The following is an 82,087-nucleotide window of genomic DNA, read 5'->3' as shown; positions in this document are numbered from 1 at the left end:
TCTCATGGTGTTCCGCTTTGTTTCTTTGGCGAGAAGAAGCGTACCAGAACCGGCAGTTGGCCTCTTCTCTCCTATGCACCATGGGTGTTGCAGTTATTATCTGAATTCGCGCTGCAGTTCGACATATTTGCACGCAGGAATCACATTGCTGCTGCTGGCGTCAACCTTGCGCTTGCAGACGGTTTCGGTGCGATTGGTAAGATCGACAGCCGCCGAAGCATTGCTGCTATTGACGCTGATCGCCGCACTGGCCCCCAGAGTGGAGCCCATGCCAGCAATCACAGTCGATATGTTGTTGCTCTGCATCGCGGCTTCGATGATGCCTTCGAGTCGGTGCTCTGCCTGGCGGAAGCTGGCAGACGAGCCTGCCATCTTGAGGTCTTGCCCCGAAGATTGCATCACCACCACGGCAATCAGGGTCAGGGGCACCAGAATGATCAGGGCTATGATCAGAGCCACACCGCTCTGGGATTTCATTTCCCTCCTCCTGCAATCACCGCTGGATTACGTAATGAGACACTGGATTCCAAGAGCAAGCGACGATAACCATCGCCATTTCCAAAAACTGGTACATCACCAACTTGATAGATATTGTTATTTACATAACTACTAGACGCTTGCAGTGAACGCACCAAGATAAAGACACGAGCCGCTACGACACGCCCTTCGCTCCAGTCTTGTTCGGTCACATTATTGGTATTGGTATAGCGCTCTATCACACCATCAGGGATCGTACTCTCATCAATGCCAAGCAATACAGTTAATCCTTGAATTCCTTCAGCAATAGGACCACTAATAAGTAGTGACCCGCCATTTGGAGTAAGAATACGCTTCCTTAACTCTGGAATATTATTTGATTTATTGAGCACAGTGTAATACATGAAATGCTGATACTCCCATAGTTGAGGATCAGGCATTTCGATTACCTCACTTGGAATTGGGTCAGATTCATCAACCATGGCGAATAAGTTAGCTAGCTGAGTAGTAGTCGCCAAATAATAACGATTGCCATCTAACTCTGAATCTATAGTCTGCGGGCGGCCGACTAATCTCTTAATACTAATTACATCTGTGTTTTTTATAAATGACCATTTCGAACTATCCGTAGGAATACAGCTTGCATCTCCTCCAGTCAAACCTCCTGAGTCATTAACTCTCATGACTAACAATGCACGAACACCAGTATTTGAAGGCAGACTCCCACAAGTACTTGTAATACCGCCTAAAAGCGTCACACCCTGCCCCGTTGCCATGGGGGAACCGGTGTAGTCCCCCCAGAAGCCCGCCCACTTCAGGTCCTGGGTCACCAGACGCATCGCAATACGCCCATTCTCCTGCAACTCGCTCTGATCGAAAGCATCCTCCGTTGTGGCACGGGAAGCCACGAAGATGCTGAGGCCCCCGCCCACCAGAAATACGCCGATCAACATGGCAATCAACCATTCAATCAGGGTGAAGCCGCGAGCATTCATAGTGTGGTCGTCAGTACGAACTGACGCCTCTGTCTGTCTGCCGCATTGCCCAGCCCACAACTGTTGCGCACCGCGGCAACTGCACCGGCACCATCGGACAAAGACTCCCGCCCCTGCCAGAAGATCCCTATGGTCAAACTGTTGTTGGCGCCACGAATCACGCAGCCGACCGGAGATTGCAGAGGTGACGCGGCGCCGGATACCGCGGTTCCCAGCAGAGACTGCTGCCAGTAGAAGAGGTCCAGTGCCTGCCGCTCAGTCCTGCTGCAATCCGACATGGTGCCATTGTTGTTGGCACAGCTCGGCATATCCAGGATCGCGTTGCCGGATACCACTGTCGTTCCCTGACCAGCCCAGCTGTCTTTGTTGATCCTAGCGCGTTCGACCAGATCATTGGCCAGCCAGTTGGCGATGGTGCGCTGACGCGCTTCGTAGCTGGAAAACTTGGCGGTGACCTGCATGGCAACCAATCCCAGCAAGCCGAAGGAGAGCACCACGGCCGCAATCATCACCTCCAGCAGGCTGAATCCCCTCGTGTGTCGATGGTGCAGTGGTTTCATCGCCTAGTCCCAGCAAGCATTGTTGACGGTATCCCCGAGCCGGGTGGCACTCCGGGTGCCATCCTGGTCGATGGAGAAAATGATGCAGTCGCTGTCTGACCCCTGCGCACCAGAGGCTGTGGCAAACAGGATGTATGTATTGACCCCGGCTGAGATGACCAGGTGATAGAAGCCGGATTCGGAGTTCTCCGGGATATTCAAATCGGCTGCGGATGAGGTATACCGATTGAAGTCCATAAAATAGGTTTCTTGTCTGTTGGCGGCATCCAACAGCATTTTTTTGGCATCAATTCGGTGGCTGGACAGCAGGTAACGCTGATAGGAGGGATAGGCAATAGTGCCAAGAATCGCCACGATTGCGACGACAATCATCAATTCAATGAGAGAAAAGCCTCGATAGAACCCAATCATAACCCATCCTTGGTGACTGGCGGTTCATATAGTCTAATGCCGGATAGGTCGCAACGACAAATCCGGCATCAGGAACATAACTCTTTATTCTCAGGCCATCCTGGCCACATTCAAATAATTCTAAGCTCGGGCGGCACTTCAAACACCACATTCTCTTCCCGGCCAGGATGCTCGGTCACTATCTTGCCTCCCAGCTCGCGCAGCCGGGCGATGACATTCTGAACAAGCACATCGGGGGCTGACGCACCCGCCGTGACCCCGATACGGGCAACTCCGTCCAGCCATTGCGGCTCAATCATGGAGGCGTCGTCGATGAGGTAGGCCTTGGCGCCCACCTTCTCGGCCAGCTCCCGCAGTCGGTTGGAGTTGGAAGAGTTGCGCGATCCCACCACCAGCATGGCATCCACCAGACCGGCCATCTCCCGCACCGCATCCTGGCGGTTCTGGGTGGCGTAGCAGATGTCATCCTTGCGCGGTCCCTGGATCTTGGGGAAGTGCGCACGCAATGCATCGATGATATCCGAAGTCTCGTCCACGCTGAGAGTCGTCTGGGTAACGAAGCAGAGGTCATCCGGGTTCTTCACCTTGAGCCTGGCCACGTCTTCCGGTGTCTCCACCAGATACATGCCCCCCTCACTGTTCTCGTACTGTCCCATGGTGCCGATCACCTCAGGGTGGCCGGCATGGCCGATGAGCACGGCTTCGGAACCCTTGCGGCTGGCACGATGGACTTCCATGTGCACCTTGGTCACCAGCGGACAGGTGGCATCGAACACCTTGAGGGCGCGGGATTTGGCCATCTCGCGCACGACCTTGGCGACACCGTGAGCGGAGAAGATGACGATGCTGTCATCCGGCACCTCGTCCAGCTCTTCGACGAAAACGGCACCCGCCTCCTTGAGCTTGTTCACCACGTAGCGGTTGTGCACCACCTCGTGACGGACATAGATCGGGGCACCGAACTTCTCCAGCGCGCTCTCGACGATGCTGATGGCCCGGTCGACACCGGCACAGAAGCCACGGGGGTTAGCCAGCAGAATATCCATCAGTGAACCTTCTCCTCGTCATCAACTCCCAGGATCTCCACCTCGAAGGTGACGGTGTGACCGGCCAGGGGGTGGTTGAAATCGACCGTGACCGACATCCCTTCCACCGCCCGGATGATCCCGGGCAGTTCGCTGCCGTTGGGCTGATCGAACAGAATGATGGTACCCACCTTGGGCTCAACTTCGTTACCGAATTTGGCGCGATCGAGATGGTAGATGTTGTCGGGATTGGAAAGGCCAAACGCCTCTTCCGGCGCCAGGGTAAAGCTCTTGCTCTCCCCTTCGCGCAGCCCCAGCAGGCATTGCTCGAAGCTCGGCGTCAGACTGCCGTCTCCCATCCGCAGACGGGCAGGTTTGCCGTGCAGCGCCGTGCTGTCGGCCACCGAGCCATCTTCCAGTTTGATAGAGAAATGGAACAGCACGCTGCTGTCCGCAACAATCAGCTGGCTCATGAGGTCGCGTCCTGTTTTTTCTCACCACGGAAGCCGTCCAGTACAATCATGGCGGCACCGATGAAGATGAAGCTGTCAGCCAGATTGAACGCCGGCCAGTGGGCGCGCTGCCAGTAAAAGTCGAGGAAGTCGACCACATGGCCCAGCACCAGCCGGTCAAACACGTTGCCGAGCGCCCCGCCGATGATCAGGCTGTAGGCGATACCGCTCCAGCGCTGGGTGACCGACTGCTTGCGCAGCCAGTAGATCAGCAGGCCGCAGATGGCGAACGCCAGCACGGCGAAGAACCAGCGCTGCCAGCCCCCCTGATCTGCCAGGAAGCTGAAAGCCGCTCCCTTGTTGTAGACATGGACCAGGTTGAAGAAGGGGGTGATCTCCACCCCCGGGTAGCCAAATGGCAGCAACTTGACCACGGCGAGCTTGCTCGCCTGGTCCAGTACGAAGGCCAGCACCGCCAGCCACAGCCAACGCAGGCCGCTTTTATGTTGAGTCATGTTCATCAGGCAAATTGACGCGTTTCGCCGTCACCCTCGACGTTGGTGACGCAGCGGCCACAGATCTCTTCGTGACCCGCGATGGTACCCACGTCCTCTACATGGTGCCAGCAGCGGTCGCACTTGGCTGCGGCAGACTGGGCAACGCAGAGCCACAGGTCATCGCGCTCGGTCGCTACGGCATCTGCCGGTGCAGCATCGACGCTGACCACCTTGGCCTTGGAGGTGAGCAGCACGAAGCGCAGCTCATCGGCCAGGGCGTTCAGACGCGCGGCCAGCTCCGGCTTGGCGAACAGGGTCAGCTCGGCCTGCAGAGAACCGCCGATGCGCTTCTCGCCACGGGCCACTTCCAGCGCCTTGTTCACTTCACCGCGCACGGTGAGGATCTCGGCCCAGAACTCGTCGTTCAGCACTTCGCCCGCTTCCAGTCCGAACAGGTCGTCGTACCACTCCTCGGTGAACACGAACTCGCCGCGCTCGCCCGGCAGCAGGGCCCAGATCTCGTCGGCGGTGAAGCTCATGATGGGCGCCATCCAGCGCACCATGGCCTCGGCGATGTGATAGAGGGCGGTCTGGCAGGAGCGACGGGCCAGGCTGTCTGCCTTGGCGGTGTACTGACGATCCTTGATGACGTCCAGATAGAAGGAACCCATCTCGATGGAGCAGAACTGCATTAGCTTCTGGGTCACGCCGTGGAAGTTGTACTCGTCGAACGCGGTCACGATCTCGGCCTGTACCGCTTTGGCACGACCCACGGCCCAGCGATCCACCACCACCATGTCCGCAGGCGCAACCATATCGGTCGCCGGATTGAAGCCGTTCAGGTTGGCCAGCAGGAAGCGAGCAGTGTTGCGGATACGACGATAGGCGTCGGCAGAGCGCTTGAGGATCTCGTCGGAGACGGTCATCTCGCCGGTGTAGTCAGTGCTCGCTACCCACAGACGCAGGATGTCGGCACCCAGCTTGTTCATCACGTCTTGCGGGCTTACCACGTTGCCGATGGACTTGGACATCTTGCGGCCCTGACCATCCACGGTGAAGCCGTGAGTCAGCACCTGGTTGTAGGGCGCCTTGTCTTTCATCGCCACGCCGATCATCAAGGATGACATGAACCAGCCACGGTGCTGGTCAGAGCCTTCCAGATACATGTCGGCCGGCTTGCCGTTGAACTCGGGACGGGCGTCCACCACGGAGGCGTGGGTAGAACCGGAGTCAAACCAGACGTCCAAGGTGTCGGGCACCTTCTCGTAGTTGTCGGCATCGGCGCCCAGCAGCTCGGCCTTGTCCAGATCCCACCAGGCCTGGATGCCGGACTGCTCGACCCGCTTGGCCACCTCTTCCATCAGGCGCACGGATTCCGGGTGCAGCGCCTGGGTATCCTTGTGAACGAACAGGGAGATGGGCACGCCCCAGGTACGCTGACGGGAGATACACCAGTCAGGACGGTTCTCGACCATCGCCTGGATGCGGTTTTTACCCCAGGCCGGGACCCAGCCGCTCTGACCGTGCTGGGCAATGCCCTCTTTCTCGATACGCTCGATCTCTTCAAGAGCACGCTTGCGCAGACCCTTCTGCTCCATGCTGATGAACCACTGGGGGGTGGCACGGAAGATGATCGGAGTCTTGTGACGCCAGCAATGCGGGTAGGAGTGGTTGAATACCTTGTGATGCAGCAGGGCGCCGCGCTCGGTCAGCACCTCGACCACGGCCGCATTGGCCTTGAACACGTGCTGGCCGGCAAACAGTTCGGTATCCGGCAGATAGACGCCGTTGCTGCCAACCGGGTTGGCCACTTCCAGACCGTACTTCTGACCGACCACGAAGTCTTCCTGACCGTGACCAGGGGCGGTGTGTACCGCGCCGGTACCGGCGTCCAGAGTGACGTGGTCACCCAGCACCACAGGTACGTCGAAGCTGTAGAAGGGGTGGTTGAAGCGCAGCAGCTCGAGTGCAGCACCCTTGGCATAGCCCAGGTTGTGGAAGTGCTCGATGCCGGCGCGATCCATCACGTCCTTGACCAGCTCGGCGGCCAGGATCAGACGCTCGGGATTGTCGCCCTCTACCTGCACCAGTGCGTAGTCGAGATCGGCATGCATGGCGATGGCGCGGTTGGCCGGCAGGGTCCACGGAGTGGTGGTCCAGATCACGGCAGAGAGCGCGCCCTTGCCGGTGTGGCCTTCGGCGCAATCAAACTTGGCGGCAACGGCAGCCTCGTCGACGGCCTTGAAGCGCACGTCGATGGAGGGAGAGTTCTTGTCGTAGTACTCCACTTCCGCTTCAGCCAGCGCGGAGCCGCAATCGGTACACCAGTGCACCGGCTTGGAGCCTTTGTGCAGGTGGCCGTTTTCAACGATCTTGGCCATGGAACGGATGATGTTGGCTTCGGTCCCAAAATCCATGGTCAGGTAGGGGTGTTCCCAGTCACCCAGCACGCCCAGACGGATGAAGTCGGTCTTCTGCGCTTCGATCTGGGTTTTGGCGTATTTTCGGCACTCGGCGCGGAACTCTGCGGCGGAAACCTTCTCGCCCGGCTTGCCGACCATGCCTTCCACTTTCAGCTCGATGGGCAAACCGTGGCAATCCCAGCCCGGTACATAGGGGGAATCGAAGCCAGAAAGGCCTTTGGACTTGATGATGATGTCTTTGAGGATCTTGTTGACCGAGTGACCGATGTGAATGCTGCCGTTCGCATAGGGGGGGCCATCGTGCAGAATGAAAGAAGGCTTGCCCGCTTTGGCGCGGCGAATGGCGCCGTAAAGATCCTGATCGTACCAACGTTTCAACATGTTGGGTTCGCGTTTGGCCAGATCGCCACGCATCGGAAACTCGGTTTCCGGCAGATTCAGGGTGTGTTTATAGTCGCTCATCAGTCCTGGGTTCCCTTCTTTTCTAAAAGAGTGCTGGGTAAATGAAATTGTGGCAGCCCGAACCAGGCTCGGGCCGCCAGGGCATCTCGTTCGATCTGCTCTTTCAAGGCGGTGAAAGAGTCAAATTTCTGCTCTTCGCGCAGCTTGTGGCGAAGCAGCACCTTGACCTGCTGACCATATAGATCACCAGAAAAATCAAATAGATGTACTTCCAATCTGGCTTGTGTACCGCTCAAGGTTGGACGTACACCCACATTGGCGACACCGGGGAAAGTCTTGCCGGAACATATCACTTCCACCGCAAACACGCCACCGACCGGGACAACCTGGCGTTTGAGGGCCAGATTCGCGGTGGGAAAACCTATGGTGCGCCCCAGCTTGTCGCCATGGGCCACCCGGCCGCTGATGGCATAGGGGCGACCGAGCATCAACTCCACCTCCGCCATGCGGCCCGCTTTCAGGGCCTCGCGCACCAGCGTACTGCTGACCCGCTGGCGGGAAAGCTGGAAACTCTGGGTGCTGATCACCTCGAACCCGAAGCGCCGACCGGCCTCCTCCAGCAGGTGGAAGTCCCCTTCCCGCCCCTTGCCGAAGCGAAAATCGTCGCCGACCACCAGATAGTGCACACCGAGTTTCTCCACCAGCAGTTGCTCGATGAAGGTGCTGGCTGCCTGCTCGGCAAAACGATGGGTGAAACGCACGCAGAGCATGCGATCGATCTGCATTCCCTTGAGAGCTTCGTACTTCTCCCGCCAACGGCTGAGGCGGGCGGGCGCGGCACTGCCCGCAAACAGCTCCAGCGGCTGGGGTTCAAACAACATGACGCAGGCCGGCAGGCCAAGTTGGGCGGCCTTCTCCTGCAAACGGGCCAACACCGCGTGGTGCCCCTGATGAACCCCATCGAAGTTGCCTATGGTCAATACACAGCCCCGGTGACGGGGCTTGATATTGTGAATGCCGCGAATAAGCTCCATCAGTGCCTTGTGCGTTGCTGCCATGGAAATCGGCGGATTATATATCAGGCAGCAGGCAGGGTCAGCCCTGCCGTTGAGCCGATTTAGCCATCCCGCCCGCTTCTCGGACTCGGCCAGGAGCATCGCACCTCGTTGGCGGGTCAACCCGACAGCCCCTGAGACCGCTCCCCTATCTCCCCTGTACTGTCCCCATCCCTTGCAGCTGGCTCCTTATTGCTGATCGGCTCTCAGGTGACGTGGCCGGATCCCCAATGCCAAGAGGACAATGCCGTACAGTGCTCCGCCCAGGCAGAGCAGCAGGGTCAACTCCAGGCTGGCCTTGCCCATGCTCCAGGCCCCCCATTGGGGGAGATCCGGTGATAGATAGGCCAGAAGCCCCCCCATCAAGACCGTTGCCGCCAAGAGCTTGAGGCAGAACAGCCCGGTGTTGCGGGAAGGGCGATAAACATCCTGCTGATAGAGCCCCTTGAACAGCAGTACGGCATTCAGGGTGCCGGAGCAGGCGGTCGCCAGCGCCAGCCCGACGTAGCCGAGCGGATAGATGAAAATAAGGTTGCACACCATGTTGGCTACCATGGCCATGATGCCGATACGCACCGGCGTCCTGGTGTCCTGGCGGGCGTAATAACCGGGGGCCAGTACCTTGATGAGCATCAAGGAGAGCAGCCCCGTAGTGGAGGCCAGCAGGCTGGCACTCGACATGCTCACCTCGTGCAGACCGAACTCACCGCGCATGAAAAGCACCCGCAGTATGGGCTCGCGCAGCACGGCGATGCCGACCATGGCTGGCAAGCCGAGCAACATCACCATGCGCACCCCCCAATCCATGGTGCGAGAAAAATCAGCCGGATCCGCATCCACGTGTTTCCTGGCCAGGGCAGGCAGGATCACCGTGCTGATGGCCACCGCAAAGAGGCCGAGGGGAAACTCCAGCAACCTGTCCGAGTAATAGAGATAGCTGATGGCACCGGTAGCCAGAAACGAGGCCAGCATGGTGTTGATCAGCAGGTTGATCTGGCTGACCGACACACCGAACAGGGCCGGGATCATCAGGGTACGGATCTTCACCACCCCGGGATGGTGCCAACCCCACTTGGGCCAGACCAGCATGTTGAGCTGGCGCAGAAAAGGATACTGGAACAAAAACTGGACCAGACCGCCGAGGAAGACACCGATCGCCAGGGAGATTTCGGGGCGCTCCATCAAGGGCGCGATCCACCAGGCCGCCGCAATCATGGTGATGTTGAGGAATACCGGCGTGAAGGAGGACACGGCAAAACGGCCAAAGGTATTGAGAATGGCCCCCGCCATGGCGGTGAAGGTGATGAACCAGAGGTAGGGGAAGGTGATCTTGAGCATCAGACTGGCCAGCTCGAACTTCTCCGCCGCCGGTCCGCCATGCAGCCAGTCCCAGAACCAGCCCCATCCAAAGAGAGCCGTCAGGACACCGGAACCCAGCACCCCGAGCAGAGTGACCACGGTGACGATGCCACCCAGGGTGCCCGCCACCGCCGCCAGCAGCTCCCGAACCGCCTGCTCGTCACCGTTTTTCTTGTACTCCGTCATCACGGGCACGAAGGCCTGGTTGAATGCCCCTTCGGCAAAGAGCCGGCGCAAGAAGTTGGGAATGCGATTGGCGAAGAAGAAGACGTCTGCGGCCACCCCGGCACCGAGCAAATTGGCGATGACCACATCGCGCACCAAGCCCATCACACGGGATGCCAACGTCATTCCGGACACAATCATGCCGGATTTGATCAATTTCTTACTCAAGACGAGGCCTCTGGAACTGTCGGAAAGAAAAGAATGCTGTTAGAATCGGCCGACAGTTTAACCGTCTCCCATCTGACACACCACCGGGGGGCGGTGTTTATTTGCACAAATCATTTGACAATATGTGGTTGGGAAGGCATATTTCCGGGCCTTTTCAATACACTCGCTAAGACAGTTTTAGGAGTTTTACCTTGGCTAACATCAAATCTGCTAAGAAGCGTGCTCTTCAGTCAGAGAAACGTCGTCAGCACAACGCCAGCCGTCGTTCCATGACCCGTACCTACCTGAAGAAAGTGATCGCTGCCATCGCCTCTGGTGACAAGGCTGCTGCCACTGCCGCTTTCGCTGTTGCTCAGCCGATCATGGATCGTATGGCGACCAAAGGCCTGATCCACAAGAACAAAGCTGCTCGTCACAAGAGCCGCCTGTCTGCCCAGATCAAAGCCATGGCTTAATCAGCATCCGCTGATGAAAGCTGAAAAAACCGGCCTAGTGCCGGTTTTTTATTTGGGGTCGCTACAGTACAGTCTGTGCAACAGTCCGATCATCTCACGCACTTCATGGCTGCGCAGGGAATAATAGACCGTCTGGGCTTCCTTCCTCGTCGCCACCAGCTCATCCCGGCGCAACACCGCCAGATGCTGCGACATGGCTGACTGGCTCAATCCCAATACCTCGTTCAGCTCGCCGACCGACAGCTCCCTATCCAGCAACTGGCACAAGATAAACAGCCGCCGTTCATTGGCCAATGCCTTGAGCAGGGTGACGGCACGCCCGGCATTCGCTTCCATTTCTTCCAATTGCATCTCACCCTCCTCTTCCAAGACAGGCATCATAGCGCCGTCACCGTCGATTTAAAACGAGAGGCTTGCTGGCTGAATGGCCGTGAAATCCTCCTGCCCGGCAAAGAGGAAGGAGAAATCACTCTCGCATACTCGCTTGACCGCAGGATGTTGGATCATCCGCTCGGCAAAGATGACGTAATACTCCTCCATCAGATCCTGGGTTTCACCCAGCAGCATCACCTCCTCCCCCTCCAGGATCTCTTCTCGATAGATGGTCGGAGCCATGAAGATGCCCTGGTTGAAGAAACCGAACGCCTTCATCAGCGCCGCATCGTCGAATTCTCCCAGAATGCTGGGGGAAATTCCCTGCTGCTCGAACCACTGGGTCAGTTGACGACCCATGGCGGTGCGACGGCCCGGGATGAGCAGCTTGCGCTCTTCCAGGCAAGCAGGGAAAGGCTGGGAGGGCAGAGGCGCCTTACAGAAGAAACTGACGCCGCATCCCCCCAGACGCTTGGACAGCAACCCGGCATGCTGGCTGGAGTCTACCGGGCAATCAGAGAGGATCATGTCGAGCTTGTGCTCGCTCAACTGCTCCAGGAGCAGTTCATGGGTCGACTCGAAGCAGCGCAGGTGAATGGAACCGTCATTGGGGATCACGGAGAGCAGTACCCGGCTGGCAAGACGCTTGGAGAGTGCATCGGCGATGCCGACGTCGAACAGGATCTGGCTCTCCTTGCGGTAATTGACGATATCCAGCATCTCGTAGGAGAGGCTGAACATCTTGTCCGCATAGCGAAACACCAGTTGGCCAAGCTCGGTGGCCTCAAGGGAGCGCCCCTTTCTGATCAGCAACTTGCCGCCAAGACGCTGCTCAAGCAGTTTGATCTGACCGGTCACGGTCTGTGGGGTCAAAAAGAGGGCTTCCGCCGCCTGCGTGACGGAGCCCTTCTTCTGAGTCATCCAAAAATAGTAGAGATGGTTGTAGTTAAGGTGTGACATCCGATGGGGTTCCCGCGCCAGGCGGGCTCCGGTAGCAGCTGAGTTCAACCGCCAGAATGTCATACATGTCGCTGATCGAGTCAACCTTGTTCGCGTCGAACTGTGCCTGCAGATGGGCCTTGAGACGACCGGCATCCGGCATTCGCTCGGTGCAGTAGCGCTTGTTGGACAGCTTGACTCGCTCGCCGGCACGACTGCTCAGTGCCCGTTCGGCGAAGGTCTCTCCGAACCGGGCTTTTACCTGTGAGTCCCCCAGCATGAGTGCGCTGTCGACCACCCCGTTGAGATAGGCAGAACAACTTGCCGAGGTGGCATCCTGCTGACAATCGGCCAGACTATCTGCCCAGAGTGCAGGGCTTGCCAGCATGACTAACCATCCTAGTTTTCTCATAACCCCTCCGTACTTTGATTCGCCTCCCGATTGGGCAGCGATATCCGCAGAGCGATGTAACCGATCACGGCCGCGAGTGTGGAACCTGCCAGGATCCCGAGGCGCGAGTAGCTGCCGTAGTCCAGTCCGCCATGCTCGAATGCCAGCGATGCGATAAACATCGACATGGTGAAGCCGATGCCACACAGGATGCTGACGGCAAAGATCTGTCTGAAGTTCACTCCTTGCGGCAATTGGGCAATGCCTGATTTCACTGCCAGCCAGCTGATGGTGAAAATCCCGAGCGGCTTGCCGACGAAGAGCCCCAGGATGATCCCCATGGGGAGCGGATTGAGCAGAGCCGAGAAGTAGACCCCCTCCAGCGATACCCCGGCGTTGGCGAAAGCGAACAGCGGCAGGATCAGGAAGGCGCTCCAGGGGTGCAGCACATGCTCCAGATGCTTGAGTGGCGATGCGTAACGCTTGCCGTTGAGGGGGATCATGAAGCCCACGATGACCCCCGCCAGGGTCGCATGGACACCGGACTTGAGCACGGCAACCCAGAGCACCAGGCCGACTAGCATATAGAGTCCAATCCTGTCCTCACCACGGCGATTCATCCAGAGCAAGGTCAGGGTGGCCACCACACCTATCGCCAGCGCAGTCAGCGACAGTTGCTGGGTGTAGAAGAGGGCAATGATGATGATGACCCCCAGATCGTCCATGATGGCCAGCGCCAGCAAGAAGACCTTGAGGCTGGTCGGTACCCGCTTGCCCAGCAGCGCCATGACCCCGAGAGCGAAGGCGATGTCGGTTGCGGCCGGAATCGCCCAGCCAGCACGGGTAGCCTCGTCCCCGTAGTTGAAGAAGCTATAGATGAGTGCCGGTACCAACATGCCCCCCACGGCAGCAATGGCCGGGAAGGTTGCCTGCACCCGGGAGGAAAGCGCCCCCTCCAGCATCTCTCGCTTCACCTCGAGACCCACCAACAGGAAGAAGATCGCCATGAAGCCATCGTTGATCCAGAGCAGCAGCGGCTTGTTGATGTCGAGGGCCGCGATGCGAACCTGCACCTCGGTATTGAGGAAGCTCTGATAGTGTTGCGCCAGCGCCGAATTGGCCAGGCCGATGGCAAGCAGGGCGGCCAGGATCAGAATGATCCCGGAAGCGGACTCCAGTTTGAGAAAACGCTTGAATACATCGCTCATATCTAACTACCCATAAAATTGCATCTTTTCAGTCTAGGGCCAGAGTAGCTCAATGAAAAATCGTTTCTAATGGCTGATAACAACGAAAAAACCGAAAGCAAAACAGATAATGCCTGCTATAAGCCGGTTACTACCCTCTTTCAAGAGCCTTCTCTCCACCCGGAACATCGCATATAAATTCACAAAAAATGCAAAAAGGCGCCCGCAGGCGCCTCTAACAGCTGAGTGTCAATTCATCGTCACCTGAGAGGCGGGACTCGCCCCAGGCTCATTACTTACTCAAATAGCGACAGGCGCCTTGATCCCAGGATGGGGATCATAGCCCTGGATCTCGAAATCCTCGAATCTGTAATCGAAGATGGAGTCAGGTTTGCGCTTGATCACCAGTTGCGGCAAGGGGCGCGGCTCGCGGGTGAGTTGCAGTGCCGTCTGCTCCATGTGGTTGGAGTAGAGGTGCACGTCACCGCCGGTCCAGACAAAGTCCCCCACTTCCAGATCGCACTGCTGCGCCATCATGTGGGTCAGCAGCGCATAGCTGGCAATGTTGAACGGCAGGCCAAGGAAAACATCACAACTGCGCTGGTAGAGCTGGCAGGAGAGCTTGCCATCCGCCACATAGAACTGGAAGAAGGCGTGGCAGGGTGCCAGCGCCATCTTGTCCAGCTCGCCCACGTTCCAGGCGGAGACGATGATGCGGCGGGAATCCGGGTTGTGCTGGATGTCATCCACCGCTTTCTGGATCTGGTCGATGACAGATCCATCGGCCGCCGGCCAGGAGCGCCACTGAGCGCCATAGACAGGCCCCAGATCACCGTGCTCGTCGGCCCACTCATCCCAGATGCTGACACCGTGCTCTTTCAGATAGGCGGTGTTGGTATCGCCATTGAGGAACCAGAGCAGCTCATGAATGATGGAGCGCAGGTGGCACTTCTTGGTGGTCACCAGCGGGAATCCTTCCGCCAGATTGAAGCGCATCTGATGACCGAACAAGGAGACTGTCCCGGTGCCGGTGCGATCGGATTTGACGGTCCCTTCATCCAGAATTTTCTGCATCAGGTCGAGATAGGCACGCATTACTTCGCCTCCTTGGGTGCATTGCCGAACAGACGGGGCTGCTTGTAGGCGGCCCAGACCATGAGCCCACCCGCCACTATCATCGGGGTAGAAAGGATCTGACCCATGCTGATCTCGTTGAAGTAGAGACCCAGCTGGCTGTCTGGTTGACGAACAAACTCCACCAGGAAGCGGAACAGGCCATAGAAGAGCAGGAACATCCCGGAAATGGCGCCACGGGGTGGGTGCTTGCGCCAGAACAGGTTCAGGATGATGAAGAGCACCACCCCTTCCAGCGCGAACTGGTAAAGCTGGGACGGGTGACGCGGCTCGGGACCAGCCTCGGGGAAGATGATTGCCCAGGGGACATCGGTCACCCGACCCCACAGCTCGCCGTTCATGAAGTTGCCGATGCGGCCAACACCGAGGCCGAACGGAATCAGCGGCGCCACGAAATCCGCCACGGTGAAGAAGTGGCGCTGGGTTTTGTGGGCAAACCAGATCATGGCGGTGATCACCCCGATGAGGCCACCGTGGAACGACATGCCACCGGTCCATATCTTGAACAGATAGGTCGGGTCGGCGAGGAAGAGATCGAAGTTGTAGAACAGCACATAGCCGATACGGCCACCCAGGATCACCCCGAGAAAGCCGTAGAACAGCAGGTCGGATACCTCGTTGCGGGTCCAGCCGCTATTGGGTGCATCGGCGCGGCGACCTGCCAGCCACATGGCGAAGGCAAAACCGAACAGGTACATGAGACCATACCAGCGTACCGATAATGGTCCCAAACTGAATGCTACGGGATCAATCTGCGAGAAAACCCAATATCCGTCGTGCTGCATAGGCGGCCCCAATCATAAGAAAAGCCGCATTCTCCGATCATTCTTACGCAGTAACAAGGTGGAATATCAATCGGGCAGCCTGACCTTGTGCCCAGCCCGCAGCAATCCGCCCAGACCGTGCTCTTCCAGATATCGGGCAAACAGGCCCCGCAGCACGTGAGGATTGTCATGCTTGAGACCATCCGCCATCAGCGCCTTCAACTCGCCAAGGTCGGATTGCCGCAGCACGTATTTGATGCGGGAGATGTTGTGGGTATTCATGCTGAAACGGCGATAGCCCATGGCCAGCAGCAGCAGCACCCCGACCGGATCGCCAGCCAGCTCGCCACAGACAGAAACCGGCTTGTGATAGCGCCGGGAGGCATCGACCAGCAGCTGCAAAGCGCGGATCACCGCGGGATGGAAGGCATCGTAGATGCTGGCGACACGGGCATTGTTGCGATCCACCGCCAGCAGGTACTGGGTCAGGTCGTTGCTGCCCACCGACCAGAAGTCGATGAGCGGCGCCATCTCCGGCAGGATGTACAGCGCGGAGGGGACTTCGATCATCACCCCGAGACTGGGGTAGCGGATCACCGCATCGCGGCTGGCCGCTTCTTCCGACACCTCGCGCCACGCCTGATCCAGCAGACGACGGGAGGCCTTGATTTCACTGACACTGCTGATCATCGGCAGCATGATAGCCAGATTGTCCAGCCCTTCGCTGGCCCGCAACATGGCCTTGAGCTGCACCAGGAAGAGTTCGGGGTGATCCAGGGTGAGCCGGATCCCCCGCCAACCAAGGAAGGGATTTTCCTCCACGATGGGGAAATAGGGCAGTTGCTTGTCCCCCCCCACATCCAGAGTCCGCATGCAAACCGGGCGATCCCGATAGGTTTCCAGGATCCCGCGATAGCGGGCAGTCTGCTCCCACTCCGAAGGGAAGCTGTCCTGCAGCATGAAGGGGATCTCGGTGCGATAGAGCCCGACCCCGTCCGCCAGATGATTGAGGGAGATCTCGGTATCCGCACTCAGCCCTGCGTTGAGCAGCAGAGAGACCTTGGTGCCGTCGGCGGTCTCGGAGGGCTGGTTGTCGACGCTACGCACCAGTGTGTCGAGTGTCCGCTCCTCACTCAGCAGTTGCCGGTACTCGGTCAGGATCACCTGGTTGGGTTCGATGAAGAGATCGCCGCTGTAGCCATCGATGACCAGGGTGCGACCGCCGATGTCACCGAGGGGCAAATCCACCCCCATGATGGCCGCCACCCCCATGGCACGGGCCAGGATGGCGGCATGGGAGTTGGTCCCGCCCTTGAGCGACACCACACCGCTCAGAAATTCCCTCGGGATCTCCGCAAGGATGGTGGCCGTCACTTCATCGGCGACCAGCACCACGGGTTCGCCGATGGTGAGCTGCTCGGGTTCGTCCTGCACCAGCCGGCTGATGAGCCGCTGGGCGATGTCTTTCACATCGGTGGAGCGCTCCCGCAGATAGGGATCCTTCATCCCCTTGAACTGCTCTATCAGCCGATCGCTGATGAGTTTGACCGCGGAGATGGCGGTCCAGTGTTCCTTGCTGACCTTGTTGCGGATGGGCTTGATGTAGCCGGGATCGTTAAGCAGGTGCAGATAGATGTCGAAGATGGCGACCGAGTCCTGGCTGTAGCTCTCGCGAAAGCGCAGTGCCAGGCTCTCCAGATCGTGGCGCACTTCCTCCACCGCCAGCTCGAGACGGGCAAGCTGCTTGGCATGATCCTCGTCCTTGCGCGGCGTGATGGTATTGAGCGCCTTGCGCGGACGCCACACCCAGGCCTTGGCGATGGCGATGCCACTCGCCCCGGCAATACCGCGCAGCGGCTTGCTCCAGTCGGTCTTCTGCAGCCACCCCTTGGCCTGGGCCTGGGCGATGCGGGCAGCCAGCTGAGCCGCCAGGGTGACCATGAAGGACTCCTCCCCCTCATCGAAGAGGCGGCTCTCCTTCTGCTGCACGACCAGAATCCCCACCACCTGACGCTGATGCATGATGGGAGCGCCGAGGAAGGAGCGAAACGCCTCTTCCGCCACATCGGGCAGGAACTTGAAACTGGGGTGAGAGGGGGCATCGGCCAGGTTGATCAGCTCTTCACGCTGACCCACCAGGCCGACGATACCCTGCTCGAACGGCAGGGTGGCCTTGCCCACGGCCGATTCGGCCAGACCATCGGTCGCAGCCAGTCGATAGCGGCGCATGTCCGGCTCGGCTACATAGACGGAGCAGCAGTCCACCGTCATGGCGAGCCGGGTCTGGCTCACCAATGCTTGCAAGGCCTGTTCGAGGGTGTTGGCCTCGGCCATGCTTTCCACGATGCGTCTGAGTTCCGTCAGCAACTAGTTGTGCTCCTTAACGCGAGCGGTTGCGCCGCCCATCTTTTCGGTTAGCCTGCACCACGGGGACTGGCATGGCCAGCGGGGCAAACTCCTTCATCACCCGGCGGTAAACCTCCCGCTTGAAGGAGACGACCTGACGAACCGGGTACCAGAAGCTGACCCAACGCCAATCATCAAATTCCGGGTGACCATGACAGCCAAACTGGATCCTGGACTCTTTGCCAGGATCGAGCTGCAACAAAAACCATTTCTGCTTCTGGCCAATACAGACCGGTGAACTGTCCCAGCGGACGAGTCGTTTGGGTAAGCGATACTTCAGCCAGTTGCGACTGGTCGCCAGTATGGTCACATCGTCCTGCTTGAGGCCTATCTCCTCATACAGCTCACGATACATGGCCTGTTCCGGCGATTCACCATCATCAACCCCCCCCTGCGGAAACTGCCAGGAGTGCTGCCCATAGCGCTTAGCCCACAATACTTGTCCGTCACGGTTACAGATCACGATGCCGACATTGGGACGAAATCCGTCACCATCTATCACGTGATCACCTTATAAAGGCTGAATCTATAACGAGATTGTTCCACATTCACCCCGTGGCGGCAAACAGGGACTGTCATCTTCCATTCATGAATAACTTGGCATTTCAAGCAAAGTTATAAACAAATTAAAGGTTCATACTAGGCAAGTTGCCCACCCAGACTGTGCATAAACCTGTGATCAAGCAGGTATATACAGTAGTTTTATACTGTGGCATTGCACGGAAGCATATCATACCCGATTCACTTAAAAACAAAATATACATTTAAATACATAAGGTTATAGTTTAATTGCTGGATCAAGATCCATGTCTTTTGCCTAAGAGGATCCAGCCTGTCAATTGTGAACAAGTTCGACTGCTCAAAGATCCACCAAGACGGATTTATCCACAGATATGGCGCATTATCTGCACCGAAATGGCGCTGAAAATCGGCGTACTCTCACATTTATTTCTGGTGCCACGCTTCCTTTCACCACTTTACGCCAGTTATCCAAGATTTCTGTGGATAACTGTGTGCAACAGCTCGCACAAACCCTTGGACAACTCGTTTATGCGGGGAACCGGCGGGCCAACATACTGGATAAATAAAGTAAAATCCTTTAAAATCATTTAGATATGTTGAATTCTGTCACCCATGTCTCCCTGTGTATAGTCGGGCGAGGATCGGTTATAAAATCAGCGATACCATGCAAGGATCCGTATTGCGATGTCTATTATCTCCAGAGGAGCCCTCATGCCCGCCAATCCCCAGTCAGAACAAGAGCTGCTCAGTCGAGCCTACGCCATGGCTGGCTTCACTCTGGCCCAGCTTGCCGCAACGGCAGGCATCCCCGTACCGCGGGATCTCAGGCGTGACAAGGGCTGGACAGGGCAGTTGATCGAGTGGCAGCTGGGGGCCAGTGCAGGTAGCCGTCCCGAGCAGGATTTTCCGGATCTCGGTATCGAGCTCAAGACGATCCCCGTCGATCCTCAAGGGCGCCCGCTGGAAACCACCTTTGTCTGCGTGGCCCCCCTCATCGGGGTCAGCGGCCAGCGCTGGGAGGAGTCGAACGTGCGCAACAAGCTGTCGCGGGTGCTCTGGATCCCGGTGGAAGGCAGCCGCGACATCCCTGTCGGCGACCGTCGCGTCGGCATGCCGCTGCTATGGAGCCCGAATAAAGAGGAAGAAGAACTGCTACGCCAGGACTGGGAAGAGCTGATGGACATGATAGTGCTGGGGGAAGTGGAGCAGATCAGCGCCCGCCACGGCCAGGTATTGCAGCTACGCCCCAAGGCGGCCAACAGCAAGGCGCTGACCCGCGCCATCGGCCGCAATGGCCAACCCATCATGACGCTACCACGGGGCTTCTACCTCAAGATCGAGTTCACCCATCAACTCCTGCAGCGCCATTTTGCCCTCCCCCTTTGATCCTGTTTATCAACATCCTTGTCATAAAGTGATATAAAAATAACCAGCGCTACTTTCTTCGCAGCCAGTGACAAGGAGTCCATATGCCGATCAACAAGCAATTCCTCAAATCCCGTCCCGAGGTCAAGGTGACCTTTGCCGTCGAAAAGGAGGCCGCCGGTGATGCCGAGCAGGTCTTGCTGCTGGGTGAATTCAGCCAGTGGCAGCCCATTGAACTGAAGAGGATGAAAAACGGGGAGTTCAAGGCGACACTCAACCTGCCGACCGATGGCCCCAGCCATTTCGAGTATTGCTATCAGCTAGTGCAACCCGATGGTGAAACCCTTTATGACAACGACTGGGAGGCGGACGACTATGTGCCTGGCCCCTTCGGGCGTGACAACTCTGTGGTGCGGGTCAGCCAGCCCGGTTGAGCCAATACCCCGCACACGGATACAAAAAAGGCTCGCCATTGGCGAGCCTTTTCACTACCTGTCGAGCTTTTCGCCGACATACCGACACCAATTCGAATCGAATTAGTTGAGCTTCTCTTTGATACGAGCAGCTTTGCCGGACAGGTTGCGCAGGTAGTACAGTTTGGCGCGGCGAACATCACCACGACGCTTCAGTTCTACACTGTGGATCAGCGGAGAGTGAGTCTGGAATACACGCTCAACACCTTCGCCGTTGGAGATCTTGCGAACGGTGAAAGCAGAGTGCAGACCGCGGTTACGCTTGGCAATCACGATGCCTTCGAAAGCCTGCAGACGCTCTTTACCACCTTCTTTAACACGAACTTGAACACGTACGGTGTCGCCCTGGGCAAAAGCCGGGATGTCGGTACGCAGTTGCTCTTGTTCAAGCTGCTGAATAATCTTGCTCATTGTCTTTCCTTACCTAGGATAAACTGAAAACTCTACTTAACGCTGTCACGCACTTCGCGGACATACTCGGCAAGAAGTGATTCTTGCTCGTCAGTCAGAGCTAGGTTGTTAATAAGTTCCGGCCTTCTCTGCCAGGTTCGTCCGAGCGATTGCTTGAGTCGCCAGCGCCGAATCACTTCGTGATTGCCGCTTGTCAGCGCCTCGGGCACCGTCAGCCCATCCAACACCTCCGGCCGAGTATAGTGGGGATGATCCAGCAGCCCATCCGTGAAGGAGTCCTGCTCGGCACTAGCCTGATCACCCAAGACCCCCGGGACCAGACGCGAAACCGCATCGATCAGGGTCATGGCAGGCAACTCGCCACCACTTAACACGTAATCCCCGATAGACCACTCTTCGTCGACTTCGGTTTGTATCACGCGCTCATCGATACCTTCGTATCGACCGGCGACCAGAATCAGTTTCTGATTCGTCGCCAACTCGGTCACGCCCGCTTGAGTCAGCTTGCGTCCCTGAGGAGAGAGATAGATGACTTTCGCCCCGTCTCCCGCCGCTTGCTTGGCTGCATGAATGGCATCACGCAGCGGCTGAACCATCATCAACATGCCGGGCCCACCACCATAAGGACGATCATCGACCGTACGGTGTTTGTCGTGGGTGAAGTCCCGAGGGTTCCAGCACTCAATCTGCAGCAGGCCACTCTTGACGGCCCGACCCGTTACCCCGTGCTCGGTAATGGCTCGGAACATTTCCGGGAAGAGGCTAATGACCCCAATCCACATAAGAAACCTCCGGCACCCGTGTTAGCGCGGGAAACTAGAAACCAGGATCCCAATCAACTTCGATTGTTCGAGCAGTCAGATCAATATTCTTGATCACCTGCTCTTCCAGGAACGGTATCAACCGCTCCTTTGCACCAAAGGCATCTTTTACATTGGCCTCAACCACCAACACATCGTTGGAGCCGGTTTCCATCAATTCGGTCACCTTGCCCAGGTCGTATCCCTTGGTGGTTACCACGGTGCAACCAATGAGGTCACGCCAGTAGAACTCCCCTTCGGGCAACGCAGGCAACAGATCGGCGGGGACGCCAATCTCGACGTTGGTCAATGCCAGGGCATCCTCACGCACATCGATACCATCGAGTTTGCAGATCAGACCCTTGTTATGACGCTTCCAGGATGACACCCGGATTTCACGCCACGCCCCGTTCTGATTGATCAGCCAGGGGTTGTAATCGAAAATCGCTTCGGCAACATCGGTGAAGGAGTTCACTTTAAGCCAGCCCTTGATCCCGTAAACGGTCCCCAGGGTGCCCAGAACTACAGGTTTTTCCACCTTAACTCCCTACCGTTTGGCTGATTAAGCAGCTTTGGCAGCGTCTTTGATCAGCTTGGCAACGCGGTCAGAAACAGCGGCACCAGTAGCAACCCAATGCTCGATACGAGCCAGGTCCAGGTTCAGCTTTTCAGCGTTACCAGCAGCAACCGGGTTGAAGAAACCGACGCGCTCGATGAAACGACCGTCACGGGCGTTACGGCTGTCAGCAACTACTACCTGGTAGAACGGACGCTTTTTCGCGCCACCACGTTGTAAACGAATGGTTACCATATCGTCCTCATAAACATCTAATGAACAAGGCCTGCAAATACGCAGACCCTAGCTTAAAATAAGCCGCGTAATTCTACTTGGATTCGTAATAATTGCAACCAAGCCAGCTATTTTTTGCGCAGGGATTGGCATGAAAAAGGCTCACCAGGGTGAGCCTTTCTACCTGACCAGCAGGAAAATCAGAACGGACCGCGACCGCCACCACCGAATCCGGGGGGCAGCATGTTCTTCATCTGGCCCATCATCTTGCGCATGCCGCCCTTGCCGGACATTTTCTTCATCATGCGCTGCATCTCGGTGAACTGCTTGAGCAGCTTGTTCACATCCTGGACCTGCATGCCGGAGCCCGCAGCGATGCGGCGCTTGCGGGAGCCCTTGATGAGATCGGGATGGGCACGCTCTTTCGGCGTCATGGAGCTGATAATGGCCTCCATCCGCACGGTGAGCTTGTCATCCATCTGATCCTTGATGTTGTCCGGCAGGCCGGACATGCCAGGCAGCTTGTCGAGCATCCCCATCATGCCACCCATGTTGCGCATCTGGGCCAGCTGCTCACGGAAGTCTTCCAGATCGAAGCCCTTGCCACTCTTGACCTTGCTGGCCAGCTTGGCCGCCTTCTCTTTATCGACGTTGCGCTCCACCTCTTCGATGAGAGAGAGCACATCCCCCATACCGAGGATGCGGGAGGCGAGACGATCCGGATGGAACGGCTCCAGCGCGTCGGTCTTCTCGCCCATACCGATGAACTTGACCGGCTTGCCGGTGATATGGCGAACCGACAGTGCGGCACCACCGCGGGCATCACCGTCTGCCTTGGTAAGGATCACACCGGTGAGCGGCAGCGCTTCGTTGAAGGCCTTGGCGGTATTGGCAGCATCCTGGCCTGTCATGGCATCCACCACGAACAGGGTTTCGACCGGCTTGATGGTGGCGTGCAGATCCTGGATCTCCGCCATCATTTCGCCATCGACGTGCAGACGACCGGCAGTATCGACGATCACCACGTCATAGAACTTCTTGCGCGCCTGATCGATGGCGGCAGTGGCAATGGCGATCGGTTTCTGGCTGGCATCACTCGGGAAGAAGTCGACACCGATGTCGCCCGCAAGTGTCTCAAGCTGCTTGATCGCCGCCGGACGGTAGACGTCCGCACTGACCACCAGCACCTTCTTCTTGCTGCGCTCCTTGAGCAGTTTGGCCAGTTTGCCGACCGTAGTGGTCTTACCGGCCCCCTGAAGACCTGCCATCAGGATGATGGCCGGCGGCTGGGCAGCCAGGTTGAGCTGTTCGTTGGCCTCCCCCATCACGGTGACCAGTTCGCCATGGACGATCTTGATGAACGCCTGGCCCGGGCTCAGGGATTTGGCCACTTCCTGGCCCACAGCTCGTTCCTTGACGCGCGCCACGAAATCGCGCACCACCGGCAGGGCGACGTCCGCCTCGAGCAACGCCATGCGGACTTCGCGCAGGGTATCCTTGATGTTCTCTTCGGTCAGGCGGCCGCGGCCGCTGACATTGCGCAGGGTGCGCGAGAGTCGTTCAGTCAAATTCTCAAACATGACGCTTTCCGGTTCTTGGCGTGACACTGGGGGCATTATACCCCGGTCAGCACTCTAGGGACGATTACTCGCCGCTTGCCGCGGCGGCCTGCCATCGAACGGGCAGGTCAACAAATGGAGGGCAGTATACCCCAGTCAACGCCGGAGGACGATTATTCGCCGCACGGTGGCCATCAACGCCTACTTATATGTGGGCAGTTAGCCTCTGGCACAACTGGCGAGCATATCTTGTGCAAGGTATACTGCCCCTCTTATCCATAAAGCTTGTTTGACAACGACCTGGTTATGATCGTGATCTCTGTTCTGGCCCTGGCGTTTTACCTGCTGGCCATCATCGCCTCACTGCACCTGCTGCTCAGCGCCAAGCCCGTCGGGCAAGTATCGCTGTTCGCCTGTGTCGGCCTGGCCCTGACCGCCCATGGCATGGCGGTGGGCAGCGAAGTGCTGGTCACCCATTCCGGCCAGAATCTCAGCATGTTGAACGTGGCGTCCCTGGTCAGCCTTATCATCAGTTGCTTCATGACCTGCGTCACCCGACGCTTCAACGGCTGGATCCTGCTGCCCGTCGTCTACAGTTTTTCAGCCCTGCTGCTGGCGGCCAGCGCGCTCATTCCCGGGCGCTACATCACCCATCTGGAAGCGCACCCCCAGTTACTGCTGCACATAGGCCTCGCGCTGATGGCCTATTCGGTACTGATGATCGCCTGCTTGTTTGCCCTCCAGCTTGCCTGCCTGGACAGGCAACTGAAATCCAGAAAGATCAGCCACCTGCCAGCCATGCCACCCCTGATGACGGTGGAGAAGCGCCTGTTTCAGCTCATTTCCGCAGGTCTGCTGCTGCTGACCCTCTCCATCGCATCCGGCCTGTTCTTCCTGGAAGACATGTTTGCCCAGGGCAAATCCCACAAGGCCATCCTCTCTATCCTGGCCTGGTGCGTCTACGCTCTGCTGCTCTGGGGTCACCATACCCGTGGCTGGCGCGGCCGCAAGGTCATCATGCTGAGCCTCATCGGCAGCTTCATCCTGACACTGGCCTATTTTGGCAGCCGTTTCGTCAAGGAAGTGCTGCTTAGCTGACACACGAACATTCCCCAACCATCCTTACAGGAGCCCTTCTTGGACAGTATCTCAACGAGTACATTGCTGATTGTTCTCGTTATCTTGATCCTTTTGTCAGCCTTCTTCTCCAGTTCCGAAACCGGTCTAATGTCGCTCAACCGCTACAAGCTTCGGCATCTGGCCCAGACCAAGCACAAGGCTGCCCGCCGGGTCGAGAAGCTGCTGGCCAGGCCGGACCGCCTGCTTGGCCTCATTCTCATCGGCAACAATCTGGTCAACATCCTGGCCTCCGCCATCGCGACCATCGTCTGCATCCGGCTGTTCGGGGATCTCGGCGTCGCCATTGCCACCTTCGGGCTGACCCTGGTGGTGCTGGTATTCGGGGAAGTCACCCCCAAGACACTGGCGGCCATGTTCCCCGAGCGGATAGCCTACCCTGCCTCCTGGATCCTCAAGGGGCTGATGGTGCCGTTCACCCCCCTTGTCTGGCTCATCAACAGCATCACGAACCTGCTGCTGAAACTCTTGCGTCTAGAGCACAACAAGGATGACTCCCTCAATTCCGAAGAGCTGCGCACCATCGTCAACGAGGCGGGCAATCTCATTCCCAAGCACCACCAGGAGATGCTGATAAGCATCCTGGATCTCGACAAGATGACGGTGGAGAACATCATGGTCCCGCGCAGCGAGATCTCCGCCATCGACATCAATGACGACTGGAAGATCATACTGCGCCAGCTGGCCCACTGCGCCCACACCAAGATCCTGCTCTATCGCGACAATATCGATGACGTCGTCGGCTTCCTGCACTCACGGGATGCCCTGAGACTGGTCGCCCGGGATCAGTTCAGCAAGTCCAGCCTGCTGCGGGAAGTCGACCCCATCTATTTCATCCCCCAGGGGACCCCCCTCAACGTGCAGTTGGCCAAGTTCCAGCGCAACAAGGAGCGAATTGGCCTTATCGTCGACGAATATGGCGATATTCAGGGGCTGATCACCCTGGACGACATCCTGGAAGAGATTGTCGGTGACTTCACCACCTCCATGACACCGACCCCGAGTGACGAGATCCATCCCCAGCCGGACGGCTCCTTCCTGGTCGAAGGCTCCGCCAGCATCCGCGAGCTGAACAAGGAGATGGACTGGCACCTGCCCATGGACGGCCCACGGACCCTCAATGGCGCCATCCTGGAGTACCTTGAGGAGATCCCCCAACCCAACATCAGTGTCAGGCTGGCGGGCTACCCTATCGAGATTCTCGAAGTGGAGAACAACATGGTGAAGATGGCGAGGATCATGCCGCACCTGTACCGGGACGATTCAGGGTACGAGGATTGAAAAAAGGCTGCCGATGGCAGCCTTTTTGTTTCACTCGCTCTCGTCATCCGGCTCCAGCACCAGAGTGGGGATGAGCTCACCGAACACCTGCTGCAACTCGTCACGGTTTGCCAGCAAATCCTGCAGCGTATAGCCATCCATCACCGCGAGGAAGGCGTTCATCGCCTCCTTCAAGGCACTCTTGAGCAGACAGACGGAGACGATATGGCAGACCGGGGAGCTGCAGTCGATCCCGTCCAGATTGCCTTCCAATGCCCGGATCACTTGCCCGATATTGATCTCGTCGGGGGAGCGCGCCATGCGGATGCCACCATTCTTGCCACGCTGGGACTGCAGATAGCCCAGTTTTACCAACTGGTTCACCACCTTCACCATGTGGTTGCGGGATACGTCGTACAAGGCGGATACCTTGGCCACGCTCGACAGTTCCCCCTCCGGCAGGGTGGCCAGATAGAGCAGGGCTCTCAATCCAAAATCGGTATAGCTCGTTAGTCTCATAGTGCCTGTAGCGCCTAGCGCGAAGAATTGATGATTGATCCAGATCAATTAAACATTTAGGATGCAACTTAATAAGTGACATTCCAGATGTTCAATTAGAAAGGACCTCCTATGTTAGACCAAGCCACCATCGCCGTCATCAAGAGCACCATTCCTTTGCTCGAATCGGCGGGCCCTGACCTCACACGGCACTTTTATCAGCGCATGTTCAGCCACAATCCCGAGTTGAAGGATCTCTTCAACCTGGCTCACCAGCGTAGCGGGGGACAGCCCTTGGCACTGTTCAGTGCGGTGGCGGCCTATGCCAGAAACATCGACAATCTGGGGGCCCTGGCCGGAGCCGTTGAACGCATCGCCCACAAACACACGGGTTTCCTGATCCAGCCGGAACAATATCACATTGTGGGTAGTCATCTCTTGGCCACGCTCAAAGAAATGGGTGGCAACGCTGTCACGGAGGAGGTACTTACCGCCTGGGGCAAGGCGTACGGTGTGCTGGCCGACATCTTTATCGGCCGGGAGAGCGAGCTCTATCGGGAGAAGGCAAGCCAGGACGGTGGTTGGCAGGGAACCCGTCCTTTCATCATCAAGGAGAAGCGTCAGGAGAGTGAACTCATCACCTCTTTCGTCCTGGCCCCCCTCGATGGCAACCCCGTGTTGCGTTTCAAACCGGGGCAATATCTCAGTATCAAGCTGGTTCATCCCGCCCTCGAGCATCAGGAGATCCGCCAGTATTCCCTCTCGGACGCCCCCAATGGCCGCGACTACCGCATCAGCGTCAAGCGCGAACCCAGGGGTCAGGCCTCCAACCTGTTGCATGATCATCTTCACATCGGTGACACGGTCGACATCATGCCGCCGGCCGGCGACTTCTTCCTGCAAGAGGAGACAGACACGCCCGTGGTGCTGATCTCCGCCGGGGTCGGCCTCACCCCCATGCTGAGCATGCTCAACCACTTGCTGGCCGAGGGCCCGGATGTGGATATTCGCTGGCTTCACGCCTGCGAACACGGCGCCCACCACGCGTTCAGGGACGAGATCCGGGCAAAGAGCAGGCAACACGGGAAACTGGAGAGCCGGATCTGGTATCGGGAGCCGGGGGAGCAGGATGTCAAAGGAGAGGATTACGACTTCAGCGGCACTCTGGCACTGGAGCAGGTCACCGACCTCATTCCGGCCGACGCCCACTACTATTTCTGCGGCCCTGTCCCGTTCATGAAGGCAGTCAAAGCTCAGTTGGAGAATGTGGGCGTGCCTGCCGAGCGGATGCACTACGAGGTCTTCGGCCCCCATCAGGGCCTCTGATCCCTCCCCTGACCGGGAAAATGCACAAGGCCCACAAGCACAGCTTCGTGGGCCTTGTAATATCAAAGCGGGCTACCAGAACTCAGTGCATCGCCTTGGCACGGGCGATGGCATTGGCGGGCATCCGGTTGCCGAGCCGGCTGAGCAGGCTCGCCGCCTTCTGGTGCATGGCCTTGTCGCCGATGACGGCGCCGTGCAGCCAGTGATACGCCTCCTCATAATCCAGGGGACTCCCCATGCCCTGCAGCAACATCTCCACCCACTCCATCTGTGCCCGCAAGAAGCCGAGGCTCGCGGCTTCCCGCATCAGGGTCTCGGCCCGCACCAGATCCTTCTGGACCAGGATCCCCTTCCAGTAATAGCGGCCAAGCTGTTCCAGCGCCGGCGCCAGCCCCTGGTTGGCGGCCTCCCACATGTACTGCACCCCGATCTGGGCGTCCGGCTTGGTGCAAACTCCCCAGGCCAGCATGTCTCCCCAGAGGAACTGATAGGCAGGGATCTTCATCACCGAGGCCCTCGCCTCGATATCCTGGGTGAGCTGGCACCTGTCCTGCTTCACCCGGGCCAGATGGCGCCCCTGCTCTATCCAGTTGAGCAGTTCGTCCTGGCGATAGAGCGGCACGGCCTGCAACTCTCCCGCAGCAGCGGATGCCTGCGTCGTCGCCCTGGGCAGCGGCGCCGGGGCCGGGGCAGATGCCACGGGGGCGGCAGCGGCCGGCACCGCGGTTGACGGCATGGGAGCTGTGGCCACACTGGCCGAGGACTCCGCAACCGGTGCTGGGACCGGGGCGGTCGATGGCAAGGCCGCCGAGGGCGTCGGTGCTGTGGCCGGACTGGCCGAGGGCTCCGCAACCGGTGTTGGGACCGGGGCGGTCGATGGCAAGGCCGCCGAGGGCGTCGGGACGGGAGCGGCCGTGACCGCCGCCGACTGGGGTTGCGCAGCGGCCGAGGTGGGCTCCGCACCCTGCAAAGGGAAGCTGCACACACCGATAATGGCGATGAGGGTTCTTGGTTTTATCATAGGGATCTCCTGCTGCCTTCTGTTATCGGCAGCCAGGGCCATCTCCTTAGCCCACCACATTAGCCCGCCACACCCAACCCCAAAAATGACAAAGGGGAGCCTGGGCTCCCCTTGCGGTCGACGTAGCAACTTACTTGACGAAGTCGACGCCCAGCTGGATGTCAGCCTTCAGGGTGGCCAGCATGCTGTCCATCGCTTCCTGCTCGAAGGCACTCAGCTTGCCGTAGTCCAGCACGGTTTCGACACCGTTCTTGCCGAGCAGCACCGGCTGCGCGAAGAAGGTGGCGTGCTCACCGTTGCCTTCCACATAGGCACACTCGATGACATTGGCTTCCCCTTGCAGACCCTTGATGAGCGACAGACCGAAACGGCAGGCTGCCTGACCCATGGAGAGAGTGGCGGAACCGCCACCGGCCTTGGCTTCCACCACTTCGGTACCGGCATTCTGAATGCGCTTGGTCATGGCAGCCACTTCCTCAGCGGTGAAGCTGGCGCCTTCAACCTGGGAGAGCAGCGGCAGAATGGTCACGCCACTGTGACCGCCGATGACGTTGACACGTACCTTGTCAACGTTCAGGCCCTTGGCTTCGGCCACGAAGGTCTCGCCACGGATCACATCCAGGGTGGTCACGCCGAACAGGCGACGCTTGTCATAGACACCGGCTTTCTTCAGCACTTCGGCGGCGATGGCGACCGTGGTGTTGACCGGGTTGGTGATGATGCCGATCAGTGCTTTCGGGCAGGAAGCAGCACACTTTTCAACCAGGTTCTTGACGATACCGGCGTTGATGTTGAACAGGTCGGAACGGTCCATGCCGGGCTTGCGCGCCACGCCGGCAGAGATCAGCACGACATCGGCGCCGACCAGAGCCGGGCTCGGATCTTCACCGCAGAAACCTTTTACTTTCACGTCAGTCGGGATGTGGCTCAGGTCCGCCGCCACGCCCGGAGTGACCGGGGCAATGTCATACAGGCTCAGTTCGGAACCGGCAGGCAGGCGGTTTTTCAACAGCAGAGCGAGGGCTTGGCCGATGCCACCGGCGGCACCCAGAACGGCAACTTTCATGATCAACTCCATGTCTAAGCGTAGGTTTAAGGTTGTTTCTAGTTGGGTTAACGCTGATTCTTATTGTGCGCCTCACCTTAAAGGATCCTCTCCTAAAAAACAATCTGATAACAGTTGTAATCACGGGTTCTGTGAGCCAGGGAACAAGCGGCGATGAAAGCGGAGAGGAATATGCGATAAATGGGAGGAAAGACACAGATTTCCTGTGCTCCCCTCACCATTAAGAGGTAAATGTGACTGCTTCAGGACTGGAAAGCCAGTGCTCGACGCTCACACCAGCGGAAACCAATTGTTAACAATCCATTCATGGTCAGATAGAGCGCTCCGGCCACGGTGAACACCGCCAGGGTGTCATAGGTCTGGGCATTGAGACGCTGGGCCAGCCCCATGATGTCCATGATGGTAATGGTACTGGCGAGCGAACTCCCCTTGAGCACCAGGATCACCTCGTTGGAATAGGCGGGGACCAGCCGACGGGCGGCATGGCGGGTCTTCATCCACAGGGTCTGTCCGGCCGAGAAGCCGAGCGCACGGCAGGCCTCCACCTCACCGGCGGGGATGGCGTCGAGCGCCCCCTTGAACAGCCGCGTGGAGTAGGCTGCTGTATTGAAACCGAGCGCCAGCACGGCGCAGAACCAGGGTTGCTTGAGCAGCGGCCAGAGCGGCCCCGCCTTGAGCCATTCAAACTGGCCAGGCCCGTAGTAGATGAGGAAGATCTGGATGAGCAGCGGCGTACCGGTAAAGACCAGTACCCAGAGCTGCACCAGCTGGGTCGCCACCGGAATGCGACGCTCCAGCACCCAGGTCATGCCGGCCGCCATCAGCACGCCCAGCAGCAAGCTGAACACGGTGAGCTGCAAGGTGATCGCCAACCCTCCCAGCAGGGTCATCAGGTAATCCTGCATGGTCAACCTCCGTAACGGCGGGTATAGCGGGACGCCTGCTTCAAGCCGAATTCACTCACCAGACTGATGGCCAGATAGATGAGGGCGGCAGCGGCGTACCAGGTGAAGGGTTGATAGGTGCTGGCCGACGCCATCTGTGCCTGACGCATCATCTCGTTCACCCCGATGAGGGAGACCAGAGCGGTGTCTTTCAGCAGCACCAGCCACTGGTTGCCGAGTCCGGGCAGGGCGTGACGCCAGGCCTGGGGCAGCACGATGCGAAAGAAGGTGTGCCCCTTGCCCAGGCCGAGCGCCTGCGCCGCCAGCCGCTGCCCAGGGGGCACCGCATTGAGGGCGGCACGCAGGGTCTGGGTGGCGTAGCTCGCAAACAGCAGGGAGAGCGCCAGCACACCGCAGGCGAACGGGCTGAACTCCACATACTCCCCGGTAATGAGGAACAGCACCTGGGTCGAGCCGAAGTAGATGAAGAGCACCACCAGCAACTCGGGCAGACCACGGATCAAGGTGGTCAGGGTGGCCACGGGCCACACCAGCCAACGCTGCTTGCTCAACTCAGCCGCACTGAATGCCAGTGCCAGCACCATGCCACCGACCAGGGATGCCAGGGCCAGCCCGAGGGTCATCCAGGCTGCATCCAACAACAGGCTCAACATGGCTTACTGCGCGAAGTACTTGTCATAGATCTTCTGATAGGTGCCGTTGGCCTTGATCTCGGCCAGCCCCTTGTTCAGCTGGGTCAGCAGTTCCTGGTTGCCCTTGGCCACCGCGATGCCAAAACCGGTACCGAAGTACTTGGCGTCGGTCACCGGGGTACCGACCACGGCGTATTCCTTGTGCTGCTTGAGCCAGTCCGCGGCCACCGCCGTATCGGCAAACACGCCGTCAGTGCGGCCATTCATCATGTCGAGGAAGGCGCTCTGGTAGCTGGCGTAGGGCACGGTCAGCAGACCCTTGCTCACCCAGTTGTCCACCAGATAGGACTGGTGAGAGGTGCCGTTCTGCACGCCGACTGTCTTGTCCACCAGATCGTCCGGCCCCTTGAAGGTCTCTTTCTTGGCGACGAATACCGCGGAGTTCTCGTAATAGATGTCGGAGAAGTCGACCTGGGCAGCCCGCTCCGGGGTCACGTCCATGGCGGCGATGACGGCGTCATAGCGACGGAACTTGAGGCTGGGGATCAGGCTGTCGAAGGCCTGGTTGTGGAAGCTGCACTCCAGCTTGGCCTGCTCGCAAACTGCGCGGGCCAGATCGATGTCAAAGCCCAGGAACTCGTTCTTGTCATCCAGGTATTCGAACGGCGCATAGGTTGCCTCGGTGGCGAACTTGATCTCTTTGGCCAGCACAGAAGTGCTCAGCAGACCCATGGCGGCGATCAGCAACAGACTCTTTTTCATGACAGCTTCCTTATCGACTCAATATCAATGCATCAAGAATTCGGCAAACCGGCTGGTTTGCGGGGACTGGAAGATGGCGGCGGTGCCGGATTCGATGATCCGCCCCTTCTCCAGATAGATCACCTGACTGGCCACCTTGCGGGCGAACTCCACCTCGTGGGTCACCACCACCTGGGTGATGCCGGTCTGGCTCAGGGTGCGGATGATCTCCGCCACCTCTTTGGTAATTTCGGGATCCAAGGCAGCCGTCGGTTCGTCAAACAGCAGCACCTGGGGATCCATCATCAGGGTACGGGCAATGGCGACCCGCTGCTGCTGGCCACCGGAAAGCCGTGCGGGCCAGGCGTCCCGTTTGTCGGCCAGTTGCAGCTGGGCCAGCAGATAGGCCCCTTTCTCGATGGCCGCGTCGCGGCTCATGCCGAGCACCTTGACGGGCGCTTCAATCAGATTCTCCATCACGGTGAGGTGCGGCCACAGATTGTACTGCTGGAACACCATGCCCACCTTGCGGCGCAGCGCCTGTGCCTGACGGTTGAATTCGGCAGTAGAGAGGCTGGACGGGAAAGAAAATTCACTGTCTGCGATGCGCAACACACCGGCATCCGGCGTGTCCAGCAAGTTCATCATGCGCAGCAGAGAACTCTTGCCTGCCCCGCTCGGGCCCAGCAATACCAAGGTCTCGCCGGGAGCAGTCCGAAAGCTCACCTGCTGCAGTACCGGCACCTTGTGCCAGGATTTTTCGATGCCGATTAATTCGATACCCATACAGCCCAATTGAATAAGTTTTCAAAATTTCGTCCTGATTCTAGCGCCAGCATAAGTTGATGCAAGCTATATTTGAATCAATATGCAGAACAAGCGCCGCTTCCTTGCCAAAACAGGCATATGAATGCAAAATAGCAGCGCTGTTCGTATCTGCCGCCTGAGCGTGACAGGCGGTCACTCCCCTCATTCGTGAGTCCAAGATGAAACATAACGACAAGCAAGAAAAACTGGCCAAGGCCTTTAAAGCCTTGCTGAAAGAGGAGCGTTTCGGCTCCCAGGCAGAGATAGTGACTGCCCTGCAAGAGATGGGCTTCGAGAACATCAACCAATCCAAGGTCTCGCGCATGCTGAGCCGCTTCGGCGCCGTTCGCACCCGCAATGCCAAGATGGAGATGGTCTACTGTCTGCCGGTGGAACTGGGCGTGCCCACCACCTCCAGCCCCCTCAAGAACCTGGTGCTGGATGTCGACCACAACGGCGCTCTGGTGGTGATCCACACCAGCCCCGGCGCAGCCCAGCTGATCGCCCGCCTGCTTGACTCCCTCGGCAAGGCCGAAGGGATCCTCGGCACCATCGCCGGTGATGACACCATCTTCATCACCCCGACCAGCGATACCGACATCGAGGAGCTCTACCTCTCCGCCCTCGAGCTGTTCGAGCAGGCGCCCTGATCCGGTCGCCTTGGGCGATCCGCACAAAAATCCCGGCCTTGGCCGGGATTTTTTGTTTTGAGCGGTCGGCAGGCCGGGCTTATTTGCCCTCGGCCACCAGAAAATCGACGGAAGGGGCGAAGAAGGCCGCGCCGGTCACCGCCCGGGTGAAGCGCAGCAGGTGATCGAAGTGGCTGCCTTCCCCTTTGTACATGCTGGCCAGCATGGCGTTGAAGTGCAGCGGCGTGCGGCAGCAGGAGATGAAGTAGAGCCCCTGCTCGCTCATGGTGCCCCAGGGCATGCTCTGGCGCAGGATCTCCATGGACTCTCCCTTCGGGGTCTTGAGGTTGACCCGCTTGATGTGGGAAGTGAGCGGCTTGTCGGCGGACTCGTATTCGATGTTGTCGACCTTGGTGCGGCCTATGATGTCTTCCTGCTCCTTCAGGGCCAGCTTCTCCCAGTCGCTCATGGCGTGGACCCAGCGCTGCACGTGGATGTAGGAGCCACCGGCGAACTCGCCGCCGTCCAGCAACGCCACCTCGGCGCGGTGCTCATCCTGCGGGTTCTCGGTGCCGTCGACGAAACCGGTCAGATCCCGGCAATCCTGGTTGCGAAAACCGCGGACTTCCTCGGCCAATTCAACAAGCCCGGCCAGCAGGGCCATGACGCGATGACCGGCATGATGCAGCACGTCCACCCGATCAGCACGCAATTGTACGAAGAGATCGAACGGGGTATTGGGGGCCTCCTGACCGTTGGCGGATTGCGCCATGAAACCGCGGAACTGGGGCGGCCGGGCGGCAGGATAGAGATCATCCCAGGCGTCGGCCCCGACGGCGACCAGACCGCTGAAGGCCGCATCGGGGAAGTCGGCGCTCACCGCCTCCCAGAGTGCTGGCAGGCTGGCCAGGCGGGAGGTCAGGGCAGCGGCGTCACCGGTGCGATTGAACATCAGATAGAGGGCGTGCAGATTCGGCTCTGCGCAGATCCCGGCTTGGGCTTTCATGTCTCTCTCCAAGTGCGTTGGCTATGGGCGTGGCGCGATTATAAACCAGCGCGCTTCCAGTTCATTGATTTCACGACAATACCACGCACTCATGGCAAGGGGTCAAACAACACCAGGGCATGAGGAGCCACGGTCACCCGCGCGCGCTCCCCTTCCAGGGGATCACCGATGCTGGCTTCCAGTTGCTGGCCGCCACACTCCACCAGTACCCGGCAGTGATGGCCCAGGAACTGTTGCTCACGCACCCGGAGCTCACCGTCATCCTCCGCCGTCAGCGCCAGTTGCTGAGGTCTGAGCATGAGCTGCAACCGATCCCCCACCGCGCGGCCATGGGGCTCCTGACCGCAGATGGTTCCAAGGAGGGTCTGCACGCAGTGGCTGTCCACCACCTCGGCCGCCAGATAGTTGACCCCGCCGAGAAACTCCGCCACGAAGCGGTTCCCGGGGCGGCGATAGAGCTGCTCCGGCTCCCCCACCTGTTCGATGCGACCGGCGCGAAACAGAGCCAGCCGGTCGGCGAAGGCGAAGGCCTCTTCCTTGCTGTGGCTGACGAAGATGGCCCCAATGCCTTGCTGTTTGAGCAGGGCGCGGATCTCGAGGATCAGTTTCATCCGCACCTGGGTGTCGATGTTGGAGAAGGGCTCGTCCAGCAGCATCAGGCGCGGCTTGCACACCAGGGCGCGGGCGATGGCCACCCGCTGCTGCTGGCCGCCGGAGAGCTGGTGGGGATAGCGCTCCCCCAACCCCTGCAGGTTGACCAGCGCCAGCGCCTCTTCCACCTGCTGCTGGCGGCTGCCGCGATCTTGCCCGGTCAGGCCGAAGCCGACGTTCTCGGCCACCGTCAGGTGAGGAAAGAGAGCGTAATCCTGGAAGATCATGCCGATATGGCGGGCCTCCGGCGGCACACTCACGCCGGGGGCATCGAGCAGGGTCTCTCCCAGCCGGATCTCCCCCTGGGCCAGGGGCAGCAGACCGGCCACCGCCTTGAGCAGCGTGGTCTTGCCACAGCCGCTGGCCCCCAGCAGACAGACTATCTCGTTGTCGGCCACCTGCAGGGAGAGCTGCTCCAGCACGGGGCGGCCATTGTAGTGACAGCTGACCTTCTCGATATTCAGGCAGGACAAGGTTCTTTTCCTCTCGCGTAGTGATGCCGGACGGGGCCGCTCAATGGCCTGGACCATCCAGAGTACGGTTGATCCACAGCAGGGGAATCAGCCCCACCAGCACGATGACGATGGCACCGAGCGCCCCCCGCTCCAGCATCTCGTCCGAGACGAACTGATAGACGTGGGTCGCCAGGGTTTCGAAGTTGAACGGCCGCAGCAGCAGGGCGGCGGGCAGCTCCTTCATGGATTCGATGAACACCAGCATGGCGCCGGCAAAGAGGCCGCGCCGTACCAGCGGCAGGTGAATGCGACGCAGCATGCCGCCCGCCCCCTGCCCCAGAGAGCGGGCAGCCATGTCGAGGCTGGGGGAGATCTTGCTCATGCTGCTCTCCACCGACCCGATGGCGATGGCCACGAAGCGCACCAGATAGCCGAACACGATGGCGGTGAGGGTGCCGGTCAGGAGCAGACCGGGGCCCGGCATCCCGAACCACTCGGCCAGATCGTTGATGCCAAAATCCAGGGCCGTGAGCGGCACCAGCACGCCGATGGCCAGCACGGTCCCCGGCATGGCATAGCCCATGGCGGCGAGGCGCAGGGGCAGCAGGCTGCGAGTCCCCCCATCGAGGCGACGGAAGAAGCCGAGCAGCAGGGCAATGGCCATGGCCAGCAGGGCGGTCAGGGCCGAGATGGCGAGGCTGTTGCCCGCAAAGCGCACGAATTCGGGCGTCCACGACAGCGCGAAGTAACGCACCCCGTAATCGAACAGGATGACGAACGGCAGGGCGAACCCCGCCAGCACCAGGCCCCAGCACCAGAGCCCGGCCAGCACGCCCCTCAGGCCCCCGAGGGGGTAACGCAGGGGCTGCTCGAAGCCCATGGACTTCTGGAACACCTGCTGGCGCTGGCGGGAGCGGCGCTCCAGCGCGATGAGCAGCACCACCGCCAGCAGCATCAGACAGGAGAGCTTGGCGGCGGTCGCCAGGCTGCCGTAGCCGAGCCAGGTGTCGTAGATGGCGGTGGTCAGGGTGTTGATGGCAAAGAAGTGGACGGTGGCAAAGTCCGCCAGAGTTTCCATCGCGACCAGAGATGCCCCCACCATGATGGCCGGGCGGGCCAGGGGGAGGCTCAGGCGGCGAAAGCTCTGCCAGGGGGTGCAGCCGAGCAGACGGCTGGAGTGAATGAGGCTGACCGACTGCTCCAGGAAGGAGGCCCGTGCCAGCAGATAGACATAGGGGAAGAGCACCAGCGCCAGCACCCAGGCGGCGCCCCCGAGGGAGCGAATGGCCGGGAACCAGTAGTCGGCCGGTCCCTGCCAGCCAAACAGGGCACGCAGCCCCGCCTGCAGCGGGCCCGAGTAGTCGAGCAGGTCGGTATAGACGTAGGCCACGATATAGGAGGGCATCGCCATGGGCAGCATCAGCGCCCATTGCAGGGCGCGGCGCCCCGGCACCTCGCACATGGCCACCAGCCAGGCGGTGGGCACTCCGAACAGCAGGCTGAGGCAGACCACCCCCAGCACCAGGCCGGACGTGTTTCGCAGATAGTCGGGCAGTACGGTATCGGCGAGGTGGGCAAACAGTTCCCCATCAGCCGAGAAGGCGGAGAAGACCAGGGCGAGTACCGGCAAACCCAGCAGCAGGGCGGTGACCCAGCTGCCGGCAATCCATCCAAAATGTTTCATGAGTCCACAGAAGTTGATGGGGCCGTTGGCCCCATCTGATTACAAGTCGAATTTCACTTCATCCAGCAGTTGCAAGGCGTCCTTGCGGTGCTTGGCATAATCGCTGACCGGCATGGGGTCAGACTTGAACGTGCCCCAGGACTTGACCATGGCAGAAGGCTCGACCCCCGCCTTGACCGGGTACTCGGCATTCACATCAGCATACATGTGCTGGGCGGTATCCCCGGAGAGGAACTCCATCAGCTTCTGTGCTGCGTCCTTGTTCTTGGCATACTTGGTCATGGCCACGCCGCTCACGTTGACGTGGGCACCGCGATCACCCTGGTTCGGGAAGTTGATTTCCACCGCGTCGGCCCAGGACTTCTGCGCCGGGTCCTTCAACATGGCACCCAGGTAGTAGCTGTTGCCCAGGGATACATCACAGATGCCATCCTTGATCGCCTTGACCTGATCACGGTCGTTGCCCTGGGGCTTGCGCGCCAGGTTGGCCTTGACCCCTTCCAGCCAGGTCTTGGTGTCCGCCATGCCGTGATGGGCAATCATGGACGAAACCAGCGCCACATTGTACTCGTGCTTGCCGCTACGGGTACAAATTTTTCCTTTGAATTCAGGCTTGACCAGATCTTCGTAGCGGATGGTGTCGAGCTTGCCAAGACGCTCCTTGCTGGAGTAGATGGCACGCACCCGGGTGGTCAGGGCGAACCAGCGGTTGTCCGGATCGCGATAGATGGAGGGGATGTTCTCCTGCAGCGTCTTGCTGTCCACCGGCTGCACCAGGTCCTTGTCCACCAGCTCGGTCAGACGGCTGATGTCCACGGTCAGCATCAGATCTGCCGGAGAGAGCTTGCCTTCCCGTTCCAGACGCTCGTTCAGCCCCTCTTTGGCAAACACCACATTGACCTTGATCCCGGTCTCCTTCTCGAACTGCTGGATGATGGGCTTGATCAGCTCATCCTGACGGTTCGAATAGACGTTTACCTCCTGGGCGGCGAACGCCGACTGGGCGACAAGCGTGGAGAAAGCCAGTGCCAACATCTTCATTTTCATCATCCGTTCCTTGTCTGCGTAAAGAGTGATAACCATTTTCGTTTGCATTCTGCATGAATCGGGAGGAGAGGATCAAGGCGGTTTGCTGGGTTGGAACGATCTATTTAATCAGCGGCCAAACAAAAAGACCGGATGGAATCCCATCCGGTCTTTCGACGACCACCCATTCACACTGTCGGCAGAACCTGCCCGGACCTTTGCCCGACCCGGCCGGGCAAAGGAGCATACTCAGAGCGCCTCGTCGTCGCTCTCACCAGTACGAATACGCACCGCTTGCAGCAGGTCATAGACGAAAATCTTGCCGTCACCGATCTTGCCGGTATAGGCCGCCTTGCAGATGGCCTCGATCACCCCTTCGACGTTCTCGTCTGCGGTGGCGATCTCCAGCTTCACCTTCGGCAGAAAGTCGACCTGGTACTCGGCCCCCCGGTATAATTCGGTGTGCCCCTTCTGGCGACCAAAACCCTTCACTTCGGAGACGGTCAGGCCTTCCACCCCCAGGTTGGCGATGGCCTCGCGCACGTCGTCCAACTTGAAAGGTTTGATAATCGCAGTAATCAGCTTCATCTGGTTGCTCCCAATCCATGGTATGTCACGAATGGGTCATCAATTCTTGTGCCAAGTATTTTTATCGTTTATTTTCATATAGATAGATATGACACTCTGAGCCAGAAAGGCTCAGGATCACCAAGGAAGCGCATCTCGCCCCATAATGAGGCACCAAGCTGCACCAGACTCCCTTGATGCACCAAATGAGAGCATCACCCCATGTTAGTCATCTCCAACAGCGTGATCATCCCCTGGCATGAACTGCAATTCCAGACCATGCGGGCCCAGGGCAATGGCGGCCAGCACGTCAACAAGACCGACTCCGCCGTCTGGCTGCGCTTCGATTATCGCGACTCCCCCAGCCTGCCGCCGCTCTACAAGGAGGGACTGGAGCGGCTCAGCGACAGCCGGGTTCACGACGGCTTCATCCAGATCAGGGTCGAGACCCATCGCAGCCAGGACATGAATCGCAAGGAGGCCATGAGCCGCCTGGCCGAGCTGCTGAAAAAAGCCGCCTGGCGCCCCAAGGCCCGCCACGCCACCAAGCCGACCCGCAGCTCCCAACGCAAGCGGGTCGATGCCAAGAAACGCAAGGGAGAGATCAAATCCACCCGCGGCAAGCCCGTGCTGGAGTGACCTGCCACAAGCCCGAGGACAAGAGAATGCAGTACAGCTTTTGTGAGTGCGCCAAGGGGCCCCTGCTCATCGCCATCGATGGGGCCGGGCTGCGCCACGTGGAATTCATGCAAGGGGAGCGCCCCGTCCTGCCGCAAGCGGAGTGGCAGCGGGATGATGCCGCCCTGGCCCCCTTTGTCGAGCAGTTTGCCGCCTACTTTGCCGGCCGCCTGCGGCGCTTCGATCTCCCCCTGGCCGCCACGGGCACACCATTCCAGCAGGCCGTGTGGCAGGCACTGTGCGATATCCCCTACGGCGAGACCGTCAGCTACCTCCAGATTGCAGAGGCCATCGGCAACCCCAGGGCGGTGCGGGCGGTGGGCGCCGCCAACGGCCGCAATCCCCTCAGCATCATAGTGCCCTGCCACAGGGTCATAGGGCGCAGCGGTGAACTGACCGGCTACGGGGGAGGCATCCCCATCAAGCGCTGGTTGCTGGCACTGGAGCAGGAGACCGCAGACCACTTCGCGCTGACCCCATGAGAGCGTGCGCCTCCTGTCAAATGCGGGTTGCGGGTGCAGGCACCACAGACCACAGGCCACTCGCGCGGCTCCTCTGACGAGCGGCATCTCCATCACATACGAGTTGCTGGGCCCAACAGCAGACCGCAGGCGGCGTTGCACTGCCCATGACGGGCAACACCCCAATCACATACTGGTTGTTTGCCATCTGACAGCATGGTTACGTGATGCGTTGAGCCGTCACCGGGATAATCTGCCGCCGCATCCGCCCCATGGCAGGAGCGTGCCCACCACCCCGATTCATCTTTCCTTTGAGCTGCACAACAAAACAAATCACTGATTATTTATTTTATTTCAGCATCAATCATTTAAAAATCACATTGCAGCAGCATTTTGAAAATGAACACAGTATGAAGAATCGCCTCAGAAGCGCTTCAGAGAGCATCAGGCATCATGGCTTCACACTTGGATGGGACGGCTCATCCCTCATTCAGGTGGCACCCATGTGACGCTTCCAATCTGTCTTTTCCCCGCGCCTCCCCAGAGGCGCTTTTTTTGCCTGCAAGCGGGTGCAAAAAAGCCCGCCGAAGCGGGCAATGACCGGAAGGTGCTGACTTCCAGGGTCTATCAGAGGGCGAGGAACAAGCCTGCCAGGGAGGCGCTCATCAGGTTTGCCAGCACCCCCGCCAGGATGGCGCGCATGCCGTAGCGGGCGATGAAGGACTTGCGCTCCGGCACCATGGCCCCCAGGCCGCCGATGAGGATCGCCATGGAAGAGATATTGGCGAAACCGCACAGGGCGAAGGTGACGATGGCCTTGCTCGACTCGTTCAAGGTCTGATCCTGCACCAGGGCAATGAAGGCGACGAACTCGTTGATGACGATCTTGGTGCCGATCAGGGCACCGGCCGCCTGGGCCTGATCCCAGGGGACGCCGATGAGCCAGGAGACGGGGGCGAACAGCCAGCCCAGGATGATCTGGAAGCTCAGATCCAGCCCCACCAGGTCGCCGGCCCAGCCCAGCAGGCCGTTGAGCAGGGCGATCACGCCGACGAAGGCCAGCAGGGTCGCCCCCACGGCGACGGCGATGTTGAGACCCGCCATGGCACCATCGGCGGCCGCTTCAATGACGTTGGTGGCGCGGGGGATCTCCACGTCTTCGTGGTGATCTTCCTCTTGCGCGGCGGGCGGCACCAGGATCTTGGCCATGGCAAGCCCGGCAGGGGCGGACATGAAGGCCGCCGCAATCAGGTATTTCAACTCGACCCCGATGCTGGCGTAGCCCACCAGGGTGCCGCCGGCTACCGAGGCCAGCCCGCAGCTCATCACCGCAAAGAACTGGGAATCGGACATCCTGGAGAGATAGGGTTTGACCACCAGCGGCGCTTCCACCATGCCGACGAAGATGTTGGCGGTGGCAGAGAGGCTCTCGGCGCGGCCGGTGCCCAGCAATTTCTGCAGGCCGCCGCCGAGCAGGGCGATCACTTTGGGCATCAGGCCGATGTGATAGAGGATGGCGATCAGCGCGGAGAAGAAGATGATCACCGGCAGCACGTTGAAGGCGAAGATGAAGCCCAGCTTGAACTTGGCCAGATCCCCGAACAGGAAGGCAATCCCCTCCTGGCCGTAGCCGATGACGCTGCTGACGCTCTCGCTGACACCGTTCAAGACCTGCTGACCGGCGGGCAGCCAGAGTACCAGGGCGGCGAAGAGCACTTGCAGGCAGAGGGCAAAGCCCACTGTTCGCAACGGGATACGACGACGATTATCAGAGCAGAGTGCGGCAAGGGCCAGGATGCTCAGGATACCAAGCAGGGCAATCATGGGGATTCCATCCAGTGAGGCTGAAGATGGGCGCGGATTCTGCTCCCCTCCCCTCACCGCCGCAACCCCGCCGGGTTACAACCCTGTTAGCAAAAACGTTTGCACGATATCGGTTGCGCCAACTGACTGATTTGACACAACTTTGAAACCGCACTCACGCCAGTGTTCTTGTATGGAAACGATTATTCCTCGGTGCCGGACAATTTCCCCCCGAGCCAGGGTGCGAGTCGCTGCGCCCAGTAGGGCCCGGGTCCGAAGCTCTCCTTGAGGAAGTCGATGAAGAGGCGGATCTTGGGATCCAGATGCTCTCGCCTGGCATAGACGGCGTGCACCGCCATCTTCTGGTTCGGTTGCCACTGGGGCAGCAGAGGGATGAGCTGACCAGATTGCAGCTCCTTGTCCAGCAGGTAGTTGGCCACATAGGCGATGCCGAGCCCGGCCAGGGCGGCGTCCCGCACCGCTTCCGCCAGATCCACCCGATAGTTGCCCGCCACCTGCACCGTCTGGCGCTCCTTGCCCTGGCGAAATGACCACTCGTGGTAGCGCCGCTCCCGGCTTTGGTAGGTGATGCAATTGTGATGGGCCAGATCCCTGGGGTGCAGTGGCGTGCCGTGACTCAGCAGATAATCCGGCGAGGCCACCAGCACGAAACCGATGTCTGCCAGTCGCTGCCCTACCAGGGACTCGGGTTTGTCCTCGTAGGTGGTGATCCAGAGATCCAGCCCCTCATCCACCAGATTGGTGCGGTGATCGAACAGGGACACCTCCAGCTCCAGATCCGGATAACGTGCCTGAAACGCCTTGAGGCGCGGGATCACGTGCAACCGCCCGAAGGATTGACCAACCCCCAGATGGAGCACGCCGCTCACCTTGCCACGGCGCTCCGCCACCAGAGCGCGGCAGTGGCGGGCATACTCCTGACCCAGTTCGGTGAGCCCGAAACGGCGGGTAGTGCGCTGTACCAGCTGGGCGCCGAGCGCGGTTTCCAGCAGGGCGAGCTGCTTGCTGATGTGGGATTTGGAGACCCCGAGGCGGCGCGCAGCCGCCGAGATGCCCTGTTCACGAACCAGGGCATCGAAGATCACCATTTGGGGAAGACGTTGCAGCACGGTGTCACCGGAGTGGATGGCGGGGCCGCATTATTCCAGAGTGGCCCGCCATGGGGTAGGGTCAGTGCCCCAGGGCATCGATGATCTGCTGTTTGAGAGGATCATCCGACGGATTCTGGTTGGCGCCATAGCTCGCAATCAGCTTGCCGTCCCGCCCGACCAGGTACTTGTGGAAGTTCCAGTTGGGCGCATCACCGTCGGCAGCCGCGGCCAGCCCCTTGAACAGCGGCACCGCATCCGAACCCCGCACCGCCACCCGGTTGAACATGGGGAAGGTCACCCCGTAGTCCCGGCGGCACACCTCGGCGGTTTTGTTCTCGTTGCCCGCCTCCTGCCAGAAATCGTTGGAGGGGAAGCCCAGCACCATCAGTCCCTTCTCCTTGTAGCCCTGATAGAGGGCTTCCAGATCCCGGAACTGACCGCTGTAACCACAGTAGGAGGCGGTGTTGACCACCAGCACCACCTTGCCCTCGGTCAACTGGCAGAGGTTGTGGCGCTGGGTGCTGTTGAGCTCCCGCATCTCCACGTTGAAGTAATCGGGGCAGGCGGCAGAGACCGCGCCCGAGCCGAGCATCAGCAGCAGGGTGAACCATTTCATCGACGTGACTCCCATTGTTTTGTCCATCATACGCAAGACCCCGGAATCTGGTTCAGGGATCAGTGCAGGGGGATCCCGGTCAGCCAGCCGTGTCCCCAGAAGATAAGCAGAGCCGTGAGGGCCAGCCCCGCCCCCAGACTGATCCCCGTCCCCTGCCAGGTGGCGGCGGCACGGGGGTGACGGCCCCACTCCCGCATCGAAATCCAGACGATGCTGATGAGTGCCCAGAGACCGAGCCCGCCAAACAGCACCAGGGAGCGCGCCTCGCTGTTCACCGCCAGATGGGCCCCCGACCAGAGCAGCACCCCGAGCAGCTGGGGATGCACCAGCCAACGGCGGAAATGGTTCGCCCCCTGCCCCGCACACAGCAGGACAAGGGCGATCGGCATGATCCCCATCACCAGGGTGGGGCCCCAGACAGGCAGAAAATAGAGGGGCATGGGGCTGGCACTGCGCCAGCCTGCGAGGATGCAGCCGATGGCGACGAACACCAGCAGCGAGAAGAGCCCCTTGTAGCGGTTCTCCCCCAGCCGAGCCCGCAGACGGGCGCGGTGCTGTGCCGCAAAACAGGGGTAAAGATGGATCAGGGTGAACAACACCACCCCCAGGGTCAGCAGGATCATGGCTCGCACCTCGCATATTGCCCCCCGGAATGGGAAGCCCTCCCTCAGGCGGGCCTTGTTTCTCGTGGCTCCCTCACTGTCGGGAGATCACTATGCCGCAAAGCCCCTTGTCAGAATACAAAAACCATATGAAAGACAGCAGGATAATAAAAAAAGCCGACCCAAGGATCGGCAAGTGCGTCAGAGGTGCCACGCCGGGCCGCTCACTCTGCTGCACGGGGCAAGGTCAGGCCGATGCACCGCATCGGCCAGGAGAGAGGGTCATTTGCGCAGCAGGTAGAGAGCCGCCACGTTGCGGGCCGTGAGCTGCAGGTTGGTGGTGGCGGTGGCCAGCGCCTCCGGCAGGGACATGGCCCGATTGACCACGGCGAACACCGCATCCAGCCCGTGCTCGTGCACCACGCCGCAGTCATCGGTGAGGCATCCGGCGATGCCGATCACCGGCTTGCCGAACTGCTTGGCACAGCGAGCTACCCCGATGGGCGTCTTGCCATGGATGGTCTGGCTGTCGATGCGGCCCTCGCCGGTGATGACCAGATCCGCATCGGCCACCGCCTCAGCCAGGTTCAGCGCCTCGATGACGATCCGGATGCCGGGTTTGAGCTCGGCGCCGAGCAGCCCCACCAGGGCTGCCCCCATGCCGCCTGCGGCCCCCGTTCCCGGGATCTCCTTCACCTGCTTGCCAAGCGCCTGCTCGATGCAGTCCGCGTAACGGGCCAGATTGGCATCCAGTTCGGCCACCATCTCGGGAGTTGCCCCCTTCTGCGGACCGAACACGGCGGACGCCCCTTTCGGGCCGCACAGCGGATTGTCCACGTCGCAGGCCACCTCGATGGTGAGTCCGGTCAGACGGGGATCCAGCCCGCTCAGGTCGATGGTGGCCAGCTCGGCCAGACCGGCACCGCCCGGCGCGATGGGGGTACCATCTGCTTTCAGGAGCTTGCCGCCGAGTGCCTGGATCATGCCGGCACCGCCGTCATTGGTGGCGCTGCCGCCGATGCCGAGGATGAGGTGGTTCACCCCCATCTCCAGCGCGGCCAGGATCAACTCCCCGGTGCCGACACTGGAGGTGAGCCGCGGATTGCGCAGCTCGGGCGCCACCAGATGGAGGCCGGAGGCCGCCGCCATCTCGATGACGGCGCGCTTGCCATCCCCCAGCAGGCCCACGAAGCCCTGCACCCTGTTACCGAGGGGGGCGGTCACCTCGACCGGCAGGATGCGACCACCGGTGGCATCCACCAGAGACTGCACCGTCCCCTCGCCGCCATCGGCCATGGGCAGCTTGACGTAGGTGGCATCCGGCAGCACCTGCTTGAAACCGGCCTCGATGGCATCGGCCACCGCCATGGCGCTCAGGCTCTCCTTGAATGAATCGGGGGCGATCACAATTTTCATATCAGTTCCTTAGGCGAGGCCAAACACGCCAAACATCAGGGTGGAGACAACGGCGATGGTCAGACCGACCGCGGTTTCGTAGGGGATGAGCTTGAGTCGCTCGCCGACGCCCATGTGGACGCTGCCGCCGGTGGCATGGAAGAAGGAGCCGTGGGGCATGTGGTCAAACACGGTGGCGCCGGCGTGGATCATGGCGGCCCCTGCCAGGCTGCTGATCCCCAGTTCAATCAGAGTGGCGCTGAACACGTTGGAGGCCACCACGGTCCCGGCCGTGGTCGAGGCGGTCGCCAGCGACATCAGGGCACCGGAGATGGGGGCCAGCAGATAGGAGGGCAGACCGGAAGCGGTCAGGCCGCTGATGAGCACATCTTTCAGGCCGGAGTTGGCGATGATGCCCGCCAGGGTCCCCGTCCCCAGCAGCATGATGGCCACCGGCGCCATGCGGGCCAGGCCCGAGACGGCAAACTGGTTCACCTTGGTGAACTTGCCCATCATCAGGGCCCCCACCAGGCCGCCGAGGGGCAGCGCAATGAGCGGGTCCACCACGATGCCGGCGATGGGACGCAGGGCCAGCAGCAGGATGGCGACCAGGGGCGCACTGATGGCGGCGGCAAAGCCGGGCAACTTGGCACCGTCAACGCTCACCACCTCGTCGGCGGCCACCTTGCTGCCCCGGTTGTTGAGGCGCTTGGCGAGCCAGTAGGCCATCACCAGACCGAACAGGCCGGGAATGATGCCCGCCGCCATCACCGAGGTGAGAGGCAGGTGGAAGGCATCGGCTGCCGCGATGGCGTTGGGGTTGGGAGACATGACGTTGCCCGCCTTGCCACCGCCTATCATCGCCAGCAGGATGGCCGCCTTGGAGAGATCGGCACGGCGGGCGATGGCCAGCGCAATGGGGGCGACCGTGATGACGGCCACGTCCACGAAGACGCCGACCGCGGTCAGGATCAGGGTGGCCAGCGCCAGGGCCAGCAGGGCGCGGGTTTCGCCGAGTTTCTTGACGATGGTCTCGGCGATGGTGGTGGCGGCGCCCGATTCGATGAGCACCCCGGCCAGCACACCCGCCGCCAGGATCCGCATCACCGCCGTGGTGATCCCCTGGGCGCCGCCGATCATCAGGGCGACGGTCTGGGTCAGGTCGGCGCCACCGATCAGGCCACCGGCCAGGGCACCGACAATCATGCCGTAAGCGGGCGGCACCTTCTTCAGGATGAGGAAGATGGCGATGGAAAGCGCGGCGAGCGCGCCGAGCGCGGAGACTGGGATCATGACGGGCACCTTGTTGTTGTAATGAGTGGCGCCATTATGGGGATCCCCGCCTGGAATGCTTTGGCCATAAAACCAAAAAAAACATTTACCAGCCTTGCATTTTTGTTGGAAAAGACAAATCAGCTATCGAGACTGAGCCCGAGATAGAGCAGAAACTTGTCATCTAACTTGTTGAAATTCAAACCGGTTATCTGCTCTATCCGGGTCAGTCGATAACGCAGGGTGTTGGGGTGAATGAACAGGGCTTCGGCACAGGGATGCAGATCACAATCCTGCAAGAAATATTGGCGCAGCGTCTTTTGCAGCGTTCCCTTTGTGTCCTCCTGCGCCAGCTTTTGCAGCGGAGCCCGCAGCTGATCCGCCTGCCAAGAGTCCGCCAGGGTGCCGAGCAGCACTGAAAGCCGGTAATCCTCGAAGAAATAGACCTGCTTGCGGGGCGACTGGCGCATGCCACGGCGCAAGGTGTCTCGCGCCGTCTGGTAGGAGAGCGCCAGCCCGGGGATGCCGGCGAAGTAATCACCCACACCGATGCGAACCTTGAAATGGGGAATACGGGAGAGCAGCTGCCGGATCCGGCTGCGCTCCTGCGCCGACTGCCAGACGCCGTCGCTGAGCTGGGCGGGTTTGAGCACCACTATCTCGTCCAGGCCGTTGATGGCCACCAGGTTGTCCCGCTCCGGGTTTTCCAGCAGGTGAACCAGCTCCCTCACCTGGGCGGGCTCGGCCTCCTCCAGCGCCAGCACGGCCACCACCCGGGGCTGGGCGAGATCCAGCTCGAGGAAGCGGGCCACCTGTTGCAGTTGATCGGCCCGCCCTTCGCCGCGAATGAGCTGCAACACCAGCTCCTCCTTGTGGCGCTTGTCCCACTGCAACTGCTCGGTGAGTGCCGCCTGTTCCAGGATGAGCTCGGCGGTCATGCGCACCAGCTCGGCGTAAGCACGCACGATGTCCGGATCCCCCGAGATGCCGATGACGCCGAGCAGCTCCCCCTGATAGGCGATGGGCAGGTTGATGCCAGGCCTCACTCCCTTGAGCTCCCTGGCGGTGGCCTCGCTTATCTCCACCACCCGGTTCTCGGTCAGGGCCAGCACGGCCCCCTCGTGGCGCTGGTGCAGCCGATCCGGATTGCCGGACGCAATAATGAGTCCCCGCTCATCCATGACGTTGACCGAGAACGAGAGGATCTTCATCGCCCGGCTGACTATCTGATGCGCGAGCGCGTCGTTGAGCTGCATTGCCTCTCCATACCATTCGTTGACAGGGTCCCCGGCGTGCGCCATCACCGGGATCACCCGTTAAAGATCCCACATCATCAAGACAAGCGCGGGGGGGATCGCTAGAATAGGCCACTTTACGCTATCAGTGCCCCACCATGGATCAAGGATCCGGCATCATGCCGCTTTGCGCCGTGGTGGTTTCACCCTCCGATATGGACTCCGCTATGGATTATGAATTTCGCCGCGACCCGTTCGGTGGCTATCGCGCCCGGTTCTCCATGGGCCATGAAGCCATCGGCCAGTGGTTGATCGACGAGGTGGGCAAGGATGAGGAGAAGCTCGACGAGCTGTTCGCCATCATCGACCAGCTCTCCAGCCGGGCCCGCACCGAATACCGGCTGCTGGGGGGCGACTACTCCCTGCTGCTGACCCACGAGGAAGCCGAGGTGAAGGCCAATGTCCTCAATATCGAGCAGGACGAGGATCTCGACGATCTCGCCTACTACGATGATGAACAGCTGGCCATGTGCGGGCTGGAAGATTTTGCCCAGGTACTCGGCTCCTGGCGCGCCTTTATCCGCAACGAGGATATGGGCTGATTACCCCCATTCGGGCGAGCATGCCCCTTGCAACCCAACAGGATTGACTATGTCCATTTACGATTTTGATGACGAACTGCCGGAAGACGAGCTGGATCAACCGAAGAAACCCGCCCAGCCCAAGAAGAAGGGCAAGCAGGTGCTGAACACCCAGGTCAACCTGAGCCCGCGCGATGCCAGCCGCCTGAACGGCATGCACGTCGAGGCCATCACCACCCTGGATGACGTCAGTCTGCCGAAGAACGTCATCTTCAAGGCCGGTCTCATCGCCCTGGGCGAGCTGGAAGCCAGCAAACGCGCCGACATCATCGCCCGGGTCATCGCCGAGTCCGGTCGCTGATACGGGAAGGCCATCGCCTCTCTCGGTGGCATCTTGCCGCCGCCCAAGCCGGAGCCCAGCTCCGGCTTTTCATTGCGCGTCTTCTGCCGGCCAGTCCCTTTTCCTTGAACCAGACCATGGGGATCGTTAAGGTGCTCCCTTCATTCATACAAGGAGACTCGATGTTACCACTCCCCGATATCCTCATCTGGCTCGTCCTGGGGCTCGCCGTACTCTGCTGCCTCGCCCGCCGAACCAGGCCCGGCATGCTTCTGTTGGGACTAGCCCTGCTCACCGCCCTCTGGCTTGAGCGACTCACGCCCCTCGCCGCTCTTGTCAGCCTCGCCGGTCTGCTGCTGGCCTGGCGTACCCCCACCCTGCCCCCACCCTGGCGTGGCGTCGCACTGACGCTGATCCTGCTGTGGTCCCTCGCCCTGACGCTGCATCTGGTGCCCGGCTTTGACAATCTCAGGGTGCTCGACAAGGTACAGGCGGGCCCGGCCAGCGTGCCCTTCACCCTCTACCTCAATCTGGACAAGCCGCTCATTTTCTTCGCCCTGCTGCTGGCCATCCCCGGCCTGCTCGGCCCGGGTGGAACGATGCGCTGGCGGCCGCTGGCCCTGCTCATCCTGCCGCTCGCGGCCCTGCTCATCACCGCCTGGCAACTGGGCGCCCTCAAACCCGAAGCGGGACTGCCCCACTGGTGGTGGCTGTTCGCATTCAACAACCTGCTGTTCACCTGTGTGGCGGAAGAAGCGCTGTTCCGGGGATGCATCCAGCAAGGGGTGGCAAGCCGAAGCACGCCCTGGGCAGGTCTCCTGGTCGCCAGCCTGCTGTTCGGCGCAGCCCATCTTGCCGGTGGCCCGTTGCTGGTGTTGTTCGCCGCGCTGGCGGGGGCCTGCTATGGCCTGGCGTTCCAGCTAAGCGGGCGCCTCAGTGTCGCCATCCTGCTCCACTTCCTGTTCAACTTCGCCCACTTGGCCCTGTTTACCTATCCCCTGGCCAGCCACTGACGTCGAGCACAGGTTCACCGGGCAAAAAAATGCCCCGCCCCCGTGGGGGCAGGGCATCTGCATTCACCCTGCAATCTAGTCGACGTAGAAGGTCTGCTGGAAGGTCAGCGTCTGCTGCTGCCCCTCCCCCATGATCTTCAGGGTGAACTGGTAGGTGTCCTCATTGCGATAGGGCAGCACTGCCAGGTAATAGATGGCATTCCCCTCTTTCACCTCCTGAAAATTCAGGGTGCGAAGGGTGCCGGTCAGATTGCGGGCTTCGCCGCTGATCCCCACCGCCTGTGCCACCCCCTGCTTGTTCTGCACCGCGATATTGACGATGCCGTTATAGCGGCTGCGCTCCAGGCCATAGGTCCTGGCTACCTCGGGGGTGAGGAAGCTGGAGTTGAACGCGCTGTAGTGCACTTTCCAGGGGCCCAGCTCCTGCATCTGCTCAGCCCGCAGCGGCAGCGTCATCAGGAGTGCCAGCAGGCAACTCATCCAGGCTGTTTTCATGATGTCATCCCTCTCGTATCAACCCTGATTATCGAGCAGAGCGGCAATCTCGGCGGGGATCTGCTTTGGCGCGTCGATGGCGACCGTCTTGTGCCGACCCAGCTCCCCCCGCAGGATGCGAACCTGCCCCTTGGCCACCTTGCACTGCTTGGCCAGGTACTTGATCAGGTGACTGTTGGCCTGACCATCCACCGGCGGTGCCGTGATGGCCACTTTCAACTCGTCACCGTGCAATCCGATGATCTGATCCCGGCTCGCCTTGGGCTGGATCATCAGATGCAACACCAGCTCGTCCCCTTCCAGCAGGACGGCGGGCATCAGATCATCCACCACAACTGGCCGAACAGATCCCCCATCAGGTAGTTGATGGCCTGCAGCGCGATGAAGGCGACCAGCACGGAGAGATCCAGCCCGCCCAATGCAGGCAGGATGCGGCGAATGGGGGCCAGGAAGGGTTCAGTGAGCTGGTGCATCACGTATTCAATGGGGTTGCGACCCTGGCTGACCCAGCTCAGGATGGCGCGGATAAGCAGGATCCAGAAGATCATGGAACCCGCCTTCTTCAGCACGGTGAGCGTCGCAAACAGACAGAGAGTGAGCCAGTCCGCCTGCAGCACATTCATGCTCTTGAGCAGGACCAATTTGCCAACGGCGATCAGCAGCGCCAGCAGCACAGAGGCCATGTCCAGCCCGCCAAAACCCGGGATGACGCGGCGCAGGGGCACCACCAGCGGGTTGGTCAGCTTGACCACCATCTGGCTCATGGGGTTGTAGAAGTCGGCCCGCGCCCACTGCAGCCAGACCCGCAGCAGCACCACCATGAGGTAGAGATCAAAGACAGTGTTAATCAAAAAGTAAGCCGTGTTCATCCGGGCTCCTTGCTAAAAGGGATTCAGAAAAGGGTTTCCATTTCGCCGGCCCGGGTAACGGCCGCCTGCATGGCTCTTGCGGTCAGCGGCATCAGCCCCTGCTCCTGGAATGTCTTGACGGCCTCGGCCGTGGTCCCGCCCTTGCTGGTCACCTGCTCGCGCAGGGTCTGTAGCGACAGCTCGGGATTCTGCTCCACCATGGCGGCCGCCCCCAGTGCGGTTTGCTGCACCAGCAGGCGGGCCTGCTCCGGCGTAAAGCCCATGGCCTCGGCCTCCTCGGCAATCGCCTGCATGAACAGGAAGAAGTAGGCCGGGGCACTGCCCGCCGCCGCAATGACGCCGTTGATGCCAGCCTCCTGCTCCACCCAGAGGGTCTTGCCCACGGATTGCATCATCTGTTCGGCCACCGCCCGATCGGCCTGCCCGATGGCGGGCGGTGCATAGAGCCCGGTCATCCCCAGCCCCAGCAAGGAGGGGGTGTTGGGCATGGTGCGAATGATGCGATCGTGACCACCCGCCATCTCCTGCAAGCGCGCGACGCGAATGCCGGCGGCGATGGAGATGAGCAACTTGCCATCCAGCGAGCCAAGCTCGGCCACCAGCGCCGTCAGCATGCCCGCCATCAGCTGGGGCTTGACCGCTAGCACGATCACCTCGGCCTCCCGGGCCGCCTCGGCGTTGTCCTGGGTGATACGGATGCCGAACTGGCTGGCCAGTTCGTCCAGCTTGGGACGGCTGGGATTGGCGGCGATGATACGCTCTGCCGGGTAACCCGCCTGGATGAGGCCGGCAATGATACTGCGGCTCATGTTGCCTGCCCCGATGAAGGCGAGGGTTCTCTGCTGCATCAAACACTCCTGTTACTGACATCGCAGCGGATGCCGACCCAACCTGTGCGGGCTGACAGCATCACACGCGCCTGTTTACCTGAAAAAAAGCACGACCGGGATGTTTCTCGCCCCGGCTCTTGCTCATGAATAGTCACGGGCCCCGAAGATGGCGGTCCCGACCCGCACCATGGTGCTGCCATGGGCAATGGCAGGCTCGAGATCCTCGGTCATCCCCATCGAAAGGGTGTCGACGCTCGGGTATTGTTGCGCAAGCTCGGTGAACAGAGCCTGCATGCGCGCCATCTGGGCCGCGAGCACCCCCTCGTCGCTGGTATGCTCGGGGATGGCCATCAGGCCGCGCAACCGCAGCCGCTCGCTCTGGGCCACCAGAGAGGCCAGGCGGAAAATCTCTTGCTCCGACGTACCGGATTTGCTGCTCTCTCCGCTAATATTGATTTGCAGACAGATATTTAGCGGCGCGAGCCCACCCGGTCTCTGATTGTTGAGGCGTTCGATGAGCTTGTCGCGATCGACACTTTGAACCCAATCGAACCGCTCCGCCACCAGCTTGGACTTGTTCGATTGCAGCGGACCGATAAAGTGCCACTCTATGTCTGTACAGGCGTTCTGCTCGCGCAAGGCATCAATCTTGAGCGCGGCCTCCTGGGCGTAGGATTCGCCAAAGCGCCGCTGGCCGGCGGCATAGGCAGCCTGAATGTCCCCCAGCGGCTTGGTTTTACTGACAGCAAGCAACTGGATGTGATCTGGGCTGCGGCCAACACGCCGGGCAGCCTCTACAATACGTTCCTTTACCTGAAGCAGGTGCTGGGCAATCTGGCTCATATTTCGTTCGTAATCTTGTGATGGGAGAATAACAAATCTATGGATATCACAGAGTTATTGGCATTCAGTGTAAAGCATAAGGCCTCGGATCTACACCTCTCAGCCGGGGTCCCCCCGATGATCAGGGTTGATGGGGAGGTTCGCAAGATCAATTTGCCCGCCCTGGATCACCGGGAAGTCCATGCTCTCATTTACGACATCATGAATGACCACCAGCGCAAGGAGCTGGAGGAGAACTTCGAGGTGGACTTCTCCTTCGAAGTACCCGGCATGGCACGCTTTCGGGTCAACGCCTTCCAGCAGGCGCGCGGCTCGGGCGCCGTGTTTCGTACCATCCCGAGTACCGTTCTGACCCTGGACGATCTGGGGGCGCCGGAGATATTTCGCAAGATAGCGGAGTACCCTCGCGGCCTGGTACTGGTGACTGGGCCCACCGGCTCGGGCAAATCCACCACCCTGGCCGCCATGGTCGATTACATCAATGACAACTTCCACCACCACATCCTCACCATCGAGGACCCCATCGAATTCGTGCACGAGAACAAGCGCTGCCTGGTGAACCAGCGGGAAGTACACCGCGACACCAAGAGCTTCAGCAACGCCCTGCGCTCGGCCCTGCGGGAAGACCCGGATATCATCCTGGTAGGTGAAATGCGGGACCTCGAAACCATCCGCCTCGCCATGACCGCCGCCGAAACCGGTCACCTGGTGTTTGGCACCCTGCACACCTCCTCGGCTGCCAAGACCATCGACCGTATCATCGACGTCTTCCCCGGCTCGGAGAAGGACATGGTGCGATCCATGCTCTCCGAATCCCTGCGGGCGGTCATCTCCCAGACCCTGCTCAAGCGTATCGGTGGCGGCCGGGTGGCGGCCCACGAGATCATGCTGGGGATCCCGGCGGTGCGAAACCTCATCCGGGAAGACAAGGTGGCCCAGCTCTATTCCGTCATCCAGACCGGGATGACCCACGGCATGCAGACCATGGACCAGAGCCTCAAGCAGCTGGTCAACCGGGGGGTCGTCGCCTCCCTTGATGCCAAGGCCAAGGCTGTCGATCCCAATACCATTTAAGCTCGCACACCCAAGGAGTCGCCATGAACATGGATGTTCTGCTCGCCGCACTGGTTGAACAAAAGGGCTCGGATCTCTTCATCACGGTCGATGCCCCCCCGACCCTCAAGGTCAACGGGCGTCTGGTGTCGCTCGGGCCGGCTCCCCTCGACAAGACGACGGCGCTGGCGTTGATCAGAGAAAGCCTGGACGAGACCCACTTCGAGCGCTTCCTGCACACCCGCGAGGCCAACTACGCCATCCAGCGAGGCTCGCTGGGGCGCTTTCGGGTCAGCGCCTTCTGGCAACAGGATATGCCGGGCATGGTGCTGCGACGCATCGAGACCCGCATCCCCACCTTTGACGAGCTGGTGCTGCCTCCCATCCTGCAGGAGGTCGCCATGGCCAAACGCGGGCTGGTGCTCTTCGTCGGCGCCACTGGCGCCGGCAAGTCCACCACCCAGGCGGCCATGATCGGCTTTCGCAACCAGCACGGTGACGGCCACATCCTGACGGTGGAGGATCCGGTGGAGTTCGTCCATCAGCACGATCGCTGTCTGGTGACCCAGCGGGAGGTGGGGATCGACACCGCATCCTTCGATGTCGCCCTCAAAAACTCCCTGCGCCAGGCCCCGGATGTCATCCTCATCGGTGAAATCCGCTCTCAGGAGACCATGGAGTTCGCCATCCAGTTCGCCGAGACAGGGCACCTCTGCCTCGCCACCTTGCACGCCAACAATGCCAACCAGGCGCTGGATCGCATCCTGCATCTGGTCCCCCAGGAGAAGCACCGCCAGTTCCTGTTCGATCTCTCCTTCAACCTACGCGCCATCGTCGCCCAGCAGCTGCTCCCCTCCGCTCATGGGCAGCGCCGGGTCGCCGCCTTCGAGATCCTGCTCAACACCCCGCTCGTCACCGACATCATCCGCAAGGGAGAGATGCACAGACTCAAGGAGGTGATGACCAAATCCGGCGAGCTCGGCATGCAGACCTTCGATCAGGCGCTGTTCACCCTGTTCTGCGCCGGCCAAATTGGCTACAGTGAGGCCCTTGCCCATGCCGACTCCGCCAACGACCTGCGACTGCTCATCAAGCTGTCGGGTCGCGAGCAGCTGGGCGCAGGCACTCTCGACAACGTGACCCTGGATGAATGAGGGGCGTGCGTCACCGCTAGTAAAGGACCGTTATGCTGATTGTGGTTTCCCCGGCCAAGACGCTGGATTACGAGTCACCCCTGGTGACCTCCCGTTTCACCCAACCCGAACTGCTGGACCACTCCGCAGCACTGATCACCCGGGCTCGTCAACTGAGCCCGGACCAGATCGCCAGCCTGATGAAGATCAGCGACAAGCTCGCCGGCCTCAACGCCGCCCGCTTTGCCGAGTGGCAGCCTGACTTCACGCCGGCCAACGCCCGCCAGGCGCTGCTGGCCTTCAAGGGGGACGTCTACACCGGTCTGGCCGTAGAAGATTTCAGCGAGGCCGACCTCGACTTCGCCCAGGCCCACCTGCGCATGCTCTCCGGCCTTTATGGCGTACTGCGGCCGCTTGACCTCATGATGCCCTACCGCCTGGAGATGGGGATTAGGCTTGAGAACCCGCGCGGCAAGGACCTCTACCAGTTCTGGGGCGACATCATCACGGAGCACCTGAACAAGGCGCTGGCGGCCCAGGGGGACGACGTGCTGATCAACCTCGCCTCCGACGAGTATTTCAAGTCGGTGCGCCCGAAAGCCCTGCAGGGGCGCATCATCACACCGGTGTTCAAGGACGAGAAGAACGGCCAGTTCAAGATCATCAGCTTCTACGCCAAGAAGGCCCGCGGCATGATGGCACGCCACATCATCAAGCATCGGCTCACCCGGGTGGAACAGCTGACCGGTTTCAATGCCGACGGCTACTACTTCGTACCGGAAGAGTCCGACGCCAATACCCTGATGTTCAAGCGCGCTGAAAATTAATTACACATTCAAGGGAACCAAGTCGGAGATCCTCGGGTCTGACTCTGTGAATCCTCTGTTGTAAGCACTTTTTGTTGGCCGACGTCCTTGCGTCGGCTTTTTTCTGCGCCTCTCTCAGGCCACTCCCCAGGCAGCAGACAGCAAAACGGCCATCCTGGGATGGCCGTTTCAACTGTGCTCGGGGGCATTACTTCTTTTTCTTCTTTGCCGACTTCTTGGCATCCTTCGGCTTTTTCTTCTTCACCGGCACCCGCGCTTCCTTGTGTCTGGGGCGCAGCTCATCGATCACCCGGCGCTTGAGGCGCTCCTCGGTGTAGCGTTCGATCTTGGCGACCATGGCCATGTCGTGAGCTTCCACCAGGCTGATGGCGCAGCCACGGTTGCCGGCACGACCGGTACGACCGATGCGGTGCACATAGACATCCGCGCCGTAGGGCATGTCGTAGTTGATGACATGACTGACGTTCGGCAGGTCGATGCCGCGGGCGGCCACGTCGGTGGCGATGAGGAAGGGCACCTCCCCTTCGTGGAACTTGCGGATAGACTCTATGCGCTTGGCCTGCTCCATCTCGCCACGGATCCAGGCGCAGGGCACGCCTGCCGCCTGCAACTGGCCGGAAAGCTCCGCCAGTCGCTCACGGGTCTTGACGAAGATGATGGCCTTCTGGGTCTCCGGGTTTTTCAGGATGTGCACCAGCAGAGCCAACTTGTGGGCGGCATCATCGGCCAGGTGGATCCACTGGGTGATGGGGCGGCGCTCGCTGCGGGGCGGCTCGGCGTGCAGCTCAACCGGGTCTTTGAGGATCTCGCTCGCAAACTTCTCGAGGCCGGCCCCTTCCAGGGTGGCGGAGAAGAGCATGGTGTGCTTGCGGTAGCGCGCCTCTTCCACGATGCGGTTCACGTCCTTGATGAAGCCCATGTCCAGCATCCGGTCCGCTTCATCCAGCACCAGCACCTCGATGTCGTGGCTCTCGAACTCCTCTTTCTCGATGTACTCGAGCAGACGGCCCGGGGTGGCCACCACGATGTCGGTGGTCTTGGTCAGGGCAGGCAGCTGCTCTTCATGGCTGACGCCACCGATGATGGTCTCGATGCTGAGATGGGTGTGCACCGCCAGGGCCTTGGCGTGAGCACTCACCTGCAGCGCGAGCTCGCGGGTCGGAGTCAGGATCAGCATGCGGCACGGACCCGGCTTGCGACGCGGGAAGTCCAGCAGGTGCTGCATCGCGGGCAGCAGGAAGGCGGCGGTCTTGCCGGTGCCGGTCGGCGCAGAGGCCAGAATATCGCGGCCGTCCAGGGCTGGCTCCAGCACCATCTGCTGGATGGTGGTGGGGCGGGTGAATCCCATCTCGGCCAAGGCCCGACTGAGGGCTGGATTCAGGTCGAAATCATCAAAGGACTGGCTCATGGCAATACTCGGTCATTAAGGAAGCGGCAGATTATAGGCGATTATGCCGCCGGCTCCTATGGTGACTGTGGCTTAGCCGCTATAATCGCCGGCCATTTTCCGCGGGCAGGCACAGGAGGAGGGCCGAATGGGGCGCAACAACGGTTTCACGTTCAAGCAATTTCACATCGATCACGACCGCTGCGCCATGAAGGTCGGTACGGACGGCATTCTGCTGGGAGCCTGGGCGCCGGTCGACAGCGCCCGCCGGGTGCTGGACATCGGCACCGGCAGCGGCCTCATCGCCCTGATGCTGGCCCAGCGCAGCACGAACGACTGCCACATAGACGGGGTGGAGCTGGATAAGGATGCAGCCATGCAGGCCCAGGAGAATGTGGCGGCCTCCCCCTGGCGTGAGCGGGTCACCATCATAGAGAGCGCCATTCAGGATCACCTCGCCCCCCCTTACGATCTCATCGTCTCCAACCCGCCCTATTTCCCGGCAGGCCAGACACTCCGCGATCCGGCCAGGGCTCTGGCCCGTCATACCGGGGGGCTCGACCCCAGGGGATTGCTGGCCGCCAGCGATCGCCTGCTGAACCATACCGGGCAACTGGCCCTGGTGCTGCCCACGGCGATGGCGGATGAAATTTTATGCATTTCGTCGAGTTATGATCTGTATGAGCGTTGTTATCTGGCTGTTACCACCAGAGAGGGGAAAGAGGCAAATCGTGTTTTATTGCTGCTTGGCAGAGGATTAAACAAGTGTGAGAGGGGTGAAATTGTGATCCATTCTGCCACAGGAGGCTATTCCGACAGATATATCCAACTAGCCAACCCCTTCTATTTGAAGATGTAAATTTTGCCTTGAACTATTTTTTCACATCATTATGCTGACTGCTAAATGAGCGCCCGCTCAAGACCAGTTCAAACCACTGGTCGCGATGAAAAAACCAGCGGGGCTCTTTTTTTTACCCCCGGAAAGTGCCGGTCACTGACAAATAAAAAACTATAACAAGCAATAGTTTACAAGACAGACGAGGTTGAACTTGACGAAATCACTCACATTGTCCGATGTACTCGGATTGGGCTTCATGACCTTTGCGTTCTATCTGGGCGCAGGCAACATCATCTTCCCGCCCCTGGCCGGCTTCATGGCGGGTGAGCACCTCTCCCTGGCCATGCTGGGCTTCCTGGTCACCGCCGTGGGCCTGCCCCTCATCACCATCATCGCCGTCGCCAAGGCTGGCAACGGCTGGGCCGGCATGACCAAGCTGCTGCCGGCCGGCGTGGCCACCGCACTGGCCGTCGCCATCTACATCATCATCGGCCCGGCCTTCGCCGCCCCCCGTACCGGCCTGGTGGCCTACGAGATGGGCCTCAAGCCCTTCCTTGGCGACATGGGACCATCCGGTCTGGCTGCCTACACAGTACTGTTCTTCGGCGTGGCCATCCTGGTCTCCCTCAACCAGGGCAAGCTGATGGATGCCATCGGCAAGTACCTGACCCCGCTACTGATGCTGCTGCTGCTGACCCTGGCCATCGGTGTCTTCGTCGCACCGCAAGGAAGCATGCCTGCCGCATCCGGTGACTACCAGAGCACCCCCTTCGTGAAGGGCATTCTGGAAGGCTACAACACCATGGACACCCTGGCGTCCCTGATGTTCGGCGCCCTGATCGTCGACCTGCTGCGCCAGAAAGGCATCCATGGCTACCAGAGCCAGTTCAAGTACCTGGCCATCGCGGGCATCATCTCCGCCATCGGTCTCTCCGTTGTCTATGTCTCCCTGTTCCAGCTGGGCAACACCGCTGCCGGCGTCGCCACAGACGTGAGCAACGGCGGTGCCATCGTCAACGCCTACGTACTGAGTCTGTTCGGCCAACCGGGTCAGTTCATCCTGGCAGCCATCATTACCCTGGCCTGCTTCACCACGGCCGTCGGCCTCATCTCCGCCTGCTCCGACTTCTTCCACAACCTGACCGGCATGAGCTACAAGAAGCTGGTCGTGCTGCTGGGTGTCATCTGCGGCGTCGTGGCCAACGTGGGCCTGAGCCAGCTCATCAGCCTCTCCATTCCGGTGCTGGTCGCCATCTACCCGGTTGCCGTGGCGCTGGTACTGGTCACCTTCCTGAAGGGTTACTTCGGTCGCCCCCGCCTGGTGTTCCGCTCCGTGCTGCTGGTCGCCTTCCTGTTCGGCTGCCTGGACGGCCTGGGCGCCGCCGGCATGAAGATGGATGCTTTCGCCTTCCTGCCGCTGTTTGACAAAGGCCTGGCCTGGTTGCTGCCGACCCTGCTGGCCTGTGGCCTCGGTGTCATGGTGCGTGGCAATGGCAAGCTGGCTGCAGAAGCGGCCTGATAACAGATCTTGACCAAATGAAAGAGGCCAGCATTTGCTGGCCTCTTTTTTGTTGGTGCAATCTGGTTCATCCGTTGTGGAGAGCGCTCGTCAGAGTACGGTTGCTGGCTTGGGTTTGCCTGCAAGACCGTACCAGTGATGCTCAAACCGGCCCGCATGCCAGCGCAGGGTGCCCCAGGGCTGGTCAGCCTGCCAGCGCGGGAAGTTGATCTCCACGCGGTTGTCTTCGTACTTGTAGAGAGAGGTGCTGATCTCGATATCCGACAGGATAAGCAGCACCACCCCACCGATGACACTCCATTTCAGCATCTTCCACATGGCGATTACTCGAAGCAGATCTCGATGGTGGCACGGCCATACTCCGATTCGAACGGCATCATGATCTTGGCGCCGTCGGCCCGGTGAGTGATGGTGTGATTGGGACCGGAGACGATGACCGGGGTCGCCATGTCGAACTCATAGCCCTTCTCCCCCAGCATGCGTTTGGCGCCGCCCGTCACCATGTTGGTGATCTCGCCCACCATGTCGGTCACTTCCTCGTTGATGGTGGCCGGCGCCTCCCCCAGCATGCGACGCATGATCTCCAGTGCCAGCCCCTTCTCGAAGCTGATGGAGAGGGAACCCCGGGTCTGCGGACCCACCATGCCAATCAGGCCGGAGACATCTCCCCGAGCCAGCTCGTCCGTCTTGCGCTTGGGCGCGCCCGGTTTGAGTTCCAGCTGTGCCATGGTGGAGAGCACGTTGAGCAGGGAGAGCAGGAACGGGTTTACAAAATCAGCCTTCATCTTGACTTCCTACGGTAGCGGAACAGCGGGCACATTGACCATGGGCTTCTATGGTCTTGTTGGTAATAGTAAAACCATGCTGATGAGCCTGCTCGGAAAAGGCGCTGTCGATGGCGGGATCGTGCAGCTCCACTACCTCACCGCAACGATCGCAGATCAACAGTTGCATCGGGTGGGCATGGTCGAAGTGGCAGCAGAAGATGAAGGCGTTGAGCGACTCCACCTTGTGGGCAAAGCCCTGTTCGAGCAGGAAGTCGAGCGCCCGATAGACGGTAGGCGGTTTGGCATGAGCTTCGGTCTGCTGCAACTGGGCCAGCAAATCATAGGCACTGATGGCATTGCCGTGGGCGGCAAGCAGCCGGAACACCTGGCGCCGTGTCGGGGTGAAACGGATCCCGCGCTGCTCGCAGAGGCGTTCCGCTCGTTGTAGAAGTTGGTCTTGATTCATGTTCACGCAGATACCCTGTCAATTAGCCGGATACTATCACAGGGCCCCCAGTGCGCGGCGACAAAATTCATTTTCTGGGGCTGTCTCACGTTGTGATAGAATCCCGCCCCTTGTTTGGCCAACCCGGATGATTTTTATGCAGGCGCAGCGCTTTTCCATCGCCCCCATGCTGGACTGGACCGATCGGCATTGCCGTTATTTCCACCGTCTGATGACCCGCCAGACCCTGCTCTATACCGAGATGGTGACCACGGGCGCCATCATCCATGGCAAAGGGGATTATCTGGGTTACAGCGAGCAGGAACACCCTCTCGCCCTGCAACTGGGTGGCAGCAACCCGGCAGACCTGGCCCGCTGCGCCAGGCTCGCCGAGGAGCGCGGGTATGACGAGGTCAACCTCAACGTCGGCTGCCCTTCCGATCGGGTACAAAACGGCCGCTTCGGCGCCTGCCTCATGGGCGAACCCGCGCTGGTGGCCGATTGCGTCAAGGCGATGCGCGACGTGGTCGACATTCCGGTCACCGTGAAGACCCGTATCGGCATCGACGAGCAAGACTCCTACGAGTTCTTGCAGGCCTTCATCGAGCAGGTAAGGGACGCCGGTTGCGATACCTTCATCGTCCATGCCCGCAAGGCCTGGTTGAGCGGCCTGAGTCCGAAAGAGAACCGCGAGATCCCGCCCCTCGATTATCCTCGCGTCTACCGGGTCAAGCAGGATTATCCGGAACTGACCATTGCCATCAACGGCGGGGTGACCAGTCTGGAACAGACTCTTGAACATCTGCAGCACCTCGACGGGGTCATGATGGGCCGCGAAGCCTACCAGAATCCCTACATTCTGGCCCAGGTGGACAATCTGGTGTTCGGCGAGAACCGTGCCGTGCCGAGCCGCCACGAGGTGGTGCGGATGATGCTGCCCTACATCGAACAAGAGCTGGCCAAGGGAAACTACCTCTCCCACATGACCCGCCACATGCTGGGGTTGTTCCAGAACATGCAGGGCGCGCGCGCCTGGCGTCGCCATCTGAGCGAGAATGCCTGCAAGCCGGGGGCCGACATTCAAGTGGTGCTGGACGCCATGGCCAAGGTGCCGGAGTTCGCGCCGGCCGACGCGGTGGAGTGATCATGTACCGCTTCACCGGATCCTGGCTGCACAAGGCCCTGGTGCGTCTGTGCGCCGGCCTGCTCACCATTCTCGGCATCAAGCTCAGCGCCTTCTATTTCATCGGGCTGCTGATCGTGCTGGGGCTGCACCGGGACCAACTCCTGGGCTGAACGCCACCTCTCCCGAACAAGAAAAAGCCGGCGCCCCTGCGCCGGCTTTTTTGTCACCACGGAGGCGACCCGACAGTCTGGCTTACTCCTCCTGAACCATGAACTGGAGTTCAGGGGGAGAAGAGGTCAGCACATCGGCGCAGTAATCCCAGGTCGAGATGCGGTAGTGCTGCAAATCTTCATCCAGGTGCAGTCCATCGGATTCCTGATGGAACCAGCTGGCGAAACGGGACGGGGTAATGAGCTGGATCTGCTCCTCGATGACGTGGCTGTCACGCCCCTCCGCCAGATCGCAATCCTCCATCACCCGCACCGCGAAGATGTGGCGAAAACTCACCCGGCACAGGGGCAACGGAGGCAGATCGATGCTGCGAGCACGCCCCAGCATGACGGTCAGGGTGTCGCTCCAGATATCCTGATGCAGTTCGGCCACGACCAGGCCGGGAGGGAGTTGACGAGAGGGAGCCCAGGGGACGGCTACCTGCCGAATGGCATTTTTCTGTTCCATATCCACCTCGCTACAGCGCATGCCATATCCTGAGTGTATCTGAAACAAATTTTGACGAAGATGGCAAGAAAAAACCCGGCACAAGCCGGGTTTCATTTGATTACAAGACGACCTTATTTGACGGCGTCTTTCAGCGCCTTGCCAGCCACGAAGGACGGCACATTGGCAGCTGCAATCTGGATCTCTTTACCGGTTTGCGGGTTGCGACCGGTACGGCCCGCGCGATGGTTGACCTTGAAGGTACCAAAACCCACCAACTGAACGGCATCGCCCTCTTTCAGGCTCTGGGTAATACCATTGATGATCTCTTCCAGAGCGACTTTGGCCTGAGCTTTGCTCAGGTCTGCTTTGGCGGCAATTGCATCGACAAGTTGAGCTTTGTTCATAACATTTCCTTTATGATCGGGCATTTAGCACCGGGCCACTCTATTCAAAAAAAAACACTCAGGCAAAGGCTTTATCAGCCGGATTGGCTTGAATGCTGGGGTTTTCATCAAGATCTGCGGAAATAGTCACATATATCGCCCCCTTGTCCCCTGGATGGGCGACAGGATGCGAAGCACCGGTGGGGAGCGGCATGCAAATCCCCGCCTGATGTAACAATATCCCTACACTCCTATTGACGGTCAACAGGATTTTCCCTAGTTATAGGAGTGTCGTCAGTCGATGAGAATGACCGGAGGCGTGCGACCCGAGTGCCGCATGCCATGCCCATGGAGGGACTATGTTAACTGAACTGGAAAAAACCAAGCGCGCACTGGCAGGCAAGCACAGAGCAATAGATGACTGGCTGGATGCCAGACAGGCGTTGCTGGTCGAGTACATGCGACTGGCAGGCCTTATGCCCGCCAAGTGCAAGCAACGCACCCTCCCAGGCCATGTAGAACTGCAACGTTTTTGCGAACAACTGGTCGACTACGTCAGCGCAGGCCATTTCGAGATCTACAACCACGTCGTCACCGCCTTTGAGCAAGCCAGCGGCGACAAACTGGAGCTGGCCAAGCGCATCTACCCCCATATCCGTGCCTGTACCGAATTCGCGCTGGAGTTCAACGACAAGTACAGCAACGCCGACGAAGCCCAGTTGCTGCAACTGGACGAGGATCTGAACCAGCTCGGCCCCGTGCTGGAAGACAGGTTCAAACAGGAGGATCGGCTGGTCAAGGCGCTGCAGGTGGTGGAATCCCTCAGCCATCAGCAGGTCTGATATTCAATATCGGAGCCAGTTCAATATCCTGGCGTGCCAGCTGGATTACACTCTGCAACATGAAGAATGAGCATCTTGCTCGCACGCAGACCGGAGACGACCATGGCCGAGCGCCGCCACTTTACTCGGATTTTCTATTTGACCGCCGCCAAGCTCACCCAGGGTGAACACCAGTGGCGCACCCAGCTGGTCGATGTCTCCCTGCAGGGAGCCCTGCTGCTCAGACCCGAGGATTGGGTCGCCAGCGAGGACAAGGAGTACGAAATCTGCTTCGTGCTCGGGGGCAGCGACATCGAGATCAAGATGCAGGTCGAGCTGACCCACGAAGCCAGCAAGAAGCTGGGGTTTTACTGCCACCACATCGACATCGACAGCGCCACTCACCTCAAGCGGATGATCGAGCTGAACATCGGAGAGGAGCAACTGCTCCATCGCGAGCTGGAGCAGTTGCTGCAAGAGCACCGAGACCACGTCCCCCCCGAATCCTGAGCGGGCGGGCAGAAAAACAAAGGAGCGTTCATACGCTCCTTTTTCATGGTTGGTTACAGGGCCTCGAGGGCATCGGAGAGTTTCTTCACCGGCACCACCTCCATCCCCTCGATGGGATGTTTGGGCGCATTGGCATGCGGGACGATGGCTCGGCGGAAACCGTGCTTGGCCGCCTCCTGCAGTCGCTCCTGACCCGAGGGCACGGGCCGTATCTCGCCGGAGAGCCCCACCTCACCAAAGACCACCAGATCCTTGGGCAGGGCCTGATCCCGGAAGCTCGACACCATGGCCAGCAGCAGCGCCAGATCCGCGCTGGTCTCCTCGACTTTGACGCCACCCACCACGTTGATGAACACATCCTGATCCGCCATCTGCAACCCGCCGTGACGATGCAGCACCGCCAGCAGCATGGCGAGACGGTTGTGGTCCATCCCCACCGCCACACGGCGCGGATTGGAGAGCTGGGAGTAATCCACCAGCGCCTGCAACTCCACCAGCAGGGGGCGCGTGCCTTCCCAGATCACCATGACGATGGAGCCCGGCGCCTGCTCCTCCCCGCGGCTGAGGAAAATCGCGGAAGGGTTGCTCACCTCCTTCATTCCCTGCCCGGTCATGGCGAAGACCCCCAGTTCGTTGACCGCACCGAAGCGGTTCTTGTGGGAGCGCAGGGTGCGAAAACGCGAGTCGTGCCCGCCATCCAGCAGCACGGAGCAGTCGATGCAGTGCTCCAGCACCTTGGGGCCAGCCAGGGTGCCGTCCTTGGTGACGTGGCCCACCATGAAGATGGCCACATGATTCTGCTTGGCATAGCGTGTCAACAGCGCCGCCGACTCCCGCACCTGGGAGACGGAACCCGGCGCGGACTGCACATCCGCCACGTGCATCACCTGGATGGAGTCGATGACCATGATCTGAGGTTGCTCCTGCTGGGCGATGAGGCAGATCTGCTCGACACTGGTCTCGGACAACATGCGCAGCTTGTCCGTGGGCAGACCCAGCCGACCGGCCCGCATCGCCACCTGTTGCAGTGATTCCTCACCGGTCACATAAAGGGTCTTCATGCGCTGCGCCAGGCCGCACATGGTCTGCAGCAACAGGGTCGACTTGCCGGCCCCGGGGTTGCCACCGATGAGAATGGCCGAACCGGGGACCACGCCGCCACCGAGTACGCGGTCCAGCTCTTTGAAGCCCGAGCTGAAACGGGGGATCTCCGTGGTGGCGATCTCCGCCAGGGTCTGCACCTGGCTGCCGACGGCGCCCGCATAACCGGTATAGCGAGCACTCTTGCCGGGTGTCGTCACCCCCAGTCGCACCTCGGTGATGGTGTTCCACTCCTTGCACTCGCTGCACTGGCCTTGCCAGCGGGTGAAGTCGGCTCCACATTCGGAACAAACATAGGCGGTTTTGTTTTTGGCCATGGATAACTCGGGGACAGGATGAATTCCTGCTTGATATACTTGTTTGCGACCGGCAGATCAAACCCAGAATCGGAAAAGTGACTTTCCGCGGCAGGAATACATGGATTCAGAACAACCACTACATCTGATAGAACAACTTGTCCCCCTGCTCCGGGAAAAGGACTTCGACGAAATCTTCAACCGTCTGACCCAGAACGAAAATACCAACAGCCGGTTCCTGCTGAAGATGGAACTCAAACGCAAGTGCACCCCCTGCCGGCGCGTCATCGACATGCGCAACGAGCTGGGCGCCCTCTGTCAGGTGCATGAGTTCGACGGGGTGACCCACTTCATGCCCGCCGAGGCCATCGAGCTGTTTCAATCCCAGTGCTACCTCTACCGGGACAGCTACACCCTGGGGGTCTACGAGGCGCTGCAAGCCTGGTACAAACTCAACCAGGGGCGCAGCGACAATCTGGCACTGCCCATCAGCCCGTTTCGTCCGTTCGATGTCAGCGCCATCCCCTTCGCCAGCCATTACGGGCGACAGGAAGAGCGCATGCACTTCAGCTCTCCCATGGTGCTCCAGCTCGCCAACGGCGAGAAGATCCTCGCCAAGAGCTCCGACATCTCCCTCGGCGGCATCCGGGTATCCGTGCCCTATCTGCCCGACTACCAGACAGGCGACCTGATAGCCGTCTTCTTCACCGGACTGGAACGCGATCATCCCCATCCCCTGCTGCGTGACCCGGTCAGCTACCAGATCCTGGGGGAGGAGAGAAAAGAGGACAAATTCTGGCTCAGGCTGCTCAAGAACGGCGAGCATCCGGTGTTCGACGAGTTCCTGCGCGACTTCATCGAGCGCAACCGCAGCCGCTATCGCGTCAGCGTCGACTACCTGCTCTCCGCCGCCGTCATCAAGGGGTATGAGCAGTTCTATCTGCCGCGCATGACCGGCATGCCCCTCTATTTCGGCAAGGGCAGCATCCCCGCCCTCGAGATCGCCCTGCGCACCGAGAACAACCAGCACATTCTCGAATACTGGCGCGACGCCAAGAACCGCGACATGCTCGCCAGCCTCTTCACTGCGGCCCGCATGCCCTCGTTGCTTCCAGGCAAAGAGGGGCTGCGCGAGACGCTGATCTACAGCTTTACCCATGCGGTACGCAGCCACCTCTACTTCTTCTCCGCGACCCGGGAGGAGCTGGAACAGAGCGGACTGACCGCGCTCTTCTTCCAGATCGGCGCCCGCCGCCCCAGCTGGCGGGTATACAAGTTCAGCATGGAAGCCTGCACCCTGCGGGAGGCCGACCTCGACAACCCCCAGGGCGGGGCGAGCCCGTTGCAGGACAGGCTGCTGCGCGAGCGCCTGGCCCAGCTCGGATACGTGGGCATGCTGCAGGAGATAAACCTGGACAACCAGCGCGACGAGTTCCAGCGAGAGACGGGTCAGGATCCGCTCAACGCCAACGCCTTGCAGCGCTTTGGCCATGACATCCATGCCGCCCCCTTCGAGATAGAGACGCTGCACTATGTGCAACTGCGCAAGGAGGCGCGCTACATGCACAAGACGGCCATCGTCTTGCATCACAAGGAGCGAACCTGGGTCGGCTGGACCCGAGACATCTCGGCCCACGGCATGCAAATCGAGCTGGAGGAGCCGTTCGACGGGGAGAAGGGAGACATCATCACGGTGGCCCTGCCCCGTTTGCAGGAGCTCGCCAGGAACATGGACCTGCAACGCCTGCCCTATCGGCTGGTCAGCCTCAACCTGAGCAGAACCGTGCTGCATCTGTGCATCGAGGGGACGGCCGAGCGCCATACCGGCCACCAGTTCTTCAGCCTGCTGATCGAAAGCAACCAGAACAAGCTCAAGACCACCCGGGAGTTCAATCGCTATCGCGGCATGGCCAGGGCGCTGCGCAACCTCTACACCCACCACCTGTTCAACACCCCCGTCTATGTGAACAAGCTCAAGGCCGCCCCGAAACTGGCCGCGGCCGGCCTCTCGCCACAGCCACGCAGCCTTTCCCGTCTTCTGCGCATCTGTGCCGAGCAGGATCAGCAGTTGAACCTGTATCCCCTGTTCCAGGGGGCTCTGCTCAAGGCCCTGCTGCTCAATCCCCTGCGCGCCATCGAGCGGGAAGACAAGCCGGAAGAGGAGGAGGTCTACATCGCCGCCCTCCACTCCCAGGGGGGAACCCCCCTGTTTCGCAGCCACCTGGCCAGCAGCTTCAGCTCACCGGATCAAAAGCGCCGCTTCATCGAGCTGGCCCGGCAACAGGGCGAGTTCTATTCGGTACTGGTGGGTATTTCGCGCACCGGCCGCCCGGACACCAGCTTCATCGCGGGTGAACTGGACTACATCGCCAAGTTCGCCATTCACAAGGCCAAGAAGCTGGAAGAGGATCTCTGGAGTGTCGTGGGCGTGGGTGAACTGACCGATACCACCGAGGCGACCCTGTTCCGCCTTGGCATACCATCCGGGCCCCGCTAGCCAGCAGGGCAGGGAGACAACAAAAAACGGGCACGCAAGTGCCCGTTTTTTGTCTATCAGGCAGCCTGGGGGTTGCGCAGCCAGGCGAGGATGTCGGGGAAGTGATCCTCCTGTGCCTGGGGCGCCGTCAGCATGTTGATGTGGTCGTAATCGAGCCGGTTGCCGTTGTCCCGCCCAAGGCGGGTGTGGCGGGCGGCCGAGCCCATCTCGTCGCTGAAGCGGCGCACGTCGACGGGGTGGCCAAGTACCTTGTCCGCCTTGGCGGAAATCATCCAGAGCGGGGGCCAGTTGACCCGGCTCGCCGCCTCGTCATAGGTGAAACCGTCAAAGGGATCCTGCCAGGGCCCGCACTTGACCCAGGGAATGGTCTCCTGCAGGTAGCGCAGGGGCTCATCATCGGCCCCTATCTTCAACCGGCGGGCGGCCAGAAATCCCCGGCGGCGCGCCAACCAGGGGGCGAGCCGGTTCCAGATCAGATCCACCTTCAACCAGCGCTCCGGGTTCTGCACCGAGACCCCCCGCTTGGTGCCGAAGAACACCAGGCTGGCAACCTGCTCCGCCAGCTCGGGGAAGCGCACCAGGGTCGAGGCCATGATGACGCCGCCCCAGGAGTGGGCCATCCAGTGCACCCGGGCACCGGCATGGCGGGCCGATACCCAGCGCTGCAGAGCGGGCAGATCCTCGGTGATCAGCTCATGCTGACCGTGGCCGGCCCGCTCGGCGATGGTCGGTGTGCTCAGACCCCGACCACGCAGATCCGCCACATAGACCTGATACCCGTGGCGAGCCAGAAAGCAGGCCAGCCCCTTGCCCGATTCGGTGTAGAAGATGCGGCCGTTCTCGATGGCCCCGTGCACCATCAGGATGGGGTCGGCATGCACCGCGACACCGGGCTGGATATGGCGCACATGGAGTCGATGCTCACCGCAGGGGACAAACAGGGATTGCTGTAACAGTTCCATCTCGTGATCGGCTCCTCCTTGAGCGGGATCAGCACCAGCGCCGGTCGCGACAAGCCAAGGCGCCGAGCAGGCAGAGCACCCCTTCCAGATCGTGGTGATTGAGGGTCGCCGCCGCCTGGGCACGTACCAGGGGTTTGGCATGAATGGCAATACCAAGCCCCGCCACCCCCATCATCTTGAGATCGTTGGCACCATCGCCGACCGCGACCGTCTGGGATGCAACCACACCGTACTCCGAGGCCAGCTGTTGCAGCGCCTCGGCCTTGGCGGCGGCATCGACGATGGGGCCGCTCACCTTGCCGGTCAGCAGGCCCCCTTCCACCGCCAGCTCGTTGGCGAAAATGGCATCCAGACCCAGAGCACGCTGCAACTCGCCGGCAAAGCGGGTGAAGCCACCGGAGGCGATCGCCACCTTCCAGCCAGCCTGCTTGAGGGTATCGACCATGAGTGGCAGGCCCGGCATCCAGGGCATGTCGGCCGCCACCTCGTCGAGGATGGTGACCGGCGCCCCTTCTAGCAGCGCCACCCGGGCACGCAGACTGTCGGCAAACTCCAGCTTGCCCTGCATGGCTGCCGCGGTAACGGCCGCCACCTGCTCACCGACCCCGGCCAGCCGCGCGATTTCGTCGATGCACTCTATCCTGATCGCGGTGGAATCCATGTCCATCACCAGCAGACCGGGCTCACTCAGGGTAGGCACGGCGGCCAGATGACACAGGTCGATGTCCCACTTCTGGGCTTTGAGCGCCTGCACCAGCTCGGGGGAGAAGCGGTTGGTGCCAAGCAGCAGCAGTGGAATACCGGCCTGCTCCCCTGCGGGATAGAGGCTGGCCTCGAGCCCCTGGGCATCCAGCTGCTGGGCCAGGCGGGCCAGATGACCGGCCTCCAGCCCCTTGCCAAACAGGACAATCCAGGCGCTGTCATGGGCGTTGGCCGCGGGCAGCAGGGCTTCGTTGGTGAGCTGCCAGCAGGGGGCACAGCTCAGGGCCCCGGACCAGTCGTGCAGGGAGCGGGGAAGTTGGGACAACAACATAAGAGAGACGCCTTCCTTGGAAATCATGGGGTTCATCATGCGGGCCCAGAGTAGCGTATTGCTTTTTGTACAGGCAAGCGCCAAGATCCCGCCTGCGGTGCGGGCAGACATGGAAACAGACCACCCTGTTTCCCGCTTCGCGGCACCGGGGCACCAGCCAGCCCCGCTCATCCATTACCAGAGGCCCGGTTCTGTGCGTCATCTTCCCATCAAACGTGTTGTCAGCCTGGCGGCGGGAGTCCTGCTCGGTCTCTGGGTGCTGGTGCTGCTCATCCACATGCAGGGAGAGAGCCAGGCCGCCCTGCACGCGGCGGCACGGGACAGAGCACAGGCGCTGGTCGCCTATGCCGCCCGGGACATGCGCCGCTGGATCAAGGAGGACAAGGAGAGCGAGCTGGAGAGACTGGCGCAGGATCTGGCCGCCGAGCCCGACATTCTGGATGTCACCCTCTATGACGCCCGCGGTATTCCCCTCGCCCAGTCGGACAACGCCCTGCCGCTGGACAGCCTGCTGCCCATCGGCAGCGACAACAAATCCCTGCCGGAGCAGGGCAAGGGGCGCATCCAGTTCGTCCAGGAGATCCAGGACGGAAACCTGACCCTGGGCTATCTGAGGATCACCCTGGAAGAGCAGAAACTGCTGGCCGCACAGGATACCCATCTCAAGGTCAACCAGGAGAAACAGCGCCTGATGCTGCTGGTGATGCTGCTGGCCGGCCTGCTCATCTCCTACGGGGTCCGTCGCAACTACATGCGGGTGCGCAAGCACAAGAAACAGAGCAAACCCGCCGCTCCGCAATAAGCAGGGGGTGGATCCCATCCTCCGGCTTGTATATAACACTGGCAAGATCACTGGCAGGAGAGCCACATGATTGCCCCCCTTGCCTCGGGATGAACACAGTCGACTGGAACGACTGCGCATCCTCGGCCTGCTCGACCACGAGCCCATCGATCAGCTTGATCGCCTCACCCGGCTCATCACCCGGCATTTCGCACTCCCCATCGCCATGGTCTCCCTGACCGACGTGAACAGGCAGTGGTTTCTCGCCCGCACCGGGGTCGATATGTGCGAGATCAACCGGGAACACTCCTTCTGCGGTCATGCCATTTTGCGCCCCGACATCATGCAGGTGCCGGATGCCAGACGGGATCTCCGCTTTGCCGACAATCCGCTGGTGACCGATGATCCCGGCGTGGTCTTCTACGCCGGCCGACCCCTGCGCGCCCTCGATGGCGTGGTGCTCGGCACCCTCTGCCTGGTGGACCATGTGCCGCGTCATCTCGACGAAGATGCCTGCCGGGATCTCGACGACTTCGGCCGCCTGGTGGAGAACACCCTGCACGATCTGGAGCGACGCCACCAGGTGCGCACCCTCAACCAGGTGCTGGAAGACAAGGAGCATCTCTTCACCCTCACCTTCAACCAGTCGTCGGTGGGCATGGCCCTCTCCTCCCTCGAGGGGAAATGGCTGAGAGCCAACCCGGGGCTGGAGCGGCTGCTCGGTTACAGCGAGCACGAGATGCTGAGCCGGACCTGGCTCGCCATGACCCATCCCGAAGATCTGCAACGGGAGCAGCCCCTGTTCGATGCCCTGATCGCGGGGCAACGGCAGGATTACCGGCTGGAGAAGCGGATGATCCGGGCCGATGGCACCCAGTGCTGGGTCCAGCTCAGCGTGACCCTCTGCCAGAGCCGCACCATGGCCCCCCACATGATCGCCGTGTTTGCCGACCTCACCGAGCGCAAACAGGCCGAGGCCGAACTCGTGCGGCTGCAGCAAGGGCTCGAGCAGCAGGTGCAGTCACGGACCCGGGAGCTTTCCCGCACGGTGGAACAGCTGCATCAGGAGATGCGCGAGCGCGGCGCCATGCAGCAGCAGCTGTGGCAGGAGCAGCGCCGCTTGCAGCACATGCTGGAGCACACCAGCAATGCCTTCCTCGAGCTCGATGCCGATTTCATCATCACAGGCTGGAACCCGGCCTCCACCACCCTGCTCGGCTGGCACGCCGACGAGATGCTGGGCCGTCCCCTCTTCGGGCTGCTCGGCGCCGAGCATCCCCTGCTGAGCCTGTCAGGCAACCCGCAGAGTCCGCCACGGCGGCTGGAGTGCGACATCATCACCCGCACAGGCCGGCACATCCCGGTCGAGGTGATTGCCGAGCGTTACCAGTTCGACGGCAAGGTGCGCATCGCCCTGTTTTTGCACGACATCACGGCCCGCCGCCAGGTGCTCGCGGAGATCGAGCGTGGCCGTGCCCGACTGCGGGCCATCACCGATGGCCTGCCGGTCACCATCAGCATGGTGTCGCCCGAGGGGCGTTACCTGTTCGCCAACCAGGCCTATTGCCGCTACTTCGGGCTCGATACCGAACAGATGCGGGAAATGAGCGTGCGGGACGTCATCGGCGAGGAGGCCCACGGCAGGGCCATGGCCTATGTGGCAAAGGCCCTCGCCGGTGAGCAGGTGAGTTTCGAGCACCGTTTCGATCTCCCCATAGGCCGACGCGACCTCAGGATCACCATGATCCCGAGCCGGGGCGACGAACCCGGGGTCTACATCCTCGGCAGCGACATCACCGAGTTCAAGGCGCTGCAAAGCCAGCTGGAACACGAGGCGGCTCACGACCCCCTCACCGGCCTGCCCAACCGGCGCGCCTTCACCCTGCGCCTCTCCCGGGAGCTGGAGCGGGTGCGCCAGAATGCCGAACCCCTGGGCCTGCTGTTCCTCGATCTCGACGGCTTCAAGGGGATCAACGACAGGCTGGGACACCACGTCGGCGATGCCCTGTTGCAACGCTTCGCCCAGGTGCTGAGTGCCGAGGTGCGCCCGGGGGACATGGTGGCGCGCCTGGCCGGCGACGAGTTCACCATCATACTGCCTGCCCTGCGCCAACCCGCGCAGGAGCTGCCTGCCCTGTGCGAGCGACTGCTGGCGGCCATGGCGGTTCCCGGGGACGTGGCCGGTCACCGGCTGCCCCTTGCCGGCAGCATAGGGGGTGCCCTCTGTCATTCGGGCCAGTATTGTCACATCGATGATCTGCTGCACCGGGCCGATGCCGCCATGTACCAGGCCAAACAGGCGGGCAAGGGGCGCTTCGCCCTCGATCTCTGACCGTGCTTCGCAAAAATGCAAAACGGCGGCCCGAGGGCCGCCGTTTTTTTATGCGCGAGGGGGATCAGTTGTCACCCAGCAGGACGGAGTCCAGCGCGATTTCGATCATGTCGTTGAAGGTCAACTGACGCTCTTCGGAGGTGGTCTGCTCACCAGTACGGATATGGTCGGAGACGGTGCAGATGGTCAGCGCCTTGGCACCGTACTCGGCGGCCACGCCATAGATACCGGCGGCTTCCATCTCGACACCCAGGATGCCGTATTTTTCCATGACGTCGAACATGGAGGGGTCCGGGGTGTAGAACAGATCGGCGGAGAAGATGTTGCCCACGCGCACGGCCACGCCCTTGTTCTTGGCGGCCTGAACGGCATTGGCCACCAGGTCGAAGTCGGCGATGGCGGCAAAGTCGTGGTCCTTGAAGCGCAGACGGTTCACTTTGGAGTCGGTGCAGGCACCCATGCCGATCACCACGTCACGCAGTTTCACGTCTTCACGCACGGCACCGCAGGAGCCCACGCGGATCAGGGTCTTCACGCCGTAGTCGGTGATCAGCTCTTTTGCGTAGATGGAGCAGGACGGGATGCCCATGCCGTGGCCCATGACGGAGATGCGACGACCCTTGTAGGTGCCGGTGAAACCGAACATGTTGCGCACGTCGCACACCTGCTCGACGTTCTCCAGGAAGGTTTCGGCGATGTACTTGGCACGCAGGGGATCGCCCGGCATCAGCACGGTATCAGCAAAGGCGCCATCTTTCGCATTGATATGAGGAGTTGCCATTCTCTTTATTCCTTCACACTAGGTTGAGTTTTATTGTCTTTATGGATTGTCCGCTGCCTGCGCGGCGGCGGTACATTACAGGAAACCGGGGCCCTGTGGCACCCCGGGCAGGCGAACCGGCCCGGGGTCACCATCACAGGAAGCTGGTACCGTATTGCAGCTTGGGCAGGCCGTGGTAGGCCGCGATGCTCTGGCCGATGTCGGCGAAGGTCTCGCGACGACCGACGGAGCCCGCCTTGACCGGCTTGCCGTAGAACAGTACCGGAATGTATTCGCGGGTGTGGTCGGTACCACTCCAGGTCGGGTCACAGCCGTGGTCGGCGGTCAGCACCACCACGTCGCCATCCTGCAGCAGGTCGAACAGCTCCGGCAGGCGGGAGTCAAAGTACTCCAGCGCATCGGCGTAGCCCTTGACATCACGGCGGTGACCGTAGGAGGAGTCAAAGTCCACGAAGTTGGTGAAGACGATGGTCTGGTCACCGGCCGCTTTCACCTCTTCCAGAGTCCTGTCCCACAGCTCGGTCAGACCGGTCCCCTTCACCTGCTTGGTGATGCCCTGCTGGGCATAGATGTCGGCGATCTTGCCGATGGAGACCACCTGGCCACCCGCTTCCTTCATGTAGTCCAGCACGGTCGGCGCCGGCGGCAGCACGGAGTAGTCGTGGCGGTTGCCGGTGCGCTTGAAGTTGCCCTTGCCGCTGCCCACGAACGGACGCGCGATGACGCGGCCGATGTTGTAGGGCTCCAGCAGCTCGCGCACGATGTGGCACAGCTCATAGAGCTTCTCGAGGCCATAGGTCTCTTCGTGGCAGGCGATCTGGAACACGGAGTCGGCAGAGGTGTAGAGGATCGGCTTGCCGGTGCGCATGTGCTCTTCGCCCAGATCGTCCAGCACCTGGGTACCGGAGGCGTGGCAGTTGCCCAGATACCCGGGCAGACCGGCTTTCTCGACGATGGCATCCAGCAGCTCCTGCGGGAAGCTGTTGTGGTGGTCATGGAAGTAACCCCACTCGAACAAGACGGGCACGCCGGCAATCTCCCAGTGACCGGACGGGGTGTCCTTGCCGGAGGAGAGCTCCTGGGCAAAGCCGTAGGCACCGATCACCTCGACATCCTTGTTCAGTCCGGCCGGGAAGGTGCCGCTGGCGAGTTCGCCCGCGTGGCCCAGACCCAGCTTGCTGAGGTTTGGCAGGTTGAGAGCGCCACGGCCCTCGATCTCACCGGCGGCGCACGCCTTGGCGATATGGCCAAGGGTATTGGCACCCACGTCGCCGAACTTGTCGGCATCGGCGGCAGCACCAATACCGAAAGAGTCCATCATCAGAATAAAGGTACGTTTCATGGGACTTCCCCTTGTTACAAATCAGCCAGACCGATGCGACGGTAAACCTCGGGCAGCGCCTCTGGTCGGGTGTCGCCGATCTTCACGGCAGCCTGCACCATGCGGGCAGCCTCGGCAAATTGAGCTTCTGTCTGAGCGTGGATCAGGGCGAGCGGCTTGTCAGCCTCGACGCTCTGACCCAGGCGGATAAAGTCGGTCAGACCGACCGCATAATCGAGTTTGTCGGCGGCGGCGCGGCGACCACCGCCCATGGCGACCACGGCCAGGCCCAGTTCACGGGTGTCCATGGCGGTGACGAATCCGCTGTGGGCCGCGTAGACGGGGCGCACGATGGCGGCTTTGGGCAGGTAGGCGTCGTAGCGCTCCATGAAGTCGGCGGGACCACCGAGGCCGGTCACCATGCGCCCGAAGATCTCGGCTGCCTTGCCATTGTCCAGCACCGCTTGCAGCTTGGTGCGGGCATCGCCGTCATCGCTGGCAAGACCGGCGGAGATCAGCATCTCGGCGCACAGGGCCATGGTCACTTCGTGGATGCGCGGGTTGCGATACTCACCGGTCAGGTAGCGCACAGCTTCGCGCACTTCCACGGCGTTGCCGGCGCTGGAGGCCAGCACCTGGTTCATGTCGGTCAGGAGTGCAGAGGTGCGGCAGCCGGCCCCGTTGGCTACGGCGACGATGCTCCTGGCCAGCTCTTCAGAGGCTTCAAAGGTCGGCATGAAGGCGCCGGAGCCCACCTTCACATCCATCACCAGCGCTTCCAGCCCGGAGGCAAGCTTCTTGGAGAGGATGGAGCCGGTGATCATGGCAATGGACTCGACGGTGGCGGTGATATCCCGTACCGCGTAGATACGCTTGTCGGCCGGGGCGAGATCGCCGGTCTGGCCGATGATGGCAACCCCCGCCTCTTTCACCACTTTCAGGAAGCGGTCGTTGTCGACCGAGGTCTGGTAGCCGGGGATGGCATCCAGCTTGTCGAGGGTACCGCCGGTGTGGCCGAGACCACGGCCGGAGATCATGGGCACGAAACCGCCGCACGCAGCGACCATGGGGCCCAGCATCAGGGAGACGACGTCACCCACACCGCCGGTGGAGTGCTTGTCGACGATGGGGCCGCCCAGATTGAGGTGGTCCCAGGTCAATACCATGCCGGAGTCGCGCATGGCGCAGGTCAGGGCAACCCGCTCATCCATGGTCATGTCCTTGAAGTAGACCGCCATGGCCAGGGCCGCGATCTGCCCCTCGCCGATGGTGTTGTTGGTTATGCCCTGGACGAAGAATTGAATCTCTTGGGTACTGAGCGCTTCACCGTTGCGCTTCTTGCGAATAATTTCTTGAGGCAAAAACATCTTTCATTCCCTCCGTGCATCACACACGAACACAGACCGAACCAGATCCGAAAGGGGGCGGCGCACCGCCCCCTGCCACCGCTTAGTAACCGCTGGTATTGGCAGGCTTGTCGCCATGCCCCAGGGTCGCCAGCAGGCTGGCCAGCAGGCTGGAGGCGCCGAAGCGGAAGGTGCGGGCGGATACCCAGTCCTTGCCCAGGATCTCTTCGGCCATGGCCAGGTACTGACCCGCCACGGCGGCGTCTTTCACGCCACCGGCCGGCTTGAAGCCCACTTTCGGGTTCTTGGCCTTGATCACTTCCATCATGATGCGGGCAGCTTCCGGGGTCGCGTTCACCGGCACCTTGCCGGTGGAGGTCTTGATGAAATCGGCACCGGCGTCGATGGAGATCTCGGAGGCGCGACGGATCAGCGCCTCTTCCTTCAACTCGCCGGTCTCGATGATCACTTTCAGCAGTACCTTGGCGCCGCAGGCTTCCTTACATGCTTTGACCAGATCGAAGCCGACCTGTTCATTGCCGGCCATGAAGGCGCGGTACGGGAAGACCACGTCCACCTCGTCGGCACCGTAGGCCACGGCGGCGCGGGTCTCGGCCACGGCGATCTCGATGTCGTCGTTGCCGTGGGGGAAGTTGGTCACGGTCGCGATGCGCACGTCGGCGGCGCCGATGTCACGCAGGGTCTTGCGCGCGATGGGGATGAAACGGGGGTAGATGCAGACGGCGGCGGTCAGGCCGGCCGGAGACTTGGCCTTGTGGCACAGGTCGATCACCTTCTGATCGGTGTCGTCATCGTTCAGGGTGGTCAGGTCCATCAGGTTCAGGGCGCGTTGGGCGGCCACTTTCAGATCAGTCATGCTATGTCTCCAAAGTCTTGTTAAGCCCCATCACCCGCGAGCGGCTTCACCGAACACCAAGGGTCGGCAGAGACGTTCCCGGAGCAACGGGATATGGAATTGCAGCGCAAATGCACAGGCAATACGGCTGCAAATAAGGCAAGAGCCCTGTCACTTTCTTACAAAAGTGCGGACTTGGTTCCATGAAGACTTGAGAAAGGCCGACTACGCAGACCCGACTTCCCAATCAATTCCATTTGACCGCCAACACCCGGATTCACCGGGCATTAGTCAATGCCAGCACCCTGCTGGCATCGCCTATTTCAGCCGAGATACCCCGTGTTTGCAAGCCGGATTTGCCAATTTCAGAGGTACCTCACACCCGGCAAATCCAGCGCTGGAAGGCGCTTAAGAGAAGAAGCGGGTCAGGATCCAGGAGTAGGCAATGCCCCCCAGATAGACCCCCACGATCCCCATGACGCCGGAGAGGACGGGCGGCGCCGGTATCGGCAACTTGAGGAAAGAAAACAACACCCCAACGATAAAGCCGGCCGCCATAGCCAGTAGCACTTCATTCATAGAACCTCCGATTTGACTCACTTTATTATTAGTCTTGACAGGAAAACGGTTGTCACCACCCCAAACGAGAACGCCACAGCAAATCGCTGTGGCGTTCGTCTTTATCCTGTCAGTCAGGCGATGTTACATGCCGGACAGCGCCAGGAAGAAGCCTGCGATGGTCGCAGACATCAGGTTGGACAGGGAACCTGCCAGCACGGCCTTCAGACCGAACTTGGCGATGGTGCCGCGACGGTTCGGTGCCATGGAGCCCAGACCACCCAGCAGGATGGCGACGGAGGACAGGTTGGCGAAGCCGCACAGGGCGAAGGAGATGATCGCCTTGGTGTGCTCGGACATGGCCACACCGTTGATCAGCAATTCATCCTTCAGGTAGGGGGCAAAGTTCAGGTAAGCCACGAACTCGTTGACCACCAGCTTCTGACCGATGAAGGAACCGGCCACGACCGCTTCGCTCCAGGGCACGCCGATCAGGAAGGCCAGCGGGGAGAACAGCCAGCCCAGCAGCAGCTCCAGGGAGAGTTGCGGGTAACCGAACCAGCCGCCCACACCGGAGAAGATGCCGTTGATCATGGCGATGAGGCCGATGAAGGCCAGCAGCATGGCACCCACGTTCAGGGCCAGTTGCAGACCGGCGGAGGCACCGGCGGCAGCAGCGTCGATCACGTTGGCCGGCTTGTCGTCCAGCTCACCTTCTGCGGTGTTCTCGTCGTAGCTCGGGGTCTCGGTTTCCGGTACCAGCAACTTGGCGAACAGCAGACCACCCGGGGCAGCCATGAAGGAGGCGGCGATCAGGTATTCCATCTTGACGCCCATGGAGGCGTAACCGGCCAGCACGGAGCCGGCAACGGAAGCCAGACCACCACACATGACGGCGAACAGCTCGGAGTCAGTCATCTTGGAGATGAAGGGACGTACCACCAGCGGGGCTTCGGTCTGACCGACGAAGATGTTGGCAGTGGCGGAGAGGGATTCGGTACGGGAGGTGCCCAGCACCTTCTGCAGACCGCCGCCCAGCAGCTTGATCACCCACTGCATGATGCCGAGGTAGTAGAGTACCGCGATCAGGGAAGAGAAGAAGATGATGACGGGCAGGACGCGGAAGGCGAAGACGAAGCCACCGCCACCGAACACTTCGAACATCTTGTTGCCAACCAGACCACCGAACAGGAATTCGATGCCGTTCTGGCCATAACCGATGACGCTGGAGACGGCGTCGGACACGCCCACCAGGATGTCACGACCGACCGGTACGTAGAGCACGAAGGCCCCCAGACCGGCCTGGATGGCAAAGGCGCCACCTACGGTACGAATTTTGATTGCCTTGCGGTTGCTGGAGAACAGCACCGCAATCAGGATGAGCGTCGCCATCCCTACCAGACCCATTATCAGATTCATTATTAACACTTCCTCTTTAGTAGCACCTGCCAGCTTGTTAACGATTTGTGTATTGAAGCCGCTAATCAAGGGTGCGCATTATACTAATTACGGTGCGACAAAATAGAATACTGGTCACATTTTATAAGCCACAAACGGCCTGAACATCGTTTAATTAGACCGCAAACGATTTTTATGGGCCCTGTTTTTTATCACTCGGTCATCATTTGATAATCAAATGTTAATTTCATGATTTCCTGGGGGGAACAGCCGCCGGGTGGAGTCATGTAACACCGAAATAACATCCTCCAGCGGTTGCTGCCGCAATTGTGCCAACAAGCGGGCTATGGTCGGCAGGCTGGCCGGCGTGTTCACCTCCCCCTGCTGGCCTTGCAGCGGCATGTCGGGAGCGTCGGTTTCCAGCAGCAAGGCCTCCAGCGGCATCTGGCGTATCGCCTCCCGGGTCTTGTTGGCGCGCTCATAGCTGATGACCCCCCCGATCCCCAGCCTGAAACCCAGTTGCCAGAACACCTCCGCCTGATGCAGGGAACCGCTGAAGGCGTGAATGACCCCCCCTTGTGGCGGTGTGAAGCGCCGCAGGATCTTGGCGACCGTGTCGTTGGCACGCACCGAGTGGACGATGAGGGGCAGCGCATGCGCCATGGCCAGCCGCACCTGCGCCTCGAACATCTCGACCTGCCCCTCCTGCGACACATGGGAGCGCAGATCCAGCCCGCACTCCCCCACGGCCACCAGCCCACGGGGCCGACTCGCCAGCAGGGTCTCCAGCCGGGTCAGTGCATCCCGGGGCTGCTTGCCCACATACCAGGGATGGATCCCCAGGCCATAGCGGATGTCGTCGTGGCACCCGGCCAGCGCCATCACCCGCCCCCAGTTTTCCTCTCCCACGGCGGGGATGATATACTCGCCCACCCCCAGCTGGCGCCACCGGGTCAGCAGCGCCTCCCTATCGGCGTCAAAGACCGGAAAATCGAGGTGGCAGTGGGTGTCTATCAATTCCATGTCGCGCTTACCTGTCTGTCGTACTCAATGGGTTCATTCCATGCCAACACACGTTTCCCGAGGCTTTACCCTGATAGAACTGGTGCTGGTCATCATCGTGCTGGGGATCCTGGCCGTGACCGCTCTGCCCCGCTTCATCAACATCCAGGACGACGGGCTCAAGAGCAGCGTCTCGGCCACGGCGGGCAGCTTTGCCAGTGCCGCCCGGCTCGCCCACGCCGGCTGGGCGGTCAAGGTTAAGGGGGAGCCCCTGGCACTCTACAACTTTAGCGGCATGGGCAGGCAGGATCTCGACATCAACAGCCATGGCTGGCCGGTGGGCACCAAGGAGGACCAGGGAGGTCAGGGGCCCGATACCGTTTTCCCCGGTGGCGACAGCGATCAGATTTCCGTCAGCAGCCGGGACGACTGCGAGAGCCTGTTTGGCGCCCTGCTCGATACCGATCTGACGGTGGCCGATGAGTTGCACCAGGATTCAGACAGTGACTACATCTCCCGGCTCATCCCGGCAGACGCTCAGGCTGACGGCGCCCTTCGTCACGACAACTGCCGCTATACCCTGCGCAGCTCCGTGGGCCGCTTCCCGGCATACCCCGACGGGCTATCGTTCGACTACAACAGCGTCACTGGCGCCGTGACCCGCCAGTTCCAGTGAGGTCGTCGCCCTTCTCCGGGCGCTTCTCCTCTTCATCATGGCGTACCGGCGCGCAGCAGCGCCGGTTCTCCGGTGTGAGTCCCCACTCCTGGCACCAGGCATCGTAGCGAGCCAGCCAACGCAGCAATATCCCCTTCATGGGCGCCTCCTTGTCTCGATAGTTTCCCCACAAGCCTGCCCCAATCCAACTCCCCAGACCAGCATCTCGGGGCCAGCGGCGTCATGGCCTGTCCAGCGGCAGCAACAGCCCCATGGAAATCTCGTCCACATAGCCCTCGTCCAGCCGATAGGCCTGCCGTCTCACCCCTTCCTCCACGAACCCGCACTTGCGATACAAGGCGTGGGCCACCTCGTTGTGGGCCATCACTCCCAGCTCCAGCCGGTGGATACCGAGACGCGAATTCAGATAATAACTGCAACACCCATGGTGCATAGGAGAGAAGAGGCCAACTGCCGGTTCTGGTACGCTTCTTCTCGCCAAAGAAACAAAGCGGAACACCATGAG

The 82,087-nt window shown here is 60.6% G+C and carries 88 protein-coding genes and 2 pseudogenes; 25 read left to right on the top strand and 65 right to left on the bottom strand.

What is annotated here, in order from left to right; genetic code table 11:
- Nucleotides 1-111 precede the first annotated feature (111 nt).
- The 10 genes and pseudogenes from PG883_RS06535 to murJ form a co-directional block, all read right to left on the bottom strand.
- A pseudogene (locus PG883_RS06535) lies at nt 112-477 on the bottom strand (pilus assembly PilX family protein); the annotation flags it as partial.
- On the bottom strand, nt 474-1,472 hold the full coding sequence (locus tag PG883_RS06530) for a PilW family protein (protein ID WP_223919958.1): 999 nt from the start codon (nt 1,470-1,472) through the stop codon (nt 474-476). The pseudogene PG883_RS06535 and the gene PG883_RS06530, both read right to left, overlap by 4 nt.
- Entirely contained in the window at nt 1,469-2,032 is a 564-nt protein-coding gene (gene pilV / locus PG883_RS06525) for a type IV pilus modification protein PilV (protein WP_029313786.1), read from the bottom strand. Before pilV ends, PG883_RS06530 begins: the two co-directional genes overlap by 4 nt.
- Before the next feature lie 3 nt (nt 2,033-2,035).
- Nucleotides 2,036-2,443 (bottom strand): type IVa pilus pseudopilin TppA, encoded by a 408-nt coding sequence (gene tppA, locus PG883_RS06520; protein WP_041210959.1) that lies wholly within the window; start codon nt 2,441-2,443, stop codon nt 2,036-2,038.
- Between the two features lie 110 nt (nt 2,444-2,553).
- Nucleotides 2,554-3,489: a 4-hydroxy-3-methylbut-2-enyl diphosphate reductase gene (gene ispH, locus PG883_RS06515; protein WP_069784300.1), complete on the bottom strand. Its 936-nt coding sequence runs from the start codon at nt 3,487-3,489 to the stop codon at nt 2,554-2,556.
- Nucleotides 3,489-3,941, bottom strand: a complete 453-nt coding sequence (gene fkpB, locus PG883_RS06510; RefSeq protein WP_010673101.1) for an FKBP-type peptidyl-prolyl cis-trans isomerase — start codon at nt 3,939-3,941, stop codon at nt 3,489-3,491. The genes ispH and fkpB overlap by 1 nt, the downstream gene beginning before the upstream one ends.
- On the bottom strand, nt 3,938-4,441 hold the full coding sequence (gene lspA / locus PG883_RS06505) for a signal peptidase II (protein WP_069784301.1): 504 nt from the start codon (nt 4,439-4,441) through the stop codon (nt 3,938-3,940). The genes fkpB and lspA overlap by 4 nt, the downstream gene beginning before the upstream one ends.
- Entirely contained in the window at nt 4,441-7,302 is a 2,862-nt protein-coding gene (gene ileS, locus PG883_RS06500) for an isoleucine--tRNA ligase (RefSeq protein ID WP_223924393.1), read from the bottom strand. Before ileS ends, lspA begins: the two co-directional genes overlap by 1 nt.
- On the bottom strand, nt 7,302-8,276 hold the full coding sequence (ribF, locus tag PG883_RS06495) for a bifunctional riboflavin kinase/FAD synthetase (RefSeq protein WP_010673098.1): 975 nt from the start codon (nt 8,274-8,276) through the stop codon (nt 7,302-7,304). The genes ileS and ribF overlap by 1 nt, the downstream gene beginning before the upstream one ends.
- 210 nt (nt 8,277-8,486) lie before the next feature.
- Nucleotides 8,487-10,049, bottom strand: a complete 1,563-nt coding sequence (murJ, locus tag PG883_RS06490) for a murein biosynthesis integral membrane protein MurJ (protein ID WP_041210955.1) — start codon at nt 10,047-10,049, stop codon at nt 8,487-8,489.
- 191 nt (nt 10,050-10,240) lie between these two features.
- Here murJ and rpsT point away from each other — a divergent pair, with 191 nt between their 5' ends.
- Nucleotides 10,241-10,504, top strand: a complete 264-nt coding sequence (gene rpsT / locus PG883_RS06485; protein WP_005308808.1) for a 30S ribosomal protein S20 — start codon at nt 10,241-10,243, stop codon at nt 10,502-10,504.
- Between the two features lie 48 nt (nt 10,505-10,552).
- Here the strand turns inward: rpsT and PG883_RS06480 are convergent, their stop codons facing one another.
- The 8 genes from PG883_RS06480 to rppH form a co-directional block, all read right to left on the bottom strand.
- Nucleotides 10,553-10,855, bottom strand: coding sequence for an ArsR/SmtB family transcription factor (locus PG883_RS06480; protein WP_029313781.1), 303 nt, complete (start codon nt 10,853-10,855; stop codon nt 10,553-10,555).
- Between the two features lie 48 nt (nt 10,856-10,903).
- The gene (gene nhaR / locus PG883_RS06475; protein ID WP_010673095.1) at nt 10,904-11,836 is read right to left on the bottom strand and encodes a transcriptional activator NhaR; all 933 of its coding nucleotides are present in this window, start codon (nt 11,834-11,836) and stop codon (nt 10,904-10,906) included.
- Nucleotides 11,823-12,203: a hypothetical protein gene (locus tag PG883_RS06470; protein WP_174219042.1), complete on the bottom strand. Its 381-nt coding sequence runs from the start codon at nt 12,201-12,203 to the stop codon at nt 11,823-11,825. The genes nhaR and PG883_RS06470 overlap by 14 nt, the downstream gene beginning before the upstream one ends.
- 20 nt (nt 12,204-12,223) lie before the next feature.
- Entirely contained in the window at nt 12,224-13,414 is a 1,191-nt protein-coding gene (gene nhaA, locus PG883_RS06465; protein ID WP_182955318.1) for a Na+/H+ antiporter NhaA, read from the bottom strand.
- A 279-nt stretch (nt 13,415-13,693) separates the two neighbouring features.
- The gene (gene thyA, locus PG883_RS06460) at nt 13,694-14,488 is read right to left on the bottom strand and encodes a thymidylate synthase (RefSeq protein WP_042014892.1); all 795 of its coding nucleotides are present in this window, start codon (nt 14,486-14,488) and stop codon (nt 13,694-13,696) included.
- Nucleotides 14,488-15,312 carry a prolipoprotein diacylglyceryl transferase gene (gene lgt / locus PG883_RS06455; protein ID WP_043153049.1) on the bottom strand — a complete coding sequence of 275 codons (825 nt, stop codon included), beginning with the start codon at nt 15,310-15,312 and terminating at the stop codon, nt 14,488-14,490. The genes thyA and lgt overlap by 1 nt, the downstream gene beginning before the upstream one ends.
- Before the next feature lie 66 nt (nt 15,313-15,378).
- Entirely contained in the window at nt 15,379-17,658 is a 2,280-nt protein-coding gene (ptsP, locus tag PG883_RS06450; RefSeq protein WP_270807044.1) for a phosphoenolpyruvate--protein phosphotransferase, read from the bottom strand.
- A gap of 13 nt (nt 17,659-17,671) precedes the next feature.
- Complete coding sequence (gene rppH, locus PG883_RS06445; protein ID WP_010673089.1) at nt 17,672-18,199, bottom strand: RNA pyrophosphohydrolase; 528 nt, start codon at nt 18,197-18,199, stop codon at nt 17,672-17,674.
- 731 nt (nt 18,200-18,930) lie between these two features.
- Here rppH and mutH point away from each other — a divergent pair.
- Both mutH and PG883_RS06435 read left to right on the top strand, forming a co-directional pair.
- Nucleotides 18,931-19,605 (top strand): DNA mismatch repair endonuclease MutH, encoded by a 675-nt coding sequence (mutH, locus tag PG883_RS06440; protein WP_048209270.1) that lies wholly within the window; start codon nt 18,931-18,933, stop codon nt 19,603-19,605.
- 83 nt (nt 19,606-19,688) lie between these two features.
- Nucleotides 19,689-20,018 carry an isoamylase early set domain-containing protein gene (locus PG883_RS06435; protein WP_010673087.1) on the top strand — a complete coding sequence of 110 codons (330 nt, stop codon included), beginning with the start codon at nt 19,689-19,691 and terminating at the stop codon, nt 20,016-20,018.
- Between the two features lie 102 nt (nt 20,019-20,120).
- Here PG883_RS06435 and rplS read toward each other — a convergent pair whose 3' ends face one another.
- The 5 genes from rplS to ffh all read right to left on the bottom strand — a co-directional run bounded on the left by rplS (nt 20,121) and on the right by ffh (nt 23,638).
- Nucleotides 20,121-20,468 (bottom strand): 50S ribosomal protein L19, encoded by a 348-nt coding sequence (rplS, locus tag PG883_RS06430; protein ID WP_005313505.1) that lies wholly within the window; start codon nt 20,466-20,468, stop codon nt 20,121-20,123.
- 32 nt (nt 20,469-20,500) lie between these two features.
- Nucleotides 20,501-21,250: a tRNA (guanosine(37)-N1)-methyltransferase TrmD gene (trmD, locus tag PG883_RS06425; protein WP_010673086.1), complete on the bottom strand. Its 750-nt coding sequence runs from the start codon at nt 21,248-21,250 to the stop codon at nt 20,501-20,503.
- A 34-nt stretch (nt 21,251-21,284) separates the two neighbouring features.
- Complete coding sequence (rimM, locus tag PG883_RS06420; protein WP_039039979.1) at nt 21,285-21,806, bottom strand: ribosome maturation factor RimM; 522 nt, start codon at nt 21,804-21,806, stop codon at nt 21,285-21,287.
- Nucleotides 21,807-21,830: 24 nt separating this feature from the next.
- Nucleotides 21,831-22,079, bottom strand: a complete 249-nt coding sequence (gene rpsP / locus PG883_RS06415) for a 30S ribosomal protein S16 (protein ID WP_010673084.1) — start codon at nt 22,077-22,079, stop codon at nt 21,831-21,833.
- Nucleotides 22,080-22,258: 179 nt separating this feature from the next.
- The gene (ffh, locus tag PG883_RS06410) at nt 22,259-23,638 is read right to left on the bottom strand and encodes a signal recognition particle protein (RefSeq protein ID WP_010673083.1); all 1,380 of its coding nucleotides are present in this window, start codon (nt 23,636-23,638) and stop codon (nt 22,259-22,261) included.
- Nucleotides 23,639-23,923: 285 nt separating this feature from the next.
- Between ffh and PG883_RS06405 the strand changes: the two genes are divergently transcribed.
- Nucleotides 23,924-24,715 carry a cytochrome C assembly family protein gene (locus tag PG883_RS06405; RefSeq protein WP_010673082.1) on the top strand — a complete coding sequence of 264 codons (792 nt, stop codon included), beginning with the start codon at nt 23,924-23,926 and terminating at the stop codon, nt 24,713-24,715.
- Nucleotides 24,716-24,754: 39 nt separating this feature from the next.
- Complete coding sequence (locus PG883_RS06400) at nt 24,755-26,035, top strand: HlyC/CorC family transporter (protein ID WP_244812917.1); 1,281 nt, start codon at nt 24,755-24,757, stop codon at nt 26,033-26,035.
- Nucleotides 26,036-26,065: 30 nt separating this feature from the next.
- Here the strand turns inward: PG883_RS06400 and PG883_RS06395 are convergent, their stop codons facing one another.
- A complete protein-coding gene (locus PG883_RS06395; RefSeq protein ID WP_039039978.1) occupies nt 26,066-26,533 on the bottom strand; it encodes an Rrf2 family transcriptional regulator in 468 nt (155 codons plus the stop codon).
- 111 nt (nt 26,534-26,644) lie between these two features.
- Between PG883_RS06395 and hmpA the strand changes: the two genes are divergently transcribed.
- A complete protein-coding gene (hmpA, locus tag PG883_RS06390; protein WP_010673079.1) occupies nt 26,645-27,838 on the top strand; it encodes an NO-inducible flavohemoprotein in 1,194 nt (397 codons plus the stop codon).
- An 82-nt stretch (nt 27,839-27,920) separates the two neighbouring features.
- Here the strand turns inward: hmpA and PG883_RS06385 are convergent, their stop codons facing one another.
- From PG883_RS06385 to PG883_RS06360, 6 genes are all read right to left on the bottom strand, one after another.
- The gene (locus tag PG883_RS06385) at nt 27,921-28,574 is read right to left on the bottom strand and encodes a tetratricopeptide repeat protein (protein WP_223931817.1); all 654 of its coding nucleotides are present in this window, start codon (nt 28,572-28,574) and stop codon (nt 27,921-27,923) included.
- Nucleotides 28,575-28,989: 415 nt separating this feature from the next.
- Nucleotides 28,990-29,925 carry a malate dehydrogenase gene (gene mdh / locus PG883_RS06380; protein ID WP_010673076.1) on the bottom strand — a complete coding sequence of 312 codons (936 nt, stop codon included), beginning with the start codon at nt 29,923-29,925 and terminating at the stop codon, nt 28,990-28,992.
- Nucleotides 29,926-30,167: 242 nt separating this feature from the next.
- Nucleotides 30,168-30,830, bottom strand: coding sequence for an arginine ABC transporter permease ArtM (artM, locus tag PG883_RS06375; RefSeq protein ID WP_039039976.1), 663 nt, complete (start codon nt 30,828-30,830; stop codon nt 30,168-30,170).
- 2 nt (nt 30,831-30,832) lie between these two features.
- The gene (artQ, locus tag PG883_RS06370) at nt 30,833-31,483 is read right to left on the bottom strand and encodes an arginine ABC transporter permease ArtQ (protein ID WP_010673074.1); all 651 of its coding nucleotides are present in this window, start codon (nt 31,481-31,483) and stop codon (nt 30,833-30,835) included.
- Nucleotides 31,484-31,486: 3 nt separating this feature from the next.
- The gene (locus tag PG883_RS06365) at nt 31,487-32,224 is read right to left on the bottom strand and encodes an arginine ABC transporter substrate-binding protein (protein WP_270807043.1); all 738 of its coding nucleotides are present in this window, start codon (nt 32,222-32,224) and stop codon (nt 31,487-31,489) included.
- Nucleotides 32,225-32,248: 24 nt separating this feature from the next.
- Nucleotides 32,249-32,989 carry an ATP-binding cassette domain-containing protein gene (locus tag PG883_RS06360; RefSeq protein WP_010673072.1) on the bottom strand — a complete coding sequence of 247 codons (741 nt, stop codon included), beginning with the start codon at nt 32,987-32,989 and terminating at the stop codon, nt 32,249-32,251.
- A gap of 200 nt (nt 32,990-33,189) precedes the next feature.
- Between PG883_RS06360 and argR the strand changes: the two genes are divergently transcribed.
- A complete protein-coding gene (gene argR / locus PG883_RS06355; RefSeq protein WP_124813117.1) occupies nt 33,190-33,660 on the top strand; it encodes a transcriptional regulator ArgR in 471 nt (156 codons plus the stop codon).
- Nucleotides 33,661-33,739: 79 nt separating this feature from the next.
- Here argR and PG883_RS06350 read toward each other — a convergent pair whose 3' ends face one another.
- The 5 genes from PG883_RS06350 to glnK form a co-directional block, all read right to left on the bottom strand.
- Nucleotides 33,740-34,645, bottom strand: a complete 906-nt coding sequence (locus PG883_RS06350; RefSeq protein WP_042864452.1) for a Dyp-type peroxidase — start codon at nt 34,643-34,645, stop codon at nt 33,740-33,742.
- An 89-nt stretch (nt 34,646-34,734) separates the two neighbouring features.
- Nucleotides 34,735-35,769, bottom strand: a complete 1,035-nt coding sequence (locus tag PG883_RS06345; protein WP_270807042.1) for an ABC transporter ATP-binding protein — start codon at nt 35,767-35,769, stop codon at nt 34,735-34,737.
- Between the two features lie 40 nt (nt 35,770-35,809).
- A complete protein-coding gene (locus tag PG883_RS06340; RefSeq protein ID WP_124813113.1) occupies nt 35,810-37,435 on the bottom strand; it encodes an ABC transporter permease in 1,626 nt (541 codons plus the stop codon).
- A 39-nt stretch (nt 37,436-37,474) separates the two neighbouring features.
- Nucleotides 37,475-38,482: a Fe(3+) ABC transporter substrate-binding protein gene (locus PG883_RS06335; protein ID WP_039039971.1), complete on the bottom strand. Its 1,008-nt coding sequence runs from the start codon at nt 38,480-38,482 to the stop codon at nt 37,475-37,477.
- Between the two features lie 228 nt (nt 38,483-38,710).
- On the bottom strand, nt 38,711-39,049 hold the full coding sequence (gene glnK / locus PG883_RS06330; protein WP_005332325.1) for a P-II family nitrogen regulator: 339 nt from the start codon (nt 39,047-39,049) through the stop codon (nt 38,711-38,713).
- A gap of 201 nt (nt 39,050-39,250) precedes the next feature.
- On the opposite strand from glnK, the gene arfB reads away from it, so the two are divergent.
- Both arfB and PG883_RS06320 read left to right on the top strand, forming a co-directional pair.
- Nucleotides 39,251-39,667 carry an alternative ribosome rescue aminoacyl-tRNA hydrolase ArfB gene (arfB, locus tag PG883_RS06325; RefSeq protein ID WP_042864455.1) on the top strand — a complete coding sequence of 139 codons (417 nt, stop codon included), beginning with the start codon at nt 39,251-39,253 and terminating at the stop codon, nt 39,665-39,667.
- Between the two features lie 26 nt (nt 39,668-39,693).
- Nucleotides 39,694-40,188, top strand: coding sequence for a methylated-DNA--[protein]-cysteine S-methyltransferase (locus PG883_RS06320; RefSeq protein ID WP_042014974.1), 495 nt, complete (start codon nt 39,694-39,696; stop codon nt 40,186-40,188).
- 606 nt (nt 40,189-40,794) lie between these two features.
- Here PG883_RS06320 and PG883_RS06315 read toward each other — a convergent pair.
- The 7 genes from PG883_RS06315 to PG883_RS06285 form a co-directional block, all read right to left on the bottom strand.
- Nucleotides 40,795-41,991 carry a NupC/NupG family nucleoside CNT transporter gene (locus PG883_RS06315; protein ID WP_039039970.1) on the bottom strand — a complete coding sequence of 399 codons (1,197 nt, stop codon included), beginning with the start codon at nt 41,989-41,991 and terminating at the stop codon, nt 40,795-40,797.
- Between the two features lie 182 nt (nt 41,992-42,173).
- Complete coding sequence (locus PG883_RS06310; protein ID WP_270807045.1) at nt 42,174-43,079, bottom strand: LysR family transcriptional regulator; 906 nt, start codon at nt 43,077-43,079, stop codon at nt 42,174-42,176.
- Nucleotides 43,080-43,161: 82 nt separating this feature from the next.
- Nucleotides 43,162-43,698 carry a glutathione peroxidase gene (locus PG883_RS06305; protein WP_010673063.1) on the bottom strand — a complete coding sequence of 179 codons (537 nt, stop codon included), beginning with the start codon at nt 43,696-43,698 and terminating at the stop codon, nt 43,162-43,164.
- Nucleotides 43,699-43,757: 59 nt separating this feature from the next.
- Nucleotides 43,758-44,321 carry an NnrU family protein gene (locus PG883_RS06300; RefSeq protein ID WP_223956177.1) on the bottom strand — a complete coding sequence of 188 codons (564 nt, stop codon included), beginning with the start codon at nt 44,319-44,321 and terminating at the stop codon, nt 43,758-43,760.
- 261 nt (nt 44,322-44,582) lie between these two features.
- A complete protein-coding gene (locus tag PG883_RS06295) occupies nt 44,583-45,716 on the bottom strand; it encodes a glycerate kinase (RefSeq protein WP_041210943.1) in 1,134 nt (377 codons plus the stop codon).
- Between the two features lie 9 nt (nt 45,717-45,725).
- Nucleotides 45,726-46,988: a GntP family permease gene (locus PG883_RS06290; RefSeq protein WP_042014914.1), complete on the bottom strand. Its 1,263-nt coding sequence runs from the start codon at nt 46,986-46,988 to the stop codon at nt 45,726-45,728.
- Between the two features lie 119 nt (nt 46,989-47,107).
- On the bottom strand, nt 47,108-48,223 hold the full coding sequence (locus PG883_RS06285; RefSeq protein WP_128345706.1) for a sugar diacid recognition domain-containing protein: 1,116 nt from the start codon (nt 48,221-48,223) through the stop codon (nt 47,108-47,110).
- A 206-nt stretch (nt 48,224-48,429) separates the two neighbouring features.
- Here PG883_RS06285 and PG883_RS06280 point away from each other — a divergent pair, with 206 nt between their 5' ends.
- From PG883_RS06280 to PG883_RS06270, 3 genes are all read left to right on the top strand, one after another.
- Nucleotides 48,430-48,804 (top strand): YacL family protein, encoded by a 375-nt coding sequence (locus PG883_RS06280; RefSeq protein ID WP_039039964.1) that lies wholly within the window; start codon nt 48,430-48,432, stop codon nt 48,802-48,804.
- Nucleotides 48,805-48,853: 49 nt separating this feature from the next.
- Nucleotides 48,854-49,144, top strand: coding sequence for a hypothetical protein (locus PG883_RS06275; protein WP_039039963.1), 291 nt, complete (start codon nt 48,854-48,856; stop codon nt 49,142-49,144).
- Nucleotides 49,145-49,305: 161 nt separating this feature from the next.
- Entirely contained in the window at nt 49,306-50,136 is an 831-nt protein-coding gene (locus PG883_RS06270) for a CPBP family intramembrane glutamic endopeptidase (RefSeq protein ID WP_270807041.1), read from the top strand.
- A gap of 75 nt (nt 50,137-50,211) precedes the next feature.
- Here PG883_RS06270 and PG883_RS06265 read toward each other — a convergent pair whose 3' ends face one another.
- The 5 genes from PG883_RS06265 to PG883_RS06245 all read right to left on the bottom strand — a co-directional run bounded on the left by PG883_RS06265 (nt 50,212) and on the right by PG883_RS06245 (nt 53,173).
- Nucleotides 50,212-50,631: a DUF4426 domain-containing protein gene (locus tag PG883_RS06265; protein ID WP_029313762.1), complete on the bottom strand. Its 420-nt coding sequence runs from the start codon at nt 50,629-50,631 to the stop codon at nt 50,212-50,214.
- A gap of 18 nt (nt 50,632-50,649) precedes the next feature.
- Nucleotides 50,650-50,949 (bottom strand): DUF167 family protein YggU, encoded by a 300-nt coding sequence (gene yggU, locus PG883_RS06260; RefSeq protein WP_010673054.1) that lies wholly within the window; start codon nt 50,947-50,949, stop codon nt 50,650-50,652.
- Nucleotides 50,949-51,500, bottom strand: coding sequence for a YggT family protein (locus tag PG883_RS06255; protein ID WP_042014922.1), 552 nt, complete (start codon nt 51,498-51,500; stop codon nt 50,949-50,951). Before PG883_RS06255 ends, yggU begins: the two co-directional genes overlap by 1 nt.
- A gap of 23 nt (nt 51,501-51,523) precedes the next feature.
- The gene (gene proC, locus PG883_RS06250; RefSeq protein WP_010673052.1) at nt 51,524-52,348 is read right to left on the bottom strand and encodes a pyrroline-5-carboxylate reductase; all 825 of its coding nucleotides are present in this window, start codon (nt 52,346-52,348) and stop codon (nt 51,524-51,526) included.
- 123 nt (nt 52,349-52,471) lie between these two features.
- Entirely contained in the window at nt 52,472-53,173 is a 702-nt protein-coding gene (locus PG883_RS06245) for a YggS family pyridoxal phosphate-dependent enzyme (RefSeq protein ID WP_103857983.1), read from the bottom strand.
- Between the two features lie 39 nt (nt 53,174-53,212).
- Here PG883_RS06245 and tapT point away from each other — a divergent pair, with 39 nt between their 5' ends.
- The 3 genes from tapT to yaaA are packed head-to-tail and all read left to right on the top strand — an operon-like array spanning nt 53,213 to nt 56,186.
- Nucleotides 53,213-54,247, top strand: coding sequence for a type IVa pilus ATPase TapT (tapT, locus tag PG883_RS06240; RefSeq protein ID WP_010673050.1), 1,035 nt, complete (start codon nt 53,213-53,215; stop codon nt 54,245-54,247).
- 23 nt (nt 54,248-54,270) lie between these two features.
- The gene (locus PG883_RS06235; RefSeq protein WP_042882153.1) at nt 54,271-55,380 is read left to right on the top strand and encodes a PilT/PilU family type 4a pilus ATPase; all 1,110 of its coding nucleotides are present in this window, start codon (nt 54,271-54,273) and stop codon (nt 55,378-55,380) included.
- Between the two features lie 32 nt (nt 55,381-55,412).
- Nucleotides 55,413-56,186 (top strand): peroxide stress protein YaaA, encoded by a 774-nt coding sequence (gene yaaA / locus PG883_RS06230; protein WP_103857984.1) that lies wholly within the window; start codon nt 55,413-55,415, stop codon nt 56,184-56,186.
- A 187-nt stretch (nt 56,187-56,373) separates the two neighbouring features.
- Here yaaA and srmB read toward each other — a convergent pair whose 3' ends face one another.
- The gene (gene srmB / locus PG883_RS06225; RefSeq protein ID WP_041210934.1) at nt 56,374-57,594 is read right to left on the bottom strand and encodes an ATP-dependent RNA helicase SrmB; all 1,221 of its coding nucleotides are present in this window, start codon (nt 57,592-57,594) and stop codon (nt 56,374-56,376) included.
- Between the two features lie 127 nt (nt 57,595-57,721).
- Here srmB and PG883_RS06220 point away from each other — a divergent pair, with 127 nt between their 5' ends.
- Both PG883_RS06220 and brnQ read left to right on the top strand, forming a co-directional pair.
- Nucleotides 57,722-58,432: a tRNA1(Val) (adenine(37)-N6)-methyltransferase gene (locus tag PG883_RS06220; RefSeq protein ID WP_270807040.1), complete on the top strand. Its 711-nt coding sequence runs from the start codon at nt 57,722-57,724 to the stop codon at nt 58,430-58,432.
- Nucleotides 58,433-58,667: 235 nt separating this feature from the next.
- Complete coding sequence (brnQ, locus tag PG883_RS06215) at nt 58,668-59,930, top strand: branched-chain amino acid transport system II carrier protein (protein WP_258039784.1); 1,263 nt, start codon at nt 58,668-58,670, stop codon at nt 59,928-59,930.
- Between the two features lie 90 nt (nt 59,931-60,020).
- Here the strand turns inward: brnQ and PG883_RS06210 are convergent, their stop codons facing one another.
- Genes PG883_RS06210 through zur form a run of 3 tightly spaced genes read right to left on the bottom strand, consistent with a single transcriptional unit; the run spans nt 60,021 to nt 61,163 of the window.
- Nucleotides 60,021-60,248, bottom strand: coding sequence for a hypothetical protein (locus tag PG883_RS06210; protein WP_039039956.1), 228 nt, complete (start codon nt 60,246-60,248; stop codon nt 60,021-60,023).
- A gap of 5 nt (nt 60,249-60,253) precedes the next feature.
- Nucleotides 60,254-60,715, bottom strand: coding sequence for a chemotaxis protein CheX (locus PG883_RS06205; RefSeq protein WP_010673043.1), 462 nt, complete (start codon nt 60,713-60,715; stop codon nt 60,254-60,256).
- Nucleotides 60,705-61,163 carry a zinc uptake transcriptional repressor Zur gene (gene zur / locus PG883_RS06200; protein ID WP_103857998.1) on the bottom strand — a complete coding sequence of 153 codons (459 nt, stop codon included), beginning with the start codon at nt 61,161-61,163 and terminating at the stop codon, nt 60,705-60,707. The genes PG883_RS06205 and zur overlap by 11 nt, the downstream gene beginning before the upstream one ends.
- A gap of 136 nt (nt 61,164-61,299) precedes the next feature.
- Between zur and dusA the strand changes: the two genes are divergently transcribed.
- Nucleotides 61,300-62,286, top strand: a complete 987-nt coding sequence (dusA, locus tag PG883_RS06195; RefSeq protein ID WP_103857986.1) for a tRNA dihydrouridine(20/20a) synthase DusA — start codon at nt 61,300-61,302, stop codon at nt 62,284-62,286.
- A 2-nt stretch (nt 62,287-62,288) separates the two neighbouring features.
- Nucleotides 62,289-62,438, top strand: a complete 150-nt coding sequence (locus PG883_RS06190) for a hypothetical protein (protein ID WP_010673040.1) — start codon at nt 62,289-62,291, stop codon at nt 62,436-62,438.
- 82 nt (nt 62,439-62,520) lie between these two features.
- Here PG883_RS06190 and PG883_RS06185 read toward each other — a convergent pair whose 3' ends face one another.
- Together PG883_RS06185 and hupA are read right to left on the bottom strand one after the other, a co-directional pair.
- A complete protein-coding gene (locus PG883_RS06185; protein WP_029313758.1) occupies nt 62,521-62,946 on the bottom strand; it encodes a hypothetical protein in 426 nt (141 codons plus the stop codon).
- A gap of 113 nt (nt 62,947-63,059) precedes the next feature.
- Entirely contained in the window at nt 63,060-63,332 is a 273-nt protein-coding gene (gene hupA, locus PG883_RS06180; protein WP_005305063.1) for a nucleoid-associated protein HU-alpha, read from the bottom strand.
- Nucleotides 63,333-63,670: 338 nt separating this feature from the next.
- Here hupA and PG883_RS06175 point away from each other — a divergent pair, with 338 nt between their 5' ends.
- Nucleotides 63,671-64,153, top strand: coding sequence for an Rsd/AlgQ family anti-sigma factor (locus tag PG883_RS06175; RefSeq protein ID WP_029313757.1), 483 nt, complete (start codon nt 63,671-63,673; stop codon nt 64,151-64,153).
- 102 nt (nt 64,154-64,255) lie between these two features.
- Nucleotides 64,256-64,642: a PilZ domain-containing protein gene (locus tag PG883_RS06170; protein ID WP_029313755.1), complete on the top strand. Its 387-nt coding sequence runs from the start codon at nt 64,256-64,258 to the stop codon at nt 64,640-64,642.
- Nucleotides 64,643-64,695: 53 nt separating this feature from the next.
- Here the strand turns inward: PG883_RS06170 and radA are convergent, their stop codons facing one another.
- Complete coding sequence (radA, locus tag PG883_RS06165) at nt 64,696-66,060, bottom strand: DNA repair protein RadA (RefSeq protein WP_010673036.1); 1,365 nt, start codon at nt 66,058-66,060, stop codon at nt 64,696-64,698.
- Between the two features lie 100 nt (nt 66,061-66,160).
- Between radA and PG883_RS06160 the strand changes: the two genes are divergently transcribed.
- A complete protein-coding gene (locus PG883_RS06160; protein ID WP_270807039.1) occupies nt 66,161-68,536 on the top strand; it encodes a PilZ domain-containing protein in 2,376 nt (791 codons plus the stop codon).
- A 56-nt stretch (nt 68,537-68,592) separates the two neighbouring features.
- On the opposite strand, the gene PG883_RS06155 is transcribed toward PG883_RS06160, so the two are convergent.
- Both PG883_RS06155 and serB read right to left on the bottom strand, forming a co-directional pair.
- Nucleotides 68,593-69,498: an alpha/beta fold hydrolase gene (locus PG883_RS06155; protein WP_103857989.1), complete on the bottom strand. Its 906-nt coding sequence runs from the start codon at nt 69,496-69,498 to the stop codon at nt 68,593-68,595.
- Between the two features lie 28 nt (nt 69,499-69,526).
- Nucleotides 69,527-70,531, bottom strand: coding sequence for a phosphoserine phosphatase SerB (gene serB / locus PG883_RS06150; protein WP_270807038.1), 1,005 nt, complete (start codon nt 70,529-70,531; stop codon nt 69,527-69,529).
- A 193-nt stretch (nt 70,532-70,724) separates the two neighbouring features.
- Here serB and PG883_RS06145 point away from each other — a divergent pair, with 193 nt between their 5' ends.
- Together PG883_RS06145 and PG883_RS06140 are read left to right on the top strand one after the other, a co-directional pair.
- Complete coding sequence (locus PG883_RS06145; protein ID WP_010673032.1) at nt 70,725-71,333, top strand: AhpA/YtjB family protein; 609 nt, start codon at nt 70,725-70,727, stop codon at nt 71,331-71,333.
- 70 nt (nt 71,334-71,403) lie between these two features.
- Nucleotides 71,404-73,644, top strand: coding sequence for a sensor domain-containing diguanylate cyclase (locus tag PG883_RS06140; protein WP_270807037.1), 2,241 nt, complete (start codon nt 71,404-71,406; stop codon nt 73,642-73,644).
- A 64-nt stretch (nt 73,645-73,708) separates the two neighbouring features.
- Here the strand turns inward: PG883_RS06140 and deoD are convergent, their stop codons facing one another.
- From deoD to PG883_RS06105, 7 genes are all read right to left on the bottom strand, one after another.
- Entirely contained in the window at nt 73,709-74,425 is a 717-nt protein-coding gene (gene deoD, locus PG883_RS06135) for a purine-nucleoside phosphorylase (RefSeq protein WP_005341325.1), read from the bottom strand.
- A 133-nt stretch (nt 74,426-74,558) separates the two neighbouring features.
- Complete coding sequence (locus PG883_RS06130) at nt 74,559-75,767, bottom strand: phosphopentomutase (RefSeq protein ID WP_039039948.1); 1,209 nt, start codon at nt 75,765-75,767, stop codon at nt 74,559-74,561.
- A 14-nt stretch (nt 75,768-75,781) separates the two neighbouring features.
- Nucleotides 75,782-77,113, bottom strand: coding sequence for a thymidine phosphorylase (gene deoA / locus PG883_RS06125; RefSeq protein WP_103857992.1), 1,332 nt, complete (start codon nt 77,111-77,113; stop codon nt 75,782-75,784).
- A gap of 82 nt (nt 77,114-77,195) precedes the next feature.
- On the bottom strand, nt 77,196-77,969 hold the full coding sequence (deoC, locus tag PG883_RS06120; RefSeq protein ID WP_039039946.1) for a deoxyribose-phosphate aldolase: 774 nt from the start codon (nt 77,967-77,969) through the stop codon (nt 77,196-77,198).
- A gap of 387 nt (nt 77,970-78,356) precedes the next feature.
- On the bottom strand, nt 78,357-78,527 hold the full coding sequence (locus PG883_RS06115) for a XapX domain-containing protein (protein WP_010673027.1): 171 nt from the start codon (nt 78,525-78,527) through the stop codon (nt 78,357-78,359).
- A 123-nt stretch (nt 78,528-78,650) separates the two neighbouring features.
- On the bottom strand, nt 78,651-79,925 hold the full coding sequence (locus PG883_RS06110) for a NupC/NupG family nucleoside CNT transporter (RefSeq protein ID WP_270807036.1): 1,275 nt from the start codon (nt 79,923-79,925) through the stop codon (nt 78,651-78,653).
- Nucleotides 79,926-80,138: 213 nt separating this feature from the next.
- Nucleotides 80,139-80,927 (bottom strand): TatD family hydrolase, encoded by a 789-nt coding sequence (locus PG883_RS06105; protein WP_103857993.1) that lies wholly within the window; start codon nt 80,925-80,927, stop codon nt 80,139-80,141.
- A 40-nt stretch (nt 80,928-80,967) separates the two neighbouring features.
- On the opposite strand from PG883_RS06105, the gene tppF reads away from it, so the two are divergent.
- Nucleotides 80,968-81,582 (top strand): type IVa pilus pseudopilin TppF, encoded by a 615-nt coding sequence (gene tppF / locus PG883_RS06100; RefSeq protein WP_029313748.1) that lies wholly within the window; start codon nt 80,968-80,970, stop codon nt 81,580-81,582.
- On the opposite strand, the gene PG883_RS06095 is transcribed toward tppF, so the two are convergent.
- Complete coding sequence (locus PG883_RS06095; protein ID WP_164882685.1) at nt 81,551-81,721, bottom strand: DUF5363 family protein; 171 nt, start codon at nt 81,719-81,721, stop codon at nt 81,551-81,553. The two genes, tppF and PG883_RS06095, sit on opposite strands and share 32 nt — an antisense overlap.
- Nucleotides 81,722-81,802: 81 nt before the next feature.
- Nucleotides 81,803-81,976 (bottom strand): annotated as a pseudogene (locus PG883_RS06090) (GNAT family N-acetyltransferase); the annotation flags it as partial.
- Nucleotides 81,977-82,087: the final 111 nt, after the last annotated feature.

The organism is Aeromonas sp. QDB25, assembly GCF_027707725.1.
In the GTDB taxonomy this organism is placed as follows: domain Bacteria; phylum Pseudomonadota; class Gammaproteobacteria; order Enterobacterales; family Aeromonadaceae; genus Aeromonas; species Aeromonas caviae.
The sequence above is the reverse complement of the archived record's forward strand: the minus strand, read 5'-3'. Positions and strand labels throughout refer to the sequence as shown.

Bases quoted from the DNA above. Each gene is read 5' to 3' on its own strand.
- PG883_RS06530 (WP_223919958.1), bottom strand. From the start codon at position 1,472: ATGAATGCTCGCGGCTTCACCCTGATTGAATGGTTGATTGCCATGTTG.
- pilV (WP_029313786.1), bottom strand. From the start codon at position 2,032: ATGAAACCACTGCACCATCGACACACGAGGGGATTCAGCCTGCTGGAG.
- tppA (WP_041210959.1), bottom strand. From the start codon at position 2,443: ATGATTGGGTTCTATCGAGGCTTTTCTCTCATTGAATTGATGATTGTC.
- ispH (WP_069784300.1), bottom strand. From the start codon at position 3,489: ATGGATATTCTGCTGGCTAACCCCCGTGGCTTCTGTGCCGGTGTCGAC.
- fkpB (WP_010673101.1), bottom strand. From the start codon at position 3,941: ATGAGCCAGCTGATTGTTGCGGACAGCAGCGTGCTGTTCCATTTCTCT.
- lspA (WP_069784301.1), bottom strand. From the start codon at position 4,441: ATGAACATGACTCAACATAAAAGCGGCCTGCGTTGGCTGTGGCTGGCG.
- ileS (WP_223924393.1), bottom strand. From the start codon at position 7,302: ATGAGCGACTATAAACACACCCTGAATCTGCCGGAAACCGAGTTTCCG.
- ribF (WP_010673098.1), bottom strand. From the start codon at position 8,276: ATGGAGCTTATTCGCGGCATTCACAATATCAAGCCCCGTCACCGGGGC.
- PG883_RS06480 (WP_029313781.1), bottom strand. From the start codon at position 10,855: ATGCAATTGGAAGAAATGGAAGCGAATGCCGGGCGTGCCGTCACCCTG.
- nhaR (WP_010673095.1), bottom strand. From the start codon at position 11,836: ATGTCACACCTTAACTACAACCATCTCTACTATTTTTGGATGACTCAG.
- PG883_RS06470 (WP_174219042.1), bottom strand. From the start codon at position 12,203: ATGCTGGCAAGCCCTGCACTCTGGGCAGATAGTCTGGCCGATTGTCAG.
- nhaA (WP_182955318.1), bottom strand. From the start codon at position 13,414: ATGAGCGATGTATTCAAGCGTTTTCTCAAACTGGAGTCCGCTTCCGGG.
- thyA (WP_042014892.1), bottom strand. From the start codon at position 14,488: ATGCGTGCCTATCTCGACCTGATGCAGAAAATTCTGGATGAAGGGACC.
- lgt (WP_043153049.1), bottom strand. From the start codon at position 15,312: ATGCAGCACGACGGATATTGGGTTTTCTCGCAGATTGATCCCGTAGCA.
- mutH (WP_048209270.1), top strand. From the start codon at position 18,931: ATGCCCGCCAATCCCCAGTCAGAACAAGAGCTGCTCAGTCGAGCCTAC.
- PG883_RS06435 (WP_010673087.1), top strand. From the start codon at position 19,689: ATGCCGATCAACAAGCAATTCCTCAAATCCCGTCCCGAGGTCAAGGTG.
- rplS (WP_005313505.1), bottom strand. From the start codon at position 20,468: ATGAGCAAGATTATTCAGCAGCTTGAACAAGAGCAACTGCGTACCGAC.
- trmD (WP_010673086.1), bottom strand. From the start codon at position 21,250: ATGTGGATTGGGGTCATTAGCCTCTTCCCGGAAATGTTCCGAGCCATT.
- rpsP (WP_010673084.1), bottom strand. From the start codon at position 22,079: ATGGTAACCATTCGTTTACAACGTGGTGGCGCGAAAAAGCGTCCGTTC.
- ffh (WP_010673083.1), bottom strand. From the start codon at position 23,638: ATGTTTGAGAATTTGACTGAACGACTCTCGCGCACCCTGCGCAATGTC.
- PG883_RS06405 (WP_010673082.1), top strand. From the start codon at position 23,924: ATGATCGTGATCTCTGTTCTGGCCCTGGCGTTTTACCTGCTGGCCATC.
- PG883_RS06395 (WP_039039978.1), bottom strand. From the start codon at position 26,533: ATGAGACTAACGAGCTATACCGATTTTGGATTGAGAGCCCTGCTCTAT.
- hmpA (WP_010673079.1), top strand. From the start codon at position 26,645: ATGTTAGACCAAGCCACCATCGCCGTCATCAAGAGCACCATTCCTTTG.
- PG883_RS06385 (WP_223931817.1), bottom strand. From the start codon at position 28,574: ATGCCGTCAACCGCGGTGCCGGCCGCTGCCGCCCCCGTGGCATCTGCC.
- mdh (WP_010673076.1), bottom strand. From the start codon at position 29,925: ATGAAAGTTGCCGTTCTGGGTGCCGCCGGTGGCATCGGCCAAGCCCTC.
- artM (WP_039039976.1), bottom strand. From the start codon at position 30,830: ATGCAGGATTACCTGATGACCCTGCTGGGAGGGTTGGCGATCACCTTG.
- artQ (WP_010673074.1), bottom strand. From the start codon at position 31,483: ATGTTGAGCCTGTTGTTGGATGCAGCCTGGATGACCCTCGGGCTGGCC.
- PG883_RS06365 (WP_270807043.1), bottom strand. From the start codon at position 32,224: ATGAAAAAGAGTCTGTTGCTGATCGCCGCCATGGGTCTGCTGAGCACT.
- PG883_RS06360 (WP_010673072.1), bottom strand. From the start codon at position 32,989: ATGGGTATCGAATTAATCGGCATCGAAAAATCCTGGCACAAGGTGCCG.
- argR (WP_124813117.1), top strand. From the start codon at position 33,190: ATGAAACATAACGACAAGCAAGAAAAACTGGCCAAGGCCTTTAAAGCC.
- PG883_RS06350 (WP_042864452.1), bottom strand. From the start codon at position 34,645: ATGAAAGCCCAAGCCGGGATCTGCGCAGAGCCGAATCTGCACGCCCTC.
- PG883_RS06340 (WP_124813113.1), bottom strand. From the start codon at position 37,435: ATGAAACATTTTGGATGGATTGCCGGCAGCTGGGTCACCGCCCTGCTG.
- PG883_RS06335 (WP_039039971.1), bottom strand. From the start codon at position 38,482: ATGAAAATGAAGATGTTGGCACTGGCTTTCTCCACGCTTGTCGCCCAG.
- glnK (WP_005332325.1), bottom strand. From the start codon at position 39,049: ATGAAGCTGATTACTGCGATTATCAAACCTTTCAAGTTGGACGACGTG.
- arfB (WP_042864455.1), top strand. From the start codon at position 39,251: ATGTTAGTCATCTCCAACAGCGTGATCATCCCCTGGCATGAACTGCAA.
- PG883_RS06320 (WP_042014974.1), top strand. From the start codon at position 39,694: ATGCAGTACAGCTTTTGTGAGTGCGCCAAGGGGCCCCTGCTCATCGCC.
- PG883_RS06315 (WP_039039970.1), bottom strand. From the start codon at position 41,991: ATGATTGCCCTGCTTGGTATCCTGAGCATCCTGGCCCTTGCCGCACTC.
- PG883_RS06310 (WP_270807045.1), bottom strand. From the start codon at position 43,079: ATGGTGATCTTCGATGCCCTGGTTCGTGAACAGGGCATCTCGGCGGCT.
- PG883_RS06305 (WP_010673063.1), bottom strand. From the start codon at position 43,698: ATGAAATGGTTCACCCTGCTGCTGATGCTCGGCTCGGGCGCGGTCTCT.
- PG883_RS06300 (WP_223956177.1), bottom strand. From the start codon at position 44,321: ATGATCCTGCTGACCCTGGGGGTGGTGTTGTTCACCCTGATCCATCTT.
- PG883_RS06295 (WP_041210943.1), bottom strand. From the start codon at position 45,716: ATGAAAATTGTGATCGCCCCCGATTCATTCAAGGAGAGCCTGAGCGCC.
- PG883_RS06290 (WP_042014914.1), bottom strand. From the start codon at position 46,988: ATGATCCCAGTCTCCGCGCTCGGCGCGCTCGCCGCGCTTTCCATCGCC.
- PG883_RS06285 (WP_128345706.1), bottom strand. From the start codon at position 48,223: ATGCAGCTCAACGACGCGCTCGCGCATCAGATAGTCAGCCGGGCGATG.
- PG883_RS06280 (WP_039039964.1), top strand. From the start codon at position 48,430: ATGGATTATGAATTTCGCCGCGACCCGTTCGGTGGCTATCGCGCCCGG.
- PG883_RS06275 (WP_039039963.1), top strand. From the start codon at position 48,854: ATGTCCATTTACGATTTTGATGACGAACTGCCGGAAGACGAGCTGGAT.
- PG883_RS06270 (WP_270807041.1), top strand. From the start codon at position 49,306: ATGTTACCACTCCCCGATATCCTCATCTGGCTCGTCCTGGGGCTCGCC.
- PG883_RS06265 (WP_029313762.1), bottom strand. From the start codon at position 50,631: ATGAAAACAGCCTGGATGAGTTGCCTGCTGGCACTCCTGATGACGCTG.
- yggU (WP_010673054.1), bottom strand. From the start codon at position 50,949: ATGCCCGCCGTCCTGCTGGAAGGGGACGAGCTGGTGTTGCATCTGATG.
- PG883_RS06255 (WP_042014922.1), bottom strand. From the start codon at position 51,500: ATGAACACGGCTTACTTTTTGATTAACACTGTCTTTGATCTCTACCTC.
- proC (WP_010673052.1), bottom strand. From the start codon at position 52,348: ATGCAGCAGAGAACCCTCGCCTTCATCGGGGCAGGCAACATGAGCCGC.
- PG883_RS06245 (WP_103857983.1), bottom strand. From the start codon at position 53,173: ATGAGCCAGATTGCCCAGCACCTGCTTCAGGTAAAGGAACGTATTGTA.
- tapT (WP_010673050.1), top strand. From the start codon at position 53,213: ATGGATATCACAGAGTTATTGGCATTCAGTGTAAAGCATAAGGCCTCG.
- PG883_RS06235 (WP_042882153.1), top strand. From the start codon at position 54,271: ATGAACATGGATGTTCTGCTCGCCGCACTGGTTGAACAAAAGGGCTCG.
- yaaA (WP_103857984.1), top strand. From the start codon at position 55,413: ATGCTGATTGTGGTTTCCCCGGCCAAGACGCTGGATTACGAGTCACCC.
- srmB (WP_041210934.1), bottom strand. From the start codon at position 57,594: ATGAGCCAGTCCTTTGATGATTTCGACCTGAATCCAGCCCTCAGTCGG.
- PG883_RS06220 (WP_270807040.1), top strand. From the start codon at position 57,722: ATGGGGCGCAACAACGGTTTCACGTTCAAGCAATTTCACATCGATCAC.
- brnQ (WP_258039784.1), top strand. From the start codon at position 58,668: ATGACCTTTGCGTTCTATCTGGGCGCAGGCAACATCATCTTCCCGCCC.
- PG883_RS06210 (WP_039039956.1), bottom strand. From the start codon at position 60,248: ATGTGGAAGATGCTGAAATGGAGTGTCATCGGTGGGGTGGTGCTGCTT.
- PG883_RS06205 (WP_010673043.1), bottom strand. From the start codon at position 60,715: ATGAAGGCTGATTTTGTAAACCCGTTCCTGCTCTCCCTGCTCAACGTG.
- zur (WP_103857998.1), bottom strand. From the start codon at position 61,163: ATGAATCAAGACCAACTTCTACAACGAGCGGAACGCCTCTGCGAGCAG.
- dusA (WP_103857986.1), top strand. From the start codon at position 61,300: ATGCAGGCGCAGCGCTTTTCCATCGCCCCCATGCTGGACTGGACCGAT.
- PG883_RS06190 (WP_010673040.1), top strand. From the start codon at position 62,289: ATGTACCGCTTCACCGGATCCTGGCTGCACAAGGCCCTGGTGCGTCTG.
- PG883_RS06185 (WP_029313758.1), bottom strand. From the start codon at position 62,946: ATGGAACAGAAAAATGCCATTCGGCAGGTAGCCGTCCCCTGGGCTCCC.
- hupA (WP_005305063.1), bottom strand. From the start codon at position 63,332: ATGAACAAAGCTCAACTTGTCGATGCAATTGCCGCCAAAGCAGACCTG.
- PG883_RS06175 (WP_029313757.1), top strand. From the start codon at position 63,671: ATGTTAACTGAACTGGAAAAAACCAAGCGCGCACTGGCAGGCAAGCAC.
- PG883_RS06170 (WP_029313755.1), top strand. From the start codon at position 64,256: ATGGCCGAGCGCCGCCACTTTACTCGGATTTTCTATTTGACCGCCGCC.
- radA (WP_010673036.1), bottom strand. From the start codon at position 66,060: ATGGCCAAAAACAAAACCGCCTATGTTTGTTCCGAATGTGGAGCCGAC.
- PG883_RS06160 (WP_270807039.1), top strand. From the start codon at position 66,161: ATGGATTCAGAACAACCACTACATCTGATAGAACAACTTGTCCCCCTG.
- PG883_RS06155 (WP_103857989.1), bottom strand. From the start codon at position 69,498: ATGGAACTGTTACAGCAATCCCTGTTTGTCCCCTGCGGTGAGCATCGA.
- serB (WP_270807038.1), bottom strand. From the start codon at position 70,531: ATGTTGTTGTCCCAACTTCCCCGCTCCCTGCACGACTGGTCCGGGGCC.
- deoD (WP_005341325.1), bottom strand. From the start codon at position 74,425: ATGGCAACTCCTCATATCAATGCGAAAGATGGCGCCTTTGCTGATACC.
- PG883_RS06130 (WP_039039948.1), bottom strand. From the start codon at position 75,767: ATGAAACGTACCTTTATTCTGATGATGGACTCTTTCGGTATTGGTGCT.
- deoA (WP_103857992.1), bottom strand. From the start codon at position 77,113: ATGTTTTTGCCTCAAGAAATTATTCGCAAGAAGCGCAACGGTGAAGCG.
- deoC (WP_039039946.1), bottom strand. From the start codon at position 77,969: ATGACTGATCTGAAAGTGGCCGCCCAACGCGCCCTGAACCTGATGGAC.
- PG883_RS06115 (WP_010673027.1), bottom strand. From the start codon at position 78,527: ATGAATGAAGTGCTACTGGCTATGGCGGCCGGCTTTATCGTTGGGGTG.
- PG883_RS06110 (WP_270807036.1), bottom strand. From the start codon at position 79,925: ATGAATCTGATAATGGGTCTGGTAGGGATGGCGACGCTCATCCTGATT.
- PG883_RS06105 (WP_103857993.1), bottom strand. From the start codon at position 80,927: ATGGAATTGATAGACACCCACTGCCACCTCGATTTTCCGGTCTTTGAC.
- tppF (WP_029313748.1), top strand. From the start codon at position 80,968: ATGCCAACACACGTTTCCCGAGGCTTTACCCTGATAGAACTGGTGCTG.
- PG883_RS06095 (WP_164882685.1), bottom strand. From the start codon at position 81,721: ATGAAGGGGATATTGCTGCGTTGGCTGGCTCGCTACGATGCCTGGTGC.